The 113,255-nt window shown below is 72.5% G+C and carries 103 protein-coding genes and 1 riboswitch (2 of these 104 cut by a window edge); of the genes, 61 read left to right on the forward strand and 42 right to left on the reverse strand.

Annotation, left to right across the window (positions count from 1 at the left end; translation table 11 throughout):
- Positions 1-168: the end of a TetR/AcrR family transcriptional regulator gene (locus tag FLW16_RS14335; protein ID WP_260615257.1), read on the forward strand. It extends 420 nt beyond the left edge of the window; only the last 168 of its 588 coding nucleotides appear in the window; its start codon lies beyond the left edge, outside the window; its stop codon occupies positions 166-168.
- A gap of 60 nt (positions 169-228) precedes the next feature.
- On the opposite strand, the gene FLW16_RS14340 is transcribed toward FLW16_RS14335, so the two are convergent.
- Genes FLW16_RS14340 through FLW16_RS14365 form a run of 6 tightly spaced genes read right to left on the reverse strand, consistent with a single transcriptional unit; the run spans position 229 to position 6,474 of the window.
- Positions 229-1,233, reverse strand: coding sequence for a Xaa-Pro peptidase family protein (locus tag FLW16_RS14340; protein WP_260615258.1), 1,005 nt, complete (start codon positions 1,231-1,233; stop codon positions 229-231).
- A complete protein-coding gene (locus FLW16_RS14345; RefSeq protein WP_142560508.1) occupies positions 1,230-2,177 on the reverse strand; it encodes an ABC transporter ATP-binding protein in 948 nt (315 codons plus the stop codon). Before FLW16_RS14345 ends, FLW16_RS14340 begins: the two co-directional genes overlap by 4 nt.
- Positions 2,174-2,962: an ABC transporter ATP-binding protein gene (locus FLW16_RS14350; RefSeq protein WP_142560509.1), complete on the reverse strand. Its 789-nt coding sequence runs from the start codon at positions 2,960-2,962 to the stop codon at positions 2,174-2,176. Before FLW16_RS14350 ends, FLW16_RS14345 begins: the two co-directional genes overlap by 4 nt.
- Entirely contained in the window at positions 2,959-3,834 is an 876-nt protein-coding gene (locus FLW16_RS14355; RefSeq protein WP_142560510.1) for an ABC transporter permease, read from the reverse strand. Before FLW16_RS14355 ends, FLW16_RS14350 begins: the two co-directional genes overlap by 4 nt.
- A complete protein-coding gene (locus FLW16_RS14360; protein ID WP_260615259.1) occupies positions 3,831-4,856 on the reverse strand; it encodes an ABC transporter permease in 1,026 nt (341 codons plus the stop codon). Before FLW16_RS14360 ends, FLW16_RS14355 begins: the two co-directional genes overlap by 4 nt.
- 22 nt (positions 4,857-4,878) lie before the next feature.
- Complete coding sequence (locus FLW16_RS14365; RefSeq protein ID WP_142560512.1) at positions 4,879-6,474, reverse strand: ABC transporter substrate-binding protein; 1,596 nt, start codon at positions 6,472-6,474, stop codon at positions 4,879-4,881.
- Positions 6,475-6,613: 139 nt separating this feature from the next.
- Between FLW16_RS14365 and FLW16_RS14370 the strand changes: the two genes are divergently transcribed.
- Positions 6,614-7,273, forward strand: a complete 660-nt coding sequence (locus FLW16_RS14370) for an Lrp/AsnC family transcriptional regulator (RefSeq protein ID WP_260615283.1) — start codon at positions 6,614-6,616, stop codon at positions 7,271-7,273.
- Positions 7,274-7,283: 10 nt separating this feature from the next.
- Here the strand turns inward: FLW16_RS14370 and FLW16_RS14375 are convergent, their stop codons facing one another.
- Entirely contained in the window at positions 7,284-7,634 is a 351-nt protein-coding gene (locus FLW16_RS14375; RefSeq protein ID WP_142560514.1) for a hypothetical protein, read from the reverse strand.
- A gap of 127 nt (positions 7,635-7,761) precedes the next feature.
- Positions 7,762-8,790: an ROK family protein gene (locus FLW16_RS14380; RefSeq protein WP_142560515.1), complete on the reverse strand. Its 1,029-nt coding sequence runs from the start codon at positions 8,788-8,790 to the stop codon at positions 7,762-7,764.
- Between the two features lie 462 nt (positions 8,791-9,252).
- Between FLW16_RS14380 and FLW16_RS14385 the strand changes: the two genes are divergently transcribed.
- Both FLW16_RS14385 and FLW16_RS14390 read left to right on the forward strand, forming a co-directional pair.
- On the forward strand, positions 9,253-10,566 hold the full coding sequence (locus FLW16_RS14385; protein WP_142560516.1) for a cellulose-binding domain-containing protein: 1,314 nt from the start codon (positions 9,253-9,255) through the stop codon (positions 10,564-10,566).
- Between the two features lie 126 nt (positions 10,567-10,692).
- Positions 10,693-11,274, forward strand: a complete 582-nt coding sequence (locus FLW16_RS14390; protein ID WP_142560517.1) for a hemerythrin domain-containing protein — start codon at positions 10,693-10,695, stop codon at positions 11,272-11,274.
- 55 nt (positions 11,275-11,329) lie between these two features.
- On the opposite strand, the gene FLW16_RS14395 is transcribed toward FLW16_RS14390, so the two are convergent.
- The 3 genes from FLW16_RS14395 to FLW16_RS14405 form a co-directional block, all read right to left on the reverse strand.
- Positions 11,330-12,529 carry a hypothetical protein gene (locus FLW16_RS14395; RefSeq protein ID WP_142560518.1) on the reverse strand — a complete coding sequence of 400 codons (1,200 nt, stop codon included), beginning with the start codon at positions 12,527-12,529 and terminating at the stop codon, positions 11,330-11,332.
- A 110-nt stretch (positions 12,530-12,639) separates the two neighbouring features.
- Positions 12,640-13,314 carry a DUF6766 family protein gene (locus tag FLW16_RS14400; protein WP_142560519.1) on the reverse strand — a complete coding sequence of 225 codons (675 nt, stop codon included), beginning with the start codon at positions 13,312-13,314 and terminating at the stop codon, positions 12,640-12,642.
- Positions 13,315-13,408: 94 nt separating this feature from the next.
- Positions 13,409-13,795 (reverse strand): hypothetical protein, encoded by a 387-nt coding sequence (locus tag FLW16_RS14405; protein ID WP_221891071.1) that lies wholly within the window; start codon positions 13,793-13,795, stop codon positions 13,409-13,411.
- 142 nt (positions 13,796-13,937) lie between these two features.
- Here FLW16_RS14405 and FLW16_RS14410 point away from each other — a divergent pair, with 142 nt between their 5' ends.
- On the forward strand, positions 13,938-14,309 hold the full coding sequence (locus FLW16_RS14410; RefSeq protein ID WP_185949414.1) for an STAS domain-containing protein: 372 nt from the start codon (positions 13,938-13,940) through the stop codon (positions 14,307-14,309).
- A gap of 42 nt (positions 14,310-14,351) precedes the next feature.
- On the opposite strand, the gene FLW16_RS14415 is transcribed toward FLW16_RS14410, so the two are convergent.
- Positions 14,352-15,458 (reverse strand): MBL fold metallo-hydrolase, encoded by a 1,107-nt coding sequence (locus FLW16_RS14415; protein ID WP_221891072.1) that lies wholly within the window; start codon positions 15,456-15,458, stop codon positions 14,352-14,354.
- Positions 15,459-15,588: 130 nt separating this feature from the next.
- On the opposite strand from FLW16_RS14415, the gene FLW16_RS14420 reads away from it, so the two are divergent.
- From FLW16_RS14420 to FLW16_RS14430, 3 genes are all read left to right on the forward strand, one after another.
- Positions 15,589-17,010, forward strand: coding sequence for a MurR/RpiR family transcriptional regulator (locus tag FLW16_RS14420; protein ID WP_260615261.1), 1,422 nt, complete (start codon positions 15,589-15,591; stop codon positions 17,008-17,010).
- Between the two features lie 146 nt (positions 17,011-17,156).
- Positions 17,157-18,821, forward strand: coding sequence for a urocanate hydratase (hutU, locus tag FLW16_RS14425; protein ID WP_260615284.1), 1,665 nt, complete (start codon positions 17,157-17,159; stop codon positions 18,819-18,821).
- Complete coding sequence (locus FLW16_RS14430; RefSeq protein WP_260615262.1) at positions 18,814-20,061, forward strand: allantoate amidohydrolase; 1,248 nt, start codon at positions 18,814-18,816, stop codon at positions 20,059-20,061. The genes hutU and FLW16_RS14430 overlap by 8 nt, the downstream gene beginning before the upstream one ends.
- Before the next feature lie 810 nt (positions 20,062-20,871).
- Here FLW16_RS14430 and FLW16_RS14440 read toward each other — a convergent pair.
- Positions 20,872-23,301, reverse strand: a complete 2,430-nt coding sequence (locus FLW16_RS14440; RefSeq protein WP_142560522.1) for a Tex family protein — start codon at positions 23,299-23,301, stop codon at positions 20,872-20,874.
- Between the two features lie 230 nt (positions 23,302-23,531).
- Here FLW16_RS14440 and FLW16_RS14445 point away from each other — a divergent pair, with 230 nt between their 5' ends.
- Positions 23,532-24,269, forward strand: coding sequence for a hypothetical protein (locus tag FLW16_RS14445; protein WP_142560523.1), 738 nt, complete (start codon positions 23,532-23,534; stop codon positions 24,267-24,269).
- A gap of 93 nt (positions 24,270-24,362) precedes the next feature.
- Here FLW16_RS14445 and FLW16_RS14450 read toward each other — a convergent pair whose 3' ends face one another.
- Complete coding sequence (locus FLW16_RS14450) at positions 24,363-24,743, reverse strand: hypothetical protein (RefSeq protein WP_142560524.1); 381 nt, start codon at positions 24,741-24,743, stop codon at positions 24,363-24,365.
- 125 nt (positions 24,744-24,868) lie between these two features.
- A complete protein-coding gene (locus tag FLW16_RS14455; protein WP_142560525.1) occupies positions 24,869-26,617 on the reverse strand; it encodes an ATP-dependent DNA helicase RecQ in 1,749 nt (582 codons plus the stop codon).
- A gap of 94 nt (positions 26,618-26,711) precedes the next feature.
- Between FLW16_RS14455 and FLW16_RS14460 the strand changes: the two genes are divergently transcribed.
- The 3 genes from FLW16_RS14460 to FLW16_RS14470 all read left to right on the forward strand — a co-directional run bounded on the left by FLW16_RS14460 (position 26,712) and on the right by FLW16_RS14470 (position 29,260).
- Positions 26,712-27,725, forward strand: a complete 1,014-nt coding sequence (locus FLW16_RS14460; protein ID WP_142560526.1) for an NADPH:quinone reductase — start codon at positions 26,712-26,714, stop codon at positions 27,723-27,725.
- Positions 27,726-27,793: 68 nt separating this feature from the next.
- Complete coding sequence (locus FLW16_RS14465; RefSeq protein WP_142560527.1) at positions 27,794-28,747, forward strand: Ppx/GppA phosphatase family protein; 954 nt, start codon at positions 27,794-27,796, stop codon at positions 28,745-28,747.
- 126 nt (positions 28,748-28,873) lie between these two features.
- On the forward strand, positions 28,874-29,260 hold the full coding sequence (locus tag FLW16_RS14470) for a hypothetical protein (RefSeq protein ID WP_142560528.1): 387 nt from the start codon (positions 28,874-28,876) through the stop codon (positions 29,258-29,260).
- Positions 29,261-29,350: 90 nt separating this feature from the next.
- Here the strand turns inward: FLW16_RS14470 and FLW16_RS43670 are convergent, their stop codons facing one another.
- Complete coding sequence (locus FLW16_RS43670) at positions 29,351-29,491, reverse strand: hypothetical protein (RefSeq protein WP_185949415.1); 141 nt, start codon at positions 29,489-29,491, stop codon at positions 29,351-29,353.
- 131 nt (positions 29,492-29,622) lie between these two features.
- Between FLW16_RS43670 and FLW16_RS14475 the strand changes: the two genes are divergently transcribed.
- From FLW16_RS14475 to FLW16_RS14490, 4 genes are all read left to right on the forward strand, one after another.
- Entirely contained in the window at positions 29,623-30,114 is a 492-nt protein-coding gene (locus FLW16_RS14475; RefSeq protein WP_142560529.1) for a metallophosphoesterase family protein, read from the forward strand.
- A 37-nt stretch (positions 30,115-30,151) separates the two neighbouring features.
- Positions 30,152-30,793 (forward strand): DUF5709 domain-containing protein, encoded by a 642-nt coding sequence (locus FLW16_RS14480; protein WP_142560530.1) that lies wholly within the window; start codon positions 30,152-30,154, stop codon positions 30,791-30,793.
- A 113-nt stretch (positions 30,794-30,906) separates the two neighbouring features.
- Positions 30,907-31,320, forward strand: coding sequence for a PH domain-containing protein (locus FLW16_RS14485; RefSeq protein ID WP_221891073.1), 414 nt, complete (start codon positions 30,907-30,909; stop codon positions 31,318-31,320).
- A gap of 68 nt (positions 31,321-31,388) precedes the next feature.
- Complete coding sequence (locus tag FLW16_RS14490; RefSeq protein WP_142560531.1) at positions 31,389-31,805, forward strand: DUF3592 domain-containing protein; 417 nt, start codon at positions 31,389-31,391, stop codon at positions 31,803-31,805.
- Positions 31,806-31,843: 38 nt separating this feature from the next.
- Here FLW16_RS14490 and FLW16_RS14495 read toward each other — a convergent pair whose 3' ends face one another.
- Complete coding sequence (locus FLW16_RS14495; RefSeq protein WP_142560532.1) at positions 31,844-34,129, reverse strand: glycoside hydrolase family 3 N-terminal domain-containing protein; 2,286 nt, start codon at positions 34,127-34,129, stop codon at positions 31,844-31,846.
- Positions 34,130-34,322: 193 nt separating this feature from the next.
- On the opposite strand from FLW16_RS14495, the gene FLW16_RS14500 reads away from it, so the two are divergent.
- On the forward strand, positions 34,323-35,030 hold the full coding sequence (locus tag FLW16_RS14500) for an MBL fold metallo-hydrolase (RefSeq protein WP_142560533.1): 708 nt from the start codon (positions 34,323-34,325) through the stop codon (positions 35,028-35,030).
- On the opposite strand, the gene FLW16_RS14505 is transcribed toward FLW16_RS14500, so the two are convergent.
- Positions 35,020-35,313, reverse strand: coding sequence for a putative quinol monooxygenase (locus tag FLW16_RS14505; protein ID WP_142560534.1), 294 nt, complete (start codon positions 35,311-35,313; stop codon positions 35,020-35,022). The two genes, FLW16_RS14500 and FLW16_RS14505, sit on opposite strands and share 11 nt — an antisense overlap.
- A 190-nt stretch (positions 35,314-35,503) precedes the next feature.
- On the opposite strand from FLW16_RS14505, the gene FLW16_RS14510 reads away from it, so the two are divergent.
- From FLW16_RS14510 to FLW16_RS14520, 3 genes are all read left to right on the forward strand, one after another.
- A complete protein-coding gene (locus tag FLW16_RS14510; protein WP_142560535.1) occupies positions 35,504-39,778 on the forward strand; it encodes an NEW3 domain-containing protein in 4,275 nt (1,424 codons plus the stop codon).
- Positions 39,775-40,602: a peptidylprolyl isomerase gene (locus FLW16_RS14515; RefSeq protein WP_142560536.1), complete on the forward strand. Its 828-nt coding sequence runs from the start codon at positions 39,775-39,777 to the stop codon at positions 40,600-40,602. Before FLW16_RS14510 ends, FLW16_RS14515 begins: the two co-directional genes overlap by 4 nt.
- 61 nt (positions 40,603-40,663) lie before the next feature.
- Positions 40,664-42,328 (forward strand): wax ester/triacylglycerol synthase family O-acyltransferase, encoded by a 1,665-nt coding sequence (locus tag FLW16_RS14520; RefSeq protein ID WP_142560537.1) that lies wholly within the window; start codon positions 40,664-40,666, stop codon positions 42,326-42,328.
- Between the two features lie 39 nt (positions 42,329-42,367).
- Here FLW16_RS14520 and FLW16_RS14525 read toward each other — a convergent pair whose 3' ends face one another.
- Complete coding sequence (locus FLW16_RS14525) at positions 42,368-43,831, reverse strand: serine/threonine-protein kinase (protein ID WP_221891074.1); 1,464 nt, start codon at positions 43,829-43,831, stop codon at positions 42,368-42,370.
- Positions 43,832-43,970: 139 nt separating this feature from the next.
- Between FLW16_RS14525 and FLW16_RS14530 the strand changes: the two genes are divergently transcribed.
- Both FLW16_RS14530 and FLW16_RS14535 read left to right on the forward strand, forming a co-directional pair.
- Complete coding sequence (locus FLW16_RS14530) at positions 43,971-44,606, forward strand: TetR family transcriptional regulator (protein WP_142560538.1); 636 nt, start codon at positions 43,971-43,973, stop codon at positions 44,604-44,606.
- A gap of 207 nt (positions 44,607-44,813) precedes the next feature.
- Positions 44,814-46,643, forward strand: a complete 1,830-nt coding sequence (locus FLW16_RS14535; RefSeq protein ID WP_260615263.1) for an MFS transporter — start codon at positions 44,814-44,816, stop codon at positions 46,641-46,643.
- A 100-nt stretch (positions 46,644-46,743) separates the two neighbouring features.
- Here FLW16_RS14535 and FLW16_RS14540 read toward each other — a convergent pair whose 3' ends face one another.
- The 4 genes from FLW16_RS14540 to FLW16_RS14555 all read right to left on the reverse strand — a co-directional run bounded on the left by FLW16_RS14540 (position 46,744) and on the right by FLW16_RS14555 (position 52,046).
- Positions 46,744-47,208, reverse strand: a complete 465-nt coding sequence (locus FLW16_RS14540; protein WP_142560539.1) for a nitroreductase/quinone reductase family protein — start codon at positions 47,206-47,208, stop codon at positions 46,744-46,746.
- 6 nt (positions 47,209-47,214) lie between these two features.
- Positions 47,215-47,844 (reverse strand): hemerythrin domain-containing protein, encoded by a 630-nt coding sequence (locus FLW16_RS14545; RefSeq protein WP_260615264.1) that lies wholly within the window; start codon positions 47,842-47,844, stop codon positions 47,215-47,217.
- Positions 47,845-47,935: 91 nt separating this feature from the next.
- Positions 47,936-51,247 (reverse strand): BTAD domain-containing putative transcriptional regulator, encoded by a 3,312-nt coding sequence (locus FLW16_RS14550; RefSeq protein WP_142560540.1) that lies wholly within the window; start codon positions 51,245-51,247, stop codon positions 47,936-47,938.
- Between the two features lie 184 nt (positions 51,248-51,431).
- The gene (locus FLW16_RS14555) at positions 51,432-52,046 is read right to left on the reverse strand and encodes a TetR/AcrR family transcriptional regulator (RefSeq protein WP_260615265.1); all 615 of its coding nucleotides are present in this window, start codon (positions 52,044-52,046) and stop codon (positions 51,432-51,434) included.
- Between the two features lie 66 nt (positions 52,047-52,112).
- Between FLW16_RS14555 and FLW16_RS14560 the strand changes: the two genes are divergently transcribed.
- Positions 52,113-52,553 (forward strand): DoxX family protein, encoded by a 441-nt coding sequence (locus FLW16_RS14560; RefSeq protein WP_142560541.1) that lies wholly within the window; start codon positions 52,113-52,115, stop codon positions 52,551-52,553.
- Between the two features lie 281 nt (positions 52,554-52,834).
- On the forward strand, positions 52,835-54,292 hold the full coding sequence (locus FLW16_RS14565) for an alpha/beta fold hydrolase (protein ID WP_142560542.1): 1,458 nt from the start codon (positions 52,835-52,837) through the stop codon (positions 54,290-54,292).
- Between the two features lie 78 nt (positions 54,293-54,370).
- On the opposite strand, the gene FLW16_RS14570 is transcribed toward FLW16_RS14565, so the two are convergent.
- From FLW16_RS14570 to FLW16_RS45185, 5 genes are all read right to left on the reverse strand, one after another.
- Positions 54,371-55,018, reverse strand: coding sequence for a hemerythrin domain-containing protein (locus tag FLW16_RS14570; protein ID WP_142560543.1), 648 nt, complete (start codon positions 55,016-55,018; stop codon positions 54,371-54,373).
- A gap of 70 nt (positions 55,019-55,088) precedes the next feature.
- Positions 55,089-58,397 carry a BTAD domain-containing putative transcriptional regulator gene (locus tag FLW16_RS14575; protein ID WP_142560544.1) on the reverse strand — a complete coding sequence of 1,103 codons (3,309 nt, stop codon included), beginning with the start codon at positions 58,395-58,397 and terminating at the stop codon, positions 55,089-55,091.
- An 84-nt stretch (positions 58,398-58,481) separates the two neighbouring features.
- Positions 58,482-59,801, reverse strand: a complete 1,320-nt coding sequence (locus FLW16_RS14580) for an amidohydrolase family protein (RefSeq protein ID WP_142560545.1) — start codon at positions 59,799-59,801, stop codon at positions 58,482-58,484.
- 116 nt (positions 59,802-59,917) lie between these two features.
- Positions 59,918-61,510, reverse strand: coding sequence for a monocarboxylate uptake permease MctP (gene mctP, locus FLW16_RS14585; RefSeq protein WP_142560546.1), 1,593 nt, complete (start codon positions 61,508-61,510; stop codon positions 59,918-59,920).
- Entirely contained in the window at positions 61,507-61,728 is a 222-nt protein-coding gene (locus FLW16_RS45185) for a DUF3311 domain-containing protein (protein WP_260615266.1), read from the reverse strand. Before FLW16_RS45185 ends, mctP begins: the two co-directional genes overlap by 4 nt.
- Positions 61,729-62,085: 357 nt before the next feature.
- On the opposite strand from FLW16_RS45185, the gene FLW16_RS14595 reads away from it, so the two are divergent.
- Together FLW16_RS14595 and FLW16_RS14600 are read left to right on the forward strand one after the other, a co-directional pair.
- Positions 62,086-62,613 carry a DUF1697 domain-containing protein gene (locus FLW16_RS14595; RefSeq protein WP_142560650.1) on the forward strand — a complete coding sequence of 176 codons (528 nt, stop codon included), beginning with the start codon at positions 62,086-62,088 and terminating at the stop codon, positions 62,611-62,613.
- 41 nt (positions 62,614-62,654) lie between these two features.
- The gene (locus FLW16_RS14600; RefSeq protein WP_142560547.1) at positions 62,655-64,283 is read left to right on the forward strand and encodes an ABC-F family ATP-binding cassette domain-containing protein; all 1,629 of its coding nucleotides are present in this window, start codon (positions 62,655-62,657) and stop codon (positions 64,281-64,283) included.
- A gap of 71 nt (positions 64,284-64,354) precedes the next feature.
- Here the strand turns inward: FLW16_RS14600 and FLW16_RS14605 are convergent, their stop codons facing one another.
- Both FLW16_RS14605 and FLW16_RS14610 read right to left on the reverse strand, forming a co-directional pair.
- Complete coding sequence (locus FLW16_RS14605) at positions 64,355-64,852, reverse strand: NUDIX domain-containing protein (protein ID WP_142560548.1); 498 nt, start codon at positions 64,850-64,852, stop codon at positions 64,355-64,357.
- A gap of 41 nt (positions 64,853-64,893) precedes the next feature.
- Complete coding sequence (locus FLW16_RS14610) at positions 64,894-66,567, reverse strand: CocE/NonD family hydrolase (protein WP_185949416.1); 1,674 nt, start codon at positions 66,565-66,567, stop codon at positions 64,894-64,896.
- Between the two features lie 243 nt (positions 66,568-66,810).
- Here FLW16_RS14610 and FLW16_RS14615 point away from each other — a divergent pair, with 243 nt between their 5' ends.
- From FLW16_RS14615 to thyX, 5 genes are all read left to right on the forward strand, one after another.
- Entirely contained in the window at positions 66,811-68,985 is a 2,175-nt protein-coding gene (locus FLW16_RS14615) for an anthranilate synthase component I (RefSeq protein ID WP_185949417.1), read from the forward strand.
- Positions 68,986-69,043: 58 nt separating this feature from the next.
- On the forward strand, positions 69,044-70,255 hold the full coding sequence (locus FLW16_RS14620) for an amidohydrolase (protein ID WP_260615267.1): 1,212 nt from the start codon (positions 69,044-69,046) through the stop codon (positions 70,253-70,255).
- 80 nt (positions 70,256-70,335) lie between these two features.
- Positions 70,336-71,226, forward strand: coding sequence for an ABC transporter ATP-binding protein (locus FLW16_RS14625; protein ID WP_142560550.1), 891 nt, complete (start codon positions 70,336-70,338; stop codon positions 71,224-71,226).
- Positions 71,223-72,005: an ABC transporter permease gene (locus FLW16_RS14630; RefSeq protein WP_142560551.1), complete on the forward strand. Its 783-nt coding sequence runs from the start codon at positions 71,223-71,225 to the stop codon at positions 72,003-72,005. Before FLW16_RS14625 ends, FLW16_RS14630 begins: the two co-directional genes overlap by 4 nt.
- A 1,014-nt stretch (positions 72,006-73,019) precedes the next feature.
- Positions 73,020-73,802 carry an FAD-dependent thymidylate synthase gene (thyX, locus tag FLW16_RS14635; RefSeq protein WP_142560552.1) on the forward strand — a complete coding sequence of 261 codons (783 nt, stop codon included), beginning with the start codon at positions 73,020-73,022 and terminating at the stop codon, positions 73,800-73,802.
- A gap of 105 nt (positions 73,803-73,907) precedes the next feature.
- On the opposite strand, the gene FLW16_RS14640 is transcribed toward thyX, so the two are convergent.
- Positions 73,908-74,984 carry an exo-alpha-sialidase gene (locus FLW16_RS14640; protein ID WP_142560553.1) on the reverse strand — a complete coding sequence of 359 codons (1,077 nt, stop codon included), beginning with the start codon at positions 74,982-74,984 and terminating at the stop codon, positions 73,908-73,910.
- Positions 74,985-75,064: 80 nt separating this feature from the next.
- Positions 75,065-76,249 carry a globin domain-containing protein gene (locus FLW16_RS14645; RefSeq protein WP_142560554.1) on the reverse strand — a complete coding sequence of 395 codons (1,185 nt, stop codon included), beginning with the start codon at positions 76,247-76,249 and terminating at the stop codon, positions 75,065-75,067.
- Positions 76,250-76,543: 294 nt separating this feature from the next.
- Between FLW16_RS14645 and FLW16_RS14650 the strand changes: the two genes are divergently transcribed.
- From FLW16_RS14650 to FLW16_RS14660, 3 genes are all read left to right on the forward strand, one after another.
- Positions 76,544-77,242: a gamma-glutamyl-gamma-aminobutyrate hydrolase family protein gene (locus FLW16_RS14650; protein ID WP_142560555.1), complete on the forward strand. Its 699-nt coding sequence runs from the start codon at positions 76,544-76,546 to the stop codon at positions 77,240-77,242.
- A 116-nt stretch (positions 77,243-77,358) separates the two neighbouring features.
- Positions 77,359-78,288, forward strand: a complete 930-nt coding sequence (locus FLW16_RS14655; RefSeq protein WP_142560556.1) for an alpha/beta hydrolase — start codon at positions 77,359-77,361, stop codon at positions 78,286-78,288.
- Positions 78,285-79,076: an enoyl-CoA hydratase/isomerase family protein gene (locus FLW16_RS14660; protein ID WP_142560557.1), complete on the forward strand. Its 792-nt coding sequence runs from the start codon at positions 78,285-78,287 to the stop codon at positions 79,074-79,076. The genes FLW16_RS14655 and FLW16_RS14660 overlap by 4 nt, the downstream gene beginning before the upstream one ends.
- 9 nt (positions 79,077-79,085) lie before the next feature.
- Here FLW16_RS14660 and FLW16_RS14665 read toward each other — a convergent pair whose 3' ends face one another.
- From FLW16_RS14665 to FLW16_RS14675, 3 genes are all read right to left on the reverse strand, one after another.
- Positions 79,086-79,508 (reverse strand): SRPBCC family protein, encoded by a 423-nt coding sequence (locus tag FLW16_RS14665; protein WP_142560558.1) that lies wholly within the window; start codon positions 79,506-79,508, stop codon positions 79,086-79,088.
- 75 nt (positions 79,509-79,583) lie between these two features.
- Complete coding sequence (locus tag FLW16_RS14670; RefSeq protein ID WP_142560559.1) at positions 79,584-80,765, reverse strand: acyl-CoA dehydrogenase family protein; 1,182 nt, start codon at positions 80,763-80,765, stop codon at positions 79,584-79,586.
- A 38-nt stretch (positions 80,766-80,803) separates the two neighbouring features.
- Positions 80,804-81,394 (reverse strand): class I SAM-dependent methyltransferase, encoded by a 591-nt coding sequence (locus FLW16_RS14675; protein WP_142560560.1) that lies wholly within the window; start codon positions 81,392-81,394, stop codon positions 80,804-80,806.
- 172 nt (positions 81,395-81,566) lie between these two features.
- Here FLW16_RS14675 and FLW16_RS14680 point away from each other — a divergent pair, with 172 nt between their 5' ends.
- From FLW16_RS14680 to FLW16_RS14750, 16 genes are all read left to right on the forward strand, one after another.
- Complete coding sequence (locus FLW16_RS14680; protein WP_142560561.1) at positions 81,567-83,264, forward strand: sensor histidine kinase; 1,698 nt, start codon at positions 81,567-81,569, stop codon at positions 83,262-83,264.
- Positions 83,261-83,938, forward strand: a complete 678-nt coding sequence (locus FLW16_RS14685) for a response regulator transcription factor (protein WP_142560562.1) — start codon at positions 83,261-83,263, stop codon at positions 83,936-83,938. Before FLW16_RS14680 ends, FLW16_RS14685 begins: the two co-directional genes overlap by 4 nt.
- Positions 83,939-84,077: 139 nt before the next feature.
- Positions 84,078-84,230 (forward strand): putative ATP-grasp target RiPP, encoded by a 153-nt coding sequence (locus tag FLW16_RS14690; RefSeq protein WP_142560563.1) that lies wholly within the window; start codon positions 84,078-84,080, stop codon positions 84,228-84,230.
- A gap of 82 nt (positions 84,231-84,312) precedes the next feature.
- Positions 84,313-85,320 carry an MvdC/MvdD family ATP grasp protein gene (locus FLW16_RS14695; protein ID WP_142560564.1) on the forward strand — a complete coding sequence of 336 codons (1,008 nt, stop codon included), beginning with the start codon at positions 84,313-84,315 and terminating at the stop codon, positions 85,318-85,320.
- Positions 85,310-86,281, forward strand: a complete 972-nt coding sequence (locus tag FLW16_RS14700; protein WP_142560565.1) for a TIGR04500 family putative peptide maturation system protein — start codon at positions 85,310-85,312, stop codon at positions 86,279-86,281. The genes FLW16_RS14695 and FLW16_RS14700 overlap by 11 nt, the downstream gene beginning before the upstream one ends.
- Complete coding sequence (locus FLW16_RS43675; protein WP_185949418.1) at positions 86,278-86,454, forward strand: hypothetical protein; 177 nt, start codon at positions 86,278-86,280, stop codon at positions 86,452-86,454. Before FLW16_RS14700 ends, FLW16_RS43675 begins: the two co-directional genes overlap by 4 nt.
- Complete coding sequence (locus FLW16_RS14705) at positions 86,451-88,628, forward strand: peptidase domain-containing ABC transporter (protein ID WP_142560566.1); 2,178 nt, start codon at positions 86,451-86,453, stop codon at positions 88,626-88,628. The genes FLW16_RS43675 and FLW16_RS14705 overlap by 4 nt, the downstream gene beginning before the upstream one ends.
- Positions 88,629-88,638: 10 nt before the next feature.
- Entirely contained in the window at positions 88,639-89,205 is a 567-nt protein-coding gene (locus FLW16_RS14710; protein ID WP_142560567.1) for a CDP-alcohol phosphatidyltransferase family protein, read from the forward strand.
- A 3-nt stretch (positions 89,206-89,208) separates the two neighbouring features.
- On the forward strand, positions 89,209-91,713 hold the full coding sequence (locus FLW16_RS14715) for a mannose-1-phosphate guanyltransferase (RefSeq protein WP_142560568.1): 2,505 nt from the start codon (positions 89,209-89,211) through the stop codon (positions 91,711-91,713).
- 385 nt (positions 91,714-92,098) lie between these two features.
- Positions 92,099-92,602, forward strand: coding sequence for an FHA domain-containing protein (locus tag FLW16_RS14720; RefSeq protein WP_079313913.1), 504 nt, complete (start codon positions 92,099-92,101; stop codon positions 92,600-92,602).
- Positions 92,603-92,621: 19 nt separating this feature from the next.
- On the forward strand, positions 92,622-93,278 hold the full coding sequence (locus FLW16_RS14725) for a MerR family transcriptional regulator (RefSeq protein ID WP_142560569.1): 657 nt from the start codon (positions 92,622-92,624) through the stop codon (positions 93,276-93,278).
- 76 nt (positions 93,279-93,354) lie between these two features.
- On the forward strand, positions 93,355-93,825 hold the full coding sequence (locus FLW16_RS14730) for a bifunctional nuclease family protein (RefSeq protein WP_139577972.1): 471 nt from the start codon (positions 93,355-93,357) through the stop codon (positions 93,823-93,825).
- Positions 93,826-93,980: 155 nt separating this feature from the next.
- A complete protein-coding gene (locus tag FLW16_RS14735; RefSeq protein ID WP_240809230.1) occupies positions 93,981-94,598 on the forward strand; it encodes a MerR family transcriptional regulator in 618 nt (205 codons plus the stop codon).
- A gap of 201 nt (positions 94,599-94,799) precedes the next feature.
- Positions 94,800-94,946 (forward strand): hypothetical protein, encoded by a 147-nt coding sequence (locus tag FLW16_RS46180; RefSeq protein ID WP_396686302.1) that lies wholly within the window; start codon positions 94,800-94,802, stop codon positions 94,944-94,946.
- A gap of 23 nt (positions 94,947-94,969) precedes the next feature.
- A riboswitch (glycine riboswitch) is annotated at positions 94,970-95,061 on the forward strand.
- Between the two features lie 182 nt (positions 95,062-95,243).
- Entirely contained in the window at positions 95,244-98,069 is a 2,826-nt protein-coding gene (gene gcvP / locus FLW16_RS14745; protein ID WP_142560570.1) for an aminomethyl-transferring glycine dehydrogenase, read from the forward strand.
- Positions 98,070-98,160: 91 nt separating this feature from the next.
- Positions 98,161-98,700, forward strand: a complete 540-nt coding sequence (locus FLW16_RS14750; protein ID WP_142560571.1) for a hypothetical protein — start codon at positions 98,161-98,163, stop codon at positions 98,698-98,700.
- A 13-nt stretch (positions 98,701-98,713) separates the two neighbouring features.
- Here the strand turns inward: FLW16_RS14750 and FLW16_RS14755 are convergent, their stop codons facing one another.
- Positions 98,714-99,124 carry a hypothetical protein gene (locus FLW16_RS14755; RefSeq protein WP_142560572.1) on the reverse strand — a complete coding sequence of 137 codons (411 nt, stop codon included), beginning with the start codon at positions 99,122-99,124 and terminating at the stop codon, positions 98,714-98,716.
- A gap of 93 nt (positions 99,125-99,217) precedes the next feature.
- Between FLW16_RS14755 and FLW16_RS14760 the strand changes: the two genes are divergently transcribed.
- On the forward strand, positions 99,218-99,820 hold the full coding sequence (locus FLW16_RS14760; RefSeq protein WP_142560573.1) for an alpha/beta family hydrolase: 603 nt from the start codon (positions 99,218-99,220) through the stop codon (positions 99,818-99,820).
- Here the strand turns inward: FLW16_RS14760 and FLW16_RS14765 are convergent.
- Positions 99,817-100,017, reverse strand: a complete 201-nt coding sequence (locus FLW16_RS14765) for a DUF5999 family protein (protein ID WP_079313908.1) — start codon at positions 100,015-100,017, stop codon at positions 99,817-99,819. The genes FLW16_RS14760 and FLW16_RS14765 overlap by 4 nt on opposite strands.
- 323 nt (positions 100,018-100,340) lie before the next feature.
- Positions 100,341-100,916 (reverse strand): TetR/AcrR family transcriptional regulator C-terminal domain-containing protein, encoded by a 576-nt coding sequence (locus FLW16_RS14770; protein ID WP_260615271.1) that lies wholly within the window; start codon positions 100,914-100,916, stop codon positions 100,341-100,343.
- A 142-nt stretch (positions 100,917-101,058) separates the two neighbouring features.
- Here FLW16_RS14770 and FLW16_RS14775 point away from each other — a divergent pair, with 142 nt between their 5' ends.
- Positions 101,059-101,511, forward strand: coding sequence for a hypothetical protein (locus tag FLW16_RS14775; RefSeq protein WP_260615272.1), 453 nt, complete (start codon positions 101,059-101,061; stop codon positions 101,509-101,511).
- 106 nt (positions 101,512-101,617) lie between these two features.
- Here the strand turns inward: FLW16_RS14775 and FLW16_RS14780 are convergent, their stop codons facing one another.
- From FLW16_RS14780 to FLW16_RS14790, 3 genes are all read right to left on the reverse strand, one after another.
- Positions 101,618-103,003 carry an RNA polymerase sigma factor gene (locus FLW16_RS14780; protein WP_142560574.1) on the reverse strand — a complete coding sequence of 462 codons (1,386 nt, stop codon included), beginning with the start codon at positions 103,001-103,003 and terminating at the stop codon, positions 101,618-101,620.
- Positions 103,004-103,169: 166 nt separating this feature from the next.
- Positions 103,170-103,553, reverse strand: a complete 384-nt coding sequence (locus FLW16_RS14785) for a hypothetical protein (protein WP_142560575.1) — start codon at positions 103,551-103,553, stop codon at positions 103,170-103,172.
- Positions 103,554-103,593: 40 nt separating this feature from the next.
- On the reverse strand, positions 103,594-104,727 hold the full coding sequence (locus FLW16_RS14790) for an AMP-binding protein (protein WP_142560576.1): 1,134 nt from the start codon (positions 104,725-104,727) through the stop codon (positions 103,594-103,596).
- A gap of 108 nt (positions 104,728-104,835) precedes the next feature.
- On the opposite strand from FLW16_RS14790, the gene menB reads away from it, so the two are divergent.
- The 9 genes from menB to FLW16_RS14835 all read left to right on the forward strand — a co-directional run bounded on the left by menB (position 104,836) and on the right by FLW16_RS14835 (position 113,195).
- Entirely contained in the window at positions 104,836-105,666 is an 831-nt protein-coding gene (gene menB, locus FLW16_RS14795) for a 1,4-dihydroxy-2-naphthoyl-CoA synthase (protein WP_142560577.1), read from the forward strand.
- Between the two features lie 133 nt (positions 105,667-105,799).
- Positions 105,800-107,449, forward strand: a complete 1,650-nt coding sequence (menD, locus tag FLW16_RS14800; protein ID WP_142560578.1) for a 2-succinyl-5-enolpyruvyl-6-hydroxy-3-cyclohexene-1-carboxylic-acid synthase — start codon at positions 105,800-105,802, stop codon at positions 107,447-107,449.
- Between the two features lie 127 nt (positions 107,450-107,576).
- The gene (locus FLW16_RS14805; RefSeq protein ID WP_142560579.1) at positions 107,577-108,218 is read left to right on the forward strand and encodes a DedA family protein; all 642 of its coding nucleotides are present in this window, start codon (positions 107,577-107,579) and stop codon (positions 108,216-108,218) included.
- A gap of 55 nt (positions 108,219-108,273) precedes the next feature.
- Positions 108,274-108,840, forward strand: coding sequence for a DUF1203 domain-containing protein (locus FLW16_RS14810; protein WP_142560580.1), 567 nt, complete (start codon positions 108,274-108,276; stop codon positions 108,838-108,840).
- A 73-nt stretch (positions 108,841-108,913) separates the two neighbouring features.
- On the forward strand, positions 108,914-110,233 hold the full coding sequence (locus FLW16_RS14815) for a serine hydrolase (protein ID WP_142560581.1): 1,320 nt from the start codon (positions 108,914-108,916) through the stop codon (positions 110,231-110,233).
- Positions 110,234-110,240: 7 nt separating this feature from the next.
- A complete protein-coding gene (locus FLW16_RS45940; RefSeq protein WP_142560582.1) occupies positions 110,241-111,836 on the forward strand; it encodes a helix-turn-helix domain-containing protein in 1,596 nt (531 codons plus the stop codon).
- Between the two features lie 85 nt (positions 111,837-111,921).
- Positions 111,922-112,383 (forward strand): SRPBCC family protein, encoded by a 462-nt coding sequence (locus FLW16_RS14825; RefSeq protein WP_142560583.1) that lies wholly within the window; start codon positions 111,922-111,924, stop codon positions 112,381-112,383.
- Complete coding sequence (locus FLW16_RS14830) at positions 112,380-112,730, forward strand: metalloregulator ArsR/SmtB family transcription factor (protein ID WP_142560584.1); 351 nt, start codon at positions 112,380-112,382, stop codon at positions 112,728-112,730. Before FLW16_RS14825 ends, FLW16_RS14830 begins: the two co-directional genes overlap by 4 nt.
- A gap of 21 nt (positions 112,731-112,751) precedes the next feature.
- Complete coding sequence (locus tag FLW16_RS14835) at positions 112,752-113,195, forward strand: SRPBCC domain-containing protein (protein ID WP_142560585.1); 444 nt, start codon at positions 112,752-112,754, stop codon at positions 113,193-113,195.
- 36 nt (positions 113,196-113,231) lie between these two features.
- Here FLW16_RS14835 and menC read toward each other — a convergent pair whose 3' ends face one another.
- Positions 113,232-113,255 carry the end of an o-succinylbenzoate synthase gene (menC, locus tag FLW16_RS14840; RefSeq protein WP_142560654.1) on the reverse strand. Its footprint extends 1,077 nt past the window's final position, so the window shows 24 of its 1,101 coding nt (coding positions 1,078-1,101); its start codon lies off the right edge, out of view; the stop codon is at positions 113,232-113,234.

Consider the following 113,255-nt stretch of genomic DNA (forward strand, 5'->3'; position numbering starts at 1 on the left):
CACCTTCTCGCTGCCGGGAGGAACCAGGGGGTCACGCGGGAAGAGGCGAAGCCCCAGGACGTCCTGATGGCGCTCGGCGGCATCAGCTACATGGCCGGCGCCGAGCGAGAACCCGGCCTTGCCACAAGGCTCATCGACCTGCTCCTGCACGGCATCGTGACGAGGTGAACGATCACCTGGCCATCGTGGCCGGGGCCCTGGCCGGCGTTGATTCGAGAAGACGTGGTGCTACCGGTCGAGGACGTGCAGCGCGCGTGAGCCGGTGCTGAGTAGCTCCGGCCCGTCCTCGCCGCATACGACCACGTCGGCCACCCGGGCGCCGAAGAGGTCGGGCAGGTAGATGGCGGGCTCCAGGCAGACGGTCATCCCGGCCTCGAACCTCTCCCCGGCCGCCAGCCAGGGCCCCTCCGCCGGGCTCAGCCCGATGCCCCGGCCGGCCCGGGCGGCGGCGTAGTCGCCGTAGCCGCTGCCGTCGATGACCTCGCCGGCGATCGTCGCGGCCTCGGCGCACGCCACTCCGGGGCGTACGAGGTCGACGGCGGCCCGCTGCGCGGCGAGGACGACCGAGTACATGGCGTCGAAGTCCTCCGGCGGTTCGGCGACCGCGAAGACCCGGGCGACCTCGGCGCAGTAGCCGTTCCAGCGCCCGCCGACCGAGACGAGCAGCGCGTCGCCGGGGTTGATCACCCGCTCGCACGGCTGGTGGCGCGCGTCGGCGGAGTGCTCGCCCGCGGCGACGAGCACGGAGGGCGTTCCTTCGCAGCCCGTCTCGGCGAGCATCGCCCGCAGTCTGCGGGCCATGGCCAGCTCGGTTGCGCCGAACCACGCCAGCTCGCGGGCCGCGAGCAGCACGGCGTCGGCAGCCCCGGCGGCGTGCCGCATCGCGGCCACCTCGTCGGCCCGCTTGCGCAGGCGGAGCGGCGCGAGCACGGCCGAGGCCAGCACGAGCTCGGCGTCCAGGCGCAGCGCGAACAGCTCGGCGGCGTGCATCTGCGGGTCCACCGCCACGCGGCGGGCCGTCGGCGGCACGAGGGCCGCGGCCTGCGCGGGGTCGCCGGCCGGGGCGGGCGGCCCGTCGAGCGCCACCACGAGGTAGCTCTCCTCGCCGCCCGGGGCCGACAGCGGGGCCGCCCGCAGGTACCGGAAGTCCGGGGAGGGCCGCAGCACGAGGGCGTCGATGCCCGCGCCGGCCATCCCGGCGCGTACGTCCTCCAGCATGAGGGGGTCGATCATGACGGGGAGGACGGCTCCGGCTCGTGCAGCCAGCAGGCCACCGGCCCGAAGTCCGGCTCCCGCTCCCGGCACACGTCCATGGCGAACGGGCAGCGGGGGTGGAACCGGCAGCCCGCCGGGGGATCGGCGGGGTCGGGCACGTCCCCGGGCAGCTCGGCGGGCAGCACCCCGGCGCCGTCGGGGGAGGGGATCGCGGCGAGCAGCGCCCGCGTGTACGGGTGCCCGGGGTCGGCCCACACCTCCGCGGTCGGCCCGGTCTCCACGACCTTGCCGAGGTACATGACCGCGATCCGGTCGGCGATCAGTCGCACGACGGACAGGTCGTGGCTGATGAACAGCAGGCCCGCGCCGGACTCCACCGCGAGGTCGCGCATCAGCCGGGCCACCTGCGCCTGGGCGGACGCGTCCAGGGCGGAGATGGGCTCGTCCCCGATCAGCAGCGACGGCCGGGCGGCGAGCGCCCGCGCGATGGCGACGCGCTGCCGCTGCCCCCCGGAGAACTCGTGCGGGTATCGGCCGGCGAACGCGCGCGGCAGCCCGACCCGTTCGAGCAGGTCGGCGGGGCTGGTCGCGGTGTCGCCCGCCGTCCGCAGCCCGTCGGCGATCTGCGCGCCCACGCGGCGGCGCGGGTTCAGCGAGGAGTACGGATCCTGGAACACCATCTGGACGCCGGTCAGCGCGGTGTCCCTGCGGCGCAGCCCGAGGGGCGTCACCGGGTGCCCGCCGACGAGGATCCGGCCGGAGGCCGCGCCGTGCAGCCCGCACACCGCACGGGCGAGAGTGGACTTGCCGCATCCCGACTCGCCGACCAGGCCGACGACCTCGCCGGCGGCGACGTGCAGGCTGGCCCCGGCCACGGCCCTCACGGCCGGGCGGCCCGGCGTGCGGTGCTCCACGACCAGGTCCTCCACGGACAACAGGGGCCCAGTCACGGGCATGGTCATGGCGAGTTCTCCCCAGGAGGCACGGGCAGGGCGTCGAGCAGCGAGCGGGTGTAGGGGTGGCGCGGCTCGCGCAGCACCCGGCCGCGCGGGCCGGTCTCCACGACCAGCCCGTCCTTCATCACGCTCACCTCGTCGGCGACGGCCGACATCACGCCGAGGTCGTGGGTGACGAGGAGGACGGCGAGGCCGAGGTCGTCGCACAGCCCGCGCAGCAGGCGGAGGATTCCCGCCTGCACGGTCACGTCGAGCGCGGTCGTCGGCTCGTCGGCGATGAGCACCTCGGGCTCGCAGGCCAGCGCGACGGCGATGGCGATCCGCTGCCGCATGCCGCCCGAGAACTGGTGCGGGTAGCGCTTCAGCGCCTCCTCGGGGCCCGGGATGCGCACCTTGGCGAGCAGGCCGGCGGCGCGCTCGCGCGCTTCCTTCCTGCCGACGCCCAGGTGGTGGCGCATGTGCTCGGTGAGCTGCCGCTCCACCGTCAGCATCGGGTGCAGGCTGGTCGCCGGGTCCTGGAAGACCATGGCGATCTTCGCGCCGCGCACCTCGTTGAGCTCACGGGCGGGCATCTCCAGCAGGTCACGGCCGCCGAAGGCGATCCGTCCCGACGCGCGGGAGCCGTGGGGGAGCAGGCCGAGCACGGCGAGGCCGGTCATGGTCTTGCCGGAACCGCTCTCGCCGGCGAGGCCGTGCACGCGGCCCGGCTCCAGACTCAGGTCGACGCCGTGCAGGACGTCGTGGCCGCCGATCGACAGCCGCAGCCCTTCAATCGACAACGCGGCCGTCACAGCGCACGCTCCTTGATCGCCCCGGCGGTACGCGGGTCGAGCGCGTCGCGCAGCGTGTCGCCGAGGAAGTTGAACGCGAGGACGACCGTCAGGATCGCGAGCCCGGGGAACGTCGCGACCCACCAGCTGTCGAAGACGTCCACTCCGGCCGCGACCATCGCGCCCCACTCGGGTGACGGCGGCTTCGCGCCGAGCCCGAGGAACGACAGGCCCGACAGCAGCAGCAGCGCGGTCCCGATGTCGAGGGTGGCGAGCACCAGGATGGGCCCGGTGACGTTCGGCAGCACGTCCACCCGCAGCGACCGCCAGGCGGAAAAGCCCAGCAGCCGCCCGCTCAGCACGAACTCCCGCTCCCGTACGCCGAGAACGAGGCCGCGGGTCACCCGGGCGTACGCCGGCCAGGCGACGACGAGCACGGCGAGCACCGCGTTGCCGAGGCTCGCGCCGAGGGCGGCGGCGACGACCATCGCGAGGATGACGGTGGGGAAGGCGAACACGAGGTCGGCCAGGCGCATGATCGTCTCGTCCACCCACCGGCCGAAATACCCGGCGCAGGCGCCGAGCAGGCCGCCGACCACCACCGACAGCGCCACGAGCAGCAGCGTGAGCGGGATGGACACCCGCGCGCCGTACATGATCCGGCTGAGGATGTCGCGGCCGAGCTGGTCGGTGCCGAGCCAGTGGCCCGGGCCGGGCGGCGCGAGCCGGGGCAACTCCTGCGCCAGCGGGTCGTGCGGCGCGAGCACCGGCGCGGCCAGCGCGATCACGATCCAGGTGAGCGCGACGACGGTGCCGACGACCGCCAGCGGCCGCCGCCACGCCTGCGGGAGCCGGCTCACGCGGCTGCGCGCGAACAGGCCGGCGCGCTTCATGAGACCCTCACCCTCGGGTCGATGACGCCGTACAGCACGTCGACGACCAGGTTGATGACGAGGTAGACCACGCCCACCACGAGACCGACGCCCATGACGGCGGGCAGGTCGAGGGTGGTCGCGCTCTTGTAGGCGTACTGGCCGACCCCCGGCCAGGCGAAGACGGCCTCCACCAGCACGGTGCCGGACAGCAGGCTGCCGAACGCCAGGCCGGCGACGGTGATGACGGGCACCAGCGCAGGGCGCAGGACATACCGGAACAGCACCACGCGGCCGGGCAGGCCCTTGGCGCGCGCGGCGCGTACGTAGTCCTGCCCGAGCACCTCCAGCACCGCAGAGCGGGTGAACCGCGTCAGCAGGCCGATCGTGTAGAGGGCCAGCACGAGCGCCGGCGCGGCCAGGTGGCCGACGGCCGAGGAGAGCACGTCCCAGCGTCCCGACAGCAGGGCGTCGACCGTGTACAGGCCGGTGACCTGCGGCGGCGGGGTCATCCCGGGATCGATGCGGCCGCTGCCCGGGGTGACCTGCAGCCGGAAGAAGAACACGTAGAACGCCACCAGCGCGAGCCAGAACGTCGGCACCGAGATGCCGATCAGGCTCAGCACCCGCAGCACGTGGTCGGAGAACCGGTCCCGGCGCAGCGCCGCGACCACCCCGAACCCGACGCCGAGGATCAGCGAGACGAGGATGGCGGCCCCCGCCAGCTCCAGCGTGGCGGGCACGGACTCGGCGAGGTCGTCCAGCACCGGGCGGTGGCTCTGCTGGCTCGTCCCGAGGTCGCCGTGCAGCACCCCTTCGAGGTGCATCAGGTATTGCTGCGGCAGCGGCCGGTCGAGGCCGTGGTCGGCCCGCCACTGGGCCACGATCGCCGGGTCGCCGAGCGCCCGCTGGCCGAGGTTGGCCGCCACCGGGTCGCCGGGGACCAGGTTGGTCAGCACGAAGGTGACCAGCGTGATCCCCACCGCCAGCAGCAGCGCCGTGACGATCCGCCGCACCAGGAACCGGGCGAGCGGGCTGCGCACCGCCCGGTTCCCCGTACGGCGTCTACTTGGCGCCGAGGCCGGCGACATCGATCGTCCACACGGGGTGGTACTCCACGCCGGTGACGGACGCCGCCGTCACGATGTTCTGGCCCGGCTGGATCAGGGGCATGAACGGACCGGTCGCGTTGAGCTTCTGCTGGAAGTCGGTGTACGCCTGCTTGCGGTCGTCGTCGGTCACCGCGGCGCCGGCCTTGTCGGCCGCGGCCTCGACGTCCTTGTCGGCGCCCGCCTTCCATCCGGCCCGCAGGCCGACCAGCTTGCCCGGGGCGAACGACAGGTAGTTGCTGGGGTCGGGGAAGTCGGGGCCCCAGTACCACAGGCCCAGCTCCTCCTTGCCGTTGCGGTAGTTGTCCAGCGCGGTGGTGACCGGAGCGGGGGTCAGCTCGACCGTGATGCCGACCTCCTTGAGGTTGGCCTGGATGCGCTCGGCCAGCGGCTGGAAGGACAGGCCGTTCACGGTCAGCTCGCTGGGGTACTCCAGTTTGACCGTGGGGTCGGTCACGCCGCTGGCCGCCAGCGCCGCCTTGGCGCCCTCGACGTCGCGCTTGGCCGCCTGGTCGGGCGGGAGCGCGCCGAGGAACATCGACGGGATGATGCCCGACGCCTGCGTCGAGCCCTCCCCGGCCAGCTCCAGCAGGCCCGAGTAGTCGATGCCCTTGCGCACGGCCTCGACGAACTTGGGGTTGGAGGTGACCTTGCTGACGCCCGAGTCCTGGTTGGCGAGCAGGAAGAACACGTACGCCGAGGCGGTCCGCTTGACCTGCAGGCCGCCGGAGATGCCGGCCACCTGGTCGCCGGACAGGTTCAGCGCCACCTGGCTGTCGCCGCGCTGCACGTTGAGCTTCTGCGTGGCCGACTCGACGTTGCGGATGACCACCTTGTCGTAGTACGGCTTCTTCGCGCCCCAGTACTGCGCGTTCGCCTTCAGCACGACCTGGCTGCTCACGTTGAAGGACTCGATCGTGTACGGCCCGGAGCCCGCCGAGGCGGAGTTCAGGTACTGCTCGGCCTTGTCGTTCGGGTCGTTCGTCGCGCCGTGCTCCTTGGCCGCCTTCGAGTTGAGGATGCCGAGGGCCGGGTTCGGAAGGATGTACGGAAGCGCCGGGTTCGGGGTCTTCGACGTCAGCGTGATGGTCGTGTCGTCGGTCTTGGCGATCTCCACGCCGTCGAGCAGGAACGACGGCGTGCCCTTCATGTCGCGCACGCGGGTGAGGGAGAACACCACGTCGTCGGCCGTGACCGGGGAGCCGTCGGCGAACTTGGCGCCCTGCCGCAGCTTGAGCGTGAGCTCCTTGCCGTCGGACGACAGTTCGTACGACTCTGCGAGCGACGGCACCGGCTTGGTGACGTCGGAGCCTTCGAACGTGAGAAGGGTGTCGTAGGTCGCCTTATCGACGATCAGGCCGGTCGGCTCGTACGTCCGCCCCGGGTCCGCCGTCTTGAGGTCGAACGAGGTGTCTATCACGAGCGTCTTGCCCGCGGCGCCGCTTGGGGTGCTGCTGGACGAGCCGCCGCCGGAGCAGGCCGCGAGGGCGAGGGCGCCGGTGAGCACAACCGGGAGCAGGCCGGCCCTCACCTGCCACGAACGGGTCGTCATTATGTGTCCTCCGAAAACAGGCCAACTCTTGGCCGTATGGACGTTTGGTCGCCGATCGTCCAGGATTGTCCGGCAGAAAGTCCAGCTCGTGCGGCCAAGCCGAGACGAATCTCCCGTGGAGGAACAACCAGTGACCGAAATGTCAAGCAACTCGGGGTCCGGGGGCGGCGCCACTGGACGGATCGGCATCGGCCTGGAGCTGGACGCCACCCATCTGAAGATCCTCGAGGTGCTCAGGGACAACGGGCGCGTCTCGGTGTCCGCCCTCGCCGAGCGGGTGGGGATCTCCCGGGCCAACGCCTACACGCGCTTCGAGGCGCTGCGCGCCGACGGCGTGATCAGGCGCTTCACGGCCGAGATCGACCATCAGCGGGCCGGCCTCGGCATCGTCGCGCTGATCTTCGTGACCGTGCGCCAGCAGATGTGGCGGCAGTTCCGCGCCCAGCTCGCGCAGATGCCGGAGGTGGAGTACTGCGCGATCACCACCGGGCAGCACGACGCCATGATCCAGGTGAGGATGGCCGACGTGGCCGAGGTGCACGCGATGGTCACCGAACGCCTGGCCAACATCCCGGCCGTCAAGGCCACCGAGACCGTGTTCATCCTCGACGAGGTGCTCAGGCGGCCGTACGTGCTGCCGAGCGACCGGGAGCGGGACCGGGGCCGCGGCGTCCCGCGGCGGCCCGGCCCCTCGCCCTCGCCGGAGCCCGAGCAGGGGCAGGGACAGGGGCTGCCGCTCGGCAAGATGCGCTTCGTCGGCGCGGCCGAGGGCCGCGCCGCGCTGCGCGATGCGACGTAGAAGGGACAGATCAGGAGACCACTTCGGCGCAGACGCTGACGTGGGTGGCGTCGTCGCCCTCGAACTGGAACTCCTCCACCAGGCGCAGCCGGCCGTCCTCGGCCGTCTCGATGCGGCTGGTGCTGCGGCCGCTCGCGCGCTCGCCGCTCTTCAGCAGGTGGACGTAGGACAGCTCGATGCGGTCGGCGTCCCGGGTGCCCACGAACCGCCCGTGGATGACGGTGTCGCCCGTGTAGTGCCCCCAGATGACGCCGCCCGACTCCTCGTACGCGAACTCGGTCGGGGCGTCGGCGTCCACCGCGCTGGCCGTGGAGCTGATCATGACGAAGCGGCGGCCGTTGAGCAGGTCTGTGTCGTTCACGAGTCCGCATCGTGCCGAACCGAACGAGATTCGCAACCCGCTCTGGACGTTCCGTTCACCGGACCCCGGCCGGGCGGGTGATCCGTCCAGATCACCGGCCGCGGCCGGGCCCGATCGTGAACAGGTGTCAGCGGCCGACGATCTCGGCGAGGGCCGCGAGCGCCGCGCCCCGGGCGCCGGCCATGTCGAGGTCCTCGACCAGCGTCACCGTGGCCACCCGCCGCTGCTCCTCGCGCAGCAGGGTGTGCTCACGGACCTTCTCCAGGAACCACTCGCGGAAGTGCGGCGCCGCCTCGACCACCCCGCCGCCCAGGAAGTACGCGTCCGGGTCGGTGAAGTTGGCCGCGATGGTGAACAGCCTGCCGATGGCCATGGCCTGCTGCTCGAAGACCTTGAGCGCGAGCGGGTCGCCGTTCTCGCCGTAGCCGCGCAGCAGCTTGGCGGCCTTCCCGGCGGGCTCGACCCCGTGCAGCTCGTGGTCGGGGAAGCGGGACAGCCAGTAGGGCAGCAGGTTCTTCTCGATGCCCGTCAGCGAGGCGACGCTCTCGGCGTCCCCGACGAAGCCGCAGTTGCACTCGGGCAGCGGCTGGCCGTCCTCCAGCAGGCCCTGCAGGGGGATGTGGACGTGCCCGAGCTCGCCGGCCATCCCGGCGGCGCCCTTCACCACGTGCCCCGACTGGATGACGCCGCCGCCGAGGCCGGTGCCGACGATCGCCGAGACCGACGAGTGCTGCCAGGCGTCCGGCCCGAAGCGTACGTGGTGGGAGTAGAGGGCCGCGGCGTTGCCGTCGTTGTTGTAGACGACCGGCAGCCCCAGCCGGGACTCCAGGGCCCCGCGGAAGTCGAAGCCGAACCAGCCGGGATCGACGAAGTTTGTCGCGCCCTTCGAGGAGATCACGCCGTCGGCGCTGGCCGGGCCTGGGGTGTCCAGGCCCACCGCGCGTACGGTGGAGCGCGGCGTGCCGGTCAGCTCCAGCACGTTGTCGAGGGCGAGCAGAAGCTGCTCGACGGCGACCTCAGGACCCTCCCGCACGAGGCTGGGGGTCTCGACCATCCGGTCCACGAGGAACCGCCCTGAGGCGTCGAGAACGGTCGCGTTGTTGCTTGTGCCGCCGTTGTCGAGCCCGACGACGACCCAGGACCCTGCATCTGCCATTGGGGGTTGTCCTTTGCGTTCGCGCGTGTCAGTGCGAAGACTACGAGAGTCGGGCGGCCGGGGGCACCGGCCGGGGCTCTACAGACAGGGCACGTGCCGCGCGCGGGCGCGTACGGGCCCGGGCGCGAGGGCGCGCGCGGGTGCCCACGGTGAAAGATTCAGTTCGCCCCGTCGCCCGCGTCCGGCCGTCTCCGGCCCACGTCGTGCCCGTGAGCTGCGCGGGCGTCGTCGCCGCTCGGGCGGGACCGGCCCGGGAGCGGCGGCGTCCGTTGACCGGTTCCGCGACCCGGAGAAAACATCTGCGTCCGGGGGCCGCAGCGTCGCGACCCATCTGTCCCAGTGGCCGCGGCCCCGAGCGGGAGCGCCTGACCTCGCCTGTCCAATGCTCGTTTCGGCAGGAGGGCGGGACGCGCGAGCCGGGTGGCGTGCCGTACGAGCAGATGCGCAGAAATCGAGGTACGCATGAAGCAGTTCCGTCCCGTCCGAGGGCATCGCCCCGCCGCCCGCGGCCTGCCGGGCTCTCCGGCGGCGCGCCTGGTCGCGGCCCTTGCCGCGCTGGTCGCCGGCCTCGTGGTCGTGCTGGTGCCCGGGCCCGCGACCGCGGCTCCCGTCTGCAAGGTGGACTACACGACCAACCAGTGGCCGGGCGGCTTCACCGCGTCGGTGCGGCTCACCAACCTCGGTTCGGCGGTCAGCGGATGGACGCTGCGCTGGACGGCGAGCACCGGCCAGCAGATCACCAACGCCTGGAGCGCCCAGGTCAGCCAGTCGGGCACGACCGTGACCGCGACCAACGTCGGCTGGAACGGCTCACTGGCCACGGGCGGCACCACCGACTTCGGGTTCCAGGGCACCTGGTCGGGCAGCCTCACGACGCCGTCCGACTGGTCGCTGAACGGCGTGCCGTGCGACGGCACCTCCTCGCCCTCACCGTCGCCGACGCCCTCGCCGAGGCCGACCCCGTCGCCGTCCCCGACGCCCTCGCCGACCGTGGACCACTCGCCGTCGCCGTCGCCGTCTCCTTCGCCCTCATCGTCCCCTTCGCCGTCTCCCTCGCCCAGCCCGTCGGTGACGCCCTCGCCGTCCGGCTGCTCGGGGAACGGCCTGGTCGTCTGCTCCGGCTTCGAGGACCAGTCGGGCACGCCGTCGGGTGAGTGGCAGGTGACCACCCCGAACTGCTCGGGCACCGGCACCGCCACGATCGACACCGCCACCGCCCACAGCGGCGGCAGGTCGCTGCGGATCAACGGCGGCGGCAACTACTGCAACCACATCTTCGCCGCGACCACCAAGAACGTCTCCGGCGTCTCGCCCGTGGTGTACGGGCGCATGTGGGTGCGCCACACGACCGCGCTCCCGGCGGGCCACGTCGCGATGATCACGATGTCGGACTCCAGGGACGGCGGCAAGGACCTGCGCATCGGCGGCCAGAACGGCGCACTGCAGTGGAACCGGGAGTCCGACGACGCCACGCTGCCGGAGCAGAGCCCCTCCGGCGTCGCGCTGAGCGCCCCGCTGCCCGTCAACCGCTGGGTCTGCCTGCGCTTCCAGATCGACACCACGCAGCAGGCGATGCGTACGTACCTGGACGACCAGGAGATCGCCGGCCTGCGGGTGGACGGCACGCCGACCACCGACGTGGACGCCCAGTGGCTGCGCCGCTCCACCGCGCCGCGGCCCACGACGTTCCGTCTGGGCTGGGAGAGCTACGGCGGCGACTCGGACACGATCTGGTACGACGACGTGGCGCTGGGGTCGAGCCCGATCGGCTGCTGATCACCGCGCCCCAGGGGTAAGTAGCCGGGTGTCCGCCATGTGCGGTCAGGCTCGACCGTGGTCCCGTTTCGTCCGGCGCCCGGCCTCCCGCAGGAGGCCGGGCGCCGTATCCGAGGGGAGAGGGACATGACCGACGTGCAGCACCCGATGCCCGAACTGATGAAGGAAGGCGACGTCGTCGACCTGCTCGTCCACCAGCACTCGCTGATCAGGGACGTGTTCGACGAGGTGGAGCACGCCGCGCCGGGCACGCGCCACGAGCCGTTCCGGCGGCTGGTGCGCATGCTGGCCGTCCACGAGACGGCGGAGGAGGAGATCGTCCACCCCTACGCCCGGCTGCGGGTGGACGGGGGAGCGGGCGTGGTGGCAGACCGGCTCAAGGAGGAGCGCGAGGCCAAGGAGATGCTCCGCAGGCTGGACGAGATGGGCCCGGAGCACCCCGGCTTCATGCCCGAGCTGAACACGCTGCGGATGGCCGTGCTCGCGCACGCGCGGGCCGAGGAGCGCTACGAGTTCACCAGGCTCAGGGCCGAGACGACGGCGGCCGAGCGGCGGGCGATGGCGCTCGGCGTACGGGCCGCCCTGGCGATGGCCCCGACCCGTCCGCACCCGGGGGTGGAGTCGATGACGAGGAACCTGCTGCTGGGCCCGCCGGCGGCGATCATGGATCGGGCGCGCGACCTGATCCGGCAGGCGCTGCGCAGGTAAGGACATGATCCCCGGCTCGGGTCGCGTACGCGCGGGCCCGGGCCGGGGCCCGTCCTCAGTGGGTGCGCAGGCTGTAGAGGGGGTGGGTGCCCTCGGTCTCCAGGCGGTATTCGTCGCCCGACCTGGCGCGGTTCTCGTCGATGACGCGCTCGCTGGGCGGTTCCTCCCCGCCCATGAGCTGCTCCTGCCAGCGCTGGAACCGCTCGTGGGCCTCCTGGACATACCCGGTGCCCAGGGTCGTGTAGTCGATCTGCGTGGCGATCAGTTCGCGCAGGTACTCCTTGTTCGGCTCGAACGTCACCGGCTTCGGCAACTCCCGGGCCACTAGCTGCTCCGGGTCGCGCCCGTCGTGCTGGCGGAACATGTCCGCGGCGATCCGCAGGTGCTCCAGCTCCATGTTCAGATGCAGCTCCCAGATCGCCCTGATCCTCGGGTCGGACTCGGTCTCCATGAACGAGTGGTACAGGTAGCACTCGTTGTACTCGTGGTTGAGCCACTGCTCCCACCACGACTCGCCCGGATCGAGCAGCGACTCGTAGTGCGTGACGTGCTCTTCCTCGACGAGCCCGATCTCCTGGTAGAGCTGCCGCGCGATCGGCTCCATGTACATCGGGCCGACGTTCATGTAGAAGTTCATCGTCTGCTGCTCGGCGGACATGATGGTCAACGCGTGCAGCTTGGAGATCGGCTGCGTCGTCTCCCGGTCGTAGTGCTCGCGGACGTTGTCGGCCGGGTGGCGGTGGTGCATCTTCGTCGGCCGGCCCGGCATCACCTCGGTCAGCTGGTCGACGATCTTCTCCGCCTTGCGGTGCTCGATCATCTCGTACAGGTTGGCGTACCGGTACAGGTGGTCGAAGTCCTCCAGCACGCCGAACTGGTAGGCCTGCTTCAGATAGGGGTCGGGCTCCATCCGGGCCACCCAGGCGGTCAGGTCCACCGCCACCTGCTCGTAGGCGAGGGTCGTCTCCAGCACCGAGGCCACCCCCGGCAGCAGCCAGTTGACCGCCTTCTGCTGCTGGGCCTCGATGTAGCGCACCTCCGCCAGACGCTGCCGCACCTCCAGGTCGGTGCAGCGCCTGGCGAAGTGATGGCTGAACATGATCGCTTCGATCTCGATGCCGTTCATCGTGATGATCCGGCACCGGGTGTAGGGATCGGCGCGGTCGGGGTCGATCGGCGTCACATTCAGCTCGCGCCAGTTGCGCAGCTGCCGATCCAGCGGGATCCCCCGCTCCTGCAGAGGATTGAACGTCATCTCGGTGCTCCTCCCCACGATTGGCGCTGGGCGTACCCAGACCGTGGAATGCGACAAACGTGGACATTCGGAGCCTTTGACCGAGATTGTCATCCGGTGGGGTGGGTCCGTCAGCCGCTGGACGCCGTCTCGGAGTGCGGGTCGCCGACCTTCTTCGACTGCGGTGAGCCCCGCTCGCGCAGGAAGATCGCCAGCAGGACCATGGAGGCGACCGCCAGGAACTCCGACTGCCAGTTCTGCAGGGTGCGGTTCCAGAAGTCGGGGGAGGTCACGTAGCCGCCCCAGCTGACCGGGTCCTCCAGCTGGGCGAGCTGCTCGTTGTTGTACGCCGCGAGGCCGGCGACCGACTGGGCCAGCCAGGACAGCAGGAAGAGCAGGCCCATCGCGATGCCCAGGGAGTGGCTGAAGACCGTCCGGCGCCAGCCGTCCGCCGCCGCCCAGGCGGGGGAGCCGGGGGCGGCGTGCGGGCCGACCTTCTGCTCGGCGTCGGACTCCAGGCCCTCCTCGCCTCTCTTCTTCGACTCCGGCGAGCCGCGCTGGATCAGCCAGACGGTGATGAGGATGTAGAGGAAGAACTGCAGGTACTCCGACTGCCAGTTCTCGGCGACGTCGACGGCGAAGCTCGACGAGGTGATGTATTCCGCCCAGGTGACGGGGGAGCCGCCGTTGGCCACCTGCTCCTCGTTGAAGGCCGCCGTGCCCGCGACCGACTGACCGGCCAGGGTGACCAGGAACAGCAGCAGGAAGCACAGCGCGAGCGCGTTGTCCCTGACCAGATGTTTCATCGCCGCTACCTCCCCGCCAGGCCGACGACGATCACGTACGCGAGGACCAGCGCGATCGTGATCAGCAGCACCGCGTAGAGCGTGCGTGCACCGTTCACGTCTGCACCTCGCATTCGTACGGCTGCCCTGTGTGCGACTGATCCGGGCGGGGCTCGCAGCCCGCGGCCCGCACCCGCCAGCCGTCGGGGAATTGGTGCAGGAAGAGCGTGTCGCCGTCCACCCGTACGCGCGCCTCGTCGCCCCAGACGTCGACGCCGCGTACCGCGCCCGCCCGCAGCCCGATCGACACGATCTGTTTCTCGCAGTCGTCCAGCGATCGCGCGGCCTCGGGGGCCAGGAGAAGGCACGCCTGTCCTCCCCGGCCCTCTCCGGCCGCGGACAGGAAGCGCTCCGCCGTCGAGGTGACCGAGGTGCCCTCCGCCGAGGCGCACCCCGCGGCGACCAGCGCGAGGCAGACGACCGCCGTTGCTCGTATGCCCATGGACCGCGACTACCCGGGCGGCGCAAGTGAAACCTGAGCATACTTTTCTTCGGCGATATGGGATTAATCACCCGCTACGCGTAATATGGGCGAGGCCGGAAGCGGTCCGGATAGGGTCGTCTCACCAGTGGAGGTGGGACCCTTGCACGACTTCCAGGTGTCGGTGGCGCAGTCGCCTCCCTTCACTCTCGTCACCCTCAGCGGCGAACTCGATGTGATCACGGTTCCCCGGCTGCGTGAGAGGGTCGCCCCCCTCCTTGCCCGTCCCGCGACGCGCATCCTGTTCGACGTGGAGAAGCTGCGGTTCATCGACAGCGCCGGCATGAGGGTGCTCATCGACGCCTGCGTCCGCACGCCGCCGAAGGACGGTGACGGCGCCGTCTGCGGGATGAGCCCGCAGATGCGTCACCTGTTCTCGCTGCTCGGCCTGATCTCGCGGCTCACCGTGTATCCGACCCGCGCCGACGCGTTCAGCCGTCCGGCGGCCATGCCCTCTGGACACGGCCCACACTGACACGGCCCGGATGAACTGACCGGCCGGCGCGGAATCGGCTCCTCACATGATCGTCTGCCACCAGCCGTCCACCGGCGGCGGGTCGTCGACCGTGACGCGCTCGCCCGGCCGGGGCACCACGAGGCGCACGTCACGTGCCTTGGCCTCCCGCCACAGCTGGTCGATCGGGTCGTTCCAGGCGTGCGGGGCGAGCGAGAACGTGCCCCAGTGCACCGGCAGCAGCACCCCGGCCCGCACGTCGAGGTGCGTGAGGATCGCCTCCTCGGGTGTCATGTGGATGTCTGGCCAGCCCTTGCTGTAGGCGCCGATCTGGATCACCGACAGGTCGAACGGCCCGTAGGTCTCGCCGATCGTGGCGTACCCGTCGAAGTAGCCGGAGTCGCCGGTGTAGAAGACCCGACGGCGCTCGCCCGCGACGACCCACGAGGCCCAGAGGGTCTGGTCCCGGCGGAACCCGCGGCCGGAGAAGTGGCGGCCGGGGGTCGCCACGAACCGGAGGCCGGACACCGTGGCCTCCTCGTTCCAGTCGAGCTCGATGATCCGGGACGCGGGCACCCGCCACCGTTCGAGATGGGCGCCGACCCCGAGCGGCACCAGGAACGGCGCGGACTGCGTGCGGGCCAGCAGACGCACCGTGTCCATGTCGAGGTGGTCGTAGTGGTCGTGCGAGATGACGATCGCGTCGAGCTCGGTCAACTGGTACAGCGGCACCGGCGGAGGGTGCAGACGGCGCGGCCCGGTGAACGACGCCGGGGAGCAGCGCTCGCTCCACACCGGGTCGAGCAGCACCCGCCGCCCCTCGATCTCGATCAGCGCAGACGAGTGGCCGTACCAGACGGCGTCGAGGTCGCCGCCCTGGGACGGGCCGGGAGTCATCAGGGGAACAGGCAGGCGGGGCTTGCGCTGCGTCCGACGGAGGAACTCGCGGGCGACCTGCTGCCTGGTCCCCGGCGGGAGGACGGGACTGGGCGTCGTGTTGCGGAACGCGCCGTCACGGAACTGTTTCGAGCGCCGCACCCGACTCGCCCGCTCGCCCGACGGCCGCGCCCCCAGCGCGGCGGGGACGTTCCGCACCGCCCACACCGCCGCCGCCAGGGCGGCCGCTCCCGCGACGACCCCCACGCGACGGCCCAGGTCACTTCTTCTCAAACCACCGGTCTTCAACGGCAATCTCCTTGCTGGGTTCTGCCGATCAGACTAGGCAATCTCCGCGCCGGTCGCGCCGACGGCGCCTTGCCTGTGGACAACCTTCCCTGGAGACTGCGTGTTGAATGAAAGTATGCAGACCGAACGGCCCGGCGCGGGCGGGCGAGGCGGGGGGACGATGAACACCGGCCACAACGCGGACGACGGCCCGATGGGCCATCGCGACGACCACGACGACCGCGACGACCGCGACGACCGTGACGACCGTGACGACCGTGACGACCGCGGCCAGGGCGATGACCGCGACGTCCCCGGTGACTTCGGCGGCCCCGGTGAGCTGGGCGGTCCTGGTGAGCTGGGCGGCCTTGACGGCGACGCCGCGTCCCGCCTGCTGCGGCTGTTCGAGGGGCAGCGGCTGACGCCGGTGCAGCGCAGGATCGCCCACTGCCTCGCGCAGCACGCCGCCGAGGCGCCGTTCCTGTCGAGCATCGAAGTGGCCGAGCTGGCCGGGGTCAGCCAGCCGTCGGTGACCCGCTTCGCGATGGCGCTGGGCTACAGCGGATACCCCGGCCTCCGGCGCAGGTTCCGCGAGCTGGGCGTACGGCCCGGCCGGGGACGGGACGGCGCCCGCCGGACCGGGGAGGACGGCGGACCGGATGCCCGCGATTCCGCGCACGCGGCCGGCCCCCGGCTCTTCGACGGCGGCGCGGCCCCGCGGGGCGAAGGCCGGGGGGAGGGGTCCGCGCAGACGCTTGATGCCACGGCGGAGGACTCGCGTCGCCCCTCGGCGCGACCCGGTGCGCCCGCGCGCCCTGTACCCCAGGATCCCGTTCCCGACGATTCCGCGCCCGGGGATCTCGCGCCCCTGGCTCCCGTGCCCGAGGATGCCGCGCCCCTGGGTCTCGCGCCCCTGGATCTCGCGCCCCTGGAATCCGCGCCCGCGGATCCCGATCCCGGCCCGCATCGGGCGACGGGCCCGGGTGGCGAATACCGGCGGGCCGTGCTCGCGGAGATCGAGAACCTGCGCGCCCTCGCCCGGTCGCTCGACGACCCCGGACCCGTCGCCGAAGCCGCACGTCTGCTCGCCGCCTCGCGGCCGCTGCCGGTGCTGGGCCTACGGGCCGCCGCGGCCCAGGCCGCCGGGTTCGCCTACTTCGCGGCGAAGGTCCACCCCGACGTACGGCCCCTGCACGAGGCGGGGTCGCTCCTGGCCGACCGCGTCGAGCAGGCGGCGGCGGCCGGGGCGACGGCTCTGCTGTGCTTCGCCCTGCCGCGCTACCCGGCCGAACTGGTGGACGCCCTCCGGGCCGCCCGCACCGCCGGGCTGGCCGTCGTCACGATCGCGGACCGGCGGGTGCCGTCCCTCGCCGGTCTGTCGCACGTTCTGCTCACCGCCGCGGTGGGCACGCACCTGGTGTTCGACACCGCGTGCGCGCCGATGATGCTCGGCCGGGTGCTGCTCGAGGCGATGTGCGACGAACTGCCCGGAGCGCAGGCCCGCCTGGAGGCGTTCGAGGCATCGGCGGCCGCCCGCGGAGTGTTCCTCATTGACTGAATCTATTCATTCACCCAGGATGGATGGGACTCGCTGAATGGGACCATGCGCCGCGCGCGCGGGTGGAAGGAGGACTCGTGGCTGAGGACGGCGGCAGCGCCCTCGACGACAGTCTCACCAACAGGGCCCCGTACGACCGGGCTCCCATCCGAGCTCCGCGCGGCGGCACGCTGAACACGCGGGGCTGGCAGCAGGAGGCCGCCCTGCGCATGCTCATGAACAACCTCGACCCCGAGGTCGCAGAGCATCCGGAGCGGCTCGTCGTCTACGGCGGCAGCGGCAAGGCGGCCCGCGACTGGCCGTCGTATGACGCGATCGTGCGCGAGCTCACCACCCTGCGGGCCGACGAGACGCTGCTGGTGCAGTCGGGCCGGCCGGTCGGCGTGATGACCACCCACGAGTGGGCTCCCCGGGTGCTCATCGCCAACTCCAACCTCGTTGGCGACTGGGCGACGTGGCCGGAGTTCCGGCGGCTGGAGCGGCTCGGGCTCACGATGTACGGGCAGATGACGGCCGGTTCGTGGATCTACATCGGCACCCAGGGCATCCTGCAGGGGACGTACGAGACGTTCGCGGCGGTCGCGGCCAAGCGGTTCGGCGGCAGTCTCGCCGGGACGATCACGCTCACCGCCGGGCTCGGCGGCATGGGCGGCGCGCAGCCGCTCGCGGTCACGATGAACGGCGGCGTGGCGATCTGCGTCGACTGCGACCCGCGCAGCGTCGAGCGCCGCATCGGCCACCACTACCTCGACGTCCGGGCCGAGAGCCTGGACGAGGCGCTGCGCCTGGCGTACCAGGCCAGGGACGCGCGCCGCCCGCTGTCGATCGGAGTCGTGGCCAACGCGGCCGAGGCCGTGCCCGCACTGCTCGCGGGGGGTGCGGAGATCGACGTCGTGACCGACCAGACGAGTGCGCACGACCCGCTGGCCTACCTGCCGCTTGGCGTCGCGTTCGAGGACATGGCCGAGCTGGCGCGCAAGGACCCCGAGGGCTTCACCCGCCGGGCCCGCGAGTCGATGGCCCGGCACGTCGAGGCGATGGTCGGCTTCCAGGACGCGGGCGCGGAGGTGTTCGACTACGGCAACTCGATCAGAGGCGAGGCGAGCCTCGCCGGGTATGCCCGGGCGTTCGACTTCCCGGGATTCGTGCCGGCCTACATCCGGCCGCTGTTCTGCGAGGGGAAGGGCCCGTTCCGGTGGGCGGCGCTGTCCGGCGACCCGGCCGACATCGCGACGACCGACCGCGCGATCCTCGAACTCTTCCCCGACAACGAGCCGCTGGCCCGGTGGATCCGGATGGCGGGGGAGCGGGTGCGATTCCAGGGCCTGCCCGCGCGGATCTGCTGGCTGGGGTACGGCGAGCGCGACCGGGCCGGCGAGCGGTTCAACGACCTCGTCGCCTCAGGGGAGATCTCCGCGCCCATCGTGATCGGGCGCGACCACCTCGACTGCGGCTCGGTCGCCTCGCCCTACCGCGAGACGGAGGGCATGCTGGACGGCTCCGACGCGATCGCCGACTGGCCGCTGCTCAACGCCATGGTCAACGTCGCCTCCGGCGCGTCCTGGGTGTCGATCCACCACGGCGGCGGGGTCGGCATCGGCCGTTCCATCCATGCCGGACAGGTCACCGTCGCCGACGGCACGCCGCTGGCGGGGGAGAAGATCCGCCGGGTGCTGACCAACGACCCGGGCATGGGCGTGATCCGGCACGTGGACGCCGGATACGACCGTGCCGCCGAGGTCGCCGGGGAGCGCGGCGTACGCGTTCCGATGGCCGAGGCGGAGCCGGCCGGCCCCGACGCCGATGTCTGAGGGGGCGGCGCGCGTTCTGCCGGAGGAGGTGGCGGACGGCTTCCGCGGAATGTGGCGCGACCTGCTCCCCGTGGGCCGGTGCGACGCGACGGGCGGATACCGCCGGCACGCCTGGACGGCGGCCGACGCGGAGTCCCGGGCCTGGTTCGCCGAACAGGCCCGGGAACGTGGCCTGGCGTACGAGACCGACGGCAACGGCAACCAGTGGGCGTGGCTGGGCGATCCCACGGCGGGCGACGCCGTGGTGACCGGCTCACACCTGGACTCGGTGCCCGACGGCGGGGCGTACGACGGCCCGCTCGGCGTGGTGGGAGCGTTCGCCGCGCTCGACGCGCTGCGGGCGCGCGGGCTCGGGCCTGAGCGGCCGCTGGCGGTGGTGAACTTCACCGAGGAGGAGGGAGCCAGATTCGGCCTCGCCTGCCTGGGATCGCGGCTGATGACCGGCGCGGTCCGTCCCGAGACGGCGGGGGCGCTGCGCGACGCGGACGGCGTCACCCTCACGGCGGCGATGGAACGGGCGGGACGCGACCCGGGAGCCGCCGGGCGTGACGACGAGCGCCTCGCGCGGATCGGCGCGTTCGTGGAGTTGCACGTGGAGCAGGGCCGCCACCTCGCCGCCACGCCGCACCCGGTCGGCGTCGCCTCCGCGATCTGGCCGCACGGCCGCTGGCGCTTCGACTTCCGGGGGGAGGCCAACCACGCCGGGACCACCCGGCTGGAGGACCGGCGCGATCCCATGCCGGCGTACGCGGCGGCGGTGCTGGCCGCCAGGGCGAACGCCGAGCGTCTGGGGGCCCTGGCCACCTTCGGCAGGATCAGGGTCGAGCCCAACGGCACCAACGCCATCGCGTCGCTGGTCAGCGCCTGGCTCGACTGCCGGGCGCCGGACGCCGCCCTGCTGGACAGGCTCGTCGAGGAGACGGCCCGGGCGGCCGAGGGGGCCGAGGTGACCCGGGAGTCCTACACGGCGGTCGTGAACTTCGACGTGCCCCTTCGTGACCGCGTCGCGCGCGTCCTCGGCGGCGCGCCCGTGCTGCCCACGGGGGCGGGGCACGACGCGGGCATCCTCGCCGGCGAGGTCCCGGCGGCCATGCTGTTCGTGCGCAATCCCACGGGCGTCTCGCACTCGCCGTACGAGCACGCCGATGAGGCCGACTGCCTCGCCGGGGTCGCCGCCCTCGCCTCCGTCCTGGAGGACCTGCTCACGTCGGCCGCCGACGGCCTCCGCGCCGCTCGCTGAGCGCGGGGACAGCCTTGCCTCGGGCGACACGGCGGCGGTCGTGAGGACCTTCGATGTCATGGAAGCAACAATCGGAATCCCAAATCAAGGGGAATTCACTCCGGGTCTCGGCAAAGCCGTAATCGCCGACCTGTTCGAATGGAGACGGGCATTCCCCGTACTGCCGGGCCTATGCGCTTTTGGTGCCAAAAAATGCTTATTTGCCCCCTGATGGGTGACTGGGGCGTTTGCTGCCTCTAGCGTGAGAATCAGGGTCCAGATCCAGGGTTCGATGGATCGATTCGAGCTCCGTGAATTCGGATGTCGTCCGCTTTCTCATCACGGAGCCGACGGAGGGATACCCATGTTCAAAGAAGCATTGGCTGCTGCCGTCATGACGGCTTCGGCCCTCGTCGTCCCAGTCGCGATGCAGACGCAGCCCGCCAGCGCCGCCGGCACGACCGAGCAGGTCATCCGGCCGTCGACCACGGGGGACTGCCCAGGGGGCAGATGCCGCGACAGGCACCGTCACCGTCACCATCGCCACCACCGGGAGGAGTTACCGCAGCAGCAGCAACAACAGCAACAGCAGCAACAGGGCCGCGGCGGGCAGCAACAGCAGCAGCAGCAACAACAGCAGCAGCACGGCCGTGGGGGTCAGCAGCAGCAGCAACAGCAGCAGCAGCAGCAGTGACCCAATGACCGTCCATCGTGCCTGATCAACCCTGTGCCCCGCGTATCGCTTCGCGGGGCATTTTCCATCACGGGCGGACGGGGCCCGGCGCACCGAAGACGGACGCCGGGCGAGAGAGCCCGGATCGAGTGGGACCGTCAGCGGGAGCGGCGGTCGCCGGAGCCGGGGTCGGCCAGACCGGCCCGGCGCAGGGCCTCGGCCATGGCCCCGCCCAGCGGCGCGCCGCCCGAGCCCCGGCCGTTGCCGCGGCCCGCCCCGCCCCTGCCACCCCGGTTCTGGCCACCCTGGTTCTGGCCACCCTGGTCTTGGCGGGAAGGGTTCTGACGGGACGGGTTCTGGCGCTGCTGGCCACGCCGGCCGCCCTGCCGGTCGTCGCGGGCCTCGCCGTTCGGCCCGCCCTTGCGGCCGTTGCCCGCCGTCTCGTCGTCCAGCCGAAGCGTGAGCGAGATGCGCTTGCGCTGGAGGTCCACGTCGAGCACCTTGACCCGGACGATGTCGCCCGGCTTGACCACCTCGCGGGGGTCCTTCACGAACGAGTTGGACATCGCGGACACGTGGACCAGGCCGTCCTGGTGCACGCCGATGTCGACGAACGCCCCGAACGCGGCGACGTTGGTGACGACGCCCTCCAGGATCATGCCGGGCGACAGGTCGGACGGCTTCTCGACGCCCTCCTTGAAGGTGGCGGTCTTGAAGGCCGGGCGGGGGTCGCGGCCCGGCTTCTCCAGTTCCTTGAGGATGTCGGTGACGGTCGGCAGGCCGAAGGTGTCGTCGACGAACTCCGACGGCTTCAGCGACCGGAGCGCCGAGGTGTTGCCGATCAGCGTGCGCAGGTCGCCCTTGGTGAAGTCGAGGATGCGGCGCACCACCGGGTAGGCCTCCGGGTGCACGCTGGAGGCGTCGAGCGGGTCGTCGCCGCCCGGGATCCGCAGGAAGCCCGCGCACTGCTCGAACGCCTTCGGGCCGAGCCGCGGCACCTCCTTCAGCCCGGTCCGTGAGCGGAACGGCCCGTTGGCGTCACGGTGCGCCACGATGTTCTCCGCCAGTCCGGCGCTGATGCCGGAGACGCGGGTCAGCAGCGGGGGGGACGCGGTGTTGACGTCCACACCCACCGCGTTCACGCAGTCCTCCACCACCGCGTCGAGCGAGCGCGAAAGCTTCACCTCGGACACGTCGTGCTGGTACTGGCCGACGCCGATGGACTTGGGGTCGATCTTCACCAGCTCGGCCAGCGGGTCCTGCAGACGCCGCGCGATCGACACCGCGCCGCGCAGCGAGACGTCCAGGCCCGGCAGCTCCTGCGAGGCGTAGGCCGACGCGGAGTACACCGAGGCCCCGGCCTCCGAGACCACGATCTTGGTGAGGTGCGGCATGTGCTTGACCAGCTCACCGGCGAGCTTGTCGGTCTCCCGCGACGCGGTGCCGTTGCCGATGGCGATCAGCTCCACCTTGTGCTCGGTCGCCAGCCGGGCCAGCACCGCGAGCGACTGGTCCCACTGCCGCTTGGGCTCGTGCGGATAGATCGTCTCGGTGGCCACGACCTTGCCGGTGCCGTCCACGACCGCGACCTTCACGCCGGTGCGCAGCCCCGGGTCGAGGCCCATGGTCGGCCTCGCCCCGGCGGGGGCGGCCAGCAGCAGGTCGCGAAGGTTGGCGGCGAACACGCGCACGGCCTCCTCCTCGGCCGCCTGCCACAACCGGGTGCGCAGGTCGATGCCCAGGTGCACGAGAACGCGGGTCCGCCAGGCCCAGCGCACGGTGTCGAGCAGCCACTTGTCGGCCGGGCGGCCGAGGTCGGCGATGCCGAAGCGCCGGGCGATCCGCGCCTCGTAGTCGTTCGGCTCCTCGGCCTCCGGGTCGAGGGTGAGCGTGAGCACCTCCTCCTTCTCGCCCCGGAACATCGCGAGGATGCGGTGCGAGGGCAGGCGGGTGAAGGGCTCGGAGAAGTCGAAGTAGTCGGAGAACTTGGCCCCGGACTCCTGCTTGTCCTCCCGCACCTGGGAGATCAGCCGCCCGCGGGACCACATTCGCTCCCGGAGGTCGCCGATGAGGTCGGCGTCCTCGGCGAAACGCTCGACCAGGATGGCCCTGGCGCCCTCCAGCGCGGCGGCGGCGTCGGCCACGCCCTCGCGCACGTACCCCTCGGCGGTCGCCTGGGGGTCCAGCGACGGGTCGGCGAGCAGCGCGTCCGCCAGCGGCTCCAGCCCCAGCTCCCTGGCGATCTGCGCCTTGGTGCGGCGCTTGGGCTTGAAGGGCAGGTAGATGTCCTCCAGCCGGGCCTTCGAGTCGGCCTCCATGATCCGCGCTTCCAGGGCCTCGTCGAGCTTGCCCTGCGAGCGGATCGAGTCGAGGATGGCGGCCCGCCGCTCCTCCAGCTCGCGCAGGTAGCGCAGCCGCTCCTCCAGCGTGCGCAGCTGGGCGTCGTCGAGCGCGCCCGTGGCCTCCTTGCGGTAGCGGGCGATGAACGGCACCGTCGCCCCGCCGTCGAGCAGGTCGACGGCCGCGGTGACCTGACTCTCGCGCACGCCGAGCTCTTCGGCGATCCGCTGCTGAATGGACGTCGTCACGATCCTGATCCGCCTTCTTCCGAGTCCGGCCTCTCCGGGGGCCACCCTCTCCGGAGGCTCTCATTCTGCCGGATCCGCCGGGCCCCCTCGCTCCACCTGTGGACAACCGGTGCGGGGCCTGATGCCGGCCGCCGCCGTCGTCCGTCCCGCCGCCTTCGAATTCTCCGCCCGGCCATTGGAGGAGAAAGGACGACGGGCTTATCGTCCTTGTCGTGCATATGAATCCCGGTATGCCGCTCGACGCGGACACGAGGCGATTCCGGCCCGCGATGCAGTGGGAATTGCGCGACTCCGGCCCGATGGACGGCCCCACGCATATCCAGGTGGGATCGCTGCGCGGCCGGGAGTGGTACGTCGACCACATGGGATTCGGCGCGCGCCGATTTCCGGACAAGCACGCGGCGTGGGCGGCGATACGCCGGTTGATGGCCATGCACCAGGGGCGGTGGGAGCAGGTGCCCTGCACCCACAAGCCCTTCTACACGGTGCGGCGCAGCGACGGCTCACGCGTTCTGTACGACCAGAACGAGCCCGAATGCCTCTACGGCAGCTGGGGCACCCTCAAGGAACGGCGCTGGGAGACCTATTGCGGCGCCTTCCAGGGCGGCACGACGTTGCGCCGCACGGAGACGCACTCCCTGTTCGAGGGAGCCATCACCCTGACCGAATACCGCGATCCGTTCGACGACGGCGTGCGCTTCGTGCTCGAAAGGATCCGTGAGTCGGGCGGGGACTGGCGGGTCATCGACTATCCGAGCCGCGATCTGGCGGAGACGCGATACGAGCAGTCGGTGCGGGCCAACGCCGGAGAACGCTACCCGTACAAGTCGAGCGACGTGGAAGGGGTGCCGGTCGACCGCGTCTCGGCCGACCCGCCGGGCATCCGGCGCCTCGCGTCGGGGGCGGTGGTCGCGACCGCCGACCTCGCCGAATACGAGCGGCTGTACGGCCGCACCGAGCCGCGGTGACCACAACCGGTCCTTCCGGGCACTCCACTCCACCTGCCCCCGCCGTGGCCTGGCGGACCTCCACCGGAGGCCGCCCGCGGCCCCGGCGCGTGCTCAGCGGACGTGGAGCCGCTCGTACAGTCCTGCCCCGGTCAGCAGAAGGAGCGCGAGGGTGAGCAGCGCGTGCGAGGCGAACGGCGCGCGCCGTGCGGGCGTCTCGCCTGCCGGGGCGTCCAGCGCGGGCCGGCCCAGCGTGATCTCCGGGTGGTGGGCCAGGTAGCCGGTGGGGAACGTGGTCACGGTCCCGCAGCCGCATCCGGGGCAGGTCGTCCCGGACCAGGGCGGCTCGACGGCCACGTCTCCACGAATCCACACCACGACGTCGACGCCCTGCTCGTCGCGCGTGCGGTGGACGACGTACTCCTCCTCCCAGACCAGCAGGCAGTGCAGGCACTCGAACGGCCACGCCTCCCTGGTGCCGACTTCCTCCCGCACCGTTACCACCCCCGAATTCACGACCCCCGCCTACGAGTCTCAACACAGGGTGAAACCACTGCAAGTGGTGCCAAGGACACGATCGGTAATGATTGCCCAGCCGGGCGGGTGCTTCTCGTGATCCGTCAAACCACTTCGAGCAGCTCGTCGACCAGGCCGAGCGCCAGCGTCTTGTAGCCCACGGAGTCGAACAGCACCGTGATCCGGTCCTGCTCGCGGCTCATCACGATCCCGTGCCCCCACTCGGCGTGCCGTACGTCCGCGTGCATCGGGAACCGCCCGTCGCCGGTCTCCGGCGGGGTCGCCGTCCCGGAGCGGCAGGTGTCGCAGTCGCCGCACGACCGCTCGTACGGCTCGCCGAAGTACTCCAGCAGGAAGCGGCGCCGGCAGCCGGTCGTCTCCGCGTAGCCGCGCATCATCTCCAGCCGGGAGTCCTCCATCCGGTGCCGGAGGTCGTCGATCTCCACAGCGCGGGCGGCGGCCTCGTCCGGCGGCGGGCCGTCCGGCGCGTAGCACAGGGCGCCGCCGTGGGTGACCTCGACCGCGCCCGCCCGTTCCAGCAGGTTGACGTGCGAGGTCAGCCTGGCGGCCCCGATGTCGAGGAGCTCGCGCAGGTCGGCGGCGGCCACCTCCCCGCCGTGCTCGTGGACCAGCGTCGCGACGCGCCGCATCAGGGCCGCGTCCGCCCGGCCCGCCGCGAAGAACTTGCGCAGCCCCAGGTCCTCGGGCCGGTAGAACAGCACGGCGTCGGCCGGGTTGCCGTCCCGGCCCGCCCGGCCGATCTCCTGGTAGTACGCGTCGAGCGACTCGGGGGGTGCGGCGTGCAGCACGTAGCGAACGTCGTGCTTGTCGATGCCCATCCCGAAGGCCGAGGTCGCCACGACGGTGTCGAGGTCGTCGTCCTGGAACCGCTCGTGGATGCTGCGGCGTTCCTTCGCCTTCATCCCCGCGTGGTACGCCTCGGCCCGGCGGCCGCGCTCCTTCAGCAGGCCGGCGAACTCCTCGGCCTGGCGCCGCGTCGCCACGTAGATCAGCCCGACGCCGTCCAGCCCGGCGGCGTGGTCGGCCAGGGCCCTGCGCTTGTCGTCGTCGCTCGTGAAGCGGTGGACCTCGAGACGGAGGTTGGGCCGGTCGAATCCCCGCACGATCTGCTGGGCCCCGATCAGGCCGAGCGACTCGACGATCTCCTCGCGCACGGTCGGCGCGGCCGTGGCCGTCATCGCGATCACCGGGGGATGGCCCAGTTGCTCGATGACCTTGCCGAGCCGCAGGTACTCCGGCCGGAAGTCATGGCCCCAGGCGGACACGCAGTGCGCCTCGTCCACGGCGATCAGGGAGGGCCGGGCCTTGGCCAGCCGCTCGACCACCTCGGGTTTGGCGAGCTGCTCCGGCGACAGGAACACGTACTCGGCGTCGCCCGCCGTGACCTGGTCGAGCCCCGCCTCGACCGAGCCGGCCGAGTTGACGGCCACCGCACCCGCGGCTCCCGCCTTCAGCAGGCCCATGACCTGGTCGCGCTGCAGGGCGATGAGCGGCGAGACGACGACCGTCGGGCCCTCCAGGAGCAACCCGGGCACCTGGTAGACGGCGGACTTGCCGCCGCCGGTCGGCATCACGAGCAGCACGTCGCGCCCGGCGAGCAGGAGCTCCATCGCCTCCTGCTGGCCCGGGCGCAGCTGCTGCCAGCCGAACGCCTCCCTGGCCGTGGCCCGCAGGCGCCTGCCCCTGCGTCCGAAGTGCCGGCCGCAGCGCCCCCCCGCCCAGCCCCTGGCCCAGCTTCCCGACCAGTCCCTCGACCAGCCGCCCCCCGTGCCCGCGAGCCTGTCGCCGGGCCTTCCGCCGGACAGGCCCCCGTACCTCTGCCTGACGCTCATTCCACCGCACCCCCTCGCCGGATCGGCCTGCAACTACCCGAGCGGAAAGGGCCGAACCGGAATAGCGTCAGGGACCCGGCGGCTTAGAGCCGATATGAGAGCGATTGTGTATTCCGAGACCGGTGACAGCGGTGTCCTGCGCCTGACCGACCGGCCGGTGCCCGAGCCGGGGCCCGGAGAGGTACGCGTGCGGGTGGTGCGCTCGGGCGTCAACCCGACCGACTGGAAGGCGCGGCGGAACGCGCTGAGCCACCCGGAGGCCGTGCCGAACCAGGACGGCGCCGGAATCGTGGACGCCACCGGGCCGGGCGTGACAGGAGTGGCCAAGGGAGACCGGGTGTGGCTCTGGGAGGCCGCCTGGGGGCGGCCGGACGGCACCGCTCAGGAGTACGTCGTCCTGCCCGAGCGGCAGGTCGTGCCGCTGCCGGACGGAGCCTCCCTCGACCTCGGTGCGAGCCTCGGCATCCCCGCGCTGACCGCGCATCGCTGCCTGACCGTGGCCGAGGGCGGGCCGGACCGGCTCGCCCCCGGGGCCCTCGACGGCAGGACCGTCCTGGTCGCGGGCGGCGCCGGGGCCGTGGGCAACGCGGCGATCCAGCTCGCCCGCTGGGCCGGGGCGACCGTGGTGACCACGGTCAGCGGGCCGGAGAAGGCGGCGCTGGCCCGGGCCGCGGGGGCGCACCACGTGGTCGACTACCGTCACGGGGACCCGGCGGCGGAGATCCGCGCCGTGGCCCCGGAGGGCGCCGACATCGTGGTGGAGGTCGCGCCGGGACCGAACGCCGCCCTGGACAGGGCGGTCACCGCGCCGCAGGGGGTCGTAGCGGTGTACGCGAACAACGGGGGAGACGAGGTCGCGCTCTCGGTGCGGGAGCTGTTCACCCGCAACATCCGCTACCAGTTCGTGCTCGTCTACACGGTTCCCGAGGCCGCCAAGGACGCCGCGGTGGCGGACGTGCGCGCGGCGGTCGCGGCGGGGGCGCTGCGGGTGGGGGAGGAGGCCGGGCTGCCCCTCCACCACTTCCCGCTGGAGCGTACGGCGGACGCCCACGACGCGGTCGAGTCGGGTGCGGTCGGCAAGGTGCTCGTGGACGTCGCACCGGAGTGAGCCCCCTGTGAGGCCGGGGGCCGGGAGGGGCCATGGATCTTTTCCGCGCGGGCGGTAGCGTCGAGGGCATGCGACTCGGAGTCCTGGACGTCGGTTCCAACACGGTGCACCTGCTGGTGATGGACGCGCATCAGGGTGCCCGGCCTCTGCCCGCGTTCTCCCACAAGGAGGAGCTGCGGCTGGCCGAGCATCTCGTCGACGGCGACAGGCTCAGCGAGGAGGGCGCGGCGCGGCTCGGCGCCTTCGTGCGCGAAGCGGCCCGCATCGCGGAGGACAAGGGCGTGGAGGACCTGGTCGCCTTCGCCACCTCGGCGGTCCGCGACGCGGTCAACGGCGAGGACGTGCTGGCCCAGATCAAGGCCGACACCCGGGTGGACATCCAGGTGCTGTCGGGGGACGACGAGGCCAGGCTGACGTTCCTGGCCGTCCGCCGCTGGTTCGGCTGGTCCTCGGGGCGGCTGCTGGTGACCGACATCGGGGGCGGGTCGCTGGAGATCGCCTCCGGCATCGACGAGGAGCCCGACGTCGCCGTCTCCCTCCCGCTCGGCGCCGGACGGCTCACCCGCGACTGGTTCACCGCCGACCCGCCCGATCCCGAAGAGGTCCGCGTGCTGCGGCGGCACGTACGCACCGAGATCGCGCGGACGGTCGGGGCGGTCGCCAGGTACGGCAGGCCGGACCACGCGGTCGCCACGTCCAAGACCTTCCGCCAGCTCGCGCGCATCGCGGGGGCGGCGTCGTCCGGCGAGGGCCCGTACGTCAAGCGGACGCTGACACACGAGGACCTGGTCGAGTGGACGGCCCGGCTGGCCACCATGCCGGCGGACCGCCGGGCGGAGCTTCCCGGCGTGTCCGCGGGGCGGGCCGCGCAGCTTCTCGCCGGCGCGGTCGTCGCGGACGCCGCGATGGACCTGTTCGAGCTGCCGGTGCTGGAGATCTGCCCGTGGGCACTGCGGGAGGGCGTGATCCTGCGCAGGCTCGACGGCCTGCCCATGGGTCGGCCCCCGGTGGCCGATCAGTAAGGTATGAAGGTCATCCAAACGGGGCAAGGCACCAATAATCGGCAATTTCCGTTCCTCTACGTGGCAGGTGATCGTCCACCGGCCACCGGAGTGCCGTAATCGGGGTCGACCTCTGGAGGAATCTAAATGGTGGAGCTGCTGGGAGCCGTGGTCTCCCTGGCGGCGGTGGCGGTGCTGGTGCTCGGAGCCGTGGTGGTCATCGCGATCGCGACCCTCGTATGGCTGGGCGTGATGGCGGTGGGCACCGGGCACGAGTCCTACGGGCGGGCGGCGCCCGTCCCGGCGGGCACGGGCGCGGACGCGTCCGGGAAGACGCCCGTCAACGCGTCCGGGAACACGCCCGTCAACGCGTCCGGGAACACGCCCGTCAACGCGTCCGGGAACACGCCCGTCAACGCGTCCGGGAACACGCCCGTCAACGCGTCCGGCAACGGACACGTGAACGGGCGCGCCGCGGGCCGGGGCCTGGACCGGCAGGTCCGGGCCGTCGCCGCCTCCGCGCGTCGCGCGTAGCGAGGCCCACGCCGGCGTCGGCGTCCCCGTCAGGTCTTTCCTGGCGGGGACGCCGTCGTCCGGGGCGCCTCGCCGCCGGACCGGCCGTCGTCAGCGGCTCTCCCTGCTCTGGCCGGACAGCGTCTTGACCAGTTCGGTGAGGTGGGCGACCTGAGTCTCCAGCCCGCGTACGCGCGCCTCGAGCTCGGACAGGGTGGGGGCCTGGAAGCCGTCGGCGATCTGCCTGCTCATCGTTCCTCCCGAGCGGGACCGGCCGGGGGAGACCGGTGTAGGGGTGCAGGACATGAGGGTCGTGCGGGTCGTGCATCTCTATTCCCCGAATATGTGATTTGGCACCTCTTCTCTGCGGGGAAGATGGAACGGTGAAGGTCGTCGTGCTCGCGGACACCCACGCTCCCCGGCGCTGGAAGTCCTGCCCGCCCGCGGTCGCCGAGCACCTGCGAGGGGCGGACCTGATCCTGCACGCCGGCGATGTCTGCACCGCCGGCGTCCTGGTGGAGCTGTCCGCGTACGCTCCGGTCCATGCGGTGCTCGGCAACAACGACGGCCCGGACGTCGCGGCCTGGGGCGCCCCCGAGACCCTCGAACTCGACCTCGGCGGGCTCCGGGTGGCGATGATCCACGACAGCGGACAGGCCGCCGGACGGACCGCGCGGATGCGGCGCCGCTTCCCCGAGGCCGACCTGGTCGTCTTCGGCCACTCGCACATCCCCATGGATCTGACCGGCGACGGGGTGCGGGTGTTCAACCCCGGTTCGCCCACCGACCGCCGCCGCCAGCCGCACGGCACCATCGGAATCCTCGACGTCGAGGGCGGCGTGCTGCGGCGGGCCGAGATCGTCCCCGTCACCTGACCTGCCTAAGGGCCGTACGGCGGGGCATGGGGCCGGTATGAGAGAGAACAAACCACAGCCCGACCCGCGTTCGCGGTTCGAGGACGAAGGCATTCCGGACCTGCAGGAGGGCACGCCCGAGCAGCAGTGGGCCGAGGACCCGCAGGAGATGCCGCTGCCCGGCGACCGGCCCCTGGGCCTCGACGAGTACGGCACCACGCCCAACGAGATGCGCGAGGGCGAGTCCATCGGCCGCCGCCTGTCCCGTGAGGTCCCCGACGTGGACGTCCGGTTCGGCACGGAGCCCGGCACGGCGGGTGGCCGTCGCGAGGAGAAGGCGGGCGAGGCCGACGACGAACTGCTCGACTCCTCCGAGGACGAGCTCGCCTACTCCTCCGGAGCCAAGGCCGACGTCCTCGGCGAGGGCGGCGACGAGCCGTACGAGAGGTACGGGACCGGCACGGGCGACGAGGCGGGCGGCTACGGGTCCGGCGAACCGGCCGATTACGCGACCGCCGACCCCGCCCAGCCCGGCAGGTACGGCACCGCGGAGCCCGGCCGGGCCGGTCGGCTCGTCGATCCGGACGGCGGCATGGGCGTGGACACCGAGAAGGACATGATCGCCGAGGATGTGGGGCCGGATTTCGGCGGCTACACGGCGGAGGAGCAGGCGATGCGCGTGGAGGACGAGACGCCGTAGGACGAGACGCCACAGGGGGAGACGGCGGCGGCCGTGCGGCCGGGCCGCCGCCGCGTGGCGTGCGGGGCGGGGAAGGAGCCGCGAGAGGACCTCGCATTCGTTACGCTGCCTCGATGGCGGGAGTTGAGGAGCCGCGGCACGAATGGCGGGTGCCGCGCGGGATCGTTGCGCTGAAGGCCGTCGGCACGATGCTGTGCGGTGTGCTGGCGGTCGCCGGCGACGGCGCGCAGCTCTTCCTCGCCGGCGTGGCCACCCTGGGCTTCGGCCTGCTGACCGGCCGCGACCTGGTCGCGCCGGTGCGGCTCACGGCGGGGGAGGACGGGCTGGTCGTCACCGGGCTCTCCGGCCGGGAACGCATCTCCTGGAACGACGTGGACCGCATCCGGGTGGATGCCCACCGCCGCTACGGCCTGACGACCGAGTTGCTGGAGATCGACGCCGGCGAGCAGATCCACCTGTTCAGCCGTTTCGACCTCGGCGAGCCGGTCGTCGACGTGGCCGAGACGCTCATGCGGATGCGCCCCTGATCCGTGCGCGCGTCGCGGTTCGGGAACGGTGCAAGCCGATCGCAAGCGTGGGGCCCTAAGGTCCGACCGTGTCACAAACCGCTCTCATCACACTGATCCTCTCGGGTCTCGGGCTCGTCTTCGGCCTCATCGGCGGCGGCATCACCATGAACGCCCGGGAGTTCCGCCGCCGGGCGCAGCGCACCCGCGGCCTGGTCGTCGGGCTGCGGGCGAGCCGGTCCGACGACGGGACCTCGTACTACCCGATCATTCGTTTCACGACCGTCTACGGCCAGCAGGTCGAGGCCGAGACCACCTACGGGAGCAACCCGCCGCCCGCGCGGCCGGGTGAGGAGGTCACGGTGCTGTACGACCCGGCCAGGCCGACACGGATCCGCATCGACAGCGCGGCCGGGAGCGGCACGCTCCTCGGCGGCATCTTCCTCGCGGTCGGCATCGTCCTGTTCACCGCGGGGGCGGGGGTGGCGCTGGCCCAGGCGTTCTGAGCCCAGACGTTCCGTCCCCGCCCCCTCCGGCGCATGGGTCATTCGGTCGCGCAGGCCGCCCCGTTCAGGGTGAAGGCGGTGGGGGCGGGGTTGGCGCCGCTGTAGGACCCCTGGAAGCCGAAGCTCGCCGTGCCGCCGCCCGCGCCGATGGTTCCGTTCCAGGTGGCGTTGGACGCGGTGACCTGCCGGCCCGACTGGGTGATCGTCGAGTTCCAGTAGCCGGTGACCTTCTGGTCTCCGGCGTAGGTCCACTGGAGCCGCCAGCCGTTGACCGGGCTCGACGACCTGTTGGTGATCGTCACGTCGGCGGTGAAGCCGCTGCCCCAGTCGTTCACCTTGTAGGTCACCACACACCCGCCGGACGACGGCGACGGCGACGACGAGGGCGACGCGCTGGCGCTGGGCGAGGGGCTGGGGGACGGAGAAGGCGACGCGGACGGTGATGGGGAGGGTGAGGGCGATGGGGAGGGGGACGGGCTGGAACCCGTGTAGGTCAGCCCGAAGCCGTATTCGAACAGCGCCTGCTTGCCGTCCCCGGCGTTGATCGGCTCCTGGTCGGCGCTGCGCGGCCACGTCATCGGCAGCTTCCCGCTCGGGGCGTGGTCGCCGAACAGCACGTCGGCCACGCCGCGTCCCTCGGTGCCCGGCAGCCAGGCCGCCACCAGCGCGTTCCACTGGTCGACCTGAGCGGCGACGTCCAGCGGCCGGCCGGAGACGAGGACCACGACCAGCGGCACGCCGGACGCCTTGAGCCGCTGCAGCGTGGCCAGGTCGGTGGAGTCGAGGCCCATCGACCCGGTCCGGTCGCCCTGCCCCTCCGCGTACGGCGTCTCGCCCACGACGGCGATCGCCGCGCGGTAGGAGGAGTCGATGCCGCTGCCGTCGCGGTTGTAGGTGACCTGCGTGCCGGAGCCGACGGCGTCGCGGATGCCCTGCAGGATCGTGGTCCCCTGCGTGATGTTCCCGGACGAGCCCTGCCAGCTGATCGTCCAGCCGCCGCTCTGGTTGCCGATGTCGTCGGCGCTCTTGCCGGCCACGAAGATCTTGCCGCCGCTCTTGCCGAGCGGGAGCACGTTGCCCGCGTTCTTCAGCAGGACCAGCGACTTGCGCACGGCCTCGCGGGCGATGGCGCGGTGTGCCGCGCCGCCCACGGTGGAGGTGTAGGACCGGTCGGTCAGCGGCCTCTCGAACAGCCCCAGCTCGAACTTCTTCGTAAGGATGCGCCGGTTGGCGTCGTCGATCCGTGACATCGCAATGCGCCCGGCCTGGACCTCCGACTTCAGCAGCGAGACGAATCTCTTGAAGTCGGTCGGCACCATCACCATGTCGACGCCCGCGTTGATCGCCGTGGTGATCTCGCTCGCCGTGAAGCCGGTCTGGCCGTCGAGCTGGTCGATGCCCGCCCAGTCGGTGACCACGAAGCCGGTGAAGCCCAGCTCGCCCTTCAGCACGTCGGTGAGCAGGTACTTGTTGCCGTGCATCTTCACGCCGTTCCAGGAGCTGTAGGACACCATGACGGAGCCCACCCCGCGCTGCACGGCGGCCCTGAACGGCGCGAGGTGGATGGCCCGCAGGTCGGCCTCGCTGAGCTCGGTGTTGCCCTGGTCCCTGCCGCCCGTGGTGCCGCCGTCGCCCACGTAGTGCTTGGCGGTCGCGAGGATGGAGGCGTTCCCGGCCTTCTGGAAGCCGTCGACGATCGTCGTCATCTGGGTGACGAGCTGCGGGTCCTCGCTGAAGGACTCGTACGTGCGCCCCCAGCGGTCGTTGCGGGCCACGCACAGGCAGGGGGCGAAGGTCCAGTCGATTCCGGTGCCCGCCACCTCCTCGGCCGTCGCCCGCCCGACCCGCTCCACCAGATCGGGGTCGCGGGTCGCCCCGAGCCCGATGTTGTGCGGGAAGATCGTGGCGCCGACCACGTTGTTGTTCCCGTGCACGGCGTCGATCCCGTAGATCATCGGGATGCCGAGCGGGGTGGACAGCGCCTGCCGCTGGAAGTTGTCGTACATGTCGGCCCAGGACGACGGGGTGTTCGGGGAGGGCGCAGAGCCGCCGCCGGACAGGATCGAGCCCAGCCGGTAGGTCGCCACGTCGGAGACCGTCGTCAGGGCCGACCGGTCGGCCTGGGTCATCTGCCCGACCTTGTCGTCGAGCGACATCCTGGACAGCAGGTCGTCCACCCGCGCACTCACCGGAAGGCTCGGATCCTTGTAGGGGGCGTCCGCCGCCCGCGCGGCCTCGCGATCGCCGATGAAGACGGCGCCCAGCGCCACGGCGAGCAGCGCGACGAGCGCGGGTATCCAGACGGGTCTCAGCCGGGATGTCATCACGTCCTCCTCGATGTCCCCGCCGACCGTAGGAATCGCCGCGAATTCGGGTCAAACGATGTGACTCCCGGACACTCGCCACCAGCCGTGGGCGAGGAAAGTTTCACGCACGCGGCCCGGCTTCCGCCGAGGGCGGATCCGCTGCGAGCGAAGATCGCGCCGGCGGGCGGCCGGGCGGACCTAGCGTCGCCACATGGATCTGGTCGAACTGCTCCCGAGCCTGTATTTCCTGCGCTTTCCCGTCGGGCACGTCTACCTGTGGCGTGACCCTGACGGGCTGACCCTGATCGACTCAGGGCTTCCCGGCTCCGCGCCGCTCATCGAGGACGCCGTTCGTTCACTCGGGCACTCGCCGTCCGACGTGCGGCGCCTGGTGCTGACGCACTTCCACGAGGACCACGCCGGCTCGGCCGCCGACATCGCCTCCTGGGGCGAGGTCACCGTGTACGCCCACCGCGACGACGCGCCCTTCGTCCGGGGCGAGGCGGCCGGACCTGCGCCGATCCTGTCCGGATGGGAGCGGGAGCTGTGGGACGCGGTCCACGCGGGCATGCCGCACGTGCCCGCGCCGCCCGTGCGCGTGGACCGCGAGCTGGGCGACGGCGACACGCTGGACTTCGGCGGCGGGGCGCGTGTGCTGGCCGTGCCCGGTCACACTCCCGGCAGCCTCGCGGTGCACCTGCCCGGACCGGGCGTGCTGTTCACCGGTGACACCGTCGCCCGCGCCCCCGACGGGCAGGTCATCCTCGGCGTGTTCAACGCCGATCCGGCCGGTGCGGTCGCCTCGCTCGCACGGCAGGCGGCCCTCGACGCCGAGATCGCCTGCTTCGGCCACGGCGAGCCCGTCACCGAGGGCGCCTCCGGACTCATCAGGGACGCCGCGGCCCGCCTCACCGGGTGAAGCCGGCCAGCTCCTCGGCGAACTCGATCTGGGGCTCGGCGACGAGCAGCTCGCCGAACCTGGCCACGAAACCCGAGACGTACGGCATCGCGAAGTGGGCCTCGCGCGCTGCGTCGTCCACGTACTTCTCGTAGATGATGAACGTGTCGGGGCCCTGCCGATGGAGCACGAAGGCCACGGCTCCCTCCTCGTCCCGGGTGACGGCGGCGATGTCGCGAAGCGTCGCCTCCACCTCGCCCGCGTGTTCGGGCTTGGCCCGCAGGATCGCCACGCATACCGACACCGTCCGGTCTCCTCTCGTGCAGGACCTCTGAACCGCGGATCATGATCAGCGTACGGCGCGGCACGTGGAAGCGGTACCGCAGCGGGACGGCCGCCGAGATCGCAGGGGTGAGGCCGGTGCGGAAGGGGGATGTCTCGACCGTCACCTGTCCCCCAGCGGCCGCCGTGGGGAGCCGCAGTTAGGGGTGCGCATGCGCATCACCGCCGTCGAATCCACCGAGCTGTTCGTCCGCATGGCCACCGGCGAGGGCCCGCGCCAGGTGGTCCGCGTCGTCCTCGACGAGGTGCCGGACGACACGTCCCCGGTGGTCGAGGTCACCGGCCCCGGGGTGCGGGGCGAGCACACGGCGGACGGGCGGCCGCCCGGCACGGTGCCGGTGCCGGCCCGGCTGCCCCTGATGGTGGAGGTGCCGGTGGAGGCGGCCGCGCCCGCCGCGGTCCCGGGCGCGCGCGTCCCGATCACCGTGCGGGCCGCCGCGGGCCGGGAGCGGTGCACGGCCGAGGGCGAACTGCTCGTGGCCGAGCCGGGGTGGACGGTCTGGATGATCCCCCACTTCCACTACGACCCGGTCTGGTGGAACACCCAGGCCGCCTACACCGCCACCTGGGACCAGGCGGGCGGCCTGGCGCAGGCGAACCGGCAGGAGTTCCAGCACGCGGGATTCGACCTCGTCCGGCTCCACCTCGACACCGCCAGAAGGGAGCCCGAATACAAGTTCGTGCTCGCGGAGGTCGACTACCTCAAGCCGTACTGGAACGCCCACCCCGAGGACCGGGCATACCTGCGTCGCCTGCTCGCGGAGGGCCGGCTGGAGATCATGGGCGGCACGTACAACGAGCCGAACACCAACCTGACCGGCCCGGAGGCGACGATCCGCAACATCGTCCACGGGATCGGCTTCCAGCGCGACGTGCTCGGCGGCGATCCGGCGACGGCCTGGCAGCTCGACGCGTTCGGGCACGACCCCCAGTTCCCCGGCCTGATCGCCGAGGCGGGGCTGACCTCCAGCTCGTGGGCGCGCGGGCCCTACCACCAATGGGGCCCGATGCTCGCCCGCGGCGGCTGGGGCGACCCGTCGGTCATGCAGTTCCCCTCGGAGTTCGAGTGGCTGTCGCCGTCGGGGCGCGGGGTCACGACCCACTACATGCCGGCCCACTACAGCGCCGGGTGGTGGATGGACTCCGCGCCGGCCCTGGAGCAGGCCGAGGCGGCCGTCTACGAACTGTTCACGCTGCTCAAGAAGGTCGCCGCGACCCGCAACGTGCTGCTGCCCGTCGGCACCGACTACACCCCGCCCAACAAGTGGGTCATGGAGATCCAGCGCGACTGGAACCGGCGCTACGTCTCGCCCCGCTTCGTGTGCGGGCTGCCGAGGGAGTTCTTCGCCGCCGTGCGGGACGAGGGCGTCCGCCTGACGCCGCAGACGCGGGACATGAACCCGATCTACACCGGCAAGGACGTGTCGTACATCGACACGAAACAGGCGCAGCGGCACGCCGAGACGCGGCTCGCCGACGCCGAGAAGTTCGCCGCCGTCGCCGCGGCGACCCTCGGCGCGCCCTACCCGCACGCCGCCCTCGACAAGGCCTGGCGTCAGATCGCGTACGGCGCGCACCACGACGGCATCACCGGGTCGGAGTCCGACCAGGTCTACCTCGACCTGATGACGGGCTGGCGGGAGGCGTACGACCTGGGCGGGCGGGTCCTCGACGCCTCGCTGCGCCGCCTCGGCGAGGGGCTGACCGGCGTCGCCGTCTGGAACCCCTCCTCCTGGCCCAGGACCGACCTCGTCCGCGTGCGGCTGACGCTGCCCGAGCCGGGGGCGTACGGCGTCGCGCTCGACCCGCCCGCGCGCGGTCTGCTGCTCGAGCATCCCGAGCGGCACCCCGACGGCAGCCTCGCGGCCGTGGACGCGGTCTTCGTCGCCGGCGACGTGCCCGCGCTCGGGTATCGCACGTTCCGGCTGGTGCCCACCGCCGAGCCCGCCCCCATCGGCTGGGCCGTACGCGAGGGGAGCAGGATCGAGAACGCCACGCACGCGGTGGAGGTCGACCCCGAGCGCGGCGGGGCGGTGTCGAGCCTCACCGTCGGGGGCCGCGAGCTGCTGCAGCAGGACCGGGTGGGCAACGAACTGCTTGTCTACGACGAGCACCCGGCCCACCCCCGCTTCGGCGAGGGCCCCTGGCACCTGGTGCCGAGCGGCGGGGTGAGCGGCTCGGCCGCCTCCCCCGCGGAGGTCACCGTCGCCGAGTGCCCCGCGGGCCGGCGGATCACCGTCGGCGGCCGGGTCGGCCCGGTCGTCTACACGCAGGAGATCACGCTCTGGGACGGGCTGCCGCGGGTGGACCTCACCACCCACGTGGACGAGTTCCACGGCTCCGACGTGCTGCTCCGGCTGCGCTGGCCGGTGCGGGTGCCGGGGGCGCTGCCGGTGAGCGAGGTCGCCGGCGCCGTCGTCGGCCGCGGGTTCGGCCTGATCGACGTGGACTCCGCGGAGCACCCGTGGACGCTGGACAACCCCGCGCACAACTGGTTCGCGCTGTCGTCCACGGCCCGCGTCGCGCTGCGCTCGCCCGCCGGACGCCCCCTCGGCGCGCGGGCCGTCGGCGTCGCCGAGATCATCGCGCCGCGGGACGCGGCCGCCGGCGACCTGAGAGACCTCGCCGTGGCGCTCGTACGGCAGGGGGTGACCTCGACGTGTTCCACCGGGCCCGGCCCCCGGTACGGCGACCTCGCCGTGGACTCCAACCTGCCCGACGTGCGCATCGCGATCGGCACGCCGGAGGAGAACCCGTTCGTCGCGGCGCTGCTGGACGACGCGGAGGCCGCGGAGCTGCGCGCGCGTCTCGACGCCGAGGGCCGGGCCCGCCTGTGGGTGCCCGCCGACGAGCCGCTGGAGAAGGTCTGGGTGCCCGGCGCGGATCTCACCGGCCCCCGCGACCTTCCGGTGCTCGTGGTCTGCGGCGAGGGCGCGGTCGGGGAGCTGGTCGCGGACCTCGCCGACGCGGCCGTGGAGGTGGTGACGGACGCCGAGCCTGCCGACGCGGTTCTCGACGACTACACGATCGGGCTGGTGAACCGGGGCATCCCGGGCTTCGCGGTCGATCCTTCGGGAGCGTTGCACGTGTCTCTGATGCGATCGTGCACCGGCTGGCCGTCCGGCGTGTGGATCGACCCGCCGCGCCGCACCGCGCCCGACGGTTCCGGCTTCCAGCTCCAGCACTGGACCCACTCGTTCGAGTGCTCGCTGGTGGCCGCCCCGGGCGACTGGCGCGCGGCCGATCTCGTACGGCTCGGCCACGACGTCAACCACCCGCTGGCGGCGACCACGGGGCATGACGGGCGGGACTGGCAGGACGGACCGGCGGGCGAGTCGCGGTCGTTCCTGGAGACCGGGCCCGGCCTGGTCCTCACCGCGCTCAAGGCGGCCGGGAACCCGATCGCCTCGGGCCGGACGCCCGGTCCGGTGACCGCGCTGACCGCCCGCGTCCACGAGGCCGGCGGCGGGACCGTCCCGCTGTCGGTCGCCACGACACTGCCCCTGGGACCGTGGCGGCGGGCCGATCTTCTGGAGAACGTCACCGGGGACGCCCCCGGCACACTCGACGGCATGGAGATCGTCACGCTGGTCGCTCCGCTCCGTCCCGGTCCGCCGCCGGAAGGCGCGGGGACGGACGGCGTGGGGACGGACGGCAGGGTGGCGGACGGCGGGGCCGTCCCCGCGGTGCCGGAGACCGAGCCGCACCAGCCCGTTCACACGCGCTACTGGCTCGGCAACACCGGGCCCGCGCCGATGGGCGATCTGCCGGTCGCCGTGCACCTGTCCCCGCCCGACCTGGACGTCGCGGGGCCGGTGGACCTGACCCTGACCATCGCCTCCAGCCTCACGGAAGACCGGGCGGAGGGCGTGGTCACGCTCACGGCCCCCGACGGCTGGTCGGTGGCGCCCGCCGTCCGGCCGTACGTGCTGCCTCCGGGAGGCCACGCCACCGTGCCGGTGCGGCTCACACCGCCCCCCGGTGCCGAGGCCGGCCTCCACCTGCTCGCCGCGCGCACCGAGTTCGGCGGCCAGGCGTACGAGGACGTGACCCGGCTGCACGTGTTCCGGCCGGGGGAGGGCGGGCGGCGGTCGCCGGGGCTGGAGGTGACGCTGGAGGGTCTCGGCCACCCGCCACACCTGCGGCTGACGCCCGGCGGCCGGGCGGAGGTCGTGGTGCGGTTGCGGTCCGAGGCGCGGTCGCCGGTCGCCGCGCAGGCGCAGCTCGTCAGCCCGTGGCAGACGTTCGAGATGTTCCCCGAGTGGAACGGCGGGGCCGTCGTGCCGCCCGAGGGCGAGGCGGAGGTGCGCTTCCCGGTACGCGTGCCGCCCGGCGCTCGCCCGGGCCGCTGGTGGGCGCTCGTGAAGATCGCCTGCGCCGGGTGGCTGCACTACACCGACACGATCGAGGTCGAGGTCGAGCGGTGAACGGCCCGGACGCACCCCCGACCGGCGGCGCCGCACCGGCGGCACGCGGAGAGGACGGCGGGCGGCGCTCGGGTCCGCCTGCCGTGCGGGCCGCGGCGACGGCGGGGGATCGAGTGATCACGGTCGCCGAGGTGGACCGGCGGCTACGCCTGCTGCGCAGCGGCCCGCTCGCGGCCCGGCTGCCGCGCCCGGAGACCGCCGAGGGCCGCAACCTGCGCCGCTGGCTGGTGCAGGTCATGGTGGCCGAGGCGCTGGCCGAGCAGGAGGCGGCCCGTCTCGGCCTGCCGGCCGGGCATCCGGCCCCGCCGGGGCCGCGGGCGGTGCTCACGCCGGCCGGCGCGCTCCGCACGGGCGGCGTCGCGGCCGCCGTCCTGGTGACGACGCCGGCCGCCAGGGCGGTGTGCCGGGCGCTGTCCGCGGGGCGCGAGCCGTCCGAGGAGGAGGTGCGCGACTACTACCGGCGCAACCTCGACCGGTTCACCACGCCGGAGACACGCTGGGTCCTTCCGTTCGGCGCGGTCCGGCGCGGGGAGATCGCCGGGCCGCTCGAGGACGCGGTCTTCGCCGCCCGCGAAGGTGAGACGATCGGGCCCGTGGAGGGCCCCGGCGGCCCCTGGACCCTGGTGGTCGAGCGGATCGAGGCGGCGCGGCGAGAGCCGTACGCGGCCGTGCGGGAGCGGATCCGCGCGGAGCTGGCGAAGGAGAACGAGGAGCGGGCCTTCGCCCGGTGGCTCGACGCACGGCACGCCGACGCGGTCGTGCTCACGCCGGGGCACGAGCATCCGGCCGACCCGGCCCAGCCCGACGCCGACCACCGGCACTGACCATGCGAAACACCCGGTTCCTGGCGGTCCGACCCCGGCGTTTCGGGGCACGTGAGTAGGCATGGCACAGCAAGTCAGCGCCTTCGACGCGCAGTTCCTCAACTTCGAGACGGGCACCAACCTCGCGCACATCGCGGCGCTCACGATTCTCGACCCCTCCGGCAGGCCCGGCGGCGCGCTGACCCGCGAGGACCTGATCGCGCTGCTCAAGCGGCGGCTCCATCTCGCGCCGCCGCTGCGCAGGCGGCTGGTCGAGGTGCCCTTCGGGCTCGACCACCCCTACTGGGCGGAGGATCGCGAGGTCGACTTCGACTACCACGTACGGGATCTGGCGCTGCCGCCTCCCGGAGACGACCACAAGCTCGCCGAGCAGGTCGCCCGGCTGCACGGGACACGGCTCGACCGGGGGCGGCCGTTGTGGGAGATCTACCTGATCCACGGCCTGGCCGGGGGCCGGGTGGCGATCTACACGAAGGTCCACCACGCCGCCGTCGACGGCGTCACCGGGGCCGAGGTGCTTACCGCCGTGATGGACTTCGAGCCCGAGCCGGCCGCCGTTCCCGCTCCGGAGGCCGGGATCGAGCCGCAGCAGGCCCCCGACGCGGTGGAGATGGTGATCAGGGGTGTCGCGCGGGTGCTGGACAACCCGTTCGCCCTGCTGCGATTCATCGCCGAGGCGGTGCCGCGGCTGGACGAGGTGCCGTTCGTGGCGCAGCTCCCGGGGGCGGGGCTGGTCTCGCGGTTCGTCCGGGGCATCGGCGGCGGGGACGCCGAGCCCCTGCCCGAGCTGCCCCGCACGGTGGTGCCGCGGACGCCGTTCTCCGGGCGGATCTCGCGGCACCGCCGATTCGCCTTCGGCCAGTTGCCCCTGGACGAGGTCAAGCGGATCAAGAACGCCTTCGGCGTCACCGTGAACGACGTCGTCATGGCGATGTGCGCCACGGCGCTGCGGCGCTGGCTGGCCAAACGCGACGAGCTGCCCCGTCAGCCGCTCGTGGCCGGGATCCCGGTCTCCACCCGGGGACAGGCCGCCAACGGCTCGGCCGCCAACGAGGTCATGCTGACCATGACCACCCTGCCGACGGACGTGGCCGACCCCCGCGACCGGCTGCTGTCGGTGAACCGCTCGATGAGCCTGATCAAGGAACGGCTCGCCGCGGCGTCGGCGGCCTGGCTCCTGGAGTTCAGCCAGGCGATGCCGGCCGCGCTGAGCGCGCTGGCGGCCAGGTCCGCCTTCCGGATCGCCTCGCGTGCGGCTCCCGCCATGAACCTGCTGGTCTCCAACGTGCCGGGGCCCCAGACGCCGCTCTACGTGTGCGGGGCGCGGGTCACCGCGCTCTACCCGATGTCGGTGATCACGGACGTCAGCGGGGGGATCAACATCACGGTGTTCTCCTACGACGGCAGGCTCGGCTTCGGGATCGTCACCGACCGCGACATGGTGCCCGACGTGTGGGACCTCATCGACTACCTGCGGGACTCGCTGGCCGAGTACGGCGCTCTGGCGGCCCCGCCCGAGCAGAGGACGGCGGAGCAGGGAAAGCCCGCGGAGCCCGGAAAGCCTGGGAAGACCGCGAAGCCGCGAAGGACGGCGAAGGCGGGCGCGGCGGCGCGCGGCGCGGGAGCGGCCGGCGGGCCGGGGCGGGGGCCGGAGCAGGAGCAGGGGCAGGGCGCGGCGCCGAAGCCGAGGCGGACGCGCAAGCCTCCGGAGCCGCCGCCCGCCTGACGCCTCCGCGCCCACGGCGGGCCACCCGGAGGGCGGCGGTCAGGAGGAGTCGCCCGTGGGATCCGGTCCGGTGTGGTGCGCGCCGAGGCCGGACGTGGAGCCGGGGACGGCGGGGGGCCGCGCTCCCCGGTCGCCGTCTCCCAGCGTCAGCGCCGCGATCCCGGCCGTGAGCAGCAGGGCGAAGACCGCGGCGATCACGGCGAACACGATGGACTGCCGGGACATGCCGGTGTGCGGCGGGGGCGGGGGAGCGGACCCTCGCCGGGGGCGCTGCGGCCGGTGCCCGTCCGGCAGATGACCGTCCGGCAGATGACCGGGTGGCCGAGGAGCGGATGGCCGAGGACCGGATGGCCAATGACCGGTTGGCAGGGGCCCGCCTGGCTGCGGCCGGGCTCGCGGCCCCGGCGCCGCGCTCGGCGCGGTCGCCGCGCGGCGCAGGTCCTGACCGCTCGGGGGAACGCCTCCGGCCGGGCCGGTGAGCGAGTGCCCCGGCGCGGCGGGGGCGCGGGTCTCGCCGGGGCGTTGCTCCCCGGGGTGCCGTCCGGTCACTGCGGCGGGCCAGGAGGGGGACGGAACGGGCCCGGAGGGGGACGGGGAGCCCCACCCCGGGACGCCGCCGGCCCGGTCCCCGGACGCGGCGGAATGCGGGTGGTCCCCGGAGGCGGAGCCGTCCGGCGTCAGGGCGGCGAGCGCGTCCCGCAGCGCGGCGGCCGTCGGGATCCGCTGGGCCGGATCGGTCTCCATGCCGCGGCGCAGGACGGCGGTGAGCGCGGCGGGCACGCCGGGGATGTCGGCGATCGGCAGCCGGTGCAGCGCCATGATGGCCGCGATGTTGACCACGCCGCTGTCGGGAAATCGCGGCGGCCTGCCCTGGAGCAGTGCGTACAACGTGGCCGAGAGCGCGTACACGTCCCCGGCGGCCGTGGGCTCGGTGAGGTCGAACGCCTCCGGCGGCGCGTAGGCGGGCGTGAGCGACTCGCGCGTGACCGACACCTCGCCCCGCGCCGCGCCGCCCTGTCCCGGCATCGTGGCCAGGCCGAAGTCCGACAGGGCGACCATGCCGTACGAGTTGACCAGGATGTTGGCGGGCTTGACGTCGCGGTGGAGGACGCCCACGGCGTGGGCGGCGGCCAGCGCATCGGCGATCTTGACGCCGATGTCGCGCACCTCGCGGGGGCCGAGCGGGCCGGCGTCGCGCAGCCGGTCGGCCAGCGACCCGTTCGGGCACAGCTCCAGCACCATGTACGGCCGGCCGTCGGGCAGCACGCCCGCGTCGTAGACGTCGGCCACGTGCGGATGGCCGGACAGGGCGCCGGCCGACGTCACCTCGCGCATGAACCTGCGCCGGTCGCGGTCGGAGACGAGCACGCGGTTGTCGACCTTGAGCGCGACCTCGCGGCCCACCGCGAGCTGCCTGGCCCGGTACACGACCCCGAAGCCTCCCTGGCCCAGGATCCCGAGCACCTCGTAGCCCGGCACCAGCGGCCCGCCCGCCTCGCCCACCCCGCACCTCCAGAGGACCCGGCGGAAACCGCGTTCAGAAAATCTTCAGGAATCCCGCGTCCGGCACATTACCGGAGTGATCGCCCATAGGGCCCTGTCTTGATCCAGGAGACGCGGAATCGGCACCTATGCTGTGCTCATGACGGGGCTCACGACGGGCGGCACGGCGGGAGGCGCGGCAGGAGGCGCGGCGGGAGGCAGCGCCACGGGAGGCCGGAGCCCGGAGCGGCGCAGGGACCTGCTCGACGCGGCCGACCGGGTGATCCGCAGAGAGGGCCCGCAGGCGTCGATGGCCGCGATCGCGGCGGAGGCGGGGATCACCAAGCCGATCCTCTACCGCCACTTCGGCGACAAGAGCGGCCTGTACCAGGCGCTCGCGGAACGCCACACGCGGGTCGTGATCGACCTGCTGCGCCCGGAGTTCGCCAGGGCCATGGCCGACCCCCGGGTCCGCGCCCGGGGCACCATCGAGGCCTACCTGGAGACCATCTCGGCCAACCCCAACCTCTATCGCTTCCTGTTCCACCGGGCCAGCGCCGAGGACAGCCGCACCCGCACGCAGATGGCCGCCATGGTGCGCAGCGTCGGCGAGGAGCTGGGCGCGGTGCTCGCGGAGGAGGGCGTGGCCGACCCGGTACGCGCCCGGGTGCTCGGCCACGCGTTCGTCGGCATGGTGCAGGCGATCGGCGACTGGTGGCTGGAGAACCCCGGGCTCGACCGCGACACGGTGGTGGACAGCCTTGCCGACGTGATCGCCGGGGCGCTCACGTCCTGACGCCGCCTCTGCTCGTCGCCCCAAATCAGGTCAGATAACGCCCAAAGCGGATTAAGGGCCCCATGGTGGCCTTCGTGGCGCATGCCCCTGAAACATCGATGTAGCCCGGTCGGGGTAATTTAGTTGCGCTAACTAACTGTCCGTCCGTCGCGCGCTGCGCGGAAACAGGCCGTGCCCTGTGCGGACCAAGAGGAGGGGAACCACTCCGTGGCCGTAGCGAACCAGTCCCTGGCGGGGGCGTCGCCGCAGTCGGCGCCGCCCTCGCGGTACAAATGGATCGCGCTGTCCAACACCACCCTCGGCGTCCTGATGGTGACGATCAACCAGTCCATCGTGCTGATCGCCCTTCCGGACGTCTTCCGCGGCATCCACCTGAACCCGCTCGACCCCGGCAACACGGGCTACCTGCTGTGGATGATGATGGGCTTCATGGTCGTCACGGCCGTACTGGTGGTGATGTTCGGCCGCCTGGGCGACATGTTCGGCCGGGTCCGCATGTACAACCTCGGGTTCGCGGTCTTCAGCCTGTGCTCGATCATGCTGTCGCTGACCTGGATGGACGGCGACGCCGGAGCCATGTGGCTGATCGGCTGGCGGATCGTGCAGGGTGTCGGCGGCGCGCTGCTGTTCGCCAACTCCACCGCGATCCTGACCGACGCCTTCCCGGTGCGCCAGCGCGGCACCGCGCTCGGCATCAACTCGATCGCCGCCATCGCCGGCTCCTTCCTCGGCCTGGTCGTCGGCGGGGTCCTGGCCCCGGTCGACTGGAAGGCGATCTTCCTGGTCTCCGTGCCGTTCGGCGTCTTCGGCACGATCTGGGCGTACGTCAAGCTCAAGGACAACGGCGTGCGGCGCCGGGCGCGGATGGACTGGTGGGGCAACGCGACCTTCGCCGTCGGCCTCATCGCGCTGTTGGTCGGCATCACCTACGGCATCCAGCCGTACGGGACCGGCGTGATGGGCTGGGGCAACCCCTGGGTGATCGCCGCGCTCGGCGGGGGCGTCCTGCTGCTCGCGCTGTTCGCCTGGATCGAGACCAGGGTGGACGAGCCGCTGTTCCGGCTCTCGCTGTTCCGCAACCGCGCCTTCCTCGCGGGCAACGTCGCGAGCCTGCTGACCGCCCTCGGGCGCGGCGGCCTGCAGTTCATGCTGATCATCTGGCTGCAGGGCATCTGGCTGCCGCTGCACGGCTACAGCTTCGAGGAGACGCCCCTGTGGGCGGGCATCTACATGATCCCGCTGACCGTGGGCTTCCTGCTGTCCGCGCCGATCTCCGGCTGGCTGTCGGACCGGTTCGGGCCGCGGATGTTCACGGTCGGCGGCGCGCTGGTCACCGCGGCGAGCTTCTACGCCCTGATGACCCTGCCCACGGACTTCGGCTACGGCGTCTTCGCGCTGCTCATCCTGATCAACGGCGTCGGCTCCGGCCTGTTCTCCTCGCCCAACCGGGCGGAGATCATGAACTCGGTCCCGGCGGAGTCCCGAGGCGTCGGCGCGGGCATGACCGCCACCTTCCAGAACTCCTCGATGGTCCTGTCCATCGGCGTGTTCTTCAGCCTGATGATCGCGGGCCTGTCGCAGTCGCTGCCGTACACCATGCACGACGAGCTGGTGGCCCAGGGCGTGCCCGCCGCGCAGGCCGAGGGCATCGCCCAGCTGCCGCCGATCGCCGTGCTGTTCGCGGCGTTCCTCGGATACAACCCGTTCCGGGAGCTCCTCGGTGGCATCCTCGACCGGCTGCCCGACGGCGGCGCCCGCCTGACGAGCAAGGAGTTCTTCCCGCACCTCATCGCGGGCCCCTTCCACCAGGGCCTGGTCATCGCGTTCTGGTTCGCCGTGGCCGCGTGCGTGGTGGCCGCCCTGTCGTCGCTGCTGACCGACCGCGTCGGCCGCAGGCACCGCGCCGCCGCCCGCGAGTCGCTCGGCTCCGAGCTCGCCGCCGTCTCCGGCGAGGCCGGCCTGGCCGGCAACGAGCTGGTCATCCCGGACGAGGAGTTCGACGCCCAGCGGGCCGCGCCGGACACGACGAAGCCCTGACGCGCCGCCGCGTCCCCGCCGCGTCCCCGCCTCGTCCTCACGGGGCGGGGGCCGCGGCGGGTCGCCGCCCCGGCGTACCGGCAGGCCGGATCACGCCGGATCACGCCGGGAGGACGTCGATAGGGTCGAGCACCACGACCGGGATATGGCGCGCCGTCATGCCCCTGTACCCCTCGTAGACGGGGTGCCGCCGGCTCATCGACCGCCACAGGCGTTCGTACTCCTCTCCCGTGGCCTCGACGGCACGCACCTTGAGCGCGGTGAGCCCGGCGGCGCCGCCCACCTCGATCTCGGCGACGGGGTCGGCGCGCAGGTTGAGCCACCAGGCGGGAGTGGCGTCGTCGCCGCCGTTCGAGGCGATCATGACGAAGCGCCGGCCGTCCCTGCCGTACCCGACCGGCCGGGTCCGGGGCAGGCCGGTCCTGCGGCCCCGGGTCGTGAGGAGCAGGACGGGGATGCCGCGCATGGTGGCGGGCCTTCGCCCGCCGGTCCTGCGATAGGTGCGCACCTGCCAGTCGCAGATGCATTTGATCACCAGGTTGAACAGGCGGGAGCGTCGTGCCATGTCCGCTCAGCTCCCGAAGACGATCCGCTGGCGGCGCCGGTGGCCGGGACGCAGCAGTACCAGCAGCAGGCTGAGAACCGGCCCGGCGAGCGTGCGGATGTGCGCCATCTCCTCCGGGCTCGCGTACCGGTCGACCCAGGCGAGCTCGAAACGCGGGTCGCCACCCCTGAGCGACTTCTCCATCTCCTTCCATTCGGCCGCCGGCACGTACTTCTCGATGACCGGGAAGATCCTGCGCTCCTCCTCTTCGATGTGCTCGTCGATGAGCTCCGACAGCGTGCGCAGCGCGGTCGCCAGGTCGCCGACGCCCCGGCCGCTCGCGAAGGCCCGGGCCGTCGTGCGGACCCGGTCGAGCAGGGGGTCGAGTTCGGAGTGGTCGTCGGAGAGGTCGGCGAGGTCCACGGCGGCGCCCGCCGACCGTTCGATCACCGGCCAGACGATCTCGTCCTCCCTGGTGTGGTGGTGATGGATCGCCGCGCAGACGTCCTCCGCGTAGCGGGCGACGGCGGCGGCGCGGGCGGAGTCCGCCCGTCCGCGTCCCGCGTCGAGGTCCTCGGCCAGCGCGCGGAGCCGGTGCAGGTCGCCGCGCATGGCGCGGTGGATGATGCGGATCCCGGTGAGCTCGGGTGTGTCCAACGTGAGCCTCCATGATGTCCGAATCGGTCTCGAAACCACGGTGGCTCCGCCCGCTAAACGCCTGTTTGGCGGCCACTTGGCGGTGCTGTCCTCACGATTTCAGCGTGTCGAGCGCTCGCGTCGCCTCCTCGTGCCAGTGCGGCGAGCCGAGCCGTCCGGCGACGCCCGCGGCCGTGGCGTAGTGCTCCGCCGCCGCGGCGGGATCGCCCAGGAACTCCGCCAGCCGCCCGAGCACGAGAGCGGTGGGGCCGAGTGTGATCGCCCCGGTGTGCAGGCCGGCCATCTCTTCCCGGAACGGGAGGAGAAGCCGGTAGCACTCCTCGGCCACATCCCGGGCGCCGAATGCCATCGCGCTGCCGGCGCGGAGCGCCACGTTGATCGTGTGATAGACCCAGCGGGTCGGCCGGCGGTCCGGCCAGGCGGACCGGGCTTCCTCCAGCCGTCCGGCGGCGATCAGCGCGCTGACGTAGAACTCGTCGGTCTCATGAGGAATGGCCTCGCGGGCGGCGGCGAGTTCGGCCACCGACTCGTGCGCACGGCCGCAGGCGAGGCGTACGACGAACCGGGCCAGGCTCCCGAAGACCACGTCGTTCTGGCCCCCCGCCTCTCCCATCCGGTCGGACAGCACCGTGTAGGCCGCCTCGGCCTGCTCGAACTCTCCCTCCACCAGGAGGCGGAGGGCGTCGAGGAACGCGATGATGGCCAGGACGAGGCCCAGCTGGCCGCTGGTGGAGTATTCGACCGCCCGCCCGGCGTGCCGCTCGGCCGCCGCCCAGTCGTTGCGCCCCAGCGCGACCATGCTCAGCGCGTGGTGAGCGAGGGTCTGGTAGCCGAGCAGCCCCTCCCGGGCGGAGATCTCCAGCAGCTCGAGCCCGAGCGCCTCCAGCTCGTCGTGGCGGCCGGGAATGAACGTCGCCCAGTAACGCGCGGCGAGCGCCAGGCACAGCACAGGGGGATCGCCGAGGCCCCGGGCGATCTCGACGGCCTCGGCGCTCGCGGCGTCGACGGTCCTTTCGTCATGACCGCCCATCTCGTAGGCCAGGGCGGCGAGCAGCCGGCAGCGCAGTTCGCCGGCCGCGACCGGCAGGCAGGAGCGGATGGCGTCCACGAGGTCCGGATCGGCGGCGGGGTCGTTCTTCCAGATCATGGGCGCGTCGTTGGCGACCGCGGCGCGGGCGACGGCGAGGGGGTCGCCGAGCCGCCGGGCCGTCGTCAGGGCACGCTTGCGCGTGGCCGCCGCCCCTACGAGATGGCCCGCGCTCGCCTGCGCGGAGACCAGGCGGCACAGCAGGTCCAGCCGGAGATCGTCGGCGGGCTCGGTCGCGAGATCCAGGGCCTCGAGTGCGCCCTCAAGCAGGGTCGCCGCCTCCCTGTGGGCGTACACGCCGGACGCCTGCCCGGCCGCCCTCCACGCGTACTCCGCGGCCGCGCGCGCCGTGGCCGGCGTGGCGGCGGCCAGCGCGTGGTAGCCGAGCGCGCCGACGTCGCCCGGGTGCACCCGCTCCAGCGCGGTGAGGACCTTCGCGTGCAGCCGCGTACGGCGCAGCCGCGGGATGTCCTCGTAGAGGGTTTCGCGGACCAGGACATGTGTGAACCGGACCCTGCCGGGGGCAGGCTCGGTGAGCAGCCCGGCGAGCACACCCGCCTCCAGGCCGTCGAGGACGGTCTCCTCGTCGGCGTCCTGCACGGCGACCAGCACGTCCACGTCGGCGTCCCGGCCCATGACGGCGGCGTTGCGCAGGGTCGTCTGCGCCGTCGCGGGCAGGCGGGCGATCCGCCTGCGGATGAGGTCGCGGACCCCGGGCGGCAGCGAGTGCGCCGCCGCCGCCCCCTCGGTCGCCAGCAGCCGGGCGGTCTCGGCCACGAACAGCGGATTGCCTCCGGTGCGCTCGGCGACCGTCCGGGCGGTGCCGGCGTCCACCTCCATGCCGGACCGTTCCACCAGCAGGCGCCGGACGTCGTCCTCGCCGAGTCCCTGCAGGGTCACGTTCTCGGCCGTCTGCACGGCCAGGGCCGCCCCGGCCGCCGCCAGGTCGTCGCCAGCCTCCGAGGGCCGGTGGGTCAGGACCACCAGGACCGGCGTGTCCGCCAGCCGGGTCGCCAGATGACGCAGCAACTCGAGAGTCGCGTCGTCGGCGCGGTGCACGTCCTCCAGCACGAGCAGCAGCGGCCCGGCCACGCTCTCCAGGTAGTCGCCCACCGCCTGGGCCAGCCGGAACTGGCCGACGCCGGGGGAGTCCTCCTGCACCAGGGGTGCGAGCCGCGCCTCGGTCCCCGGATCCGGGGGGCGGACGGCGAACAGGGTCCGCAGGACCTCGCTCCACGCCCACGCGGGAGGCACCCCGCCGAGCGTCTCCGGGCACCGGCCGACCGCGACCCGCCAGCCCTCGTCGCCGAGACGCCGGAGCAGGGCGTCGGCCAGCGTGCTCTTGCCCGCGCCGGGATCCCCGCCGAGCCAGGCCACGCGAAAACCGTGCCCGGCCTGCTCGGCGGCGGAGACCAGGCGGGCGAGCTCCGCCGTACGGCCGATCATCGGCGGCGGCGCCGCCGGTGACTGCACGCCCGGTGACTGCGCGGCCGGTGATGGGGCGGCCGGTGACGGGGCGGGAGGCGCCGCCGTCGTGACGGCCTTCGGCGCGTCGAGGGCCTCGCTGTGCGCGAGGATTCCGGCCTCGAGGGCCCGCAGGGCGGGGCCCGGGTCCATGCCCAGCTCTTCGGCGAGCCTGGCCCGGGTTCTGCGCAGTGCCGCCAGGGCGTCGGCCTGCCGTCCCGAGCGGTAGTAGGCCAGGGCCAGCAGCCGTACGGCGTCCTCGCGCATCGGGTGGTCGGCGACGTGCCGCTCCAGCTCCGGCACGACCTCGGCATGCCGGCCGAGCGCGAGCTTCGCCTCCGCGCGATATTCGGCGGCCAGGACCCGCAGCTCCTCCAGCCGCGCCGCCTCGGGCACCGCCCAGTCCTCGTCGCCGAACTCGGCGAAGGCGGCCCCCCTCCAGAGCGACAGGGCCCCGTCGACCACGCGCAGTGCCCCCGCCGCATCCCCCTCGGCGAGGAGGGCCGACGCCGTGTTCACGAGCGTGGGGAAGCGCCACGCGTCGACGGCGTCGGCGTCGGCGTGCAGTACGTATCCGGGTGGGGCGGTCACCAGGACCTTCGCCGGGGTCCGCGGCGCGCGGCCCGGTTCGAGGAGGCGGCGCAGGTTGGAGACGTAGACCTGCAGCGCGCCCAGCGCCTTCGGCGGGGGCTGGCCCTGCCACAGGTCGTCGATGAACCGGTCGGTGGAGACCACGTGCCCGCCGGCGCAGACCAGGCGCGCCATCACCGCCCGCTGCAGTGGCGGCCCCAGATCGACAGGACGCCCGCCCACCTCGGCCCGGAACTGGCCGAGAACCCATAAACGCACCATTTCCAGCAGAGCATAGGAATCGTTCGCCGCTCCGGCATAGTCACAATTCGGCGTGGTGGCCACTGTCGCCATCCGGCGTCCGCCACACGACGACCGAGCGGGACGATCCGGACGGCGAAGGGTGGATAAAGGCGAAGGGTGGATAAAAGGGTGCAGTGCGCGCCCGAGCCCCGCGGGATGCCGCCTACGCCGATGTGGTCCTGTCCATGGGTTCGAAGACAAGCCGGATGAGCTCGCGGGCAATGATCTCCGGATCGCCCTGGGTGCTCTCCGGCAGGGAGCCGCTGAGCCACAAGCCGGCGAAACCGTGGGCGAGCGACCACGCGGCGATCGTGGTCAGCCGGTCCTGCTTCGGGCTCGGCGACAGTCTGCCGGCGCTGGTGACGAGCACATTGGCGGCACGCTCACGCGCCGAGCGCATCCCCGGATCGTCCGCGCGGTACAACTCCGGACGGAACATCACCTCGAAGTAGGGTTTGTGGTCGATGGCGAAGCGCACGTAGGCCACCCCCACCGCGAAGACGTCCCCGGCCGCGCGTTCCAGGCCGTCGGCGAACAGCTCGAAGCCCTCGGCGGCCACGGCCGTCAGCAGTCCCGCCTTGTCGCCGAAGTGGTGCGCGGGCGCGGCATGCGAGACGCCCGCACGCCGGGCCAGCTCGCGCAGACTCCATCCGGCAGGACCGGACTCGCCGATGGCCTCAAGGGCGGCGTCGATGATGGCCCGTCGCAAATTGCCGTGGTGGTAGGCCGACTGGTTGATCTCCCTCACCTCCGTGCTGACTGCCTTGTCCGGTCTCACCCTATCTTGACATTGACAAGACCGAGAGTCTCCTCCAATCTAGCCGCTGACAAGATTGGAGAAGAGATGGTTCCGTTCACCGCCCTGATCGGGGGCTTCGTCGCCATGCGGCTGCTGGGCATGGTCGGCGTCGACATGCTGGACGGCTGGCAGCCCGCACTGCGGGGCGCTCTGGCGTTGATGTTCGTCGTCACCGGTGTGCCGCACTTCCTGCCGTCGTCGCGGCGCGACTTCGTCGCCATGATCCCCGCCGCGTTCCCCCGGCCTGCCCTGCTGGTCACCATGACCGGGATGCTGGAGCTGGCCGGCGCCGCCGGACTGCTGCTGCCGCCGCTCGCACCGTACGCCGCGATCGGGCTCGCACTGCTCATGATCGCCATGTTCCCGGCCAACGTCTCGGCCGCGCGCCGCGGCCTCACCCTTGCGGGAAAGCCGGTGACTCCGCTGCCGGTCCGCACCGCTCTGCAGCTGCTCTTCGTCGCCGCCGCCGTCGCAGCGGCCGTGTGAACCGAGGCGATCACCACCCGGCACGCCGAACGCGCATGTCACGGATCCCCAAGGAACACGATCACGGATGCTCCCGGTACGACGACTCCCGGCATCGACCACATCGACCACATCGATCACACCGTGCTCATCCCCACCGACCTCGCCGCGGTGCTCCGCTCGTCGGCGCCGGCGGCGGGGGGATGTCCCTACCTCCGATCGGGGGGCCTCTCGGATTTCCCCCGGCAGGCGTCTCGGCGAGCGTGAAAGACAGAGGGACAACGCGAAGGAGGACGTGACGCATGCGTGGCAGAACACGACTCGTGGCCGCCGGGCTCGCGACGGCGGCGATGACGGCCGGGCTCGTCCCGGCGCAGGCGCGGGCCGCGGAGGACCGGCCGGCGATCGACTGGACGGCGTGCGCCGGGGAGGGGTTCCCGGCGGGAACGCGGTGCGGCACGCTCGACGTGCCGCTCGACTGGGCGCACCCGGAGGGGAGGACGACGACCCTGCGTATCGCGCGGCTGCCGGCCACCGATCCCGCACGCCGGATCGGCAGCGTGCTGCACATCCCCGGCGGCCCCGGCAACAGCGGGATCGAGGACATCAAGCAGGCGGCGGGCGACCTCGCCGGGATCCGGGAGCGCTTCGACCTCATCGCCTACGATCCGCGCAACACCGGGCTCGCCGCCAAACTGCCCGAGTCCTGCGCGCAGCCGGCGGTGCCGGCCCTGACCGAGCCCCGCAGCCGGGCCGAGTACGACGCCCAGGCCCGGGCGATCGCCGCGGCCATCCGCAGATGCGAGGCCGAGGACCGCAGCGGGCTGTACGGCAGGCTCGACTCGATCTCGGTGGCCCGCGACACGGAGGCGATCCGCGCGGCCCTGGGTGAGCCGCGGCTCAACTTCATGACAGAGTCGGCAGGAGGGGTGCCGGCCGAGGCCTACCTCCGGCTGTTCCCGGAACGCGTCCGCGCCATGTACCTGGACGGCGTGGTCAACCAGACCGCCGGCTGGGCCGACCAGAGCCTGCTGGGCTACCGGGACCTCGAGCGGATCTTCGGCCGCTTCACCGCCTGGTGCGCGAAGACCACCGCCTGCGCCCTGCACGGCGAGGACGCAGGAAAGGTGTGGCGCGACCTCACCGCGCGGGCCGACAGGTCGCCGATCCCGGTCACCTCACAGCGGTTCGGCCAGGGGAAGCTGACCGGCTCCTCCCTGCGGTGGTTCGGGTTCGCCCCCGACCCCGGGCCGGGGGACTCCCGATGGCTGACCTTCGCCGAGGCGGTGGACAAGGTCCGGCGCGGCGACGGCTCGGGGTTCGCCGACGCGGCCCTGGGCAACGCCCGCGTCTGGACGATGCCCCTCACGATCGGCATGACCTGCGCCGACGACCGGGGCTACCACGGGTACGAGGAGTACGTCAGGGTGCGCCGCGAGGCGCGCAGGACATCCCCGAGTTTCGGCGGCGCGACCTTCGACCAGCTCGCCTGTGCGGGGTGGCCGCTGCCGGTCGCGAACCCGTCCCGCCCCCTGCCGGTCCGCGGCCTGCCGCCGCTGCTCGGCGCGGGGACCTGGAGCGACTTCACGTTGACGGAAAGCCTGGTCCGGCGGGTCCCCGGCTCGGCCACGATCAGGTACGACGGCCCCGGTCACGTCCTCTACCTGTCCGGCAACCTGTGCGTGATCGGGCATGTCACCCGGTATCTCACCGACCTGACCGTGCCCCCGCGTGGCACCGTCTGCCGCCCCGGCGACTGACCGGGGGTCTCCGAGCGCGGCCTCCCCACTCGCACGTGGCGGAGGCCGCCACCCATAGGCCTGTCACCCGTAGACCTGTTACCCGTAAACCTGGGAGACCCGGCGCTCGTAGGCGCGGCGCCAGGAGAGCCGGTAGAGGACCCGCATGATGGCCGGGGCGGAGCCGAAGATGTGCTCGCGGTCGGCGGGGGTGGCCACGTCGAGCAGCCAGGCGGCGAGCATCGGCACGTCGCGGCCGTGGCTCTTGGTGACCTTCTTGCCCGACTCGTCCCACCAGGCCGCGCTGACGTGCTCTCTGATCAGCGGGACGACCTCGGACTCCTCCAGGTCGAGGTGGGTGTTCAGCAGCCGGTCGAGCGCGCGCAGGTCGGCCGCGACCTCACGGGCCGGCCTGCCGCCGGCGGAGAGCCTGCCGATGACGGCGTCCATCTCCTGGTGGTCGGCCTCCAGCCGGTCCAGCGTCGCGGCGGCCTCCGGGACGAGGCCGCGCAGCAGCGGCCAGATCGCCTCGTCCTCCTCGGTGTGGTGGTGGTGCAGGGCGCGCAGCAGCAGCGCGAGGTGCTCGTCGACGACCGCGCGGCGCCGCTCGTCGCGGGGGTCGCAGCGGTCGAGGACCTCGGCCAGCCTGCCGAACTCGCGCCGCAGGCCGGCGTGGAAGACGAGGAACATGACGAGGTCGGGAGCGGGGTCGCCCGGTCGGCGCCGGGTCTGCGTCGGTGTTGTCATGGCCTCACGATGGCCCCGCCCCCTTCACCGCCACTCAACGTTCACTTGCGGCCCGCTTCCCGGCCGGTTGTCACCCGCGTACGGCCTCGCGTTCGCGGGCGATCCGGGCGGCCCACCAGGTCAGCCCGGCCGCCACGCAGCGCTTGGCGGCCGTGTCCAGATGCGCCCGCGCCGTCTCCGGCCCCGCCGCCCGGCCCAGGTAGGCCATCCGCCCCAGGTAGTAGCCGACCGGCCCGGCGCAGAACGTCCCCGCCCCGAAGGCGATCCTGTCCTCGTACGGCAGGAGCCTGCGATAGGTCAGGGCGCACGCTTCGTGGTCGCCCGCGACGATCTGGGCCTCGCCCTGCAGGCACAGCCCCGGCAGCTCGCCGAAGTCGCGCGGCAGCAGGTGCCAGCCCTGCTCGCGCGCCGCCTCGGCCGCCGTGCGGTCGCCCCGCCAGTCGCCGATGAGCACGCCCATCACCTGCCGGTGGGCGGGGAAGGGGGAGTAGCGCGCCATCAGCTCCTCGGCACCGTCGAAGTCCCGCATGGCAAAGTGCCGGGTGAGCAGCGCCGAAGACAGCGTGCTGCTCGTGTGCCACAGGTTGAGCCGCTCACCGGCCTCGGCCGCCGCGGCGTACGCGTTGCCCGCGCCCTCGAAGTCCCCGTCGAGGAGGCGCCGGGTCCCGGTCCAGATCAGGTGCTGGAACCGGGGCCAGGGCAGGTCGAGCCGCTCGACCAGCACCCCCGCCCGCTCGGCGGCCCGGTCGGCGCCGGCCATGTCGAACAGGTCGATCCGAGTCCGCTCTCTGATCATGTAGCCGAGCAGCTCGAACCCGGGCAGCCCGAGCCCGGTGAGCTCCTCGCCGATCGCGTCGAGCTCCGCCATGTGCTCGGGGAGCTGCACGCCCAGATACCGCGCGTTCAGCGTGATCGCCAGCAGCTCCAGGCCGGCCTCGCCGGAGGCCACCAGACGGCGGGCCATCGACAGCGCCTCGGCCGTGGCGGTGTCGCAGCGGGGGTCGGCCGAGCCGTCGTAACGTTCCATACCGAGGCAGCCGAGCAGCCTGCAGCGCAGTTCGGAGTCCCCCTCGGGCAGCGCGGTGAGGGCGTCCTCGATCCGCCGCACGGTGTGCAGCTCGATGTCGCCGTAGGTGTAGAACTTCCACAACCCCGGGGCGTCCAGGCTGGTCAGCGCCCGCGCGGCGAGCAGCGGGTCGCCCGACCTGTCGGCCGCGAGCACCGCCTCCGCCCGGGTCTGCCGGGCCGAGAAGCCGTGACCGGCGGCGAGCTGCGCGCGGACCAACTGGAGCAGGAGTTCGACGTGCTCGCGGGGGTCCGCGCCGGGCAGCGTCCCGTGCGCCTCCACCGCCCGGCGCCACCACTGCGCGGCGTCCTCGTACGCGTGCCGTCCGGCCGCCTGCCCGGCCGTGGCCGACGCCCAGCGCACCGCGTCCGCCGCGGCGGCGGGCCCGCCGGCGAGCGCGTGCCTGGCGAGGACCGCGAGGTCGGCCCCCGGCCGGAGTTCGAGCGCCCGGAGCGCGGCCAGGTGCAGCCCGGCCCGGCGGCGCGGCGGAATGTCGGCGTAGACCGTCTCCCTGACCAGATCGTGGGTGAAGCGCAGGTCCTCGTCCAGAACGCGGAGGGTGGTCGCGGCGTCGAGCGCCTCGTCCACGTCCGCGCCGGAGGCGTCCGCGACGACCTCGGCCAGCAGCCGCCGGTCCGCGCCCGTGCCGAGCACGGCCGCCGCGTCGATGGCGGGGCGGTGCCGGGCGGGCAGGTCGAGCAGGCGGCGGCGCAGGACGTCGGCCAGGCCCTCGGGCACCCCGGTGAGCGCCCTCTCGATGCCCTGGTCCTCGGCCAGGCGGAGGGTCTCGCGGATGAACAGCGGATTGCCCCGGGTGCGCTCGGCGAGCGCCGCCACGCTCGCCGCGTCGCGCAGCCCCGACAGCTCGGCGACCGCGGCGGGGTCGAGCCCGGCCAGCGGCAGGCGGAGGGCGTCGTGCCGTCCGAGCAGGCCGAGCGTGTCGTGCACCACGGCCGGGCCCTCGCCGGACCGCACGGTGATCACGATGGCGACCGCGCCGCGCAGCAGCAACGCGAGGTCGGACAGCAGGCCCAGCGACGCCGTGTCGGCCCACTGGAGATCGTCGATCGCCACGAGCAGCGGCCGGTCGGCCGCGGCCGTCTCCAGGTAAGCCGCGGTCGCCTGGTGCAGCCGGAACCGGGCCTCGCTCGCCTCGGCGGGCCGTCCGGCCTCCGGGGCGGGGTCGTCTCCCGGAGCGGCGTCGCCGAGCAGCACCCGCAGGGCGGCGGCCTGGGCGGGGGAAGGGGGGACCCGGGCGGCGAGATCCCGGACGACCTGCTGCCACGGCCACAGCGCGGGCGCGCCGGAGGTCTCGTGACACCTGCCCCAGGCGACCAGCCAGCCCTCGGCGGCCCGCCGTCCGGCGAACGCCTCCGCCAGCCACGTCTTGCCGATCCCCGGCTCACCGGAGATCACCGCGATCCCCGGCCCGCGCTGGGCCACTCCCCGGGCCGCCTGGATCACGTCCCGCGCCAGCTCGTCGAGCCGGTCGAACTGCGTTCCCCGGCCAACGGCGCGCCGCTCCGGCCGGTCCGCCCGCGCCGCTTCGGCCCGTGCTGCTTCGATCGGCGCCGCCCGGCCCTGCCGTACGGGGGCGGGGCCGTCGAGGGCCGGGTCCTGGGCGAGGATCGCCTCCTCCAGGCGCCGCAGCGCCGGGCCGGGGTCGAGGCCGAGTTCCTCGGCCAGATGGGCCCGGGCCGTGCGCAGTGCCTCCAGGGCGTCCGCCTGCCGGCCCAGGGCGTAGAGCGTGCGGGCGAGCAGCTCCCACAGCCCCTCGCGCAGGGGATGCGCGGCCACCAGGGCCTCCAGCTCGCCCACCACGTGGGGGTCGCCCACCCGCCCGGCCAGGAGCCGTTCCCGCGTCACCAGATGCGCCTCGGCGAGCCGCTCGATCTCCGGCCGGAGCCAGGGCACGTCGCCGAACTCCTCGTACGGCATGCCGCGCCACAGGGCCAGGGCGCGTTCCGGCTCGCCGGCCTGGGCCAGGCGGACGAACTCGTCGGCGTCCACCTCGTGCGGCCCGAGCGCGTACCCCGGAGGGCGGCTGAGGAGCACGGACGAGGGCGTGCGCGGAGCGCGGCCGGGTTCGAGCACCCGGCGCAGGTTGGAGATGTAGCTGTGCAGCGTGCTCTGGGCGCGCGGCGGCGGCGTGCCGTCGTACAGGTCGTCGAGGATCGCGTCCACCGACACGGTCGCGCCCCTGGCGACAAGCAGGCGGGCCACCAGCAACCGGGGCCGCGGCCCGCCGAGGTCGACGGGAACGCCGTCGACGTACGCCTCGACCGGGCCGAGCACCCGGAACATGACCGCCATGCCGGGATTGTGCCACGATCATCGGCCGAGACTGAGCCCTCAGGCGCGGAGCATCCCGCTCTCTCAGACAGAGCAGTCCTGCTCTCAGGCGTGGAGCACCGCGGGCACGGCTTCGCGGAGGTGGGCGAGGCTCGCGGCCGCGGCGTCCATGGCCCGCCCGACCGGCCCGGTGAGCACGCCGTCCCGTTTCACGACCACGCCGTCGCAGACGACCGTGCGGACCAGCCCGGGGTGGCCGGCGAGGACGACGGCGGCGCGCGGGTCGAGCATCGGCGCCATGGCGAGGGTGCCGGCCTCGACCACGATCAGGTCGGCCCGCTTGCCGGGTGTGAGGCTGCCGGTGACGGCGGACAGCCCGGCCACCGCGGCCCCGTCGGCGGTGACCATCCGCAGCAGGCCGTCGGCGGTCAGCGGCGCCGGGTCCTGCGTGAACCGGTGGTGCGCCAGGGCGGCGCGCATCTGCGTGAACATGTCTCCCGAGGTGGCGACCTCGGTGTCGGTGCTGAGGCCGGTGACGAGGCCCGCCCGCAGGAGACGGCCGGTCGCGGGCGTGCCGAGCCCGGGCATGGTCATCTCGATGAACGGCGACACGCTCGCGGTCGCGCCGGCGCCCGCGGCGGCCTTCAGCTCGTCGTCGCCGGTCCCGCTCGCGTGCACCAGCGTGATCGTCTCGTCGAGCAGGCCCTCGTCGTGCAGCCAGCCGACGCTGCCCGCCTTGTCGGCGGAGCCGACGTGCATGGTGGCCCGCAGGCCGAGCTCCCGTGCGAGCAGCAGGTCGCGCCGGGCGGCGGTGGGAGCCGACATCTCGGGGCCGCGCGCCGCCAGGGCCATCGTCACGCGGGCGGTGTCGTCGCGGAGCACGTCCCTGATCCGGCGGACGTCGGCGGGAAGCTCCGCGTCGCTGTGGTCGCCCACCCAGCTGAGCGGGTCGACCTGGGGCCAGCCGTAGGCGAAGACCCCCCGGATCCCGCTGTCGCGCAGCGCGGCCACGGCGGCGTCGCTGTGCTCGGGGGTGTTCTGGATGTGGGACCAGTCGACGAGCGTGGTGATCCCGGACTCCAGTGCGCCGAGCGCGCCGAGCAGGGTGCCGGCGTAGACGTCCTCGGGCCGGAAGTTCGGCCCGAGCTGGAGGAACGCGGCCCCGAGGTAGTCCATCAGGCTCCAGTCCAGCCCGATGTGACGCAGCGCGGACTGCCAGGTGTGGCGGTGGGTGTCGACCAGGCCCGGCATCACCACGCAGCCCGAGGCGTCCACGACCTCCGCCTCCGGGGACGCTTCGGCGGCGGGGCCGACCGACACGATCACGCCGTCGCGGACGACGACGTCGGCGGGGCCGTCCGGCACCGCCGGATCCATGCCGATCACGTGGCCGCCGGTGACGATCAGGTCGTTGGTGAGAGGCATCCTTCGCTCCTTCGATGTTCGAGGTGATGCCTCTTTGTGCCACCGCGTGCTTGTGGCCGGCTTGACGCGGCGCGCGCCGCCCCGTCAAGCCGGCCACAAGTCCCTATGGACCCCGATCAGGCGGCGGGCGCCGTGGTTTCCAGTTCGTGGACGCGCGGGTCGCCCTGGTCGGCGAAGTAGTCCTCGGGCCGGGTGCCGTCCGGGCCGTCCGCGCTCTTGAACGCGCGGGCCACGAAGGTCCCGAGCACGGCGACGACCAGGTTGACGATCAGCGCGAGGAACCCGGCGTACACCGTGATCTTGGTGTCGAACCCGAGCTGCGACAGCGGGAAGGCCGAGCTGCCGAAGTGGGCGTGGTTGGTGGCGGGGTTGGCGATGTTGTACAGCAGCAGCATCCCGGCCGCCATGCCCGCGGCCCAGCCCGCGATGAGGCCGCCCCGGTGGAACCACCGGGTGTAGAGGCCGAGGCCGACCGACGGAAGCGTCTGCAGGATGATCACGCCGCCGATGAGCTGCAGGTCGATCGAGAACTGCGGGTCGATGAGCAGGATGACCAGCACCGCGCCGACCTTCACGACCAGCGACGCGACCTTGCTGACCGTGGCCTCCTGCGCGGCGGTGGCGTTCCGGTTGATGTACTCGCGGTAGATGTTGCGGGCGAACAGGTTGGCCGCCGCGATCGACATGATGGCGGCCGGCACCAGCGCGCCGATGCCGACGGCGGCGAAGGCGACCCCCGCGAACCAGTCGGGGAACATCGCGTCGAACAGCTTCGGCACGACCGTGTTGTTGTCCTTGCCGATGGGCGTGACCCCGGCCGCGATCGCCATGTAGCCGAGCAGCGCGATCAGGCCGAGGAGCAGGCTGTAGGCCGGCAGGGCCGACATGTTCCGCTTGATGACGTTGCGGTTGCGCGAGGCCAGGATGCCGGTGACGCTGTGGGGGTAGAGGAACAGCGCCAGCGCCGAGCCGAAGGCGAGCGTGACGTACTGGAGCTGGTTGTTGGCGTTGAGCAGGGGGCCGTCGGCCTGGTTCGGGGTCGCGTCGAACTTCTCCTTGACGGAGCCGAAGATCGCGTCGAAGCCGCCGAGCTTGGCCGGGATGTAGATGATCGCGACGATGATCACCAGGTAGATCAGCGAGTCCTTGACGAACGCGATCAGCGCCGGGGCGCGCAGCCCGGACTGGTAGGTGTAGGCCGCCAGGATCGCGAACGCGATGATCAGCGGCAGGTCGCCCGTCAGTCCCATCGTCTTCAGCACCGCCTCGATGCCGACGAGCTGCAGCGCGATGTACGGCATGGTCGCGACGATGCCGGTGATCGCCACGAGCAGCGCCAGCGTGGGGGAGCCGAAGCGGACCCGGACGAAGTCGGCCGGGGTGACGAGGTTGTGCACGTGCGACACCGACCAGAGCCGGACCAGCACGAGCATCACCATGGGATAGACGACCACGGTGTACGGCACCGCGTAGAACCCCATGGCACCCGCGCCGAACACCAGGGCGGGCACGGCCACGAAGGTGTAGGCCGTGTAGAGGTCGCCGCCCACCAGGAACCAGGTGATCCAGCTGCCGAAGCTGCGCCCGCCGAGACCCCATTCGTCCAGCGTGGCGAGGTCGCCGGGACGGCGCCAGCGGGCGGCCACGAATCCCAGGCCGCTGACGACCAGGAACAGAAGCGTGAAGATGACGATCTCGGTGGTCTTCACCGGCTCCTCCTCGTCCCCAGGTAGACGACGGTGGTCGCGGCGACGCTGAGGATGATGAAGGCGAGCTGCAGCCAGTAGAACATCGGGATGCCGAACAGCCGCGGTTCGTCGGCGTTGAACAGGGGCGGGATGAGCGGGATCACGATCGGCACCAGGAGCAGCCAGTTCAGCGGGCTCCGGTCGGGATTTCTGCCGCGGTCGGCGCGGGGGGTCGTCACACGTTCTCCAATCGGACACGGACCAGGCGTGCCCGGCAGATCCGCGTGACGGGCCGTCACGCGGACCAGCGGGACGGTTATTCGGCGGAAGCGTAAGGACTCACAGGTCACAGGGGGATCACCGATCGCCGAACGGTCGTGTTGGCGCGCCCAGCGACGATCGGCCAGTGATCGCGCCAGTGATCGCGCCAGTGATCCGCCCATGATCTCAAGTGATCGCCGACGACCGGCGACGACGTGAACCGGGGCGCCCACGGTGGCGCTCGCGGGGGGAGGCCGCCGGCCACATGCCCGCCCTATACCTGACGCGGTCTGACAGGAACGGGCGGTAGCGTCCCGCCGGAAGGAGGCGATGTGATGCGATACGTGGCGCTGCTGCGCGGCATCAACGTGAACCCCGCGACCGCGGTGGCGATGGCCGATCTCAGGGCCCTGCTGGAACGGCTCGGGTACGGGAACGTGCGCACGCACCTGCGCAGCGGGAACGCCCTGTTCACCGCGGACGGGGACGGCGAGTCGATCGCCGCCGCGATCGAGCGCGGGATCCGGGAGGAGCTCGGCCTGTCCGTCGCGGTGATCGTCCGTACGGCCGAGCAGCTTCGCGGCGTGGTGGAGCACAACCCCCTGGAGGTCAGGGACCCCGCCAGATTCGCCGTCGTCTTCCTGGCCCGGCCGCCCGACCGGGAGGGGCTGGCGAGCATCGACCCGGCGGCGTACGCCCCGGAGGAGATGCGGATAGGCGAGCGGGAGCTCTACATCTACTTCCCCGACGGGCTGCGGCGTCCCAAGCTGCCGCCGCTCATGGAGAAGCATTCGACCGGCCCGGCCACCATGCGCAACTGGAACACCGTCACCCGCCTGCTCTCGCTCGCCGAGGACCTCTAGGAACATCCCCCGGCTCCGGACCCAGTAGGGTCGGTGTCCTGATGAGCGCCACTCTTGTCGCGAAGGAACTCGCCGCCGGGCACGGCGACCGCCTCCTGTTCACCGACCTCGATCTGGTCGTCGCGCCCGGGGACGTCGTGGGGCTGGTGGGCGTGAACGGCGCGGGCAAGTCGACGCTGCTGCGCCTGCTGGCCGGCCTCGACGCCCCCGAGCACGGCAGCGTCCGGCTCAGCCCGCCCACCGCCAACGTCGGCCATCTGCCGCAGGAGCCCGAACGGCGGCCCGGTGAGACCGTCGCCGCCTTCCTCGCCCGCCGGACCGGGGTCGCCGACGCTCAGCGGGCCCTCGACGCGGCCACCGAGGCGCTCGTGAGCGGAGATCCCGGCGACGCGTACGCCGAGGCCCTCGATCGCTGGCTCGCCCTCGGCGGCGCCGACCTGGAGGAGCGGGCCGAGGAGGTGGTCGCCGACCTCGGGCTCACGGTCAGCCTGGAGCAGGAGATGACGTCCCTGTCCGGCGGCCAGGCCGCCCGGGCGGGGCTGGCCTCGCTGCTGCTCAGCCGTTACGACGTGTTCCTGCTCGACGAGCCCACCAACGACCTCGATCTCGACGGCCTGGACCGGCTCGAACGCTTCGTGGCGGGGCTGCGCGCCGGGACCGTGGTCGTCAGCCACGACCGCGAGTTCCTCGCCCGCACGGTGAACAGGGTGGTCGAGCTCGACCTGGTCCAGCAGCAGGTCCGCGCGTACGGCGGCGGCTACGACGCCTACCTGGAGGAGCGCGAGGTCGCCCGCAGGCACGCCCGCGAGCAGTACGAGGAGTACGCCGACACCAGGGCGTCCCTGGAAGCCCGCGCCCGGGCCCAGCGCGCCTGGATGGAGAAGGGCGTCAAGAACGCGCGCCGCAAGGCCACCGACGGGGACAAGATCGGGCGGAAGTTCCGCACCGAGGCGACGGAGAAGCAGGCGGCCAAGGCCCGGCAGACCGAGAGACTGATCGAGCGGATGGAGGTCGTCGAGGAGCCGCGTAAGGAGTGGGAGCTGCGGATGGAGATCGCCGCCGCGCCCCGCTCCGGTGCCGTGGTGGCGACGCTGCGCGGCGCGGTCGCGCGACGTGGCGCCTTCACGCTCGGGCCCGCCGACCTGCAGATCGACTGGGCGGACCGGGTCGCGATCACCGGCGCGAACGGCTCGGGCAAGAGCACCCTGCTCGGCGTGCTGCTCGGCCGGGTGCCCCTCGACGCGGGGACGGCGGCGCTCGGCCCCAGTGTGGTCGTCGGCGAGGTCGACCAGGCCCGCGCCCTCTTCGAAGGCGACGAGCCGCTGCTCGACGCGTTCGGCGCGCTCGTCGATATGCCGCCCGCCGACGTCCGCACGCTGCTGGCCAAGTTCGGCCTGCGCGCCGATCACGTGCTCCGCCCGGCGGCGACGCTGTCGCCGGGCGAGCGCACGAGGGCGGCCCTCGCTCTCCTGCAGGCCCGTGGGGTCAACCTGCTCGTCCTGGACGAGCCCACCAACCATCTCGACCTCGCGGCGATCGAACAGCTGGAGTCCGCGCTCGCCTCGTACACGGGAACCCTGCTGCTCGTCACCCACGACCGGCGCATGCTGAAGGCCGTCCACACGACACGCCGCATCGTCGTCGAGGCCGGCCGGATCCACGAAGGCTGAAAGCCCGGTCGCGTACGCGCGTCAGAGCGGCCGCCAGGGCGGGCCGATCCGGGTCCCGCCCTCCTCCGCGCTCACAACGTTCGGCCGGAGCCGAAGTAGCGGGTCACGATCTGCGTGTGCAGCGGGAACGCCAGCTCCCGAGGGCCGTCGATCACCAGCCACTCGCTGGTCTCGGCGGTGCGCGCGACCGGCGGGAGGGCGTCCGCGGTCGTACGCGGCCCGAGGCCGAAGATCAGCACGGTGCCGTCGGGCGCGCTGACCGCGTCGAACAGCCGGACGCCGGCCGCGTCGGCGACGACGCCCGTCTCCTCGCGGAGCTCCCGTACGGCGGCCTGCTGCCAGGACTCGCCGATGTCGATGAAGCCGCCGGGGAGGGCGAGCAGGCCGCGGTGCGGCTCGACGTCCCTGCGGACCACGAGCAGGCCGTCGTCCACCGGAAGCACCATGACCGCGACCGGCAGGGGGTTGAGATAGCCGGTGCCGCCGCACTCCTGGCAGGTCCTCGGCCAGGGCAGGCCGGGCGCGTAGGCCGCTCCGCAGAAGGAGCAGTGGGAGTTCCTGATCGCCACGACCGCGAGGGTAGCAACGCCCGGAACGGCCGTGGGCCGGCTCAGGGCAGGGCGGGGAGGATCACGGCCGAGGGATGGCGGGGGTCGTGCAGGATCTCCTGGTCGGAGGCGACCATCGGAGTGCCCGCCGTCAGCGGCGCGCCGGTGCCCGGGTTGCGCGCGATGCGCGGATAGGCCCCGCTCGCCACCTGCACCCGGATGCGGTGGCCGCGGCGGAACCGGTGGCCCATCGGCCACAGGTCGATCTCCACCCGGCGCACGCCGTCCTCGTCGCCGCGGTCCGCCGGGGTCAGGCGGCGCACGCCCTCGCAGACGTTCATCGACGTGCCGTCGGGATGCACGTCGCACACCCGTACGACGAAGTCGGTGTGCTCCCTGCCGGTGCGCGCGAACAGCTCGGCGCTCACCGGGCCGATCATGTCGGTGTCCCGGCCGAGCACGTCCGAGGTGTAGACGAGCACGTCACGCCGGGCCTCCAGGCGCCGGTTGTCCCTCGGCTCGGAGTTGCCGATCAGCACCGGGCCGCCGATCACGGGCGTGGGGTGCGCGGGGTCGTAGCGGTAGCGGTCCGGCTCGCCGCCCGCCGGGTTGTCCCGCGACAGGGCGAAGCCCGGCTGCAGGTGCCAGCGCTCGCGCCCCATGCGGGGCGGGGGCCAGTCGGGCTCGTCCCGCCACTCGCCCGCGCCGGTGACGTACAGCCGGACGGGGGAGGTGCGCAGCCCCGACGGATCGCCGAGCAGGTGGGCGCGGAACCAGGCCAGGGCGTCGGCGTTGGCGGCCCGCCCATGGCGGATGTCGGCGTGATACCACGGCCCGATGGTCAGGTGCGGCTGCCGTCCGGCCGCCCGCAGCGCCGCGTAGTCCTTGAGCTGCCAGGGCAGGAACACGTCGTACCAGCCGCCGGTCATCGTGATCTCCGCGCCGACCTGCCCCACCGACGCCGAGAAGTCCGCCTTGTCCCAGTACGAGCAGATGACCTCGCCGTGGTGGGCCAGCAGTTCGCGGAAGAACGGCAGCGGCCTGCCCGCCGACAGCAGGTCGAGCTCGGGCAGCGGGCGGCCCGACAGCACGGCCCGCCGCGTGCGCCGGGGCGCGATGAACGCGGCCACGCCGCCCAGCCTGCCCTCCAGGTGCGCGGTGAGCGTCGTCCAGATCAGCGTCGACTCCAGCGCGAACGACCCTCCGACGTACGCGGCGTCGCGGAAGCACGAGGCGGTCACCTGGACGGCCATCGCCCGCAGGTCGGGGGTCTCCGCCGCGATCGCCCACTGGGTGTAGCCGAGGTAGGAGGGCCCGTGCATGGCGAAGCTGCCGCCATACCACGACTGCGCCCGCATCCACTCGACCGTCGCCAGGCCGTCCTCCTGCTCGTGGACCAGGGGATCGAGCCGTCCGCCGGAGCCGAAGCCGCCCCGGCAGCTCTGCAGCAGCACCTGGAACCCGTGCCGGGCGAAGGTCCAGCCGTACATCCAGCCGACCACCCCGCCCCTGCCGTACGGCGTGCGGATCAGGATCGTCGGGGGCCGGTCGGCGCCGACGGGCGTGTAGTGATCGGCCAGGAGCGTCACGCCGTCAGGCATCGGAACGGGCACGTCACGGCGGACCCGGACCCGGCGGCCCTGCGGCCCGCTCGTACCCCCGCTCGTACCCCTCGGTCCGCCCAGCCCTCCCGGGCCGTGGCGGTGCACAGGCAGGCGGGCCGGCACGCGGACCATGCCCCCTCCTTCCCCGGCCCCGGGCGTATCGCCCCGCGCCGAGAGTGAGGTTTCCCTACCAGTAACAGAATATCTATCCGCTGTTCGCCCTTCCAGTCGTGCCGCGTTGCATGATCGCGGTTTCCGCCGCTACCCTTGACGCATGCGAACTCATGCACCCTCCCAGTGGTGGCGCCGCTGACAGGCGGCGTTTTCGCATTCGCGTCGAATAGACCGGCCGCCCCATGAGTGGCGGCCTTCTGTATGTCCGCCCCGGGGCATACGAAAAAAGGGGCGTGGACAGTGGAGATCAGCGGATATACCACGGCCGGCGGCATCGCGGTCGAGCGCCGGGTGCGCGAGGTGGCCGAGGAGGCGCTGGAGGAGATCGTCACGTCGCTGGGGGAGCGGCGCGGCGGAGCCTTCTCGTCCGGCATGGACTACCCGGGCCGGTACAGCAGGTGGGCGTTCGGCTACGTCGATCCCTGCCTGGAGATCGTGGCGCGGGGGCGGCGCATCTCCGCCCGCGCGCTCAACGAGCGGGGACAGGTCGTGCTGCCCGTCGTCGCCTCCTGCCTGCTTGCGGCCGGCAAGCCCGTGGCCGAGCCGGCCCACGGCTACGTCGAGGTGCACGTCCCCGAGTCCGAGGACCTGCTGCCCGAGGAGATGCGCAGCCGCAGGCCCACCGTCTTCACCGCCATCCGCGAGATCATCGCGGCCTTCCGGTCCGACGACCCGCACCTGGGCCTGTACGGCGCCTTCGGCTACGACCTGGCCTTCCAGTTCGAGCCGATCCGCTACCGCCTGACCCGCCCCGGCGACCAGCGCGACCTGGTGCTGCACCTGCCCGACCGGCTCGTCGTGATCGACCGGGTCCGCGAGACCAGCGTCGAGCACTGCTACGAGTTCACCGTGGACGGCGTCTCCACCAGCGGCCTGGAGCGCGCCGGCGAGACGTTCCCCCTGGTCGCGCCCCGCGAGATCCCGCCGAACCCGGTGCGGGGGACCTACGCCGAGGTCGTCGCCAAGGCCAAGGAGAAGTTCCAGCGCGGCGACCTGTTCGAGGTCGTCCCCGGCCAGGTCTTCCACGGCGCCTGCACCGACCCGTCCGCCTTCTACCGCTCGCTGCGCACCGAGAACCCGGCGCCGTACGAGTTCCTGCTCAACCTCGGCGACGGCGAGCACCTGGTCGGCGCCTCGCCCGAGATGTACGTCCGGGTGACCGGCGACCGGGTCGAGACCTGCCCGATCTCCGGCACCATCGCCCGCGGGGCCAACCCCGTCGAGGACGCCGAGGCGATCCGCACGCTCCTGTCCAGCGTGAAGGAGGAGTCGGAGCTGACCATGTGCACGGACGTGGACCGCAACGACAAGTCGCGGATCTGCGTGCCGGGCAGCGTCAGGGTGATCGGCCGCCGCCAGATCGAGATGTACTCCCGGCTGATCCACACCGTCGACCACATCGAGGGCCGCCTGCGCCCCGAGTTCGACGCCCTCGACGCGTTCCTCACCCACATGTGGGCCGTCACCGTCACCGGTGCTCCCAAGACGTGGGCCATGCAGTTCGTCGAGGACCACGAGGAGACCACCCGGCGCTGGTACGGCGGCGCGGTCGGCTTCATCGGCTTCGACGGCTCGATGAACACCGGCCTGACCCTGCGCACCGCGCAGATCCGCGACGGCGTCGCCACCGTCCGCGCCGGGGCCACGCTGCTGTACGACTCCGACCCCGAGGCCGAGGAGCGGGAGACCGAGCTCAAGGCCAGCGCCCTCCTCGGCGCGCTCGCCGCGTCCGCCCGTCCCCGGGAGGAGGTGCGGACGGAGCCCCGCGCCGACCTGCCGGGTGAGGGCCACCGCGTGCTGCTCGTGGACCACGAGGACTCCTTCGTCAACACGCTCGCCGACTACTTCCGCCAGCAGGGCGCGTCGGTGGTCACGCTGCGGCACGGGTTCCCGCTGGAGAAGCTGGACGAGATCGCGCCCACGCTCGTCGTGCTGTCGCCCGGGCCCGGCTGGCCGTCCGACTTCGGCTGCTCGGCGCTGATCGAGGCGCTGTACGCCCGCAGGCTCCCGGTGTTCGGGGTGTGCCTGGGCCTGCAGGCCATGGTCGAGCATGCGGGCGGCACGCTCGAACTGCTGCCCTACCCGGAGCACGGCAAGCGCGGCCGGGTCCGCCGCGAGGGCGACAGCGCGCTGCTCGACGGCCTGCCCGGCGAGTTCGTCGCGGCCCGCTACCACTCCGTGCACGCCAAGGAGCCGGGGGTCAAGGGCTTCCGGGTCACCGCGTACACGCCGGACGGCGCGGCCATGGCGATCGAGGACGCCGAGAACCTGCGCTTCGGCGTGCAGTTCCACCCCGAGTCGATCCTGACCACGCAGGGCGGGGCCGGGGCGCGGATCATCGCCAACGTCCTGCGGCTTTGCACGCGCCATGGCTGAGTAAAGGGGCCGTTTAGGGCGGTGCCGGCGCGGCGGCGGAGCCGTAGAGTCCACTGCCGTGCCGGAGCCGAGATCCCATGACCTGCTGCCCGTACCCCTTCCCGACGCGGTGCGGGCCGCCCTGCTCGCGCCCATGGTCGACCAGCACTGCTGCGGCGTGCGCCGGGACGACACCACCAGGTCGGGATTCGAGCAGCTCATCGGCGAGGGCGGCACGCCCGCGCCGCCCGGCACCACGCATTTCGACACTCCGGCCGGCGCCGCCATCCGCCGTTGGTGCGCGCCGGTCCTCGGCCTGGAGCCGCACGCCTCACCCACCGTCTACCTGTCGCGCCGCGCCGAACTCGGCGCGGCCGAGGTCAACCGGCGGCTGCTGCGCGGCGCCGGGGTGTCGGCCTTCCTGGTCGACACCGGACCTGACGCCCCCGCGCTGCTCTCGCCCGCCGAGATGGGACGTCTCGGCTCGGCCGCCGCCGACGAGATCGTCCGGCTGGAGCAGGCCGAGCAGGACGTCGCCGAGGCCGGGCTGCCCGCCGCCGACTACGCCGGGGCGCTGCGGGACGAGCTCGCGGTCCGCGCGGCCCGCGCCGCCGCGCTCAAGTCGGTCGCGGTGCACCACTGCGGCCTCGGCTTCGACCCCTCCCGGCCCTCGCGCGGCAGCGTGATCGCGGCGGCCGGGCGCAGGCTCGCCGACCCCAAGTCGCGCCTGGACGACCCCGTCCTCGTACGGCACCTGCTCTGGGCGGCGGTCGACGTCGCCAGAGAGCGGGGTCTGCCGCTGCAGTTCCACTGTGGTTTATCCGGCGGGGGTCTGTCCGGCTGGGGTCTGTCCGGCGGTGGCCTGTCCGGCTTCGGGGCCGGCCACCTGGCCGATCCCGCGCTGCTGACCGGGTTCGTCCGCGCCCTCGCCCCGCTCGGGGTGCCGGTCGTCCTGCTGCACTGCTATCCCTACCACCGTCAGGCGGCGTACCTTGCGGGCGTCTTCCCGCACGTGTACGTGGACGCCGGCCCCGCCGTCGCCCACACCGCCGCCGGCTCCGCCCACGTGCTGCGCGAGCTGCTCGAACTCGTCCCGTTCCACAAACAGATGTACGGCTCCGGCTGCCACGGCGCCGCCGAGCTGTGTTTCCTGGCCGCGCTCTGCCATCGCCGCGGCCTGGCCCGCGTGCTCGCCGACCGGATCGCCGAGGGTGAGTGGAGCCCCGCCGACGCCGCCCGGATCGCTCACATGATCGGCTCGGGCAACGCCCGCCGCGTTTATCGCCTCTGAAATAATGGATTTATCCGGGCCGAAACGATCCTCCTTTATGAGGATGATTCTCGATTTATTGCGCGGAATAATCACGCCCGATGGCTGCCATTGAGATTCGAAATCTGGTGAAGTCGTTCGGGCCGGTCAAGGCCGTGGACGGCGTCTCGTTCAGCGTGGAGGCCGGATCCGTCACCGGATATCTCGGCCCCAACGGAGCAGGCAAGACGACCACGCTCCGCTGCCTGCTCGGCCTCGTCACGCCCGATTCCGGTGAGGCGCTGGTGAACGGCGAGCGCTATGTCACGCTCGCCGATCCGGCGGCCGAGGTCGGCGCCGTGCTCGAGGCCACGAGCTTCCACCCCGGCCGCACCGCCCGCAACCACCTGCGCATCCTCTGCACGGCGGCCGGGCTGCCCGACGCCCGCGCGGACGAGGCGCTGGAGCAGGTCGGCCTCGCGGACGCCGCGGGCAAGCGCGTGGGTGGCTTCTCGCTGGGCATGCGGCAGCGGCTCGCGCTCGCCTCCGCCCTGCTCGGCCGGCCTCGGGTGTACATCCTCGACGAACCGGCCAACGGCCTCGACCCGTCGGGGATCGAGTGGCTGCGCGGGTTCCTGCGCCACCTCGCCCATGACCAGGGCGCGGCGGTGCTCGTCTCCAGCCACGTCCTGGCCGAGGTCGAGCAGACCGTCGACGACGTGGTGATCATCGCCAGGGGCCGCCTGGTGCGCCAGGGCAGCCTGGCCGAGCTCACCAGCGACGGCGCGGAGGTGGTGCGGGTGCGTGCCGCCCAGGCCGCCGACCTCGCCCCCGCGCTCGAAGCGGCAGGCGGGGTGGTCGAACGCGTGGAGGACGGCCTGCTGCGCGTGCGCGGGCTGGACCCTGAAGCCGTCGGCCGGATCGCCCTGGACCTGCGCGTCGTGCTCACCGAGGTGGCGCAGGAGCGATCCGGGCTGCACAAGGTCTTCCTCGATCTGACGGAGGGGCGATGAGCGGGCTCGTCAGGGCGGAGCTGCGCAAGCTGTTCACCACCAGACTGTGGTGGATCATGCTGCTCGTCATGCTGGTGCTGGTCGGGGTGGGCCTCGGCTTCCTCATCGCCTTCGCGGGGGTGGAGCAGAACGGCGGCAGCGCGCTGCCCGCGCGGGACACCGCGGAGTGGGCCGAGATCGCCTGGTCGAGCGGGTCCACCGGTGGGATCTTCGTGATGATCCTCGGCGTCGTCATGATGACCTCCGAGTATCGCTACCAGACGATCACCGGCACCTTCCTCGCCACCCCCCGGCGGGGCCTGGTGATCGTCGCCAAGGTGGTGGCCGGGCTGCTCGTGGGCGCGTTGTTCGCGCTGGCCGTGCTGGTCTTCCAGGCGGTCACGGTGATCCCGGCCGTGACGCTCTCCGGGGGCGGGTTCTCCCTGTCCGCCTCGCGCATTCCGCAGATCAGCCTCGGCATCCTGGTGACGCTGGCGCTGTACGCGGTGTTCGGCATCGGGCTGGGGGCGCTCGTCCGCAACCAGATCGCCGGGATCGTCGCGGCGGTCGTGTGGGCGTACGTGATCGAGAACATCTTCACGGGGATCCCGGCCCTGCACTCCGTGGGCAAGTGGCTGCCGGGCGGGGCCGCGCAGGCGCTGATGAGCATCGACGTGGACACTGGCCTGGGCAGGCCGGAATGGCTGCCCGCCTGGGCGGGCGCCGCCGTCCTGGTCGGTTACGGCGTCCTGTTCGCCGCCGTCGCCACCGCCACCACGGTCCGCCGTGACATCACCTGACCACATACATCCGGGGGCGACCCCCGGACCGACCAGGCCCGCGAGTTCTCCCTCCACGCTCGCTCCGTCCAGCAGCGCCTCCCCCTCCGAGAGGAAGCGGATAGGGCGGCGCGGAGGCGACGGCGTCCGGTCACGGAACCAAACGAGACGCTTTCCCTCGCCCTCCGGCACGATCAGCAGATTGGGCCACAGGAAGCCGTCCCCGCAGCCGCGCAGAGAATGCCTCCGATAAAGGCGAGCGTCGATGCGATGCAGACGGCTGAGGTCGGGGGTTCGGGCGAGTCTCGCATCGGCCCGCAGGAAACACCAGTTGTACGCCACCCATTCCGCCAGAGGGTACAGCGGGCAGTAAATCGAACGGCGGGAACTGCCCGACTCCTCGTCCTCCACCAGCGTGACGCATTCGGGTCCCACGCCTATCTCGATCCTGGCCCAGGTGGCGCGGTGCTCGGGCGCTCGGACTCCTGGGGCCTTCTCCCATTCCCAGCGGAAGCTCAGCCCACCAGCCGTCCCCATCACGTGACTCCCTCGCCGACCTCATTCAGCCCTGTGGGCCACTCGTCCTTTTCGAGGGGATACCCCTTTGTAGTGACCGAGTTCTCTCTCCCACGGCGCGCCGACATTGCCATGGGTGATCGCCTGCCGTAACCACGAAGTGATTTCGTGGGGGTCGGCGAATTTCGGGTCACACTTGCTCGCGTCGGCCCGGAGCCGTGGCTGCCCCGCGAATGAGGGATACGACTTGTGCTCCGCGCTGCCGACGTAGGACGCACGGGTGGCGAGATCGGCAAGCGATACCCCGGGCGGCGGGTGCTTCGGAAGGCGCGGCAAGGGGCGCTTACGTTTGGGGGCGCGCATACGCTGAGTATGTCAGCGATAGCGGACGGTCATGCCCGGATGGCTGGGCTGCCGTCGCTTGCTGTGGGTCATGTGGTGGGGGCCGGGTCGCGATCGTGAGGCCGAACTGGTTTGCTTGGACGGTCACCCATCGGCACCACTTCACGGGGAATGTGAATGCGCAGCGTCGAGCCCGAGGTCTTCCTCGTCGCCAAACCGTCTGTCGACTACGACGAGCTGTCCCGCTACCTCCACGAGATCGGCGGGGAGAGCTGGCTTGAGCGGCTGGAGCGGGGCGAGTTCGACGCCCAGAACCTCGCCGAGTTCGCCGGACGGCTGTGCTACCGGTCGTTCGAGCCGGGCCTGAACCCGAACGTCACGAGGGTGCGCACCGACCAGGAGGCGTACCTGCGCAACATCCTGGCCAGCGCGCACGGCAGCGTCCTGGAGCACCTCAGCTTCAGCTTCGTGCTGCACAACGTCTCGCGGGTGCTCACCCACGAGCTGGTACGGCACCGGCCCGGGGTGGCGATCTCGCAGGAGTCGCTGCGGTTCGTCCGGCTGAACGACATCCCGTTCTGGTTCCCCGAGTGGGCGCGCGAGGACGCCGAGCTGATGAAGCGGGCGACCGAGATGCTCGACCGGATGGAGGAGTTCCAGAACTGGATGGCGGCCCACTTCGGGCTGGACGAGGACGGCGTGCCGTTCGCGGAGAAGAAGCACCGCACCTCGTTCATGCGCCGCTTCGCGCCCGAGGGCGTCGGGACCGGCCTGGTCTGGACGGCCAACGTGCGCACCCTGCGGCACACGATCGAGGCCCGTACGGCCGCGGGAGCCGAGGAGGAGATCCGCCTCGTCTTCAACCGCATCGGGGAGATCATGCGGGAGGAGGCCCCGGCCCTGTTCGGCGACTACGTCGTCGAGGACGGCGCCTGGGTTCCCGGCTACCGCAAGGTCTGAGCCACTGAGCACTGAGGTCTGATCCGCCGGGTTGTTCTTGAGCCGCGGCCCCGCGGTCGCCCGGAAGGGCGCCGCGGGGCCCGCGCGCGGCGGGTCAGCGGCGGGTCAGAGGACGGCCGCCCGCACGCACAGCACGTCGGGCAGGTGACGGGCGATCAGCGACCAGGTCTCGCCCGCGTCGGCCGAGCCGTACACCTCGCCGTCCCGGGTGCCGAAGAACACCCCTGCGGGTCCGGCGGACATCGCGTCCCTGAGCACCGAGGCGTGCACCGGGCCCTCGGGCAGTCCGGCGGAGTGTCCCTGCCAGGTGGCCCCGGCGTCGTCGCTGCGGAACACCTGGTATCGGTGGCCGAGCGGCGTGCGGTCGACGTCACCGTGCAGCGGCAGGACGTACAGCCTGTCCGGGTCGTGCGGGTCGACCGCGATCGGGAACCCGAAGTCGGAGGGCAGGCCGGACCCGATCTCGGTCCAGGAGTCGCCGAAGTCGTCGGACCGGTAGACCCCGAAGTGGTGCTGCAGGTAGAGCCGCTCGGGCGCCGCGGGATGCTGCGCCACCTTGTGCACGCACTGGCCGAACTCGGGATACTGCGCGCCCTCGGGAAGGAATGGCGCGCGGATGTTCTTGTTGGACGGCCGCCAGGTGGCCCCCGCGTCGTCGCTGCGGAAGAACCCCACGGCGGAGGCGGCGACCCCGATGCGCCGCGGGTCGGAGGGGTGGGGGATCACGGTGTGGAGGCACAGGCCGCCGCCGCCGGGCTGCCACTGGGGCCGGGTGGGGTGGTCCCACAGGCCGTCGACCATGGTGTAGGTGGTCCCGCGGTCCTCCGACCGGAACAGCGCGGCGGGCTCGGCGCCCGCCCAGACCACGTCCGGCTCGGACGGCGACGGCTGGAGCTGCCAGACCCGGGCCAGCGCGGCCCCGGTGCGCTCGGGGAAGGCCACCGGCGGGGTCGCCGCCTCCTCCCAGGTCTCGCCGAGGTCGTCGGACCACATCACCGACGGGCCGAAGTGGCCGTACTCGATGCCGGCGAGGATGCGGGGCGTGCTCCCGCGGGTGTCGATCGCGACCGAGTGGATCCCGATCGTGGAGAACCGCACGGGCTCGACCTCGAACGAGCCGCCGTCCGAGGAGCGCGCGAGGAACAATCCTTTGCGAGTACCGATCGCGAGCAGTGCGGTCATATGTCCTCCCTGTGCCGATTTCGATTATGTTTTCGATTCGAATCCTGCCAGGAAAGCGTCCACGTCGCCCGCCGTTCCGGTCAAGCCTCGCTCCGCACTGTGCCGCTCTGCACTGTGCCGCTCTGCACTGTGCCGCTCCGCGCTGAGTCGCTTTGCCTTGTGTCGCTCTGTATCGGGTCGCGGTGGATCCGCGCGAGCGGCACCCCCGAGATCTGCAGGCGCCGTACGGTCTCGTTCACCATCGGGGCCGGCCCGCAGACGTACGCCTCGTGGTCGGCCCAGGAGTGGAACCTCTCCACCACGTCGGGGAGCCGGCCGCGCATCCCGTCGTAGGCCGGGTCGTCGGAGACCACCGGCACGACCCGCAGCCAGGGGAAGCCGGACTCCATCCTCGCCAGGTCCGGCATGTCGTACAGATCGCACGCGCGTCGGACGCCGAACAGCAGGTGGATGTTCGGGCGGTCGCCGGAGGCGATGACGTGCTCGATGACGGCCTTGAGCGGTGCGAGGCCGGTGCCGCCGGCGACGCAGAGGAGGTCGCGGTCGGACTCGGGCGGCGTCATCGTGCCCACCGGCGGGCCGAGCAGGAGCTGGTCGCCGATTCGGGTGTGGCGGACCAGTGCCGTGCTCACCCAGCCGCCCGGCACGGCGCGGACGTGCAGGCGGAGCGTGCCGTCCGTCCGGGGCGCGTTGGCGATGGAGAACCGCCGCCACACCCGTGGCCATCTGGCCGTCTGGACCGTGACGTACTGCCCGGGGACGAAGTCCATGTGCTGCGACGGCCGCAGCGTGAGCACCGCGATGTCCCGGGTGCGCGGCTCGTGGTCGATCACCTCCGCCAGCCACCAGGGGGGCGCCGTCTCGGCGGTGGCGGCGTCGATCATGATCTTCGCCGCCATGGCGTACGCCTCGGTCCAGGCGGCCTCGATCTCGTCGGTCCAGATCTCGGCGGCGAAGTGCCTGATCGTGGCGAGAAGTGCGCTTCCCACGGCTCTGTAGTGCTCGGGGGACACGCCGTACTTGCGATGGTCCCGCCCGAGCTGGGCGAGATAGGACGCCAGCCCCTCGGGGCTGTCGAGCATCCAGACGACCCTCGTGAGCGCGTTGAAGAGCCGGTCGCGCTGCACCTCCATGGCCGGCGGGAACATTCCCCGCATGTGCGGGCACTGCGTGAACAGTCGTCCGTAGAAGTACCCCGCGGCCTTCCCGGCGACGGGCTCGACGACCGAGAAGCTCTCCTTGACGAGGCGTGGATTCAGCGGCATCAGTTGTGTCCCACCCTAGGGACCGGAAGCGTGCTCCGGTCTGTCGATCCACCTCCCTGACGGCTCCGGGTGACGAGCGCCGGCGGCCCCGGCTCGACCGATCGCTCAACGGGGAGTGTTCCACTCGCTCTCGGGCGTCACAACCGATTCCCCGCAAGGCAACCTACTGTGAACACTTCGTTATTTATCGTGATGCCGCCGCTGTGACTCGTGTGACTGATGTGAAAACTGACAAAAAGGAAACGATCTGCGCCATGATGGGCCTGCCTGATCGCACACCCCCAGGAGATGGCCATGGCGCGTCCCATCGTCGGCATCACCACCTATCTCGAGGCCGCGCGCTGGGGCACGTGGGTCCGTGAGGCGGCGGTCTCACCCCAGGCGTACGCGCGGGCGGTGGAGAAGGCGGGCGGCGCGCCCGTCCTGCTGCCGCCGTTGAGCCCCGTGTCCGCCGGCGACTACGTGCGACGCCTGGACGCGGTCATCCTCGCCGGGGGCGTGGAGGTCGATCCGGCGCTGTACGGCGAGGTCCCGGCGGGGGAGCCGGACGACGACGGGCTCGGCGGGCCGCAGCCCCAGCGCGACCGGTTCGAGACCGCGCTGGCGCAGGCGGCGGTGGAGGCGGAGGTGCCGCTGCTGGCGATCTCGCGCGGCATGCACGTGCTCAACGTCGCCCAGGGCGGCACGCTGATCACATCGTTGCCGGAAGCCGTCGGCCACGATCGCCACGAGACGGCCGCGCACGTGGTCACCGTCAGCGTGTCGAGCACGGTCGGCAAGGCCGTGGGCGACCGCGCGGAGGTGACCGGAGCGCACCGCCGGGCCGTCCGGCGGCTCGGCACCGGCCTGATCGCGGTGGCGTGGGCGGACGACCAGATCGTCGAGGCCGTCGAACTCCAGGGGCACCGGTTCGCCGTCGGCGTCCAGTGGCACCCCGAGCGCGGCGCGGACAACCGCCTGGTCGAGGCCCTGGTGGACGCGGCCCGCCCCTGACCCGCACGGACCGTGTCGCGGCGGCGGCGCGGACGGCGTGGACGGCCGGTCCGCCGGGAGAGCGCGCCGCGGCCGCCTCGGCGGTTGTGTCGGCGGGCGCTGTTACTGTGCGGGGCATGGCGTTGCATCCCCAGGCGGAGGCCTATCTCAAGCTGTTCCCCTCGGATCTCGGCGTGGAGATCGCCTCCCTCACCCGTGAGCAGATCGCCCAGATGCGGTCCCTTGACGGGATGGTGGAGCAGCGCGGCCCCAGGATCGACCTGCCGGTGGTCAGGGACGAGACGGCGGCCGGGGTGCCGGTCCGGATCTACCGCCCGGAGCCGGGCGAGCATCCGCTGCCGGTGCTCGTCTACTTCCACGGCGGCGGCTGGGTCTTCGGCAGCGTCGAGCGCAACGACGCCCTTGGCCGCGACTTCGCCCACAGGACCGGAGCGGTCGTCGTCTCGGTGGACTACCGCCTCGCGCCCGAGCACCCGTTCCCCGCGGCCGCCGAGGACGCCTTCGGCGTGGTCCGCGACGTGCACGCCCGCCCCGCCTTCTACGGCGTGGACGCGCGCAGGGTGGCGGTCGTCGGCGACAGCGCCGGCGGCAACCTCGCGGCGGTGGCGGCCTGGCTGGCCAGGGACGCCGGGCTCGGCCTCGCCCACCAGGCGCTGATCTGCCCGGTCATCGACGTCGCGGCCGACACGACCAGCTACCGGACGTACGGGAAGGGGTTCGGGCTCGACGCGGCGGAGATGAGGTGGTTCATCGAGCAGTACGCCGGTGGCGCCGACCCTCGCGACCCCCGTCTCGCGCCGATCCACCTGCCGGACAAGTCGGGCCTGGCGCCCGCGACGGTGATCACGGCGGAGTGCGACCCGCTGTGCGACGAGGGCGCTGCCTACGCGCGGGCGCTCGCCGAGGCGGGCGTCCCCGTGGAGCACCGCTGCTTCGAGGGCGCGCTGCACGGCTTCCTCGGCCTGCCCGGGTTCTTCGACCAGGCGCTGGAGGGCCGCGACTTCCTCGCCGCCAGGATCAGGGAAGCCCTGGGAGTGGCGTCATGAGGGAGTACGAGAAGCTGAAGGTCGGCTGGGCGGCCGACGGCGTCCTGCGCGTCGTGATCAGCGAGCCCTCCCGGCGCAACGCCGTGGACCGCACCGGTCACCGCGAGCTGGCCGAGATCTGGCGCGACGTGGACCGCGACGACGACGTCAGGGCGGTGATCGTGCGCGGGGAGGGCGAGGCGTTCTCGGCGGGCGGCGACCTGTCGATGATCGAGGAGATGATCCGCGACCACGCCACGCGCCTGGAGGTCTTCGCCGAGGCCCGTGACATCGTCTACAACGTGCTCAACTGCTCGAAGCCTGTCGTCTCGGCGATCCAGGGCCCGGCGGTGGGGGCGGGGTTGGCCGTCGCGCTGCTGGCCGACATCTCGGTGGCCGGGCGGACGGCCCGCATCATCGACGGCCACACCCGGCTGGGCGTCGCGGCGGGCGACCACGCGGCGATCATCTGGCCGCTCCTGTGCGGGATGGCCAAGGCGAAGTATCACCTGCTGCTGTGCGAGCCGGTCACCGGCGAGCAGGCCGAGGCGATGGGCCTGGTGAGCCTGTGCGTCGACGACGACCAGGTCCACGACAGGGCGCTGGACATCGCGACACGGCTGGCCGCCGGGTCGGCCGAGGCGATCCGGCTGACCAAGTACGCGCTGAACAACTGGCTGCGCATGGCCGGGCCGTCGTTCGACGCCTCGCTGGCCATGGAGTTCCTCGGCTTCACCGGCCCCGACGCCGCCGAGGGCGTGCTGGCCCTGCGGGACAAGCGTCCGCCCCGGTTCCGGCCGGAGCTGTGAGGAGGCACGCTAGGAGAAGCGCTTGCGGAGCGACTCCAGGCCGGGGACGAAGACGCCCCGGGTGAGGATCTTGGCGATCTTCTCCGGGTCGTCGGCCTCGAAGCTCGCGTACCACTCCACGAACGCCTGCCCGGAGTCGGTCACCGGGGCGACCCGGCACGTCGCGCGATAGTCGCGCATGGGCAGCGGGGACTCAATGGCGGTGTACGTCAGCGTGCGCTCCTCGTCGTCGAGGGTCAGCAGCCGCTCGCGGAACACCCCGCCCGCCCCCTCGACCCGCCGCACGACCCCCGGGGCGAGCGGTGCGCCGTCCTCGATCTCACAGGTGGACACGCCCGGCAGCCACTCGTGGAGGTTGCCGAACTCGCGCAGAAACGCCCAGACGTCCCCGGCGTCCGCGTTGATCACCGTGCTGGCGTACGGACCGCGCATGTGTGACTCCTTCCGCTGCCTCAAGTAAGTGCCCCCCGGGGGCGGCGCGCAAGCGGCCGGAAGTGATCGGAGCGGTCAGAAGCTCCTGGGCAGGCCGAGCACCTGGGTGGCCAGGTAGTTGAGCAGCAGTTCCTCGGTGACCGGCGCGATCCGGCCGATCCTGGCGTCGGCCAGCAGGCGTGCGACGGGGTACTCCAGCGAGTACGCCATGCCTCCGTGGGTCTGGAACGCGGCGTCGGCGGCCTCCCACGCGGCCTGCGAGGCCGTCAGCTTGGCGATGTTGGCCTCCGTGCCGCAGGGCAGGCGGTTGTCGAACGACCAGGCCGCCTTGTACAGCATCAGCCTGGCCAGCTCGATCTTGGCCTTGACCTGCGCAAGCGGGAACGCGATGGCCTGGTTGGCCCCGATGGGCCGGCCGAAGACCTCCCGCTGCTTCGCGTAGTCCACGCCCACCCGCAGTGCCACCTCGGCCCCGCCGAGGGCACTGGCCGCCAGCAGGATCCGCTCGGGGTTCAGCACGTCCCACAGCACGGCCGCCCCCCGGTCCACCTCGCCGAGCACGCTGGAGGCGGGCAGCCGCAGGTCGTCGATGAAGACCATGTTGGACGGCGTGGTGTTCGCGCCCATCTTGGGGATCGGCCGGTAGGACAGCCGCCCCGCCGCCACCGCCTCCGGCACGTTCACCAGGAACACTGTCAGCCCGTCGCTGCGCGGCCTGGCCTGCGCCGCCGGGATCGTCCGGGTGACGAGCAGCATCCAGGCGGCCCGCTGGACCCCGGTGATCCAGATCTTCTGGCCGTTGACGACGAAGTCGTCGCCGTCCCTTCGGGCGAAGGTCGAGATCGCCAGGGAGTTGGACCCGGCGTCGGGCTCGGTCAGCGCGAAGCAGGTCTCGATCTCTCCCGTGGCCAGCTTCGGGAGCAGCGCGGCCTTCTGCTCCGCCGAGCCGTGCCTGGCCAGCGTGAGCGCCCCGAACCCCGGCGTCAGCACGTACATGAACGCCGAGCCGCCGGCGGAGCCGGAGGCCGACAGGGTCTCGGTGGCCACGGCCAGCTCCAGCAGGCCCTGTCCGGCTCCGCCGTACTCCTCGGGCACGGCCAGGCCGAGCCAGCCGCCCTTGGCGAGCTCGGCCCACACCTCCTCGGGCCAGCGCTTGTCCGATTCGCAGCGCTGCCAGTAGTCCATGTCGTACCGCGAGCAGATGTCCGCGATGCCCCGGCGCACCGCCTGCGCGCTCTCCGGCAGCGTGAAGTCCATGCCCGCCACTCTAGAACGGCATTCGGCGGGCTGCGAGATCACCGGCGGGGGCGGCGCGCGTGGTAGACGAAGGCGGGCGGCAGGTTCCGCCACACCGTGCGCCCCGCCACCACCTCCTCGAACGCCTCGCCCAGCCTGCGGCGGAACCGCAGGGCCGCGGGCAGGGCGCGGGCGTGGACGTAGGAGAACGTCGTGAACGCGCCCCCCGGCGCGAGCGAGGCGACCACGGCCCGCAGCAGGTCCGCCTGGTGGGCGGGGGGAAACGCCGCCCAGGGCAGCCCGCTCACGATCACGTCGGCGGCGTCCACGCCCCGACCGGCGAGGAGCTCGGGCAGCCGCGCGGCGTTGTCGACCACGAGCTCCACCCCCGGGTAGCGGGCGCCGAGGTGGCCGGCCAGCCGTGGATTGATCTCGACCGCCAGGTGCCGCCCCCGCCCGCCGATGCGGCGCTGGATCTCGGCGGTGAAGGGGCCGGTGCCCGGCCCCAGCTCGACCACGACGGGGTCGCCGCGCTCCGGCACCGGTACGCACACCGCCTCCGACAACCGCCGTGAGCTGGGCGCGACCGCCCCGGTCACGGCGGGGGAGCGCAGGAACTGCCCGAAGAAGACCGCTGTTTCGTTCGCCATGCGGCGACGCTAGGGCCGCGCGACCGCCCGGGCCGCCCGCCGTCCGGACCGACCTGGCGGCCAAGTGGATCACCGCGTACGGCCCCTCGGCGGGCGGAAGCGGCCAGAAGGAGGAGAAGCGTCCTCCCAACGGAGGACGGGCCTCCGCACGGGCGGGCGGTAGCGTTCCCTCATGCGGTGGCCCTCGACGCGCCGGTTCGTCCCTCAGCGTCCCTTCACTGGCAGGCCCTTCGCGCTCTCGCGCGGCACGGCACTCGACATCGGCCTGGCGGTGGGCGGGACCGGGCTCGACGTGCTCGTCAGCGCCGGCTCCTGGAGCGGGGGGAGCGGCCCGGCCCCGGCGTGGGTGGGGATGGGGTTCGCCCTGCTGGCCGGGCTGCCGATGGGCCTGGTGCGCCGATGGCCGGGGCCTGTGGCCGTCTATCTGTCCGTGCTGCTGGTGGTGTGCGACCAGATCGGCGCGTTCACCGTCAACACCCTGCAGGTCCTGCTGCCGATCTCGGTGGGCGTGCTGGCCAGGTCGCGCGGCTGGGGCTGGACGGCGCCGGCGGCCGTGCTGGCCTCCGCCGCGACCGCGGTGAACCTTGCCGACCCCGGCATCGCCCTCACGAGCAACACCTGGTTCTACTCCGTCGGACTGATCGCGGCCCCGGTGCTGATCGGCCGCTACCTGCGCGGTCAGGAGGGGCGCCGCAAGGAGGACCCCGCGCCGCTGCTCGACCTGCTGCTCGCCGGCGGCGGGGTGGCGCTGTCGGTGCTGACCACCTGGCCCTACTGGCACAGCGGCGAGCCGCCCGTGTGGGCGGTCGCGCTCGGGGTGATGCTCGCGGGGCTCGCGCTGGGTGTCGTGCGGCACCTGCCCGGCGCGGTGCTGCTGCTGGAGAGCCTCGTGCTGGTCGTGGCCGACCAGTACGTCCCGAGGACCGGCAACAGCCTGCAACTGCTCGCCCTTGTGGCACTCGGCGTGTTCGCGACCCGCGCCGCCTGGCCCTGGGTCGCCGCGGCGTACGCCCTGACCTGCTCGGTCTCCGCGATCGTGATCGTGGACGACCCCGCCGACGTCACCCCGTTCCGGGTGCTGGCGCTGATGATGATGGTGACCGCGCCCGTGGCGATCGGCCGGTACGTCGGCGTGCGGCAGGCCCAGACCAGGCACGCCGCCGAACTGGCCGCCGAGCGGGACAGGGCCGGCCGGCTCGCCGAGCGGGAGCGGATCGCCCGCGAGGTCCACGACATCGTGGCCCACCACGTGGGGGCGATGGTGCTGCGGGCGAGCGCGGCGCAGTACGCGGGAGCCGACGGCCCGGCCGCCGAGGCGCTGGCCGACATCAGGGACACCGGCCACCGCGTGCTGGAGGACCTGCGCGGCCTGCTGGCCGTGCTGCGCGACCCGGACGAGGCACTGGGCTCCGACCTCATGCTCGCGAACATGCTGGCCGACCCCGGCGACGTGCTGCGCGACGCCGTCTCCCGGATGTCGGCGGCCGGCCTGCGCGTGGATCTGCGTCTCGCGCCCGAGGTGGAACGGGCCCCGCTGGTGGTGCGGGCGTCGGCGGCGAGGATCGTCCAGGAGGGGCTGACGAACGTGCTCAAGCACGCCGGGCCGGGGGCCCGCGCGGAGGTCCATGTGGCGATGCGCCCGGACGCGCTCACGGTCGAGGTGCGCAACGGCCCCGGCACGTCCCGTCCCCCGGACGTGCTGCCGTCCCACGGCCAGGGCATCGCGGGCATGCGGGAGCGGGCCCGCGCCTTCGGCGGGCACGTCACCGCGGGCCCGGCCGGGAACGGCGGCTGGCGGCTGACCGCCTCGCTGCCGGTGCCGGGGGAGAACCGGTCGGAGTGCCGCCGCATGGCGGGGAGGTTCGCGTGATCCGCGTCGTGGTCGCCGACGACCAGGCCCTGGTGCGGGCGGGCGTCCGGATGATGCTGGAGGCGGCCGGCGACATGGAGGTGTGCGGGGAGGCCGCCGACGGGGCCGAGGCCGTACGGCTGGCCGAGCGGCACCGTCCCGACGTGGTGCTGATGGACCTGCGGATGCCGCGCGTCGACGGACTGGAGGCCACCCGCAGGATCCTCGCCGCCCAGCCGTCCGCCCGGATCGTCGTGCTCACCACGTTCTCCGAGGACGAGAACCTCTACGCCGCGCTGGGCGCGGGCGCGCTCGGGTTCCTGGTGAAGGACGACCCGCCCGCCCGGATGGTCGAGTCGGTACGGCGGGCCGCGACGGGCGAGCCTCCGCTCGCGCCGTCGGTGCTGCGGCGCGTCGTCGAACGGGCCCTGGCGGCCGAGCGGCAGGCGATGCCGCTTCCGCCGGGCCTCACCGAGCGTGAGGCGCAGGTGCTCACCCTGGTCGGGGTCGGTCTGTCCAACGCCGAGATCGCCGATCGGCTGCACGTGGGGGTCACGACGGTCAAAAGTCATGTCGCCGCGCTCATCGACAAGCTCGGGCTGCGCAACCGGACCCAGGCGGCGGTGATGGCGCACCGGTTCGGCCTGGTCGACACCGGGTTCAACCCCGTTGCTCCTGCCCGGAGCGACCCCTGACCATAAGCGGCCGTTCAGCCGATGCCTAGATCGTTCAAAGTGGACGCCAAGAAGGCCCTCCTAGCGTCTGTGTCCGGCGCCCGATCGGGCGCCTTCACATCAGAAACCGCGCCGTCCCCGGACGGTGGGAGGGATCACAATGCCCAAGATCAGGATTGACGACATCGCGGCGGCCGGGCCGGAGCTCGACGAGGGAGACCTCCGTCTGGTCAACGGCGGCCGGAAGTTCGAATGGTCGAGCCAGGTCATGACCCCGGACGGCACCGTCGACGCCAAGGACCTCGACTTCTGAGCGACCGCTTCTGCGTGACCGCGCGGGGCGCCCTTCCGGCGCCCCGCGCCCGTTCAGGAAGCCAGACAAGGAAGAACGAGAGATGTCCGGCGAGATACTCATCCTCACGGTCGACGGAGACTCCCACGCGGAGCATGTGGCCCGTCTGCTGGCCGCGCGGGGGGCGAAGGCGGTCGTCTTCGACCCGGCCGGCTATCCGGTCCGCGCGGTGCTCGACGCGGTTTACCACCGCGACGGGCGGGTGCGGCGGCGGCTGCGCACGGAGACGGCGGACGTCGACCTCGACCGTCTGACGGCGGTGTGGTTCCGCCGTCCGCAGGCTCCCGTCGCGCATCCCGAGATCACCGACCCGGTGGCACGTGCCCACATGGAGCAGGAGTGCGCGATGTTCGCAGGGGACCTGTGGGAGCAGCTCGACTGCCGCATGGTCCCCGCGCCCAGGGAACGGGTGCGGCTGGCCCAGCGCAAGTCGTCACAGCTGGCCCTGGCCGGTCGTCTCGGATTCGAGCTGCCGGACACGCTGATCACCAACGACCCCGACGAGTTCCTGGACTTCTACAACCGGCACCAGGGCCGCATCATCGCCAAGCCCCTGGGCGCTCCCACGAGCTCCCGCGCCGACGGGGAGGGCGTGGCCAGGATGTCGGAACCGGTGTCCACCCGCGATGTGGCGTACGCGGATGCGATCAGGTTCGGCCCGGTCGTCATCCAGGAGTACGTGCCCAAGCGGGTCGAACTGCGGGTGACCGTCGTGGGGCGGGCCGTCTTCGCGGCGGAGATCCACTCGCAGGAGAGCAATCACACGAGGCTCGACTGGCGCCGCTACGACCCGGGCGGCACCCGCCATGAGGTGCACGAGCTGCCGCCGGAGGTGACCGAGCGCTGCGTGCGGATCGTGCGGCGGCTCGGCCTGCGCTACGGAGCGATCGATCTCATCCTGACCCCCGACGGGCGTTACGTCTTCCTCGAAGTCAACCCCAGTGGCCAGTGGCTCTGGATCGAGAAGGCCACGGGCCTGCCGATCGGCGCGGCGTTGTGTGACCTGTTGATGTACGGCACGGTCGGAGAGGAGACCGCGCATGGTGCCTGACGCCCTTGAAACCCTCCGCGGCCTGGACGGGGTCGACCCGTCCGAGGCCCAGGAGCGCCTGCGGGAGTTGCGGGAGCGCCACCCCGGCGTGCGCTTCCGGCTGCTGTGGCAGCGGGAGGACTACGACGACTCGCTCCACTACGACCTTCTGATCAAACGGCCGGGGGAGGGGACCGTGTCGCTGTCCTGGTGCCCCGACCGCGCCCTGCCCTGGCCCCTGCGGGGCGTGCAGCGGGCCGGCGAGATGCTGCTGCTGCGGATCGACGGAGTCGGGGTCAAGGTGGTCGACGCGGTCGCCTGGCTCGACTTCCTGTGGGACGAGGCCCGGCTGGTGGACCGGATCGTCGCCGCCGCCCTCGTGCAGGCCGAGATGGAGGAGGCGCCGGTCGAGCTCTCCGACGACGAGATCCAGGAGGCGGTGGACGCGTTCCGGCGCGCCCGGGGACTGCTCACCGCGGAACGGATGCGCGAGTGGATGGACCGCCGCTCCCTCACCGTGGTGGACCTCCAGGAGCTGGTCGCGGGAGAGGTGGCCGCCGCCCGCGTCCGCGAGCGGGTGACGGCGGGACGGGTCGAGCCGTACTTCGAGGAGCACCGGGAGGAGTTCGGCACGGCCCGGGTCGCCCGCCTCACCTTCCCCGACTCCGAGGCGGCCCGGCGGGCGGCGGCCGAGATCGACGCCGGAGCCTCCTTCTTCGCGCTGGCGGAGCGGACGCGTGGCGCCCGGTTGGTCGTCGAGGACGTGCCCGCGGGCGAGATCGGCACTGCCCGCCCCGGTGACGTCGTCTCGCCCGCCCCGGACGTCCTGCTCAAGGTGATCTCCGTGGCCGGCGCCGAGCTCGACGCGGACACGCGCCGCCGCGTCGAACGACGGGTCTTCGACCTGTGGATCGACGAACGCCGCCGGGCCGCGAAGATCGAATGGTTCTGGGGAACCACGGCGCGGACCGGCACGCTGTGAACAGGCAGATCTTCCGCGCCGAGGCGCTGCGCCGCCATGCCGCCCCGCCGTCCGCCCCGGCCGCCGTCAAGGAGGTCGGCAACCGTGCGCTCGTCCTGCTCTGGTGCGCGGTCGCGGTGCTCACCTCGGGGCTGGCCGTCCTCACCGCTCTGGTCCTGAGGGGTGGCGGGTGAGACGGGTCCCGGTCTTCCTGCAGAACTCGGCGACCGAGTGCGGCGCGGCCTGCCTGGCCATGATCTTGTCCTTCCACGGCCACCGCACCACCGTGCAGGAGGTCACCGACCACCTCCAGGTGGGCAGGGACGGCCTGAGCGCGCTGGCCGTCGTCCGCGCCGCGCGGGAGTTCGGCCTGAACGCCAAGGCGTTCTCGCTGGAGCCGGCCGACCTCGGGCGGGTGCCCATGCCCGCGATCGTCCACTGGGAGTTCCAGCACTTCGTGGTGGTGGAGCGGTGGACGCCCGACCACGTGGACATCGTGGACCCGGGCCGGGGACGCAGGCGGCTCACGCCCGCCGAGTTCGACGCCGGCTTCACCGGCGTGCTGCTGGCGTTCGAGCCGGAGCCGGGGTTCCGCCGTGTGCGGTCCAGCGCCGCGCGGGCGTGGCGGCGCGACTTCCTGCGCACCCTGGTGTTCCGCAGGAAGGGCCTGCTCGCCCAGGTGCTCGCGGCCTCAGTGCTGCTCCAGGTGCTCGGCCTGGGGCTCGCGACGGCGTTCCAGATCGTCGTCGACCGGATCCTCCCACGCGGGGACTCCGGGCTTCTCGCGCTCCTCGGCGTGGCCGTGCTGGTCGCCGTGGTCACCCAGTTCGCGGTGAGCTACCTGCGTTCGGTGCTGCTCGTCGCGCTCCGCTCGCGCACCGACGGCGAGGTGACGCGGAACCTGGTGTCGCACCTTGTCGCACTGCCGTACCGGTACTTCGCGGTGCGCGGCAAGGGAGACCTGGTGAACCGGTCGAACAGCGTCATCGCCCTGCGCGAGACGCTGACCGGGCAGATTCTCTCGTCGTTGCTCGACGGGCCGCTCGCCCTGGTCTACCTCCTGCTCGTCTTCGCCCGGGACCCGGTCTTCGGCGGCTTCCTCGTGCTGCTCGCCGCAGGGCAGGCCGCCCTCCTGCTCGGCACCGCCCGCCGGGTGGGCGACCTGACCAGGCGTGAGCTGGCCGCTCTCGCCGTCACGCAGGGCCGGCTGATGGAGGCCGTCGGCGGCATCGAGACGCTCAAGGCGTCCGGGGCCGAGCCGCGGGCGATGCAGCGCTGGTCGGACCTGTTCGCCCAGCAACTCGACGCCGACGTGCGGGGAGGGCTCGTCCGGGCGCTCATCGAGGCGGTGCTCGGGGCGGTGCGCTATCTCGCGCCGCTGGGGCTGCTGTGGGTCGGCGCGTGGCGGGTGCTCGACGGGTCGCTGAGCCTCGGGACGCTGCTCGCGCTGAACGCCCTGGCCACCGCCGCGCTCACCCCGATCGGCTCGCTGATGACCAGCCTGCGCAGCCTTCAGCAGGCCGGGGCGCACTTCGACCGGCTGTCGGACATCCTCGCCTCCGAGCCCGAGCCGTCCACCGGGATCGAGGTGCTGCGGCTGCGCGGAGGCATCGAGCTGCGCGGGGTGGGTTTCCGCCACGACCCGCGCGGCTCGTGGACGCTGCGCGACGTCTCACTGGTCGTACGGCCGGGGCAGAAGGTCGCGCTGGTCGGTCCCTCGGGGTCGGGCAAGAGCACGCTCGCCCGCCTCCTGCTCGCCCTGTACCGGCCGACGGCCGGGGAGATCCGGTACGACGGCGTTCCCGCGGCGGAGCTCAACCCGCGATCGCTGCGCCGCCAGTTCGGTGTGGTCACCCAGGAGCCGTCGCTGTTCACCGGGACGATCCGGGAGAACATCGCGCTCAACTTCCCCGAGGCCGGCATGGACCGGATCGCCGAGGCGGCCCGGCTCGCGGGACTGCACGACGAGATCATGGCGATGCCGATGGGCTACGAGACGATCCTGGTCGAGGGCGGCGGCCTGTCGGGTGGTCAGCGCCAGCGCCTCGCCCTGGCCCGCGCGCTGCTGCCCCGCCCCAAGGTGCTGCTGCTCGACGAGGCGACCAGCAACCTGGACAGCGCGACCGAGGCCGGCATCGAGGCGCGGCTGTCCCGCCTGACGCAGACCCGCATCGTGATCGCGCACCGGCTGAGCACGGTGCGGGACGCCGACCTCATCCTGGTCGTCGAGCGGGGCATGGTGGTGGAGCGGGGCACCCACGAGGAGCTGCTGGCCCTGGGCGGGCGCTACACCCGGCTCGTCGCCGCGCAGACGGCCTCCACCCAGGCCGTAGCTCCTGCCCGGAGCGACCGGGAGAACGGCATGTAGGGTCTGGGGCGTGAACGCTGCCGAGGACCGGATCTGGACGGTGCCCAACCTGCTGAGCGCCCTGCGGCTGCTCGGCGTCCCCGTCTTCCTCTGGCTCGTGCTGGGTCCCCACGCCGACGGATGGGCCATCGCGCTGCTGGCGCTGGCCGGCTTCAGCGACTGGCTCGACGGCAAGCTCGCCCGCGCCTGGAACCAGATCAGCAAACTGGGCCGGCTCATCGACCCGCTCGCCGACCGGCTCTACATCCTCGCCACTTTGATCGGCCTGGTGCTGCGGGGCGCGGTCCCCTGGTGGCTGGCGCTCGCGGTGCCGCTGCGCGACGTGCTGCTGCTGTGGGTGCCGCCCGTGCTGCGGCGGCACGGGTACGGCCCGGCGCTGCCCGTCCACTTCCTCGGCAAGGCCGGCACCGCCGCCCTGATGTACGCGTTCCCGCTGCTGTTCCTCGCCTCCCACGAGGGGTGGTACGCCGAGATTGCCGCGATCTTCGGATGGGCCTTCGCCATCTGGGGAACTGGTCTGTATTGGTGGGCGGGGGTGTTGTATGTCGTACAGGTGCGCCAGCTAACGAAGGGGTGACCCGTGAAGGCCGTCGTCATGGCGGGCGGGGAGGGGACACGGCTGCGGCCGATGACCGCGAACCAGCCCAAGCCCCTGCTCCCCATCATCAACCGGCCGATCATGGAACACGTGCTCCGGCTGCTCAAGCGGCACGGGTTCACCGAGACCGTGGTGACCGTGCAGTTCCTGGCCGCGCTGATCCGCAACTACTTCGGCGACGGCGACGAGCTGGGCATGACCCTCCACTACGCCACCGAGGAGGTCCCCCTCGGGACGGCCGGCAGCGTGAAGAACGCCGCCGACAAGCTCCGCGACGACCGCTTCCTGGTCATCTCCGGCGACGCGCTCACCGACATCGACCTGACCGACATGCTCCGCTTCCACCGCGAGAACCGGGCGCTGGTCACCATCGGGCTCAAGCGCGTGCCCAACCCGCTGGAGTTCGGGATCATCATCGTGGACGACAGCGGCCGCATCCAGCGTTTCCTGGAGAAGCCCACCTGGGGCCAGGTGTTCTCCGACACGGTCAACACCGGCATCTACATCATGGAGCCGTCGGTCCTCGACGAGATCGCCCCCGGCCAGTCGGTCGACTGGTCGTCCGACATCTTCCCCGAGATGCTCGAACGCGGCTGCCGGCTGTTCGGCTACGTGGCCGAGGGCTACTGGGAGGACGTCGGCACGCACGAGAGCTACCTCAAGGCCCAGGCCGACGTGCTGGAGGGCAAGGTCAAGGTCGACTTCGACGCGTTCGAGCTGGCACCCGGCGTGTGGGCCGCCGAGGGCGCCTCGGTGGACCCCGAGGCCGTGCTCAAGGGCCCCCTCTACATCGGCGACTACGCCAAGGTCGAGGCCGGCGCCGAACTGCGGGAATACACCGTGCTCGGCAGCAACGCCGTCGTCAAGGAGGGCGCCTTCCTCCACCGCGCCGTGGTCAGCGACAACGTGTACGTCGGCCCGGCCGCCCACCTGCGCGGCTGCGTGATCGGCAAGAACACCGACGTGATGACCGGCGCCAGGATCGAGGAGAACGCCGTCGTCGGCGACGAGTGCGTCATCGAGGCCGAGGCGTACGTCTCCTCCGGGGTGAAGATCTACCCGTTCAAGACGATCGAGGCGGGCACGGTCGTCAACACCAGCGTCATCTGGGAGTCGCGCGGCCAGCGCAGCCTGTTCGGTCCCCGCGGGGTCTCCGGCCTGGTCAACGTCGAGATCACCCCGGAGCTGTGCGTACGGCTGGCCAGCGCGTACGCCACGACGCTGCGCAAGGGCGACACGGTCGTCACCTCCCGCGACGCCTCGCGCGCGGCGCGGGCGCTCAAGCGGGCGGTGATCAGCGCGCTGAACTCCAGCGCGATCAACGTGGTCGACCTGGAGGCCGCCGCCCTGCCGGTCGCCAGGTTCAACACCTCACGGGAGAACGTCAGAGGCGGCATCGCCCTGCGCACCACGGCGGGCGACCCCCAGAGCGTCGACATCGTGTTCATGGACGAGACCGGGGCCGACCTGTCCCAGGCGGCCCAGCGCAAGCTGGAGCGGGTCTTCTCCCGGCAGGAGTACCGGCGCGCCTTCCCCGGCGAGATCGCGGAGCTGACCTTCCCCGCCCGTGCCGTCGACACGTACGCACGGGAGTTGCTGGCCTGCATCGACATGTCCGGGGTGAAGGACACCGAGATGAAGGTCGTGGTCGACTGCGCGGGCGGCACCTCCTCGCTCGTGCTGCCGAGCCTGCTGGGCCGGGCCGGGGTCGACGTGCTCACCGTGAACAACCGCCTGGACGACGCCTCGCCGACCGAGACACTCGCCGAGCGCCGCCGCGATCTGCAGCGCCTGGCGGAGCTGGTGGCCTCGGCGCGGGCCGCCTTCGGCGTACGGTTCGACCCGGTGGGGGAACGGGTCTCCCTGGTGGACGAGATGGGCCAGCTGATCAGCGAGGAGCGGGCGCTGCTCGTCGTGCTCGACCTGGTGGCGGCCGAGCGCCGGGGCGGCCGGGTGGCCCTGCCGGTAACCACGACCCGGGTGGCGGAGATGGTGTGCCGCTTCCACGGCGTGCAGGTCGACTGGACGGCCACGAGCCTCGACACGCTGACGCGGGCGGCCCGGCACCCCGACACGATCTTCGCCGGCGACGGGAAGGGCGGCTTCATCGTCCCGGAGTTCGCGCCCACCGTGGACGGCCTGGCGGTGTTCCTGCGCCTGCTCGGCCTGGTCGCGCGCACCCGGCTGTCGCTCAGCCAGATCGACGCCCGCATCCCGGAGGCCAAGCTCCTCAAGCGGACCGTTCCCACGCCCTGGGCGCACAAGGGGGCCGTGATGCGCTCGGTCGTCGAGGCGGCCGAGGGCCACCGCCTGGACACCACCGACGGCGTCCGCGTCGTGGAGGACGACGGAAGCTGGGCCCTCGTCCTGCCCGACCCCGCCGAGGCCGTCACCCATTTGTGGGCCGAGGGCCACGACATGGACACCGCCCAGGCCCTCCTGGAACGCTGGGCCCACGTCGTCGAACAGGCCGCCGGCGCCCACTGATATCCCTTCGACACGGCGCGCAACCGCCCCGCGAAGCGGCTATCCCATTGCGAGGTTTACGGCGCGCAACCGTCACGCGAGGGGCGCGGCCGCGACTGGACTGAGGAGCGCCCGGAGCGAGGAACGAGCGAGGACGCGACGAGGGCTGTGCTCATGGCGCGCCTCCGGCACGACGACGCCGCCTGAAGGCGCCCCGAGCCGCCGTGCCGGAGGCGAGGCCAATGAACACTGTGTGGCGGGATGGACCTTGAACCTCCGCTGGCTGTAGCGTTGGTCAGTCCACGCCCAGCCGCGGTCTTGACCTTTGTGCCTGATCAGCGTAAGTTGCGGCATTCGCAGTTTGAGCTAGTCCTAGAGCAAGTCGTGAGAGAGGCCGAGCCGTTCGATGCCCAGCGTCTACTGCACGCAGTGCGGTCATGCCAACCCCGAGGATGCCCGTTTCTGTTCACGATGCGGTTCGCCGCTGAGCGCTCCGGCGCCCGTCGCAGCCGACACGACCTCGACGATCTCACTCGAGGCGCTTGAGGCGGAGACGGGCCAGACGCTTCTGCCGGACAGGGCCGCGGTCGAGCAGTTGCCGCCGGGCACGGCTCTCCTGGTGGTCATGCGGGGCCCGAACGCGGGGAGCCGATTTCTGCTCGACAGCGACCTCACTACGGCGGGTCGCCACCCGGAAAGCGACATTTTCCTGGACGATGTGACCGTGTCCAGGAGGCACGTGGAGTTCTACCGGCGCGGCGGCCAGTTCACCGTGCGTGACGTGGGCAGCCTCAACGGCACCTACGTCAACCGGGAGCGCATCGAGGAGTCCCCGTTGCAGGGCGGCGACGAGGTGCAGATCGGCAAGTTCCGGCTGGTGTTCCTCACGCGTGGTCCCGGAGGGCTGTGATCGGTGAGGAGGAGGAGTCATGAGCGCGCAGGCCGTACGGGCGTTCATGAGCATCGGGGAAGTGCTCGCCCTGCTGCAGGGCGAGTTCCCGGACGTGACCGTCTCCAAGATCCGGTTTCTGGAGGGTGAGGGGCTGATCGAGCCCCAGCGGAGCCCGTCGGGGTACCGCAAGTTCACCTTCAACGACGTCGAGCGCCTGCGGTACATCCTGCGTGCGCAGCGTGACCAGTACCTGCCGCTCCGCGTGATCAAGGATCAGTTGGACGAGCAGGCGGCCCGTCCGCACGCCGTGTCCGACGGCGCCCCGCCCGTGCGTCTCAGCCGGGAGGAGCTCATCGAGGCCGCGGGCATCGACGAGGAGACCCTGGCCGAGATGGAGAGCTTCGGCCTGGTCGCTCCCGTGGCGCGCCGCTACGACGGGGAGGCGCTGGAGGTCGCGCGCAGCGTGGGGGCGCTGGCGCGGTTCGGCCTGCAGGCGCGGCACCTGAGGGCGGTCCGCGCCGCGGTGGAGCGGGAGGCCGGTCTCATCGAGCAGGCGGTGGCGCCGCTGCTGCGGCGCAAGGCGCCGGGGGCGATCGCGGAGGCGGACGAGACCGCCCGGGAGATCTCCGGACTTCTCCAGGAACTGCACAATGCGTTACTGCGTGGGAGTGTTCGCGGCGTTCTGGGGCGGTGACCGGCACATCCGCACCTCCGTGGGTGTTACGTTGAATGCCTGGTGATATGCCGCGACGCTTGAGACGGAGCCGCCCGTGTTGCAGATGGAGGTCGTGGGGGTTCGCGTTGAGATGCCCACCAACCAGCCGATCGTTCTCCTGAAGGAGACGAGCGGTGATCGGTACCTGCCGATCTGGATAGGCATGACCGAGGCGACCGCTATCGCGTTGGCCCAGGCGGAGGAGCCGCCGCCCCGGCCGCTGACCCACGACTTGTTCCGTGACGTTCTTGAGGCCTTGGGGGTGCGGTTGCGCACCGTCAACATCGTCGCGCTCCGCGATGGAATCTTCTTCGCCGATCTGGTCTTCTCCAACGGCGTGGAGGTCAGCGCCCGTCCCTCGGACTCGATCGCGCTGGCGTTGCGTACGGGTGCGACGATCTACGCGAGTGAGGACGTGATCCAGGAGGCGGGCGTGAGCATGCCCGACGACCAGGAAGACGAAGTGGAAAAGTTCCGCGAGTTCCTGGACAAAATCACACCGGAAGACTTCGGCCGGGCGGGCTGACGTGCCGGACGATTTCGGGAGATTACGCTTCACGACGCGCCGGACGGGGTCGTTGACTGACGATGGCCCCGGTCCTACGGTGCAAGGGAAACCACGGTTGTAATTCACGAACCCCCAGATCAGACCGTGGGATGAGAGAAAGCCGGAGGTCCGCAGTGGCGGTCAGCAGCGGCGAGGGTAAGTCGGCCGGCCAGCACGACCCGGTTCGGCAGGCGGCGCGCGAGCGCGCCGGCGAACAGGGTCTGCTGTTCGACGAGCAGCCGACGGCGCTGCCCCAGGGCATCGGATACCGCGGCCCCACGGCGTGCGCGGCTGCCGGGATCACCTACCGGCAGCTCGACTACTGGGCCCGGACCGAACTGGTGCTCCCGACGATAAGGGCCGCCCAGGGATCCGGGTCTCAGCGACTGTACAGCTTCCGCGACATCCTCGTCCTGAAGGTCGTCAAACGTCTTCTGGACACAGGGGTCTCCCTCCAGCAGATACGCACCGCCGTACGGCATCTGCGCGACCGCGGCGTCAACGACCTGGCCCAGATCACGTTGATGAGCGACGGCGTGAGCGTCTACGAGTGCACGAGCGCCGACGAGGTGATCGACCTGCTGCAGGGCGGCCAGGGCGTGTTCGGCATCGCGCTCGGGCGGGTGTGGCGGGAGGTCGAGGGATCGCTGGCCGAGCTTCCGGGCGAGCGCGCGGAGGCCGCTCCGGATGCGGAGGGGGACCATCCGTCGGACGAGCTGGCCCGCCGGAGAAAGGCCCGCAGGACCGGCTGAGCGGATGCCCGGGCGGGCGCTTGCAGGGCGGCGACGCCGTCTTCGGCCCGAATGCGGCCCGCCGGATCATCGACTTCTTCGCGGCGGGGCCTCCCGTGCGCCGGCTCCTGAGCCCTTTCCCGAGCTCACCGCGCGTGAACGGGAGGTCCTCGACCTCATCGCGGCGGACGGTCCACCCCCGCGATCGCCCGGCACCTGGCCATCAGCGGCAAGACGGTCAGCAACCACATCGCCGCCATCTTCGCGAAGCCGGCGGTCGCCGACCGGGCCGAGGCCATCGTCCGCGCCCGCCGGGCCGGTCTCGGCGCCGATCTCGCGCCGGGTGCGAGTCGGGCGGATCCGGGGTAACGGGTAGAGTGGGACACGGCCGACGACCTCGTGCGGGAGAGACCCCTGGCTTACAGGGGCGCCGAAGGAGCAAACCTCCCCGGAATCTCTCAGGCATCCGTACCGCACGGACGAGGCGACTCTGAAAAGCAGGCCCGCCGGCCAGGCGGCGCCTCACCGAAGGGGAAAGCCGGGCTCGACGGCCCGGTGAAGCTCTCAGGTCCGATGACAGAGGGGGAGACCGCTTCACGACCGGCCGCGCCACGCAGGGCGACGGGCGGTCGCCGCAGGTCTCGACCCGCCCAGGAGGCCCCTGTCATGACCGATCGGTCCACGCTTCGCGATCTTTCCGCTCCGTCTTTCGCCACCCGTCATATCGGCCCCTCCGAGGCCGGCCGCGCCCGGATGCTGGAGGCCGTCGGCTACGAGTCGGTGGCCGACCTACTCGCCGTGGCCGTGCCCGAGGCCATCCGCACGCGCGGCCCGCTGAACCTGCCCGAGGCGGTGGGGGAGGCCGAGGCCCTGGCCGAGCTGCGCGCCCTCGCCGGCCGCAACCGGGTGCTGACCCCGATGATCGGCCTCGGGTACTACGACACGATCACCCCGGGTGTCGTCCTCCGCAACGTGATGGAGAACCCCGGCTGGTACACCGCGTACACGCCCTACCAGCCGGAGATCTCGCAGGGGCGGCTGGAGGCGCTGCTGAACTTCCAGACGGTCGTGTCGGACCTCACCGGCCTCGACGTCGCCGGCGCGTCCCTGCTCGACGAGGCGACGGCCGCGGCCGAGGCGATGACGCTGGCCCGGCGGGCGAGCAAGGCGAAGACCGACGTGTTCGTGGTGGACGCCGACGCGCTGCCGCAGACCAAGGCCGTGCTGGCGACCCGCGCCGAGCCGCTCGGCATCACGCTGGTGGAGTCCGACCTCGCCGGTGAGCTGCCCGAGTGCTTCGGGGTCCTCGTCCAGTATCCGGGCGCGAGCGGCCGGGTGACGTCCTTCCGCCCGGTCGCCGAGCGGGCGCACGCCCAGGGGGCGCTGCTGGTGGCCGCGGCCGACCTGCTGGCGCTGACCCTGCTGGAGTCCCCGGGCGAGCAGGGCGCCGACATCGCCGTCGGCTCCTCCCAGCGCTTCGGCGTCCCGCTGGGCTACGGCGGCCCCCACGCCGCGTACATGGCCGTCCGCGAGGGCCTGCAGCGGCAGATGCCGGGCCGCCTGGTCGGCGTCTCGGTGGACGCCGACGGCCGCGCGGCCTACCGGCTGGCCCTCCAGACCCGCGAGCAGCACATCCGGCGGGAGAAGGCCACCAGCAACATCTGCACCGCGCAGGTGCTGCTCGCCGTCATGGCGTCGATGTACGCCGTCTACCACGGCCCGGAGGGCCTCAGGAGGATCGCCCAGCGGGCGCACCGCCACGCGGCCGTCCTGGCCGCCGGGCTGCGCGAGGGCGGCGTGGAGGTCGTCCACGACGAGTTCTTCGACACCGTGCTCGCCCGCGTGCCCGGGCGGGCCGCCCAGGTCGTGGCCGCCGCCGCGGAGCGGGGCGTCAACCTGCGCCTGGCCGACGACGACCACGTCGGCGTCGCCTGCGACGAGAAGACCACCACGGACCACCTGCGGGCGGTCTGGGCGGCGTTCGGCGCGTCCGAACTCGTGGTCGAGGACCTCGACCGGGTGACCTCCGACGCGCTCCCGGCCGACCTGCAGCGGACCTCGGACTTCCTCACCCACCCGGTGTTCCACTCCTATCGGTCCGAGACGGCCATGCTGCGCTATCTGCGGCGGCTGCAGGACAAGGACATCGCGCTCGACCGCTCGATGATCCCCCTGGGCTCCTGCACGATGAAGCTCAACGCGACCACCGAGATGGAGCCGGTCACCTGGCCGGAGTTCGCCTCGATCCACCCGTTCGCGCCGTCGGAGCAGGCCGAGGGGTACGCCGAGCTGATCGCGACGCTGGAGGGCTGGCTGGCCGAGGTCACCGGCTACGACCGGGTGTCGATCCAGCCGAACGCGGGCTCCCAGGGCGAGTTCGCCGGGCTGCTGGCGATCAGGTCCTACCACCGATCGAGGGGCGAGGACGGGCGTGACGTGTGCCTCATCCCGTCCTCCGCGCACGGCACCAACGCCGCCAGCGCCGTCATGGCGGGCATGCGGGTCGTCGTGGTGGCCTGCGACGCCAACGGCAACGTCGACCTTGCCGATCTCGCCGCCAAGATCGACAAGCATCGCGACGCGCTCGCCGCGATCATGGTGACCTACCCGTCCACCCACGGGGTGTACGAGGAGACGATCGTCGAGATCTGCGAGCGGGTGCACGAGGCCGGCGGGCAGGTCTACGTCGACGGGGCCAACCTCAACGCGCTGGTGGGCCTGGCCAAGCTGGGCGAGTTCGGCGCGGACGTCTCCCACCTGAACCTGCACAAGACCTTCTGCATCCCGCACGGCGGCGGCGGCCCCGGCGTCGGCCCGGTGGCGGTCAAGGCCCACCTCGCCGAGCACCTGCCGGCGCACGTGTCGGCCGCGCCGTACGGCTCGGCGGGCATCCTGCCGATCTCGTGGGCGTACGTCAGGATGATGGGCGCCGACGGGCTGCGGCAGGCGACCGAGCAGGCGATCCTGTCGGCCAACTACCTGGCCCGGCGGCTGGCGCCGCACTACCCGGTGCTGTACACCGGCAGGGACGGCCTGGTCGCCCACGAGTGCATCGTCGACCTGCGCCAGATCACCAAGGAGACCGGTGTCACGGTGGACGACGTGGCCAAGCGCCTGATCGACTACGGCTTCCACGCGCCCACGATGTCGTTCCCCGTCGCGGGGACGCTCATGATCGAGCCGACCGAGAGCGAGGACCTGGCCGAGCTCGACCGCTTCGCCGACGCGATGATCGCCATCCGGGACGAGATCGCGAAGGTGGCGTCGGGAGAGTACGACAAGACCGACAACCCGCTCCGCAACGCCCCGCACACGGCCGAGTGCCTCACCGCCGACGAGTGGACCCACCCGTACTCGCGGGCGGTGGCCGCCTACCCGGTGCCCGGCCTGCGGGACGACAAGTACTGGTCGCCGGTGCGCCGCATCGACCAGGCGTACGGCGACCGCAACCTCGTCTGCTCCTGCCCGCCCCTCGAGGCGTACGAGGACTGATCAGTTGGGTATGTCGGCCCCGCCCGGCGGCCGGTCTCGTTAAGATCGCGGTGATCGTTTCTCATCACCTGCGACCATGCGAGGCCCCTGTATGACGGCCATCGATTCCGGGCGGCGGTCCGACCGGCTCGACCACGCGCGCCGGCTCGCCGAAAGCGGCGACCTCGACGGCGCGGCCGCGATCTTCGCGGAACTCGCCGCGGACGAGGACGCGCCGGACCGCGGCGAGGCCGGCGAGGGCCTGTCCGTCGTGGTCGAGCGGATGGCCGAGCGGCTGCTGGAGGACGGCGAGCCCGAGCGGGCCGCCGACGTCCTGCTCGAGGCGCTGTCGGTCAGCGCGGTGGCCGACCCGGCGCGCCTGCGGGTGCTGCTCGGCATGGCGCACCTGGAGATGGCGTGCGCGCAGTTCGCCGGGGCCGTGGAGGACAGCCGCCAGGAGGGGGCCGACGCCGGCACCGGGGCGCTCGCGATCGAACTGCTGGCCCGTACGCTGCCGCTGCGGGGCCGCGACGCCGACGCGGAGACCGTGTGGCGCTACGGCCTCGACCACCCCGACGAGGCGCTGGCCGACCAGGTGCGGCTGCGCCTCGGGCGGGACGTGCGCCCCGCCATGGAGGGCGTCGAGGGCTGAACCGCCGGACCGCTCAGCGCTGGGAGCGCCGGCTGACGGCGTAGGCGAAGTTGACCGCGATGATCCCGCCCCAGGACAGGAGCAGGCCCGCGAGGCCCGCGTTCGCCACCGCGATCGCGGTCAGCGGGATGCCCAGGGCCAGCGACCCCATGGCCACGCCCACGGCGCTGTCCTTCTGCTTGACCGGAGGGCCGGGCGGCTGGTGACGTAGCTGGGCCGCCACCTCGTTGCGTATCCGTGCGGCGATCTCGACGTCGAGCTTGTCGAGGAACGAGTCGACCAGCGCGTCCTCGTACTCGGGGCCGAGGTCGCGGCGGGCCGCCATGACGGCGCGCAGGTCCTCGCGGGACGAGGGGGCCGCCGGCGGCGGAGGGACGGGGTGCCCGGTCGCGGGCGGCGGCTGCTGCGATGCGATGTCCGTCACCGTGACATTCTGGCCCCTTTCGCGGGCGCGTGCCATCCTCCGATCGGAGGGTCGCCTCCTCCTGCTCCGGTCGGACCCGCTACCGTCACCCGCATGGAGATCGAGACCCCGCACGGCCGCGCTGTGGCCGAGGTGGACGAGGTGGCCGATCCCCGGCTGCTGCTGGTCCTGACCCACGGGTCCGGGGGAGGTGTGGACGCCCCCGACCTGCTCGCCGTACGGGACGCGGTGCTGGCGATCGGGGGGACCGTCGCACGGGTGACGCAGCCCTTCCGGCTGCGCGGCGCGCGGGCGCCGGGGTCGGCGGTCAAGCAGGACGAGGCGTGGCTGTCGATCGTCGCCGCGCTCCGCGAGCGCCACCCGGGCCTGCCGCTCGTCCAGGGCGGGCGGAGCAACGGCGCGCGGGTCGCCTGCCGCACCGCGCGTGCCGCCGGGGCCGAGGCGGTGGTGGCGCTCGCGTTCCCGCTCCACCCACCGGGCAAGCCGGAACGGTCACGGGCGGAAGAACTGCGGCAGGCGGGGATCCCCGTGCTCGTGGTCAACGGGGATCGGGATCCGTTCGGCGTGCCGGACGAGAAGGACGCCGCACGTCTCGTGGTCCTCCCGGGGGAGGGGCACGAGTTCAAGAAGGACCCCGCCCGGGTGGGCGAGGTGGTGGCGCGGTGGCTGCTTTCCCCTCCACCGGCGGAGGGCTAGGCCGCGCTGATGGCCATGTCGGTGGGGCGGTGCGGCGCGATGACGCCGCCGTCGGGCAGCAGCTCGCCGGTGTCCTCGAACAGCACGACGCCGTTGCAGAGCAGGCTCCAGCCCTGCTCAGGGTGACAGGCTATCGTGCGGGCGGCTTCTCGGTCCTTTGCATCCGCACTGGGACAGGCCGGTTCATGAGGGCACATCGCCGGGGCTCCGTGTCTTTATCGTTCGCTCTTTTTGTCTTCCGGGTGTCCGTGGGGTATGACGCACACCACACTGGACTACACCAGTTTGCGGCTCGGCCGCATCCGTACGACATAGTCCGTTCGGAGCATTTCCGCCGGTCGGGCAGGGGACCCGGCCGCACCCCGAGCAGGCTCACGCACACTGATGTGACCTAGTACACAAGAATGCCCCATTGGAGGCAACGGTCCGGCCTCGACACGCCGTCGGGCGGGTAACCGAGAGATCACAGATTCCGGTCAGCGAACGCGACCGATGCGGACGGCCCGGAAATTCGCAGGTCTCAGCCGCCGAGGCCCGCGATCAGCGCGTCGAGGCCGTGCTCGAAGTCGCGCTCGCCCTCGGCGGTGCGCGCGTCGCGCACCTCGGCGTCCGGATCGGCCCACCCCGACTGCTGGACCTCCACCGCCACGCTGCCGAACACGTAGGCCCGTAGCGCCCGGACCGCTCCGGCCGGGTCACCCGCCCCCGCCTCGCGCAACTGCTCGGTCTGCTCCCCGATCGCGATGAGGGCCGACCCCTTCGGCGGCTTGGTCAGGGCCAGCGACAGCACGCCCGGGTGTTCGAGCAGCGCGGCACGGCTCGCGCGGGCCCAGGCGCGCGCCCTGTCCTGCCAGGTGGCGGCGGCGGCCGGATCGACCTCCACGGTCGTCACGTGCTCGGCGAGGGCGTCCATCAGCGCATCCTTGCCCCGCGGCAGGTGGTGGTAGATCGCCATGGCCTCCACCTGGAGGGCGTCGCCGAGGCGGCGCATGGTCAGCCGGCGCAATCCCTGGCCGTCGGCGATGTGCAGGGCGGCGTCGATGATCCGCTCGCGGGACAGGGGGACGGGTGGTCGCTTGGCAGGCACGGCGATCATGCTGCCATATCGATCCTTACTTCGTAAAGGGCGGCGCACCCTGCGGTGCGGGCCTCCGTGTGGAGCGCGTACGCTACCGACTGCGACGCGAGTTCGATTGCGCGAGTCCGATCGCGCGAGTTCGATACCGAAGGGGCTGACGATGGCGTTTTTCCGTCCGCGGGTGAGCCGGGAGGCGGAGGTCCGCTACCACGCGGATCTGGAGATCCGGAAGGACTTCGACCACGTGCTGGAGAAGGTCCGGGTGGCGCAGCGGCGGTTCCAGGAGGCGAAGGCGGCGGGCGCGCCGCTCCCCGAGCTCCGTGAGGCGGCTCTGGGCCTCGACGCCGCCCTGACCGAGGCGCTGCGCGCCGCGGAGGCGGGCCAGCGCGCCACTTTCGGGGTGAAGTCCTACGACAGCAGGATCGCCCGGCGCAAGGCGAAGGCCACCCCCGACGGCGCGCTGTGGACCGACGAGGTGAACCGTCTGCGCACGCTGCGCGAGGCGCACCGCCTCAGCGGCATCCCCCGGGTGCCCCGCGCCTCCAAGACGGGCGACCCCGCCCGCCTGACCCCGCGCGACGTGCGCAAGGGCCTGGCCGCCGCCGGCCGCTGACCGCACGCAGCAGTACGGCCCGCACCCCATCGGGGTGCGGGCCGTACGAATATTTGAATCAGCCGGTCCGAGTCTCAGCCAGCACGAATCTCAGCCGGCACGAATCTCAGCTGGCCCAGTCGAGCAGCGGGCGGGTGTTGCTCGGGTGGCGCAGCTTGGACAGCGACTCCTTCTCCAGCTGGCGGATCCGCTCCCGGGTCAGGCCCAGGTGCTTGCCGATCTCGTCCAGCGTGTGCGGCTTGCCGTCGGCCAGGCCGAAGCGCAGGCTCATGATCTTGGCCTCGCGCGGCGACAGGTTGCTCAGCACACCCTTGAGCTGCTCGGCCAGCAGCTGCCGGTCCACGACCTCGGACGCCTCGGGGGAGTCGACGTCCTCGATGAGGTCGCCGATGCGCGTCTCGCCGTCCTCGCCGATGGTCGAGTCGAGGCTGATCGGCTGCCGGCTGGTGCGCAGCAGCTCCTCGATCTGGTCCGGGGTCTTGTCCAGCTCGACGGCCAGCTCCTCCGGCGTGGGCTCCCGGCCGAGCCGCTGGTGCATGTCACGCTCGACGCGCGACAGCTTCGACAGCATCTCCAGCACGTGGACGGGAAGCCGGATCGTCCTGGCCGAGTCGGCGAAGCCGCGCTGGATGGCCTGCCGGATCCACCACATGGCGTACGTCGAGAACTTGTAGCCCTTGGTGTAGTCGAACTTCTCGACGGCGCGGATCAGGCCGAGGTTGCCCTCCTGCACGACGTCGAGCAGGGCCATGCCGCGGTCGGTGTACTTCTTGGCCACCGAGACGACCAGGCGGAGGTTGGCCTCCAGCATGTGGTCCTTGGCCCGCCTGCCGTCCTCGATGACCCACTCCAGGTCCTCGCGCACGTGCGGGGGCAGGTGCTCGCCGTTCTCGAGCGCGGTCTCCAGCTTGTACTCGGCGTACAGCCCGGCCTCGATGCGCTTGGCCAGCTCCACCTCCTGGGCGGCGGTGAGCAGGGTGCGGCGGCCGATGGACTTCAGGTAGGTGTGGACCGAGTCGCCCATGACCGACGAGGTGTCGTCGAGGTCGAGCGTCTCGCCGTCCTCCGCCTCGGCCTCGTCGGCCTGCGGCTCCTCGTCGTACGGCTCCTCGTCGGCGGCCTTGGCCGTCTTCTTCGCGGCGCTCCTGGTGGACGGCGCGTTCTTGGCGGCCTGCGCCGCGGCCTGGGCGGCCCGGCGGGACTTCCTGGCCGGCGCCTTGGCGGGGGTCCGCGCCCCCGTCTCGGCTGCCGCATCGGTCTGCGCGCCCGGCTCGTTCTCCGCGCTGTGCTCGGCGGCCAGGTTCACGCCCGCCTCGGTGAGCTCCCGCAGGATCGAGCGGCCCTCGACGGGGCTGACGCCGGCCTTCGCGAAGGCCTCGCGCAGCTCCGACAGGGAAAGGCGACCCTGTGCACGGCCTCGCTCCAGAAGCAGGTCGAGCGTCGTCGGGGTCGCCTCGCGCTCGGGCGAGGCCGCCACGGCGGTCCGGGGCATGAGGACACCTCCTCCTTGCGGAGTTCATGGTTGGTTCGAGGTTCTGATGCTTGCGATCGGGGCGCGGCGTCCGGCGGCTCAGCGCACCAGTATCAATAACGCTCTCGCGCCCGGTTTGTTCCCTCACCCCGCGGGGGAGGCTGCCGGACTCGCCCGGGCGGGCCGGTCAGTCGGGGATGATGCTGACGCTGACCTGGGGCACTGGCATGGGATTCGCGCCCTGGATGCGTTCGGACGTCCAGTAGTCGGCGACCCCGTCCGGGTCGTCCGTGAGCTCCTTCAGCACCACGTCGGGGTCGACCTCGGGGGTGGATCGCGACCCGGTGAGGTCGCCGTGGCCGGGATCGTCGGGGGTGACCTCGACCGATCCTCCGTGACCGCCCGCCGCCGGGCCGAGCTTGGCGGCGGGGGCGTCGCCCACCTTCGCGACGTCGTCCAGGCGGCCGGCGAAGGCGGCGGCCGTGACCGACGCTCCGCCCACGATGACGACGCCGACGAGCACGGCGGAGGCCATCATCTTGTGGGCCGGTGTGAGGCGGATCGGTTGCATGCGGCGTCCCCTTCCCCCTGCTCTTACAGACGCACGAAGGTCATCCGCGGTTCCGGTTCTTGAGTTCGACCATATCGGGTTTGCCGTTCGGCAGGAGCGGTATCTGGGACACCAGCTCGACGGCGCGCGGCGCGGCGTAGGCGGGCAACCGCTCCTTGGCGAAGGCCCTCAGCGCGCCGAGCGTGACCTCGCCGCCGTCGCGGGGGACCACGACGGCGACCACGATCTCGCCCCACTCGGGGTCGGGCCTGCCCACCACCACGACGTCGCGTACGGCCGGATGCCCGGCCAGGACCTCGGCGACCGAGCCGGCCACGACCTTGCGGCCGCCGGTGTTGATCACGTCGTCGGCCCGGCCCAGCACGGTGAGCCGTCCGTCCTCGATCGAGCCCAGGTCGGAGGTGACGAACCAGCCGCCCTCGAAGGGCCGCTCCTCGCGCAGGCGGTAACCCGAGAACAGCACCGGGCCCGCGATCCGCACCCGCCCGTCGCCGCCGATCTTGACCTCGACTCCGTCAAGCGGCACGCCGTCGTACACGCACCCGCCGCTCGTCTCGCTCGAGCCGTACGTGGTGACGATCCTGGCCCCCGCTGCGCGGGCCTCGGCCAGCAGGCCCGGAGGGGCGGCGGCCCCGCCGAGCAGGATCGTGCGGAAGGCCGCGACGTCCGCCCCGGCGTCCAGCATCCGCCGCAGCTGGGTCGGGACCAGCGAGACGTGGTCCGCCCCGCTCGCGGCGACCTCGTCGGGGGAGAAGCGCGCGTGCATGATCGGCTCGGTGCCGCACAGCAGCGACCGGACGAGCACCTGCGCGCCGGAGATGTGCGACGGCGGCAGACAGCACAGCCAGCGGTCGCCCTCGCGGGCGCCGAGCCTGGCCAGCGAGGCGCGGGCCGAGGCGAGCAGCGCCTCGGCCGTCAGCTCCACCCCCTTCGGGGCGCCCGTGGAGCCGGAGGTCGCGATGATCAGCGCGGCGTCGGACGGCTCACCGTCCGGCTCGCGCCGCACGCCGTCGGCGGTGACGACGTGGGTGGGGCGCAGCGCGGCGAGCGTCGCCTCGAGCGCGGGCCGCGGCAGGTCGGGCGACAGCGGCAGCACGGCGGGCCCGTCGCCGGTCAGGGCCTGCCGTACGGCCTCGGAGAGGGCGGGCCCCGGAGGCAGGACGAGAGCGTGCACGGGTCGCTGCCTTGGGCGGTGTCCTGGACGGCTGAGCACGGTCGTAAGGTTAGTCCCGGCGCGGTGGCCGGAGGCGACCGCCTGGTTGGCGACGACGAAGGAGCGGGTGTGACGAGCGGGGTCGACTGGAAGCGGTCGGGTGAGTACGAGGACATCATCTACGAGACCGCGGAGGGGATGGCGAAGATCACGATCAACCGCCCCGAGCGGCACAACGCCTTCCGGCCCACGACCTTGTTCGAGCTCCGCGAGGCCTTCAACCGCGCCCAGGAGGACACCGAGGTCGGTGTGATCATCTTCACCGGCGCCGGGGACAAGGCGTTCTGCTCCGGCGGCGACCAGAAGATCCGCGGCGACGACGGCTACGTGGACGACAAGACCCACGGCATCGGCCGGCTCAACGTCCTGGACCTGCAGGTGCAGATCCGCCGCTGCCCCAAGCCGGTCATCGCCATGGTGGCGGGCTACGCCATCGGCGGCGGCCACGTTCTGCACGTCTGCTGCGACCTGACGATCGCCGCCGACAACGCGAGGTTCGGCCAGACCGGCCCCAAGGTGGGCTCGTTCGACGGGGGATACGGCTCCTGGCTGCTCGCCGAGACCGTCGGCCTCAAGCGGGCCCGCGAGATCTGGTACATGTGCCGCCAGTACGACGCCCAGACCGCGCTCCAGTGGGGCCTGGTCAACGCGGTGGTGCCGCTGGAGCGCCTTGAGGAGGAGACCGTCCAGTGGGCCCGCGAGCTGCTGGAGAAGTCGCCCCTCGCGCTGCGCATGCTGAAGGGCGCGCTCAACGCGGTGACCGACGGCGCGGCCGGCATGCAGCAGTTCGCCGGCGACGCGACGCTGATCTACTACATGAGCGAGGAGGCCCAGGAGGGCCGCGACGCGTTCAAGGAGAAGCGCAAGCCGGACTTCTCGAAGTTCCCCCGCCGCCCGTAGAGGGCCGCGTGATGACGGCGGCCTCTCCGATTTGCCGTACGCTTGCGGCTCCGGGAACGGGAGGAGACGGGCGGGTGGACAGGAACCGGGCCGGCCTGGGCGTTCTGAATCTGGGCGTTCTGGAGGCGCGGCGGTGAACCCGGCGACCGCTCTCTCGACCGTCCTGATCGACGAACTGGTGCGCTGCGGGGTCACCGACGTGGTGCTCGCCCCGGGCTCCCGGTCCGCGCCGCTGGCGCTCGCCGCGCACGCCGAGTCGCGGGTGCGGCTGCACGTGCGGTTCGACGAGCGGTCGGCCTCGTACCTCGCGCTCGGCCTGGCCAAGCGGTCCGAGCGGCCGGTGGCCCTGATCTGCACCTCGGGCACGGCGGCGGCCAACTTCCACCCCGCCGTGATCGAGGCGTCCGAGTCGGGCGTTCCGCTGCTCCTGCTGACCGCCGACCGGCCGCCCGAGCTGCGCGGCACCGGCGCCAACCAGACGATCGACCAGGTCAAGCTGTACGGCTCGGCCGTGCGCTGGTTCGCCGAGGTCGGCGTGCCCGAGGAGCGGCCGGGCCAGGTGGCCTACTGGCGGTCGCTGGTGTGCCGGGCCTGCCAGCGCGCCGCCGGGCCGCCGGACCCCGGGCCCGTCCACCTCAACGTGGCCTTCCGCGAGCCGCTGATCCCCGACGGCGACGCGGGCTGGTGCGAGCCGCTGGACGGCGACGCCTCCGGCGCGTGGTTCCGGGCGCGGGTCGCGCCGCCCTCCGCCGCCCTGCACATCCCGCCGACCCGGCGCGGCGTGCTGGTCGTCGGCGACGGCGCCGCCAACGTGCGGCGATACGTCGCCGCCGCGGGCATGGCGGGCTGGCCCGTGCTGTCGGAGCCCAACGGCGGCGGCCGGTACGGCGACCACGCGATCTCTACCTACCACTTCCTGCTGGGCGATCAGGAGTGGGCCGACGCCCACCGGCCCGACGTCGTGGTCACCCTCGGCCGCCCCGGGCTTTCGCGCCCGCTGCTGTCGTGGCTGCGCCGGGCCGAGGAGCACATCGTGGTCGCCCCCGACCTGACCCGGTGGCCCGACCCCACCCGCTCGGCGACGCAGGTGGCCCAGGCCGTGGAGATCCCGATCGCGGCCGGCGGGGACGCCTGGCTGCGCGCCTGGCGGCACGCCGACCACGTGGCCCGCGACGCGATCGACGCGGTTCTCGACTCCTCCGGGCTGACCGAGCCGCGGCTGGCCAGGGACCTCGCCGAGGTGCTGCCCAACGGCTCGCTGCTGTTCTGCGGGTCGTCCATGCCGATCCGCGACCTCGACCAGGCCATGCGCCCCCGGCGGGGGCTGCGGCTGATGGCCAACCGGGGCGCGTCGGGCATCGACGGCCTGGTCTCCACCGCCGTAGGGGCCGCGCTCGCCCACAACGGCCCGGCGTACGCGCTGATCGGCGACCTCACGCTGCTGCACGACCAGAACGGCCTGATCCTCGGCCCGCGCGAGCCCCGGCCCGACCTGTGCCTCATGGTGGTGAACAACGACGGCGGCGGGATCTTCTCGCTGCTGCCGCAGGCCGCGCTGGAGGACCCGTTCGAGCGGGTCTTCGGCACTCCCCACGGGGTGGATCTCGGCTATCTGGCCGCCGCGAGCGGCCTGCCGTACGCGCTGGTCGAGGACCCGGAGGAACTGTCCAGGGCGATCAAGGGGGACGGCCTGCGCATCGTGGAGGCGCGCACCGACCGGGTGAGCAACGCGGCCGTCCATGCCGCGATGCGCGACGCCGTGCGCGCGGCCATGCGCGACTGATCGCCTTCCGGACGGAGGCGGGGCACGCCCGTCATTCTCCCGGGTTACCCGCGTTGGTCCTTTCGGCGGATGTCGCACCCGCCGGGCGACGGCAGAATGGGTGCTGTTACCGCGTTGAGGGAGTGAGATGCACGTCGACGAGTGGCTGCAGACCATCCCGTCCGTCTGGGTCTACGTGCTCGTGGGCGCCGTCATCGGGCTGGAGAGCCTGGGCATCCCGCTCCCGGGTGAGATCGTTCTGGTGAGCGCCGCGCTGCTGTCGTCCAGAGGGGTCGTGGACCCGATGGTCGTCGGGCTCTGCGCGAGCGGCGGCGCGATCGTGGGGGACTCCATCGGCTATCTGATCGGCCGCAAGGGCGGACGGGCGCTGTTCGACCGGCTGGGACGGCGCTTCCCCAAGCATTTCGGCCCCGCGCACATCGCCAGGGCGGAGCACATGTTCAACCGCCACGGGATGTGGGCGGTGTTCTTCGGCCGCTTCATCGCCCTGCTGCGGATCCTCGCCGGGCCGCTGGCCGGGGCCCTGCACATGCCGTACTGGCGCTTCCTCGTCGCCAACGTCCTCGGCGGCGTCGCGTGGGCAGGCGGGACCACGGCCGCGATCTACTACCTGGGCGTGGTGGCCGACAAGTGGCTCAAGGGCTTCTCCTGGGTGGGGCTGGTGGTCGCCGTCCTGGTCGGCATCGGTTCCACTTTGTGGCTCAAGCGCAAGGCCGCCAAGGCCGCGAGCGAGGAGGAGACCGTGCCGGAGACCGTCAGCGCCTCGTAACGCGCCGTCCGTTTTCCGCCAGCCCTCCGGACGGCCGCACGGCCACGATGAGGGCATGGCGTTCGAGATAAGGGCCATCGCGCCCGACGTGCTTGACCAGCTCAGGAAGACCGACGACGCCGGGCGCGCGCCGCGCCGGATCGTCGATGAGGAGGGCGGCAACCCGCTGCGCTGCTGCCTGCGCCGCTCCCGGCCGGGGGAGGCGGTCCTGCTCGCGGCCTACGCGCCGCTGCGCCGCTGGGCGCTGGAGACCGGCGCCGACCCCGGGGCGTACGAGGAGGTCGGGCCGGTGTTCGTCCACGAGGAGCCGTGCGGGGGACCCCGGCCGGAAACGCGGCCGGGAACGCGGCCGGAAACAGGGCCCGGCTACCCGGCGGCCATGGGCGGGCCGCGCCGGGTCTTCCGCACCTACCGCGCCGACGGGTCCATCCTGAACGGGCACCTCGTGGACGCGCACCAGTCGGCCGACCCCGTCGCGGCGTCGATCCTGCTGGACACCCTGCTTGAGGACCCGGAGACGGCGGTGATCCACGTGCGGGCCGTGGAGTTCGGCTGCTTCCTGTTCGAGGTACGGCGCGACGTGTTGGAGAATCCCACTACGAGCGACGCGCCGGTTCGTTGAGGTGAACGAAGCAGCGGCGGGAAAGGACGCCTAGCGTTCGGGCAACGGCCCGGCGACGAAAGGACCCCCTCCGATGGCTGACGTGGCAGGACGATGGCACACCCGGCTCGGTGAGCTGATCGCCGAGTACGAGGTGCCCGGCGCGACCCTGGCCTTCCTGCACGAGGGAGAGGTCCACGAGTCCGCCGCCGGCGTGCTCAACGTCGCCACCGGCGTCGAGGCGACCCCCGACTCGCTCTTCCAGATCGGCTCGATCACGAAGTTGTGGACGGCGACGCAGATCATGCTGCTGGCCGAGCAGGGGCGGGTCACCCTCGACACCCCGGTGCGGGAGATCCTGCCGGAGTTCCGGGTCGCGGACCCGGAGGTGTCCAAGACGGTCACGCTCCGGCACCTGCTGTCGCACACCTCGGGCATCGACGGCGACCTGTTCCTCGACACCGGCAGGGGCGACGACTGCCTGGAGAAGTACGTCGAGGCGTGCGCGGACCTCGCGCAGATCCACCCGCTCGGCGCCACCCACTCGTACTGCAACTCCGGCCTGTCCGTCGCGGGCCGGGCGGTCGAGCGCCTGACCGGCAAAGTGTGGGACGCCGCGCTGCGCGAGCAGGTCGTCGAACCCCTGGGCCTGACCCACACCTGGACCCTGCCGGAGGACGTCCTGCGCTTCCGCGCGGCCATGGGCCACATGGGCGGCGCGCCCGCGCCGATGTGGGGCCTGATGCGCTCGGCCGGGCCCGCCGGGCTGATCTGCGCCCGCGCCGCCGACGTCGTGGCGTTCGCCCGCGCCCACCTCGAAGGCGGCCTGCTGGCCGACCCGCGGGCGATGTGGGAGCCGCAGGTGGACGTCCCCAACCCGCACACGCTGGGCCGGCAGTGGGGGATCGGCTGGATCCTCGACGAGTGGGGCGGCCGCCGGGTGATCTCCCACGGCGGCAACACGATCGGCCAGGCGGCCATGCTCTGGGCGGTGCCCGACGCGGGCACGGTCGTGTGCGTGCTGGCCAACGGCGGCCAGACCGGCGCCTTCCAGCACGCCGTGGCCACCGAGCTGTTCGCCGACCTGCTCGGCCTGACCGTCCCGCCCGTGCTCGGCCCGCCGGCCGAGCCGTACGAGACCGACGTGGCGCGGTACGCCGGGGTCTACGAGCGGGCCGGCATGCGCATCACGATGACCGCGCGCGACGGAGCGCTCGCGACGCACATGGAGGCCACCGGGGCCCTCGCCGGCGCGCAGCCGCCCATGGACTTCGACCTCGTGCCGGTGGACGACGTCACCTTCGTCGGCCGCCCGCAGGGGCAGCCCGACTGGTGGTCGGCGGTGTTCTTCCGGCTCGACGACGGCACGCCGTACGTCCACCTCGGCGCGCGGGCCACGCCCAGGGTCGGCTGAGGCGGGGATGAGCGCACGGCCACGGGCCAGCCTGCGCCGGGTCCTTGAGGACCTCGGCAGCACCGTGCTCGACGTGGCCGCCTCACCCGGTGACCTCGACGCCGAGGTCACCGGGGTGCACATCTACGACCCCCTGGACGAGCCGCTGCAGCAGGAGGGGGCTCTCGTGCTCGCCGTCGGGGTGGACTCGGCCGAGCGGATCCGGGCCCTGCTCGACGCGGCCGGCCCGGCGGCCGGCATCGTCGTGAAGCAGCCGGTGGAGGTGGACGAGCCGCTCCGCGCGAAGGTCCTGGAGACCGGGGTCGCCGTGCTCGGCCTCACCCGCGCCGCCTCCTGGGCCCAGGTGGCGGCGCTGCTGCGCTCCCTGCTGGCCGAGCTCCGGGGTGAAGGCGATCTCGCAGAGCCGGGAGAGCCCCCGCCGGACGGCCTGTTCTCGCTGGCCAACGCCGTGTGCGCGCTGCTGGACGCGCCGGTGACCATCGAGGACCGCTCCTCGCGCGTGCTGGCCTACTCCGAGCGGCAGGAGGAGGCCGACCCCGGGCGGGTGGCCACCGTGCTCGGCCGGCAGGTGCCGGAGCGGTATCGGCGGATGCTGGAGGAAGGGGGCGTGTTCCGCCGGCTCTACCAGAGCCGCGAGCCGATCTACATCGAGCTCGACGACGAGGGGATCAACCGGGCGGCGGTGGCCGTCCGCTCGGGGGACGAGATCCTCGGCTCCATCTGGGCCGCGGTGCGCGAGCCGCTCAGCGAGCAGCGGCGGCGCGCCCTCGCCGACGCCGCCAAGATCGTCGCGTTGGAGCTCCTGCGGCAGCGCGCCGGGGCCGACACCAGCAGGCGGCTGCGCGCCGACCTGCTGTCGACCGTGCTGGCCGGGGGCCGCGACGCGGCGGAGGCGGCGGGCCGGCTGGGCGTGGCGAGCGAGCGGCTGTGCGTGCTCGCGGCCCAGCTCACCGAGGAGACCTACGACGACGCCGCCCGGCTGGAGGGCGACAGGCAGCGGTTCTGCGACGCCCTCGCGCTGCACGTCGGGGCCATCCACCCCAGGGCCGCCGCAGCGCTGGTCGGCTCGGTGGCCTACGCCGTGCTGCCCCTGCAGGCCGGCGGGCAGGAGGAGACGCGGGCCGTACGCGTGGCGGAGAGCTTCCTGACCAGGGTCGGCCCCCGGCACGCGGCCAACATCGGCGTGGGGCGCCTGGCGGCCGACCTCGCGGAGGTGGCCCGGTCGCGGGCCGACGCCGACCGGGCGCTGCGGGTGCTGCGCGCCAGGGGCGCCTCCGGCCAGGTGGCCGGGTACACGAGCGTGCACTTCGAGGCGTTGCTGCTCCAGCTGTCCGATCTGGTCAGGGCGGAGAAGCAGGCGCCCACCGGGCCGTACGAGCGGCTGCTCGCGTACGACGCCGAGCACGGCAGCGAGCTGGTCGCCACCCTGCGGGCCTACCTGGACGCCTTCGGCGACGTCAACGCCGCCGCCGCGCGGGTCCACGTGCACGCCAACACCTTCCGCTACCGCCTCAAGCGGCTGACCGAGATCGGCGGGCTGGACCTGTCCGACCCCGACGCGCGGCTCGGCGTCATGCTCCAGATGCGGATCTTCGGCCGATAGCGGGAGCCAACACGCAACCGATGGTTGCGTGAATGGCGTGCTCCCGGATAGTCTCACGTGCAACCAAACGTTGCAGGAGGCTGACGTGGAGTTCGGCACAATCGAGCGCGAGATCTACATCGACGCGTCACCGGAGATCGTCTTCGAGGTGGTGAGCAGTCCCGGCCACCTCAAGGAGTGGTGGCCGGACGACGCCCGGTACGAGCCGGCGCCCGGGGCGGCGGGGGAGATCGTCTTCGGTGACCGCGACGCCGGCGGGGCGGTGGTGTCGTTCACCGTCGTCGACGTTCGGCCGCCGCGGACGTTCTCGTTCCGCTGGACGCACCCGGCGGGCGAGGTGGCGGCCGAGGGCAACTCGCTGCTGGTCACCTTCGACCTGACCCCCTCAGGCGGCGGGACGCTGCTCAAGATGACCGAGTCCGGCTTCCGCGAGATGGGCTGGGAGGTCGCCGTCTTGGAGCAGCAGTACCGGGAGCACGTCACCGGCTGGGACTTCTACCTGCCGCGGCTGGCGCCGTACGTCGCGACGCTGCGGGTGCGGCCGTGAGCGCCACGGCGGCCGAGAACGTCGACGACGACCTCTGGTCGGCGATCGGGGACCCGACCCGGCGCCGGATGCTCGACCTGCTGCTCATCGAGGGCGACGGCACCGCGACCTCGCTGGCCCAGCGGCTCCCCGTCACCCGTCAGGCGGTGGCCAAGCACCTCGGCGTCCTCGACCGGGCCGGCCTGGTCAGGGGGACGCCGGCGGGCCGGGAGAAGCGGTATCGGGTGGACGACGCCCAGCTCGCCCGCGCGGTGGCCCAGCTGTCGTCGGTCGGTGCGGCGTGGGACGCCCGGCTGCGGCGGATCAAGCGGATCGCCGAGGCGATCCAGCGCACCCAGCAGGACTGACGAGACCAAGGAGAGCCGAAGATGGCAGACATCCTGCACAGGATCGGGGTCAAGACCCCGTCGCCGGAGAAGGTGTACGACGCGCTGACGACCGTCGAGGGCCTCGCCGGCTGGTGGACCGACGACACGAAGGGGAGCGGCGACGTCGGCGGCGTGCTCGAGTTCCGGTTCCCGCCCGGCGGCTTCGACATGGAGGTCGTCGAGCTGTGTCCGTCCGAGCGGGTGGCGTGGCGGGTGGCCGACGGCCCCGAGGAATGGATCGGGACGACGATCGACTGGGACCTCCGCCAGGACGGCGACTACACGATCGTGCTGTTCAGGCACCAGGGCTGGAAGGAGCCCGTGGAGTTCATGCACCACTGCAGCACCAAGTGGGCCACCTTCCTGATGAGCCTGAAGTCCCTGGTGGAGACCGGCGAGGGCGCGCCGGCGCCCCGGGACGTGCAGATCAGCGACTGGCACTGAGCCGTCGCCGGCGGGCCGCCCGGGTGCCGGCGGGTGTCAGAGCGGGATCCACTCGGTGGC

This window comes from Microbispora sp. KK1-11 (assembly GCF_006874435.1).
GTDB classification, from domain to species: domain Bacteria; phylum Actinomycetota; class Actinomycetes; order Streptosporangiales; family Streptosporangiaceae; genus Microbispora; species Microbispora catharanthi.

Bases quoted from the DNA above. Each gene is read 5' to 3' on its own strand.
- FLW16_RS14340 (WP_260615258.1), bottom strand. From the start codon at position 1,233: ATGATCGACCCCCTCATGCTGGAGGACGTACGCGCCGGGATGGCCGGC.
- FLW16_RS14345 (WP_142560508.1), bottom strand. From the start codon at position 2,177: ATGACCATGCCCGTGACTGGGCCCCTGTTGTCCGTGGAGGACCTGGTC.
- FLW16_RS14355 (WP_142560510.1), bottom strand. From the start codon at position 3,834: ATGAAGCGCGCCGGCCTGTTCGCGCGCAGCCGCGTGAGCCGGCTCCCG.
- FLW16_RS14365 (WP_142560512.1), bottom strand. From the start codon at position 6,474: ATGACGACCCGTTCGTGGCAGGTGAGGGCCGGCCTGCTCCCGGTTGTG.
- FLW16_RS14370 (WP_260615283.1), top strand. From the start codon at position 6,614: ATGTCAAGCAACTCGGGGTCCGGGGGCGGCGCCACTGGACGGATCGGC.
- FLW16_RS14380 (WP_142560515.1), bottom strand. From the start codon at position 8,790: ATGGCAGATGCAGGGTCCTGGGTCGTCGTCGGGCTCGACAACGGCGGC.
- FLW16_RS14385 (WP_142560516.1), top strand. From the start codon at position 9,253: ATGAAGCAGTTCCGTCCCGTCCGAGGGCATCGCCCCGCCGCCCGCGGC.
- FLW16_RS14390 (WP_142560517.1), top strand. From the start codon at position 10,693: ATGACCGACGTGCAGCACCCGATGCCCGAACTGATGAAGGAAGGCGAC.
- FLW16_RS14395 (WP_142560518.1), bottom strand. From the start codon at position 12,529: ATGACGTTCAATCCTCTGCAGGAGCGGGGGATCCCGCTGGATCGGCAG.
- FLW16_RS14400 (WP_142560519.1), bottom strand. From the start codon at position 13,314: ATGAAACATCTGGTCAGGGACAACGCGCTCGCGCTGTGCTTCCTGCTG.
- FLW16_RS14405 (WP_221891071.1), bottom strand. From the start codon at position 13,795: ATGGGCATACGAGCAACGGCGGTCGTCTGCCTCGCGCTGGTCGCCGCG.
- FLW16_RS14420 (WP_260615261.1), top strand. From the start codon at position 15,589: ATGCAGACCGAACGGCCCGGCGCGGGCGGGCGAGGCGGGGGGACGATG.
- FLW16_RS14430 (WP_260615262.1), top strand. From the start codon at position 18,814: ATGTCTGAGGGGGCGGCGCGCGTTCTGCCGGAGGAGGTGGCGGACGGC.
- FLW16_RS14445 (WP_142560523.1), top strand. From the start codon at position 23,532: ATGCCGCTCGACGCGGACACGAGGCGATTCCGGCCCGCGATGCAGTGG.
- FLW16_RS14455 (WP_142560525.1), bottom strand. From the start codon at position 26,617: ATGAGCGTCAGGCAGAGGTACGGGGGCCTGTCCGGCGGAAGGCCCGGC.
- FLW16_RS14460 (WP_142560526.1), top strand. From the start codon at position 26,712: ATGAGAGCGATTGTGTATTCCGAGACCGGTGACAGCGGTGTCCTGCGC.
- FLW16_RS14465 (WP_142560527.1), top strand. From the start codon at position 27,794: ATGCGACTCGGAGTCCTGGACGTCGGTTCCAACACGGTGCACCTGCTG.
- FLW16_RS14470 (WP_142560528.1), top strand. From the start codon at position 28,874: ATGGTGGAGCTGCTGGGAGCCGTGGTCTCCCTGGCGGCGGTGGCGGTG.
- FLW16_RS43670 (WP_185949415.1), bottom strand. From the start codon at position 29,491: ATGAGCAGGCAGATCGCCGACGGCTTCCAGGCCCCCACCCTGTCCGAG.
- FLW16_RS14480 (WP_142560530.1), top strand. From the start codon at position 30,152: ATGAGAGAGAACAAACCACAGCCCGACCCGCGTTCGCGGTTCGAGGAC.
- FLW16_RS14485 (WP_221891073.1), top strand. From the start codon at position 30,907: ATGGCGGGAGTTGAGGAGCCGCGGCACGAATGGCGGGTGCCGCGCGGG.
- FLW16_RS14495 (WP_142560532.1), bottom strand. From the start codon at position 34,129: ATGACATCCCGGCTGAGACCCGTCTGGATACCCGCGCTCGTCGCGCTG.
- FLW16_RS14500 (WP_142560533.1), top strand. From the start codon at position 34,323: ATGGATCTGGTCGAACTGCTCCCGAGCCTGTATTTCCTGCGCTTTCCC.
- FLW16_RS14510 (WP_142560535.1), top strand. From the start codon at position 35,504: ATGCGCATCACCGCCGTCGAATCCACCGAGCTGTTCGTCCGCATGGCC.
- FLW16_RS14520 (WP_142560537.1), top strand. From the start codon at position 40,664: ATGGCACAGCAAGTCAGCGCCTTCGACGCGCAGTTCCTCAACTTCGAG.
- FLW16_RS14530 (WP_142560538.1), top strand. From the start codon at position 43,971: ATGACGGGGCTCACGACGGGCGGCACGGCGGGAGGCGCGGCAGGAGGC.
- FLW16_RS14540 (WP_142560539.1), bottom strand. From the start codon at position 47,208: ATGGCACGACGCTCCCGCCTGTTCAACCTGGTGATCAAATGCATCTGC.
- FLW16_RS14550 (WP_142560540.1), bottom strand. From the start codon at position 51,247: ATGGTGCGTTTATGGGTTCTCGGCCAGTTCCGGGCCGAGGTGGGCGGG.
- FLW16_RS14560 (WP_142560541.1), top strand. From the start codon at position 52,113: ATGGTTCCGTTCACCGCCCTGATCGGGGGCTTCGTCGCCATGCGGCTG.
- FLW16_RS14565 (WP_142560542.1), top strand. From the start codon at position 52,835: ATGCGTGGCAGAACACGACTCGTGGCCGCCGGGCTCGCGACGGCGGCG.
- FLW16_RS14570 (WP_142560543.1), bottom strand. From the start codon at position 55,018: ATGACAACACCGACGCAGACCCGGCGCCGACCGGGCGACCCCGCTCCC.
- FLW16_RS14575 (WP_142560544.1), bottom strand. From the start codon at position 58,397: ATGGCGGTCATGTTCCGGGTGCTCGGCCCGGTCGAGGCGTACGTCGAC.
- FLW16_RS14580 (WP_142560545.1), bottom strand. From the start codon at position 59,801: ATGCCTCTCACCAACGACCTGATCGTCACCGGCGGCCACGTGATCGGC.
- FLW16_RS14595 (WP_142560650.1), top strand. From the start codon at position 62,086: ATGCGATACGTGGCGCTGCTGCGCGGCATCAACGTGAACCCCGCGACC.
- FLW16_RS14600 (WP_142560547.1), top strand. From the start codon at position 62,655: ATGAGCGCCACTCTTGTCGCGAAGGAACTCGCCGCCGGGCACGGCGAC.
- FLW16_RS14610 (WP_185949416.1), bottom strand. From the start codon at position 66,567: ATGGTCCGCGTGCCGGCCCGCCTGCCTGTGCACCGCCACGGCCCGGGA.
- FLW16_RS14615 (WP_185949417.1), top strand. From the start codon at position 66,811: ATGTCCGCCCCGGGGCATACGAAAAAAGGGGCGTGGACAGTGGAGATC.
- FLW16_RS14625 (WP_142560550.1), top strand. From the start codon at position 70,336: ATGGCTGCCATTGAGATTCGAAATCTGGTGAAGTCGTTCGGGCCGGTC.
- FLW16_RS14630 (WP_142560551.1), top strand. From the start codon at position 71,223: ATGAGCGGGCTCGTCAGGGCGGAGCTGCGCAAGCTGTTCACCACCAGA.
- thyX (WP_142560552.1), top strand. From the start codon at position 73,020: ATGCGCAGCGTCGAGCCCGAGGTCTTCCTCGTCGCCAAACCGTCTGTC.
- FLW16_RS14640 (WP_142560553.1), bottom strand. From the start codon at position 74,984: ATGACCGCACTGCTCGCGATCGGTACTCGCAAAGGATTGTTCCTCGCG.
- FLW16_RS14645 (WP_142560554.1), bottom strand. From the start codon at position 76,249: ATGCCGCTGAATCCACGCCTCGTCAAGGAGAGCTTCTCGGTCGTCGAG.
- FLW16_RS14650 (WP_142560555.1), top strand. From the start codon at position 76,544: ATGGCGCGTCCCATCGTCGGCATCACCACCTATCTCGAGGCCGCGCGC.
- FLW16_RS14655 (WP_142560556.1), top strand. From the start codon at position 77,359: ATGGCGTTGCATCCCCAGGCGGAGGCCTATCTCAAGCTGTTCCCCTCG.
- FLW16_RS14660 (WP_142560557.1), top strand. From the start codon at position 78,285: ATGAGGGAGTACGAGAAGCTGAAGGTCGGCTGGGCGGCCGACGGCGTC.
- FLW16_RS14665 (WP_142560558.1), bottom strand. From the start codon at position 79,508: ATGCGCGGTCCGTACGCCAGCACGGTGATCAACGCGGACGCCGGGGAC.
- FLW16_RS14670 (WP_142560559.1), bottom strand. From the start codon at position 80,765: ATGGACTTCACGCTGCCGGAGAGCGCGCAGGCGGTGCGCCGGGGCATC.
- FLW16_RS14675 (WP_142560560.1), bottom strand. From the start codon at position 81,394: ATGGCGAACGAAACAGCGGTCTTCTTCGGGCAGTTCCTGCGCTCCCCC.
- FLW16_RS14680 (WP_142560561.1), top strand. From the start codon at position 81,567: ATGCGGTGGCCCTCGACGCGCCGGTTCGTCCCTCAGCGTCCCTTCACT.
- FLW16_RS14690 (WP_142560563.1), top strand. From the start codon at position 84,078: ATGCCCAAGATCAGGATTGACGACATCGCGGCGGCCGGGCCGGAGCTC.
- FLW16_RS14695 (WP_142560564.1), top strand. From the start codon at position 84,313: ATGTCCGGCGAGATACTCATCCTCACGGTCGACGGAGACTCCCACGCG.
- FLW16_RS14700 (WP_142560565.1), top strand. From the start codon at position 85,310: ATGGTGCCTGACGCCCTTGAAACCCTCCGCGGCCTGGACGGGGTCGAC.
- FLW16_RS14720 (WP_079313913.1), top strand. From the start codon at position 92,099: ATGCCCAGCGTCTACTGCACGCAGTGCGGTCATGCCAACCCCGAGGAT.
- FLW16_RS14725 (WP_142560569.1), top strand. From the start codon at position 92,622: ATGAGCGCGCAGGCCGTACGGGCGTTCATGAGCATCGGGGAAGTGCTC.
- gcvP (WP_142560570.1), top strand. From the start codon at position 95,244: ATGACCGATCGGTCCACGCTTCGCGATCTTTCCGCTCCGTCTTTCGCC.
- FLW16_RS14750 (WP_142560571.1), top strand. From the start codon at position 98,161: ATGACGGCCATCGATTCCGGGCGGCGGTCCGACCGGCTCGACCACGCG.
- FLW16_RS14760 (WP_142560573.1), top strand. From the start codon at position 99,218: ATGGAGATCGAGACCCCGCACGGCCGCGCTGTGGCCGAGGTGGACGAG.
- FLW16_RS14765 (WP_079313908.1), bottom strand. From the start codon at position 100,017: ATGTGCCCTCATGAACCGGCCTGTCCCAGTGCGGATGCAAAGGACCGA.
- FLW16_RS14770 (WP_260615271.1), bottom strand. From the start codon at position 100,916: ATGATCGCCGTGCCTGCCAAGCGACCACCCGTCCCCCTGTCCCGCGAG.
- FLW16_RS14775 (WP_260615272.1), top strand. From the start codon at position 101,059: ATGGCGTTTTTCCGTCCGCGGGTGAGCCGGGAGGCGGAGGTCCGCTAC.
- FLW16_RS14780 (WP_142560574.1), bottom strand. From the start codon at position 103,003: ATGCCCCGGACCGCCGTGGCGGCCTCGCCCGAGCGCGAGGCGACCCCG.
- FLW16_RS14785 (WP_142560575.1), bottom strand. From the start codon at position 103,553: ATGCAACCGATCCGCCTCACACCGGCCCACAAGATGATGGCCTCCGCC.
- FLW16_RS14805 (WP_142560579.1), top strand. From the start codon at position 107,577: ATGCACGTCGACGAGTGGCTGCAGACCATCCCGTCCGTCTGGGTCTAC.
- FLW16_RS14810 (WP_142560580.1), top strand. From the start codon at position 108,274: ATGGCGTTCGAGATAAGGGCCATCGCGCCCGACGTGCTTGACCAGCTC.
- FLW16_RS14815 (WP_142560581.1), top strand. From the start codon at position 108,914: ATGGCTGACGTGGCAGGACGATGGCACACCCGGCTCGGTGAGCTGATC.
- FLW16_RS45940 (WP_142560582.1), top strand. From the start codon at position 110,241: ATGAGCGCACGGCCACGGGCCAGCCTGCGCCGGGTCCTTGAGGACCTC.
- FLW16_RS14835 (WP_142560585.1), top strand. From the start codon at position 112,752: ATGGCAGACATCCTGCACAGGATCGGGGTCAAGACCCCGTCGCCGGAG.